The 115,343-nt window shown below is 58.7% G+C and carries 78 protein-coding genes, 1 tRNA gene and 3 pseudogenes (2 of these 82 running past the window's edge); 41 read left to right on the top strand and 41 right to left on the bottom strand.

All coding sequences use genetic code 11. The annotated features are described in order from the left end of the window. Nucleotides 1-1,644 carry the 3' portion of an outer membrane protein assembly factor BamA gene (gene bamA, locus V1283_RS03860; protein WP_334385121.1) on the top strand. Its footprint begins 621 nt before the window's first position, so only the last 1,644 of its 2,265 coding nucleotides appear in the window; the start codon falls outside the window, past its left edge; it ends in the stop codon at nucleotides 1,642-1,644. Here the strand turns inward: bamA and V1283_RS03855 are convergent. From V1283_RS03855 to V1283_RS03845, 3 genes are read right to left on the bottom strand one after another with little or no spacing between them, the layout of a single operon-like run. After that, on the bottom strand, nucleotides 1,625-2,200 hold the full coding sequence (locus tag V1283_RS03855) for a DUF6456 domain-containing protein (protein WP_334385120.1): 576 nt from the start codon (nucleotides 2,198-2,200) through the stop codon (nucleotides 1,625-1,627). The two genes, bamA and V1283_RS03855, sit on opposite strands and share 20 nt — an antisense overlap. 47 nt (nucleotides 2,201-2,247) lie before the next feature. Beyond that, on the bottom strand, nucleotides 2,248-2,418 hold the full coding sequence (locus V1283_RS03850) for a hypothetical protein (protein ID WP_334385119.1): 171 nt from the start codon (nucleotides 2,416-2,418) through the stop codon (nucleotides 2,248-2,250). After that, entirely contained in the window at nucleotides 2,415-2,948 is a 534-nt protein-coding gene (locus tag V1283_RS03845) for a GcrA family cell cycle regulator (protein ID WP_334385118.1), read from the bottom strand. Before V1283_RS03845 ends, V1283_RS03850 begins: the two co-directional genes overlap by 4 nt. 130 nt (nucleotides 2,949-3,078) lie before the next feature. Here V1283_RS03845 and V1283_RS03840 point away from each other — a divergent pair, with 130 nt between their 5' ends. The 4 genes from V1283_RS03840 (at nucleotide 3,079) to V1283_RS03825 (ending at nucleotide 6,085) form a co-directional block, all read left to right on the top strand. Next, nucleotides 3,079-3,717 (top strand): S24 family peptidase, encoded by a 639-nt coding sequence (locus V1283_RS03840; RefSeq protein ID WP_334385117.1) that lies wholly within the window; start codon nucleotides 3,079-3,081, stop codon nucleotides 3,715-3,717. Nucleotides 3,718-3,878: 161 nt separating this feature from the next. Further along, nucleotides 3,879-4,154, top strand: coding sequence for a hypothetical protein (locus tag V1283_RS03835; protein ID WP_334385116.1), 276 nt, complete (start codon nucleotides 3,879-3,881; stop codon nucleotides 4,152-4,154). Nucleotides 4,155-4,309: 155 nt separating this feature from the next. Next, a complete protein-coding gene (locus V1283_RS03830) occupies nucleotides 4,310-5,494 on the top strand; it encodes an OpgC domain-containing protein (RefSeq protein ID WP_334392943.1) in 1,185 nt (394 codons plus the stop codon). Nucleotides 5,495-5,812: 318 nt separating this feature from the next. Beyond that, nucleotides 5,813-6,085 (top strand): hypothetical protein, encoded by a 273-nt coding sequence (locus V1283_RS03825; RefSeq protein WP_334385115.1) that lies wholly within the window; start codon nucleotides 5,813-5,815, stop codon nucleotides 6,083-6,085. Nucleotides 6,086-6,140: 55 nt separating this feature from the next. Here V1283_RS03825 and V1283_RS03820 read toward each other — a convergent pair whose 3' ends face one another. Beyond that, nucleotides 6,141-7,514: a glycoside hydrolase family 3 N-terminal domain-containing protein gene (locus V1283_RS03820; protein ID WP_334385114.1), complete on the bottom strand. Its 1,374-nt coding sequence runs from the start codon at nucleotides 7,512-7,514 to the stop codon at nucleotides 6,141-6,143. Nucleotides 7,515-7,706: 192 nt separating this feature from the next. Between V1283_RS03820 and V1283_RS03815 the strand changes: the two genes are divergently transcribed. From V1283_RS03815 to V1283_RS03805, 3 genes and pseudogenes are all read left to right on the top strand, one after another. Next, nucleotides 7,707-9,335, top strand: coding sequence for a DUF4153 domain-containing protein (locus tag V1283_RS03815; protein WP_334385113.1), 1,629 nt, complete (start codon nucleotides 7,707-7,709; stop codon nucleotides 9,333-9,335). Then, nucleotides 9,332-10,036 carry a response regulator transcription factor gene (locus tag V1283_RS03810; protein ID WP_334385112.1) on the top strand — a complete coding sequence of 235 codons (705 nt, stop codon included), beginning with the start codon at nucleotides 9,332-9,334 and terminating at the stop codon, nucleotides 10,034-10,036. Before V1283_RS03815 ends, V1283_RS03810 begins: the two co-directional genes overlap by 4 nt. Beyond that, nucleotides 10,033-11,625 (top strand): annotated as a pseudogene (locus V1283_RS03805) (ATP-binding protein). Before V1283_RS03810 ends, V1283_RS03805 begins: the two are co-directional and overlap by 4 nt. 5 nt (nucleotides 11,626-11,630) lie before the next feature. Here the strand turns inward: V1283_RS03805 and V1283_RS03800 are convergent. Continuing rightward, nucleotides 11,631-12,863, bottom strand: coding sequence for an acetyl-CoA C-acetyltransferase (locus V1283_RS03800; protein WP_334385111.1), 1,233 nt, complete (start codon nucleotides 12,861-12,863; stop codon nucleotides 11,631-11,633). A 206-nt stretch (nucleotides 12,864-13,069) separates the two neighbouring features. Here V1283_RS03800 and V1283_RS03795 point away from each other — a divergent pair, with 206 nt between their 5' ends. The 6 genes from V1283_RS03795 (at nucleotide 13,070) to V1283_RS03770 (ending at nucleotide 19,560) form a co-directional block, all read left to right on the top strand. After that, nucleotides 13,070-14,101, top strand: coding sequence for a TRAP transporter substrate-binding protein (locus V1283_RS03795; RefSeq protein ID WP_334385110.1), 1,032 nt, complete (start codon nucleotides 13,070-13,072; stop codon nucleotides 14,099-14,101). A gap of 56 nt (nucleotides 14,102-14,157) precedes the next feature. Beyond that, nucleotides 14,158-14,706: a TRAP transporter small permease subunit gene (locus V1283_RS03790; protein ID WP_334385109.1), complete on the top strand. Its 549-nt coding sequence runs from the start codon at nucleotides 14,158-14,160 to the stop codon at nucleotides 14,704-14,706. Next, nucleotides 14,703-15,992 carry a TRAP transporter large permease gene (locus V1283_RS03785; RefSeq protein WP_334385108.1) on the top strand — a complete coding sequence of 430 codons (1,290 nt, stop codon included), beginning with the start codon at nucleotides 14,703-14,705 and terminating at the stop codon, nucleotides 15,990-15,992. The genes V1283_RS03790 and V1283_RS03785 overlap by 4 nt, the downstream gene beginning before the upstream one ends. Before the next feature lie 28 nt (nucleotides 15,993-16,020). Continuing rightward, complete coding sequence (locus tag V1283_RS03780) at nucleotides 16,021-17,058, top strand: TRAP transporter substrate-binding protein (protein WP_334385107.1); 1,038 nt, start codon at nucleotides 16,021-16,023, stop codon at nucleotides 17,056-17,058. Next, nucleotides 17,055-18,317: a CaiB/BaiF CoA transferase family protein gene (locus V1283_RS03775; protein WP_334385106.1), complete on the top strand. Its 1,263-nt coding sequence runs from the start codon at nucleotides 17,055-17,057 to the stop codon at nucleotides 18,315-18,317. Before V1283_RS03780 ends, V1283_RS03775 begins: the two co-directional genes overlap by 4 nt. A 79-nt stretch (nucleotides 18,318-18,396) precedes the next feature. Then, nucleotides 18,397-19,560 (top strand): IS110 family transposase, encoded by a 1,164-nt coding sequence (locus tag V1283_RS03770; protein ID WP_334385105.1) that lies wholly within the window; start codon nucleotides 18,397-18,399, stop codon nucleotides 19,558-19,560. 439 nt (nucleotides 19,561-19,999) lie between these two features. Here the strand turns inward: V1283_RS03770 and V1283_RS03765 are convergent, their stop codons facing one another. The 9 genes from V1283_RS03765 to V1283_RS03725 form a co-directional block, all read right to left on the bottom strand. Then, nucleotides 20,000-20,857 carry an HpcH/HpaI aldolase/citrate lyase family protein gene (locus V1283_RS03765; protein ID WP_334385104.1) on the bottom strand — a complete coding sequence of 286 codons (858 nt, stop codon included), beginning with the start codon at nucleotides 20,855-20,857 and terminating at the stop codon, nucleotides 20,000-20,002. A gap of 4 nt (nucleotides 20,858-20,861) precedes the next feature. Beyond that, nucleotides 20,862-21,317 carry a MaoC family dehydratase gene (locus tag V1283_RS03760; RefSeq protein ID WP_334385102.1) on the bottom strand — a complete coding sequence of 152 codons (456 nt, stop codon included), beginning with the start codon at nucleotides 21,315-21,317 and terminating at the stop codon, nucleotides 20,862-20,864. Further along, complete coding sequence (locus tag V1283_RS03755; RefSeq protein ID WP_334385101.1) at nucleotides 21,317-22,093, bottom strand: enoyl-CoA hydratase/isomerase family protein; 777 nt, start codon at nucleotides 22,091-22,093, stop codon at nucleotides 21,317-21,319. Before V1283_RS03755 ends, V1283_RS03760 begins: the two co-directional genes overlap by 1 nt. After that, nucleotides 22,090-23,304, bottom strand: a complete 1,215-nt coding sequence (locus V1283_RS03750) for a CaiB/BaiF CoA transferase family protein (RefSeq protein WP_334385100.1) — start codon at nucleotides 23,302-23,304, stop codon at nucleotides 22,090-22,092. The genes V1283_RS03755 and V1283_RS03750 overlap by 4 nt, the downstream gene beginning before the upstream one ends. A gap of 24 nt (nucleotides 23,305-23,328) precedes the next feature. Beyond that, the gene (locus tag V1283_RS03745; RefSeq protein ID WP_334385099.1) at nucleotides 23,329-24,045 is read right to left on the bottom strand and encodes an ABC transporter ATP-binding protein; all 717 of its coding nucleotides are present in this window, start codon (nucleotides 24,043-24,045) and stop codon (nucleotides 23,329-23,331) included. Next, on the bottom strand, nucleotides 24,042-24,800 hold the full coding sequence (locus tag V1283_RS03740) for an ABC transporter ATP-binding protein (RefSeq protein WP_334385098.1): 759 nt from the start codon (nucleotides 24,798-24,800) through the stop codon (nucleotides 24,042-24,044). The genes V1283_RS03745 and V1283_RS03740 overlap by 4 nt, the downstream gene beginning before the upstream one ends. 2 nt (nucleotides 24,801-24,802) lie before the next feature. Continuing rightward, a complete protein-coding gene (locus tag V1283_RS03735) occupies nucleotides 24,803-25,828 on the bottom strand; it encodes a branched-chain amino acid ABC transporter permease (protein WP_334385097.1) in 1,026 nt (341 codons plus the stop codon). Continuing rightward, nucleotides 25,825-26,727: a branched-chain amino acid ABC transporter permease gene (locus tag V1283_RS03730; RefSeq protein ID WP_334385096.1), complete on the bottom strand. Its 903-nt coding sequence runs from the start codon at nucleotides 26,725-26,727 to the stop codon at nucleotides 25,825-25,827. The genes V1283_RS03735 and V1283_RS03730 overlap by 4 nt, the downstream gene beginning before the upstream one ends. 99 nt (nucleotides 26,728-26,826) lie before the next feature. Further along, nucleotides 26,827-28,086 carry an ABC transporter substrate-binding protein gene (locus V1283_RS03725; RefSeq protein WP_334385095.1) on the bottom strand — a complete coding sequence of 420 codons (1,260 nt, stop codon included), beginning with the start codon at nucleotides 28,084-28,086 and terminating at the stop codon, nucleotides 26,827-26,829. A 169-nt stretch (nucleotides 28,087-28,255) separates the two neighbouring features. Here V1283_RS03725 and V1283_RS03720 point away from each other — a divergent pair, with 169 nt between their 5' ends. The 5 genes from V1283_RS03720 (at nucleotide 28,256) to V1283_RS03700 (ending at nucleotide 34,269) form a co-directional block, all read left to right on the top strand. Beyond that, nucleotides 28,256-29,752 (top strand): AMP-binding protein, encoded by a 1,497-nt coding sequence (locus tag V1283_RS03720; RefSeq protein ID WP_334385094.1) that lies wholly within the window; start codon nucleotides 28,256-28,258, stop codon nucleotides 29,750-29,752. Then, entirely contained in the window at nucleotides 29,749-30,405 is a 657-nt protein-coding gene (locus V1283_RS03715) for a TetR/AcrR family transcriptional regulator (RefSeq protein WP_334385093.1), read from the top strand. The genes V1283_RS03720 and V1283_RS03715 overlap by 4 nt, the downstream gene beginning before the upstream one ends. After that, a complete protein-coding gene (locus V1283_RS03710; RefSeq protein ID WP_334385092.1) occupies nucleotides 30,395-31,168 on the top strand; it encodes an SDR family NAD(P)-dependent oxidoreductase in 774 nt (257 codons plus the stop codon). Before V1283_RS03715 ends, V1283_RS03710 begins: the two co-directional genes overlap by 11 nt. Nucleotides 31,169-31,182: 14 nt before the next feature. After that, nucleotides 31,183-33,093 (top strand): flavin-containing monooxygenase, encoded by a 1,911-nt coding sequence (locus V1283_RS03705; RefSeq protein ID WP_334385091.1) that lies wholly within the window; start codon nucleotides 31,183-31,185, stop codon nucleotides 33,091-33,093. Between the two features lie 546 nt (nucleotides 33,094-33,639). Next, nucleotides 33,640-34,269 (top strand): 2-hydroxychromene-2-carboxylate isomerase, encoded by a 630-nt coding sequence (locus tag V1283_RS03700; RefSeq protein ID WP_334385090.1) that lies wholly within the window; start codon nucleotides 33,640-33,642, stop codon nucleotides 34,267-34,269. A gap of 23 nt (nucleotides 34,270-34,292) precedes the next feature. On the opposite strand, the gene V1283_RS03695 is transcribed toward V1283_RS03700, so the two are convergent. Further along, nucleotides 34,293-35,303, bottom strand: coding sequence for a glutathione S-transferase N-terminal domain-containing protein (locus tag V1283_RS03695; protein WP_334385089.1), 1,011 nt, complete (start codon nucleotides 35,301-35,303; stop codon nucleotides 34,293-34,295). A gap of 163 nt (nucleotides 35,304-35,466) precedes the next feature. Between V1283_RS03695 and V1283_RS03690 the strand changes: the two genes are divergently transcribed. Beyond that, entirely contained in the window at nucleotides 35,467-36,261 is a 795-nt protein-coding gene (locus V1283_RS03690; protein WP_334385088.1) for a class II aldolase/adducin family protein, read from the top strand. A 121-nt stretch (nucleotides 36,262-36,382) separates the two neighbouring features. Then, a complete protein-coding gene (locus V1283_RS03685) occupies nucleotides 36,383-37,324 on the top strand; it encodes a GAF domain-containing protein (protein ID WP_334385087.1) in 942 nt (313 codons plus the stop codon). 16 nt (nucleotides 37,325-37,340) lie between these two features. Here V1283_RS03685 and V1283_RS03680 read toward each other — a convergent pair whose 3' ends face one another. Continuing rightward, complete coding sequence (locus tag V1283_RS03680; RefSeq protein WP_334385086.1) at nucleotides 37,341-38,498, bottom strand: epoxide hydrolase family protein; 1,158 nt, start codon at nucleotides 38,496-38,498, stop codon at nucleotides 37,341-37,343. A 229-nt stretch (nucleotides 38,499-38,727) separates the two neighbouring features. Between V1283_RS03680 and V1283_RS03675 the strand changes: the two genes are divergently transcribed. Next, nucleotides 38,728-39,129 (top strand): VanZ family protein, encoded by a 402-nt coding sequence (locus tag V1283_RS03675; protein WP_334385085.1) that lies wholly within the window; start codon nucleotides 38,728-38,730, stop codon nucleotides 39,127-39,129. A gap of 157 nt (nucleotides 39,130-39,286) precedes the next feature. On the opposite strand, the gene V1283_RS03670 is transcribed toward V1283_RS03675, so the two are convergent. Further along, nucleotides 39,287-39,547: a hypothetical protein gene (locus V1283_RS03670; protein ID WP_334385084.1), complete on the bottom strand. Its 261-nt coding sequence runs from the start codon at nucleotides 39,545-39,547 to the stop codon at nucleotides 39,287-39,289. A gap of 202 nt (nucleotides 39,548-39,749) precedes the next feature. Between V1283_RS03670 and V1283_RS03665 the strand changes: the two genes are divergently transcribed. Both V1283_RS03665 and V1283_RS03660 read left to right on the top strand, forming a co-directional pair. Continuing rightward, nucleotides 39,750-40,355: a hypothetical protein gene (locus V1283_RS03665; RefSeq protein ID WP_334385083.1), complete on the top strand. Its 606-nt coding sequence runs from the start codon at nucleotides 39,750-39,752 to the stop codon at nucleotides 40,353-40,355. Nucleotides 40,356-40,523: 168 nt separating this feature from the next. Next, nucleotides 40,524-40,724: a hypothetical protein gene (locus V1283_RS03660; RefSeq protein WP_334385082.1), complete on the top strand. Its 201-nt coding sequence runs from the start codon at nucleotides 40,524-40,526 to the stop codon at nucleotides 40,722-40,724. Between the two features lie 224 nt (nucleotides 40,725-40,948). Here V1283_RS03660 and V1283_RS03655 read toward each other — a convergent pair whose 3' ends face one another. Both V1283_RS03655 and V1283_RS03650 read right to left on the bottom strand, forming a co-directional pair. Further along, a complete protein-coding gene (locus V1283_RS03655; RefSeq protein WP_334385081.1) occupies nucleotides 40,949-41,797 on the bottom strand; it encodes a hypothetical protein in 849 nt (282 codons plus the stop codon). Nucleotides 41,798-42,259: 462 nt separating this feature from the next. Next, nucleotides 42,260-42,490 carry a hypothetical protein gene (locus V1283_RS03650; RefSeq protein ID WP_334385080.1) on the bottom strand — a complete coding sequence of 77 codons (231 nt, stop codon included), beginning with the start codon at nucleotides 42,488-42,490 and terminating at the stop codon, nucleotides 42,260-42,262. Nucleotides 42,491-43,758: 1,268 nt separating this feature from the next. On the opposite strand from V1283_RS03650, the gene V1283_RS03645 reads away from it, so the two are divergent. After that, nucleotides 43,759-44,139, top strand: coding sequence for a hypothetical protein (locus V1283_RS03645; RefSeq protein WP_334385079.1), 381 nt, complete (start codon nucleotides 43,759-43,761; stop codon nucleotides 44,137-44,139). A gap of 274 nt (nucleotides 44,140-44,413) precedes the next feature. Then, entirely contained in the window at nucleotides 44,414-44,728 is a 315-nt protein-coding gene (locus V1283_RS03640; protein ID WP_334385078.1) for a hypothetical protein, read from the top strand. A gap of 629 nt (nucleotides 44,729-45,357) precedes the next feature. Here V1283_RS03640 and V1283_RS03635 read toward each other — a convergent pair. Then, complete coding sequence (locus V1283_RS03635) at nucleotides 45,358-45,774, bottom strand: hypothetical protein (RefSeq protein WP_334385077.1); 417 nt, start codon at nucleotides 45,772-45,774, stop codon at nucleotides 45,358-45,360. A 351-nt stretch (nucleotides 45,775-46,125) separates the two neighbouring features. Here V1283_RS03635 and V1283_RS03630 point away from each other — a divergent pair, with 351 nt between their 5' ends. Further along, complete coding sequence (locus V1283_RS03630; RefSeq protein ID WP_334385076.1) at nucleotides 46,126-47,607, top strand: undecaprenyl-phosphate glucose phosphotransferase; 1,482 nt, start codon at nucleotides 46,126-46,128, stop codon at nucleotides 47,605-47,607. A gap of 239 nt (nucleotides 47,608-47,846) precedes the next feature. Next, nucleotides 47,847-48,233: an H-NS histone family protein gene (locus tag V1283_RS03625; RefSeq protein ID WP_334385075.1), complete on the top strand. Its 387-nt coding sequence runs from the start codon at nucleotides 47,847-47,849 to the stop codon at nucleotides 48,231-48,233. Between the two features lie 986 nt (nucleotides 48,234-49,219). On the opposite strand, the gene V1283_RS03620 is transcribed toward V1283_RS03625, so the two are convergent. Then, the gene (locus tag V1283_RS03620; RefSeq protein WP_334385074.1) at nucleotides 49,220-49,603 is read right to left on the bottom strand and encodes a hypothetical protein; all 384 of its coding nucleotides are present in this window, start codon (nucleotides 49,601-49,603) and stop codon (nucleotides 49,220-49,222) included. A gap of 885 nt (nucleotides 49,604-50,488) precedes the next feature. Continuing rightward, nucleotides 50,489-52,630 (bottom strand): type I secretion system permease/ATPase, encoded by a 2,142-nt coding sequence (locus V1283_RS03615; protein WP_334385073.1) that lies wholly within the window; start codon nucleotides 52,628-52,630, stop codon nucleotides 50,489-50,491. Between the two features lie 259 nt (nucleotides 52,631-52,889). Here V1283_RS03615 and V1283_RS03610 point away from each other — a divergent pair, with 259 nt between their 5' ends. After that, complete coding sequence (locus V1283_RS03610) at nucleotides 52,890-54,308, top strand: HlyD family type I secretion periplasmic adaptor subunit (protein ID WP_334385072.1); 1,419 nt, start codon at nucleotides 52,890-52,892, stop codon at nucleotides 54,306-54,308. Nucleotides 54,309-54,419: 111 nt separating this feature from the next. Here V1283_RS03610 and V1283_RS03605 read toward each other — a convergent pair whose 3' ends face one another. Next, on the bottom strand, nucleotides 54,420-56,540 hold the full coding sequence (locus V1283_RS03605; protein WP_334385071.1) for a caspase family protein: 2,121 nt from the start codon (nucleotides 56,538-56,540) through the stop codon (nucleotides 54,420-54,422). A gap of 193 nt (nucleotides 56,541-56,733) precedes the next feature. Beyond that, on the bottom strand, nucleotides 56,734-61,128 hold the full coding sequence (locus V1283_RS03600; protein ID WP_334385070.1) for a heparin lyase I family protein: 4,395 nt from the start codon (nucleotides 61,126-61,128) through the stop codon (nucleotides 56,734-56,736). A gap of 511 nt (nucleotides 61,129-61,639) precedes the next feature. Between V1283_RS03600 and V1283_RS03595 the strand changes: the two genes are divergently transcribed. Next, on the top strand, nucleotides 61,640-61,876 hold the full coding sequence (locus tag V1283_RS03595) for a hypothetical protein (RefSeq protein ID WP_334385068.1): 237 nt from the start codon (nucleotides 61,640-61,642) through the stop codon (nucleotides 61,874-61,876). 331 nt (nucleotides 61,877-62,207) lie between these two features. Here V1283_RS03595 and V1283_RS03590 read toward each other — a convergent pair whose 3' ends face one another. The 10 genes and pseudogenes from V1283_RS03590 to V1283_RS03550 all read right to left on the bottom strand — a co-directional run bounded on the left by V1283_RS03590 (nucleotide 62,208) and on the right by V1283_RS03550 (nucleotide 91,047). Then, complete coding sequence (locus tag V1283_RS03590; RefSeq protein ID WP_334385067.1) at nucleotides 62,208-70,610, bottom strand: heparin lyase I family protein; 8,403 nt, start codon at nucleotides 70,608-70,610, stop codon at nucleotides 62,208-62,210. A gap of 141 nt (nucleotides 70,611-70,751) precedes the next feature. Then, nucleotides 70,752-70,970 (bottom strand): annotated as a pseudogene (locus V1283_RS44560) (hypothetical protein); the annotation flags it as partial. 863 nt (nucleotides 70,971-71,833) lie between these two features. Further along, nucleotides 71,834-73,261 carry an alpha/beta hydrolase family protein gene (locus tag V1283_RS03580; RefSeq protein ID WP_334385065.1) on the bottom strand — a complete coding sequence of 476 codons (1,428 nt, stop codon included), beginning with the start codon at nucleotides 73,259-73,261 and terminating at the stop codon, nucleotides 71,834-71,836. A gap of 98 nt (nucleotides 73,262-73,359) precedes the next feature. Then, the gene (locus V1283_RS03575; protein ID WP_334385064.1) at nucleotides 73,360-77,328 is read right to left on the bottom strand and encodes an alpha/beta fold hydrolase; all 3,969 of its coding nucleotides are present in this window, start codon (nucleotides 77,326-77,328) and stop codon (nucleotides 73,360-73,362) included. Then, nucleotides 77,300-85,432 carry a non-ribosomal peptide synthetase/type I polyketide synthase gene (locus tag V1283_RS03570; protein ID WP_334385063.1) on the bottom strand — a complete coding sequence of 2,711 codons (8,133 nt, stop codon included), beginning with the start codon at nucleotides 85,430-85,432 and terminating at the stop codon, nucleotides 77,300-77,302. Before V1283_RS03570 ends, V1283_RS03575 begins: the two co-directional genes overlap by 29 nt. Continuing rightward, a complete protein-coding gene (locus V1283_RS03565; RefSeq protein WP_334385062.1) occupies nucleotides 85,429-86,073 on the bottom strand; it encodes a phosphopantetheine-binding protein in 645 nt (214 codons plus the stop codon). Before V1283_RS03565 ends, V1283_RS03570 begins: the two co-directional genes overlap by 4 nt. A gap of 406 nt (nucleotides 86,074-86,479) precedes the next feature. Then, nucleotides 86,480-86,674, bottom strand: a pseudogene (locus V1283_RS44555) (DapH/DapD/GlmU-related protein); the annotation flags it as partial. A 396-nt stretch (nucleotides 86,675-87,070) separates the two neighbouring features. Next, nucleotides 87,071-88,324, bottom strand: a complete 1,254-nt coding sequence (locus tag V1283_RS03560; RefSeq protein WP_334385061.1) for a glycosyltransferase family 4 protein — start codon at nucleotides 88,322-88,324, stop codon at nucleotides 87,071-87,073. Next, on the bottom strand, nucleotides 88,308-89,621 hold the full coding sequence (locus V1283_RS03555) for a nucleotide sugar dehydrogenase (RefSeq protein WP_334385060.1): 1,314 nt from the start codon (nucleotides 89,619-89,621) through the stop codon (nucleotides 88,308-88,310). Before V1283_RS03555 ends, V1283_RS03560 begins: the two co-directional genes overlap by 17 nt. Nucleotides 89,622-89,934: 313 nt before the next feature. Further along, nucleotides 89,935-91,047 (bottom strand): glycosyltransferase family 4 protein, encoded by a 1,113-nt coding sequence (locus tag V1283_RS03550; RefSeq protein WP_334385059.1) that lies wholly within the window; start codon nucleotides 91,045-91,047, stop codon nucleotides 89,935-89,937. Between the two features lie 292 nt (nucleotides 91,048-91,339). Here V1283_RS03550 and V1283_RS03545 point away from each other — a divergent pair, with 292 nt between their 5' ends. From V1283_RS03545 to V1283_RS03525, 5 genes are all read left to right on the top strand, one after another. After that, entirely contained in the window at nucleotides 91,340-92,254 is a 915-nt protein-coding gene (locus V1283_RS03545; RefSeq protein ID WP_334385058.1) for a cupin-like domain-containing protein, read from the top strand. Nucleotides 92,255-92,319: 65 nt separating this feature from the next. Further along, nucleotides 92,320-93,243, top strand: a complete 924-nt coding sequence (locus tag V1283_RS03540) for a hypothetical protein (RefSeq protein ID WP_334385057.1) — start codon at nucleotides 92,320-92,322, stop codon at nucleotides 93,241-93,243. Between the two features lie 86 nt (nucleotides 93,244-93,329). After that, a complete protein-coding gene (locus tag V1283_RS03535) occupies nucleotides 93,330-94,121 on the top strand; it encodes a 4'-phosphopantetheinyl transferase family protein (protein WP_442895696.1) in 792 nt (263 codons plus the stop codon). A gap of 15 nt (nucleotides 94,122-94,136) precedes the next feature. Beyond that, nucleotides 94,137-95,009 carry a metallophosphoesterase gene (locus tag V1283_RS03530; RefSeq protein ID WP_334385055.1) on the top strand — a complete coding sequence of 291 codons (873 nt, stop codon included), beginning with the start codon at nucleotides 94,137-94,139 and terminating at the stop codon, nucleotides 95,007-95,009. Nucleotides 95,010-95,233: 224 nt separating this feature from the next. Continuing rightward, the gene (locus V1283_RS03525; protein ID WP_334385054.1) at nucleotides 95,234-96,058 is read left to right on the top strand and encodes a heparin lyase I family protein; all 825 of its coding nucleotides are present in this window, start codon (nucleotides 95,234-95,236) and stop codon (nucleotides 96,056-96,058) included. A 17-nt stretch (nucleotides 96,059-96,075) separates the two neighbouring features. Here V1283_RS03525 and V1283_RS03520 read toward each other — a convergent pair whose 3' ends face one another. From V1283_RS03520 to V1283_RS03510, 3 genes are all read right to left on the bottom strand, one after another. Next, complete coding sequence (locus tag V1283_RS03520; protein ID WP_334385053.1) at nucleotides 96,076-97,299, bottom strand: polysaccharide biosynthesis/export family protein; 1,224 nt, start codon at nucleotides 97,297-97,299, stop codon at nucleotides 96,076-96,078. Between the two features lie 307 nt (nucleotides 97,300-97,606). Continuing rightward, complete coding sequence (locus V1283_RS03515; RefSeq protein WP_334392942.1) at nucleotides 97,607-98,953, bottom strand: glycosyltransferase family 2 protein; 1,347 nt, start codon at nucleotides 98,951-98,953, stop codon at nucleotides 97,607-97,609. Further along, on the bottom strand, nucleotides 98,841-99,806 hold the full coding sequence (locus tag V1283_RS03510) for a heparin lyase I family protein (protein WP_334385052.1): 966 nt from the start codon (nucleotides 99,804-99,806) through the stop codon (nucleotides 98,841-98,843). The genes V1283_RS03515 and V1283_RS03510 overlap by 113 nt, the downstream gene beginning before the upstream one ends. A 689-nt stretch (nucleotides 99,807-100,495) precedes the next feature. Between V1283_RS03510 and V1283_RS03505 the strand changes: the two genes are divergently transcribed. Together V1283_RS03505 and V1283_RS03500 are read left to right on the top strand one after the other, a co-directional pair. Beyond that, complete coding sequence (locus tag V1283_RS03505; RefSeq protein ID WP_334385051.1) at nucleotides 100,496-101,704, top strand: glycosyltransferase family 4 protein; 1,209 nt, start codon at nucleotides 100,496-100,498, stop codon at nucleotides 101,702-101,704. A gap of 618 nt (nucleotides 101,705-102,322) precedes the next feature. After that, entirely contained in the window at nucleotides 102,323-104,440 is a 2,118-nt protein-coding gene (locus tag V1283_RS03500; protein WP_334385050.1) for a cadherin repeat domain-containing protein, read from the top strand. Between the two features lie 64 nt (nucleotides 104,441-104,504). On the opposite strand, the gene V1283_RS03495 is transcribed toward V1283_RS03500, so the two are convergent. Beyond that, a complete protein-coding gene (locus V1283_RS03495) occupies nucleotides 104,505-105,905 on the bottom strand; it encodes a hypothetical protein (protein WP_334385049.1) in 1,401 nt (466 codons plus the stop codon). Nucleotides 105,906-106,218: 313 nt separating this feature from the next. Between V1283_RS03495 and V1283_RS03490 the strand changes: the two genes are divergently transcribed. The 3 genes from V1283_RS03490 to V1283_RS03480 all read left to right on the top strand — a co-directional run bounded on the left by V1283_RS03490 (nucleotide 106,219) and on the right by V1283_RS03480 (nucleotide 109,036). Then, nucleotides 106,219-107,055: a heparin lyase I family protein gene (locus tag V1283_RS03490; RefSeq protein WP_334385048.1), complete on the top strand. Its 837-nt coding sequence runs from the start codon at nucleotides 106,219-106,221 to the stop codon at nucleotides 107,053-107,055. A gap of 763 nt (nucleotides 107,056-107,818) precedes the next feature. Continuing rightward, nucleotides 107,819-108,103, top strand: coding sequence for a hypothetical protein (locus V1283_RS03485; protein WP_334385047.1), 285 nt, complete (start codon nucleotides 107,819-107,821; stop codon nucleotides 108,101-108,103). A gap of 857 nt (nucleotides 108,104-108,960) precedes the next feature. Further along, a tRNA-Thr gene (locus V1283_RS03480) sits at nucleotides 108,961-109,036 on the top strand. Nucleotides 109,037-109,363: 327 nt separating this feature from the next. On the opposite strand, the gene V1283_RS03475 is transcribed toward V1283_RS03480, so the two are convergent. Continuing rightward, entirely contained in the window at nucleotides 109,364-110,677 is a 1,314-nt protein-coding gene (locus V1283_RS03475) for a hypothetical protein (protein WP_334385046.1), read from the bottom strand. 438 nt (nucleotides 110,678-111,115) lie between these two features. On the opposite strand from V1283_RS03475, the gene V1283_RS03470 reads away from it, so the two are divergent. Continuing rightward, nucleotides 111,116-113,356: a polysaccharide biosynthesis tyrosine autokinase gene (locus tag V1283_RS03470; RefSeq protein ID WP_334385045.1), complete on the top strand. Its 2,241-nt coding sequence runs from the start codon at nucleotides 111,116-111,118 to the stop codon at nucleotides 113,354-113,356. A gap of 242 nt (nucleotides 113,357-113,598) precedes the next feature. Here the strand turns inward: V1283_RS03470 and V1283_RS03465 are convergent, their stop codons facing one another. Continuing rightward, complete coding sequence (locus tag V1283_RS03465) at nucleotides 113,599-114,816, bottom strand: lipopolysaccharide biosynthesis protein (protein ID WP_334385044.1); 1,218 nt, start codon at nucleotides 114,814-114,816, stop codon at nucleotides 113,599-113,601. 142 nt (nucleotides 114,817-114,958) lie between these two features. Next, on the bottom strand, nucleotides 114,959-115,343 hold the 3' portion of the coding sequence (locus tag V1283_RS03460; RefSeq protein WP_334385043.1) for a methyltransferase, TIGR04325 family. Its footprint extends 422 nt past the window's final position; only the last 385 of its 807 coding nucleotides appear in the window; its start codon lies beyond the right edge, outside the window; the stop codon is at nucleotides 114,959-114,961.

Raw genomic sequence — 115,343 nt, 5'->3', positions numbered from 1 at the left:
CAAGACCGGGAACAGCTACGGCTTTACTACCGCAGCAAGGGTTATGCCGATATCAACGTCTCATCGGCAAAGGCCGAGTATGATCCGGCGGTGAAGGGATTTACCCTGAGCTTCGCAATTGACGAAGGCCCGCTCTATCACTTCCGGGAAGTCAGCGTCGCCTGCAACGTTCCGGGCATGGATTGCGACAAGCTTCGTGCGCTCCCCACTGCGCACCCGGGCGCGGTGTTCGACGGCAACGCCCTCGACAAGACCACCGAACTGCTGGCGATCGAAATGGCAAAGCTTGGCTATCCCTTTGCTCAGGCGACCCCTCAGCTCACTCGCGATGCCGCCGCGCAACGTATCGACGTCGCCTTCGTGATCGAACAGGGTCCTCGCACCTATATCGAGCGGATTGAGATTCATGGCAACACGCGCACCCGCGAATACGTGATCCGGCGCGAATTCGACATCGCTGAAGGCGACGCTTACAACAAGACACTGATAGACCGGGCCGAACGACGCCTGAAGAATCTGAACTACTTCAAAACGGTGAAGATATCGAACAGGCCGGGCTCGGCGCCAGACCATGTCATCCTCGATGTCGAGACGGTCGACCAGGCGACTGGCGATTTCAACGTCGCCGGCGGTTACTCGACCACCGACGGCGCGCTCGTCGAGGTCAAAGTCGGCGACCGCAATTTCTATGGTACGGGCAGGAGCGTCCAGGCCGCCTTCACCTACGGCCAATATGCGCGCGGGATCGACCTGGCTGCATCCGAACCCTATTTTCTTGGCACCAAGGTCGCGGCGGGAATCGAACTGTTCGGCCGCCAAAGCGACGCCAACAGCTACCAATCCTACGGCACCACCACCTACGGCGCGAGACTGCAGCTGGGTACGCCAATCAACGAAGAACTCGGCGTGCAGTGGCGCTACTCGATCTACAATCAGAACATCACGCTTTCGCCGAACGCTTCGGGCCTGACGCCTTCGCTGGCTGTCCGGCAGGCGGCTGCCGCCGGTCCAACCTGGGTCTCCGCGCCCGGCAGTACGACCACCTACAGCACGCTGGACAACGCAAAGAGCCCGACCAGTGGAATCAAGTCGCAGCTTAGCCAGGATCTGGCGGGGCTTGGCGGCGACGTAAAATTTCTGAAGACGACCGAAGACGTACGCTACTACAAATCGCTCAGTAGTGATCTCGTTGGCATGGTGCGAGCCCAGGGCGGATACGTGACCGGTTGGGGCGGCCAGCAGGTGCCGCTGATGAACAATTTCTTTGGCGGCCCGACCATGGTGCGTGGATTTGCCCCTAACGGATTCGGCCCACGTGACCTGACGCCCGGCACCACGATGGATAATGTCGGTGGCAGCGCGTATTGGGCAACGACCGCCGAGCTGCAGAGCGCGATCCCCGGCGTACCCAACGAATACGGTCTCAGAGCCACGGCCTTCGTCGATGCCGGCAGCGTATTTCGCTACAGCGGATCGACGGCAGGGCTTCAGGTCGCCAACAAGAATGTCGTGCGCTCGTCGATCGGTGCAGGCCTGACCTGGGCCTCGCCGTTCGGCGCATTGACCGTCGACTACGCCGTACCGCTGAGCAAGGCTGCCTACGACGTCGTGCAGCCTCTGCGCTTCAGCGCGGGAGGGTTTTGACGGGAGCCGGGTGCTCCGTCGCAAACCCATACAACAGCGCCAGCCGGTCGAGGCACTCGCGGAACCGCCTTGAAAAATAGTCGCTCCAACGCTTGGTACACAGGCCCCGCCGCTGGCCGATCTGCTCCATGGTCAGGCCCTGGACCAGCACGTCATGCACCAGCGCTGAACCGTCCGCGCCAAGTTCGCGTTCAGCCCGATTCAACCGCAGCACGGCCTTGCGCTGGCCCTCGGTGATCGGTTCGCGGCTCTGCCCCCCATCGACATATTCCCGGGTCGGATCGACCGCGCGCGGACCGCGTTCCGCCTTCTCCCAGTCGCCCTGGAACGCACGCCCGGCCTGGTACTGCGCCTCGTCGATCTGGCGGTGGGAATTCAGGCGCGCGAGCGGATCGTTGCGAATCGAGCGCAGGGCAACGATCTTCTCGCCCGGCTCCAAGGCCAGGGGATTATCGACCTCGATGGTTGCAACTTCGGCGTTGCGTAGCAGATCACGGGACCTTCGGTCATGCGCTTTGGCGGGATTGTGCGGCTTTCGGCGTTTGGCTCTCGGCATCTGGCGGGCTCCTTGAAGACAGTAGAATTCAGTTTCGATTGGAAGATCTATTCGCTTGATGCGTCCGATATCTCGGCGCGCAGCAATTCGGACAATTCGTCCCGGCGGCCGTATCCCTCCGGCTGAAGTCCGATCAGCGCACGCAGATGAGCGATCCGATGTCGGCGCGGCAGCGGCTTCAGCCTGTCGGCCATGCATGTGACAGTCGCGTTCTTCATGCCGCCTCCACCACCCGCAGCGAAACGGCGCTTACCGCGCGTTCGGGCGGCTCGATCGGATTGCGGCTCAAATGAAAATGCGGCGCGCAATAACTCGAGCCCGGGCGGCGCGGATTACCGCAGAAGGTGATGGCCTCGCCCTCCTCATCGCCACCGTAGGGGTAGCGGCAGTCGCCGCGCTCCAGTTCGATCAGCGAGAGATGCCGCGGTTCGATCGCCACGCAGCGCAGCTTGACCGGCTTCGCCTCCTTGAACACCGGCACCGGCCAGGGCAGCGCAAACGTCCTGAAACCGCTGGCACGCGGCTCCCCGGTATCGTGCGGCTCCGCAGGTTCGGTGGGCATCGAGGGTTTCTGCCGATCGTCCCCCGTGAGTCCCAGGCGCCGGGCGCGCCCGAGCGCAGCATTGCGAGAGTAGGACGTGTTGAATCGCGAATTGATAGCTCGCGCGGCCTCCGAAAAGCTCATGCCTTTGGTAATAAATTCCCGCAGCGCGTCCGAGTGCTCGGGCGCCCAGTTCGACGGTTCCATTTGTTGTCCTTGCTCTTGTCAACGCCGCCCGACGCCGGCAATCAATTTCTGATATTCCGAAATGAAAGTCAAGCTTGATTTCGGATAATCGGAACTGCTATCATTTCTGAGATTCGGAAAGGTTTGACCTATGCTGGATATCAGATTGATCGAACGGGGCCTGGAAAAGCCGGGCAAGACCAAGGGCGGGCTGGCGACGGCGATGGGCGTTCGTCCCGGCGCGGTTTCCGAAATCCTGTCGGGGATACGCCTGATCAAGGCATCTGAAATCGCGCCGATCATCGAATATCTCGAATTGAACTCGGTGCCGATCATGGGCCGCGTCGGCGCCGGCGCCTCGATCGAGCCAGAGCATGAGCAGGTGCCACCGGAAGGCCTCGGCGAGGTCGAGTTGCCCTTCCCCATCGCCGAAGAGACCATCGCCTTCGAGGTAGCCGGCGATTCCATGCTGCCGAAATACGAGAATGGCGATATTATCGTGGTCTATCGCGAACAGCGCCATCCGCTGTCGAGCTTCTACGGCGAGGAAGCCGCCGTACGCCTGAAGACCGGCGAGCGTTATCTGAAAACGATCGAGCGCGGAAAATCTCCGACCTCGGTCAACCTCACGAGCTTCAATGCCAAGCCGATCACCGGCGTAAAGCTGGAATGGATCGGGGAGATCTGCGTCACCCTGCCCCGAGGCCAGATCGAGCGGTTGCGCAACAAGGCGACGGCCCGGGCACGCAAGGCGACAAGGTCAGCAGGCAGCCGCACGCCGGACAAATAGCCATCGAGGTTGCGATTTCCGAATCGGCTGATTCTATCGATGCTCGCGAGTGCTTCCGCTTGCAATTTCTGTTTTTCAGAATTTTTACTTGACTTATTTCCGTTTTTCGGAAATACTGCCATCGTCGTTTCCGGTGCGCGGGATGAGGTCAGATCGCCAGCATGCAGTATTTCGTCGTGATGATCGACTACGGCCGCCGCGGTCGCGAGGCCATTGTCGATCCGGAAATCACAAGGCGCGAGGTCATCTCCCGGGTCGCGTCGGGTGAATACAGCAATATCAGCTTCATCCATGAAATCGCGGGTTGCTCCGTCGAGGACATCACCGCTGACATCCTCAGCGAGGCGGCCCTGCCCGACCTCGGCGCAGCGGGCGCCGATTTGCAAGCCAGCCAGTTCGATCACATCCGCGATTTGCGCAAACACGAGCGGGCGTGAGCTTGCCTTTTCCCTCAAAAAATTGTGATCCATGACCGGCTTTAATCGCCGAGAGCTTGCTTAATTATTCTTCACGCAAAGTCTATTCCGACGGTGCGGACAATCGCGGTAGATTCCCGATTCGATTCCTCCGACCTGCAAAGTTCTTAACCCTAATGTATCCGTCAATGAAGGCTGAGCTCGCTTCGCGCGACGGCGATCTCCGGCTCTGCCTGCTGCTTGGTATCGCGGCCTGGTTCCTCTTTCTGGATCACATCCCGCACAATGCGGTCGGCCTGCTGACCATGCGCAATTTCGGGTTCAGCGGCGCCGCCGACCTGTTCGTATTCGTCGGCGGTTATACCGCCGCAATTCTCTATGGAAGGATGATGCTGGAGCGCGGGTTCGTCGTGACGGCAACCCGTATCTTCAAGCGGCTGTGGCAGCTATACGCCGCCTATATCGTCCTATTCGTGATCTATATCGACCTGATCGGATATGTCGCGCGCAAGTCCCGTGCGCCCGAACTCATTGGTGAGTTCAATGTTGCGGGGATCGTTGACCATACGATCCGGACACTGATTCACGGCCTGCTGCTTCAGGCCAAGCCGCTGAACCTCGATGTGCTGCAACTCTTCATCGTATTGATGGCGGCCTTCCCGTTTGTTCTGTTCGGCATGGTCCGCCGGCCGAATGTCACCATAGTGGGGTCGCTTGGTCTCTACCTCGCAGCCCGTCACTTCGACTGGAACTTATCTTCGTTTCCGGATGGAAAGTGGTCCCTCAACCCGTTCTGCTGGCAACTCCTGTTTGCGCTCGGCGCCTGGCTTGCATTGAGCGGCGCCAATCAAATCCGCGCGATACATAAGCTTCAGGAACTCGTGGTTCTCCGCGCCGCGGCGGGGCTGTACCTGCTCTTCGCGCTGGCGGTGACGGTGGCAGGAAAATTTCCCCAAGCCGGCATCGTCCCGGATCTCCTGCGCGATGCCTTGCTTCCCGACAGGGAAAACCTCGCCCCTCACAGGGTGCTTCACTTTCTCGCGCTGGCCTTTCTGTTTACCTACATGGTGCCGCGAGACTGGTCAGGCTTCCGATCGCAGACGTTGCAGCCGGTCATCAAATGCGGCCAGGAGTGGCTGGCGGTTTTTTGCGCCGGGGTGTTTCTTTCATTTGCCGGACACCTTGTCCTGATCACGGGCCCGGATTCGCTCGCCATGCACGTCCTGGTCAGCTTTGCCGGGATTTTGATCATGACGGGTGTGGCCTACTACGTGTCGTGGTCCAAACGGCAGGATCACAAGCCCGCATTCCGGCCCCAGCCAATCACGGGGCTACCGGAGGAAGGTCGGCTAGCCAAATAATTCGCGCCGCCGCTTTGTCCAGTGGAAGTTGGTCAATCCCGCGGTATCGACTCGTTTTGCCCGCCGATCACCGACATTGAGGTCATCGCCTCGCCGATTGAGGTGATCGACGTCCGCACCGGCGGCAGACTGTCCGCCCTCGGTGAGCCGAAACCCAGGCACCACCCCCGACTAGTAGTCCCCCCAAGACGCCTGAGACGAAACAAGGTCTAGGGCGGCGCAAGCCAAGGATGCGTCGCATCGGTGTCCCTTCCGGAAAAGTACAGGTTGCTGCAAACTGCATGGGTAGCCTGCGATTCGTAGATGTCTTGAGGGCCCATGAACGAGACTTTGATATCCGCCTGTACGATGTTTCTCGTTCCAGCAACGCTCTTGTTTGGCGCTTTAGGTGTCGCGAATTCGTCCTTTCTCAAGATGCTGGTCTGCTTGCTTGGCGTGGCCACGACGGGAATATGGCTTTACCGGATATGGTGGTGGACAAGCCTGTCCTTGATTGATCGCAGAACGGCGCTTGGTCTCGCGGGCATGTTTGCGTGCGCATGGCTGGTGACATTCCTGGTGCAGTTGAAAAACGTGTTCTCGCTGCGCTGACCAACTCCGTTTTTTTGATTTGCTTATGGCGCGAAATGCTGAGCGGCCTGCGCGATCAGTCGGTCATCGAGCGGGATAACGCTCCCGGAGCGGCAGTGTGCGATGTGGTAGAATATTGCGGATTTTGGCGCTCCCCAGGGACTGCCCTCTTCAGCCGCATTTCACTGTCGCCCAACATGGCGGCGTCGAGCCTTCCCTCGACCGACGCCGCCGTGGCGCAGCTAAAGATGCGGTAAAACTGCGCCCCGTCGAAGGCGACCAGCAGCAGATCGACACCGGCATTGAGCGCCTCGATCACCGCCGTACAGACATTGCGTTGATAGATCGCGCCCATCACGAGGTCGTCGGTCATGACGACGCCTTGATAATTCCATTTCTTGCGAACGATGCCGTCGACGACCTGTTTGGAATGCGACGCCGGGCGGTCCGGATCAACCGAGGTCAGCGTCACATGCCCGATCATCAGTTGCGCTTTTGAACCAGCCAGCACCTTCCTGAATGGAATCCAGTCCGACGCTTCAAGTTCGTCCAGGGGCGTATCCAGATCGGCGCTGAAATGATGGGTATCGCTTCGTACGCGTCCGAGCCCGGGAAAATGCTTGACCGTCGCGCCGACGCCCGACGCCTCCAGCCCGCTTACGTAAGCCCGCGCAATATCGGCGACGATAGCCGGATCATCAGAAATCGCGCGCTGGCCGATCAGCGTGTTGAAATCGAATCGATTGCGCTTCAGTTCGGGTCGCAAATCCAGCACCGGCGCAAGGTTCAGGTTGACACCGAGCGCCGCCAACTCCTGCCCATGCGTACGCCCGAACGCCTCCGCCTTCTCCGCGCGAACATCCGGCGCCAGGCTCGCAAGCGTCGATAGCGCCGGCAACTTGGTCAAGGGCGGCGCCAGATGCGATACGATGCCGCCTTCCTGGTCGGCCGCGACGATCAGGGGCGGCAGGCCGGCTGCACGCCGTTTTTCCTGCAGCGCCGAGAGCTCCTCTTTCAGACGAGCCGCCGAAGATCCCACGATATTGTGCCTTGTGACGTAGACGCCGGAGATCAGGCCCTTCTCGGCGAGAGCCGCCACCTCGGCGAACGACGAATATCCCACGATGAAGTGTCGCCCGAGGCTTCGCGCCTGCGCAGCATCGGTCTGCAAGACGTACCGCTTGCGCCATTCAAACGAAGCATGCGCGCCGAGTATCGACAGCGACGGCAGGCACCACAGCAGAATGAGCGCCTTTCCCGCAATACCTCTTCTCCAATAGCCGCGACGGATGAGGACCACGACGGCGATAATGCTCGCCGCCGCCAGAACAATGTTTCCCGGCCCTCGCAACGAAATCAGATAAGGGTCGTTCTTGTTGGCTGCTGCGAAAATGGCGACTGGTCCGGCGAGCCAGACGAGGATGATGCCAATACGTTTGAGAATTTGCATGAAAATGGATGGCGGCTTGCGCGAGGGGATCGAACGAGGCAATTGCCCGTATCAAACTTGTCCCGCCGACGCGAGCGCATAACCGCGCTTGCACGGAAACTGCATAAAAATCCTGAACTCTTGCAGACGGCGCTCCAGGCAAATGCACACCAGCATCAGATAGTTCGTTGTGCAAACCGGGGCGATCATCGAATGCCTATTCCTACCAGACTGGCTAACGACGGGTGGTGGCTGTGCGAGCGCCCCGCAACAGCGCAGGTTTGCAATTTTCCCCTCCGGACACGTAGCGCAATAATGGCCGATTTCACCGCGCCGGCATCCAATGCCGGCTCCGTTCAGGATGGTACCTTTCCCGTCAAAACAGCGATTGCTCTCGCGCTGGCTGCGTTGGCCGACTGGCTGTTCTACGGGCACGGCATTGGAATATCGGCCACCATCTTTGCGGTCGCCGTGGCCTGCGGCTCGCTGCTCGCCAACCTCGCAACTTTGAAACGAAAGCAGGTGCTGCTGGCAGGCGCTCTCCTGCTGCTCGGCCTTGTCCCCGCCGCCGAGGAATTCAACGCCGCATCTCTGACCTTCATCGTGCTGGCTCTCAGCGTAGGCCTGCTGCTGACGACCAATCGCGATCGACATCGTCTCGGCGAGCGAGCCGCGGCGTTATGCGATCTCTATCTGGTCGGCCCGTTCAGATTTTTCCGCGACGCCATCGGTGTGTTCAATCTGCCTGCACTGAAGACCGGGTTTGCGGTGTGGTTCATTCCGATAGTTCTCGGCGGCATCTTCGTGTTTCTGCTGGTATCGGCCAATCCATTGATCGAGAAGTGGATCAGCCTGCTGAACCCGGGCAACACGGCTTCTTACGTCAGTCTCGGACGCGTACTGTTTTGGGCGGTGGCGCTGTCGGTCATATGGCCATTCATCCACGTCCGGTGGAGCGGCAAGCGGCAGATGCCGGCAGCTTTAACCGAAGCGGCGGCATTGGCGCAGGGAATGCCATCGGGCCGAAACGACTTCTTCGGCGTTGCAACCATCCTGCGTTCGCTGATCCTGTTCAATTTGCTGTTCGCCGTTCAAACCGTTCTTGACGTGGCCTATCTCTGGGGCAACGCGACCTTGCCCGCCGATATCAGCTACGCTTCATATGCGCACCGGGGCGCCTATCCCCTCATTGTCACGGCGCTATTGGCGGCGGGCTTCGTTTTGGCCGCCATGAGGCCCGGTGGGCCGGCCGAGCGATCAAGGGTGATCCGGCCGCTGGTCTATTTGTGGGTGGCGCAGAATGTCCTGCTGGTGATGTCATCGATCCTGCGCCTTGATCTCTATGTTCAAATCTATCTGCTCACCTGGTGGCGCGTCGCGGCTTTCATCTGGATGGTACTGGTCGCGCTGGGGCTCGTGCTCATCGTCGCCCGCATCGTTCTGAACCGCTCGAATGACTGGCTGATCCGAGCCAACCTCATCACCCTGACGGCAACGCTCTACGTCTGCTCGCTGGTCAATTTCGCCGCCGTTATCGCCGACTACAACGTCAGCCATAGTCGCGAAGCCGCCGGCAAGGGCGTGTGGATCGACATGAACTATCTGTTTTCCCTCGGTCCGCAGGCATTGCCGGCCATCAACCGCGCCATTGCCCTTCGCGGGTTCGATCACACCCTTGTTTCCCGCCGTGGTTGCCTTGTAGAACAGCAGATGAAAGCAACGGCTTCCTGGCGCTCCTGGGGTTTTCGGAACTGGCGTCTCCAGCGCGCCCTGGACGTCCAACCAAAGAGTTCGACCATAGGCTGGTTCGATATGCCGATCTGCGCCGGGAGAGACGTTTGACGCACCGCATTCTCATCGTTGACGACGATCTGCACATCCGCGAGGTCATCCGTGTTGCACTGAAGAAGGCCGGGATGACTGTCTTCGAGGCGCGCGACGGCAAGGAAGCGTTGACCCGCTTTGCCGCCGACAGGCCGGATCTGATCATTCTGGATATCGGCATGCCGGAATTCGACGGCCTGGACGTCTGCCGCGAAATCCGGAAGTCCTCGGACGTTCCGATCCTTTTTCTCTCCGCCCGCGACGACGAGATCGATCGTGTATTGGGTCTGGAGATCGGCGGTGACGACTATGTCACCAAGCCCTTTAGCCCGCGCGAACTAGTCGCAAGGGTGAATGTCATCCTGCGTCGCATCGTCTCGCGCGGACAGGATGCAAAGCGATCTATCGCCGCACTGTCGCAAGGCAGGCTGTCCGTCGACCCCGAACAGCATCACGCCGAGTTTGCGGGCACCCCGCTTCGGCTCACGGCTATCGAGTTCGGAATCCTCAGGGCATTCCTGACACGGCCGACGCTTGTCTTCAGCCGCGAGCAGATCATGAGCGCCGCCTATCAGCTCAACATCCAGGTGTCGGACCGCACCATCGACAGCCACATTCGCAATATCCGCGCCAAACTGTCTGCCGTGAACTGCGATAATGTCATCGAAACCATTCACGGCGTCGGCTTCAAGCTCGGCCGATGCGAGCCGCTGGCATGATACGACGCCCGGGCGAAAAATGGCGGCCATCCGTGGGGCTGGTCATTTTCACTGCGCTTGCTGCTGCAGCGACACTGCCACTGGTGGGACTGTTCTTCTTTCGACTCTATGACAACCAGCTCATTCGCCAGACTCAGGCTGAGCTGATCGCACAAAGCCGGGTGCTGACCGCGGTTTATGCGCGGGAGGTGGAAGCCCGCCTCAGCAGCGGAATTGCCCTCGGCGCCGAAATTCCACCCGAGACGCGCCCCGATCGCGAAGACCAGTTGACGCCGATCCGACCCGCGCTCGATCTTGCCGCCGGCGGCGACCTGCTCCGGCGGCGGCCGAACGCCCTTCCCGCGAATACGCCCGCGTCCCCTGCCTATGTCGAGATCGGCACAAGGCTGATGCCGATCATTCTGGAAACACAGAAGGTCACGCTCGCCGGATTCCGCATCCTCGATCCCCGCGGCGTCGTGATCGCCGGACGCGACGAGATCGGCCAATCGCTCGCCCATATCGAGGAAGTGGTCGCAGCGCTGCAGGGGCAGTATCGGGCGGTCTTGCGAATTCGAAAGCCCGACAAGCCCCCGCCGCCGATTTATTCGATCAGCCGCGGCGTTGGCGTCCACGTATTCTCGGCGATGCCGGTGATCGTCAACAACCGCGTAGCTGGCGTGATCTACACTTCGAGAACGCCGAGCAACATCTTCGACCATCTCTATCAGGAACGCCGCAAGTTCATCCTGGCAGCACTAGCCGTCGTCTTCGCGACCATCATCATCGGCCTGGTGTTCTACCGAACCATTACCCGCCCGATGCGCGAGCTGGTCGATCGCGCCGCGCGCATCAGCCGTGGCGACCGTGACGCGTTTCAGCCGCTCGCCCATTATGGCACCCGCGAGTTCGCCCAATTGTCGCACAGCTTCCTCGATATGGCCGAGCAACTGGCGCGGCGGTCGGACTACATCGCGACCTTCTCGGCGCACCTTACCCACGAATTGAAGTCACCATTGACGTCGATCAAGGGCGCCGCCGAGTTGCTGCTGGATTCGCTACAGAGCAAGTCGGATACGCTTACCCGGATGGAGCAGAAGAATTTCATATCGAACATTCTGGGCGACACCGGGCGCCTGGAAGCCATGACCCAGCGGCTGCGCGAACTGGCCCGCGCCGAAACCACACCGCAAAACGAACGAACCGAATTGTCACAGGTGATCGGCGGATTGAAGAGCCGGTTTCCGACACGCGCGATCGAGGCAACCGGATGCCTGGAACGCTCGATTGGCATGTCCAGCTAAAAAGCATTGATCGTGTTGTCGCATTTGACCGACAACGCCATCCGCCACAACGCAAAAAGCGTGCGGCTCGAAGCCATCGCGGAAGAGGCTTCCGTCAAGATGACCGTCAGCAATGACGGCGACCCGATATCCGAACCGAACCGGGAAAAGATCTTCGATGCCTTCTTCACCACCCGCCGCGATACCGGCGGCACGGGAATGGGCCTCTCGATTGTCCAGGCTGTGATGACCAGCCACGGCGGATCGATCCGGCTATTGCCGTCGAACGAAGGCGTCACGTTCGAGTTGCAGTTTCCGGCTGCCTGAAGCCGTCAAACGCGCTCGATCACAATGGCCGGCGCCATGCCGCCGGCCGCACACATCGTCACCAGCCCACGCTTGAGATTGCGCCGCTCCAGCTCGTCAAGCACGGTGCCGATCAGGATCGAGCCGGTTGCACCGATGGGATGGCCGAGCGCGATCGAGCCGCCATTGACGTTGACCTTGTCGCGGTCGAGCTTGAGGTCGCGGATGAACTTTTCGGCGACGACCGCAAATGCCTCATTAATCTCGAGCAGATCGATGTCGTCGAGCGTGAGGCCTGCCTTGGCCAACACCTTGCGGGCGGCCGGCACCGGCGCGTTCAGCATGAGGGTTGGTGAGTCCCCCATATTCGCCATCGCGACGACGCGGGCACGCGGCTTCAGGCCATGGGCTTTTGCGTAACTCGGCGACGCCAGCAGGATCGCCGCCGATCCGTCCACAACGCCGGAGGAATTGCCGGCGTGATGCACGAAGTTGATGTCGAGGTCGGGATATTTGTCGAGGATGAGCTTGCGATAGGTCGTTCCCCTGTCGTCGAGCGCATAATCGGCAATCGCAGGAAACGCCGCCTTCAAGCCAGCCAACCCTTCGAGCGTGGTCTGCGGCCGCGGGTATTCCTCGCGGTCGAGCGCGAGGCTGCCATCCTCGCGAAAAACCGGCACGAGGCTCTTGTCGAAATGTCCACCCTTGATGGCAGCCGCCGCCCGCTTCTGGCTTTCGAGGCCGAGCTCATCGACGTCTTGCCGCGTGATGCCTTCAAGCGTCGCGACCGCGTCGGCGCAGACGCCTTGGTGTGATTGCGGATGCCGGGCGCGCAGGCGAAGATTGCCGTTGTCCATCATGAACGGCCCCTCGCCGCGACGGCCTTCCATCGACATCATCTCGGTGCCGCCGGCAATCACGAGATCCTCCGAGCCCGACATGATCGAGCTGGCCGCCATGTTGACGCTGGTAATGCCGGATCCGCAAAATCGATCCAGTGTCACCGCGCTGGCGCGAACGTCATAGCCGGCGTCAAGCGCCGACATCCGCCCGAGGTCGCCGCTCTGCTGGCCGCGTTGCGAGCTGGTACCCCAGATGATGTCGTCGACATCAGCGGTATTGATGCCGGTGCGATCGGCCAGCGCACGCAATACCGTTGCGCCGAGATGCTGCGGATGGATGCCCGACAGAGCGCCTTTGCCAGCCTTGCCGATGCCCCGCGGCGTCCTGCATGCGTCGATGATCAGCGCGTCAACCATGGTGTGTTCCCTGGATCTGTTGATTGGCTGCATTTGCTTCCGATCACGCGCCAAAGTCAATTCGGCTGGCCCATGCCTGCGCCCGGCAAGCAGCCTCGCGCTTCCCGGTTGTGGCCACGACAATCCGCAGCCGGGGCGCCATCCTTGACGATCAATTTCGTTTATGCGCAGCTACTCAAAACAACAACGTCCTCCAGGGAGGAGAAATGGTCGCGGTTCTGCGGGCGCTTGCCGGTTCCGGCTTTTTGATTGCATCGACAGTTCTGGCTCAGGCCGCCGAGCCCATTCATTTGAGAGTCGCAGACTCCTTTCCGAAGGGTCACTACCTCGTCAAGCTGGTCCTCGAGCCGTGGATGGAAGAGGTCAAGAAGCGGACCAACAACGCCGTCGCGTTCGATCATTATCCGGCGCAGCAGCTCGGCAAGGCGACCGACATGCTGAAGCTGACGCAGACCGGCGTCGCCGACATCGGCTACGTCGCACCAGGATACACCTCGGACAAGATGCCGGTCTCCGAGGTGGCGATGCTGCCGGAGGCTTTCGAACATTCCTGCCAGGGTACCCTCGCCTACTGGAAGTTGGCGCGGAACGGTGTGATCGCGCAGCAGGATTATACCGCCAACAATATCCGCCTGCTGCTTGCGGTAAGCCTGCCGCAATATCGCATTTTCACCGTCAAAGCGCCGGTGAAGGATGTCAGCGATGTCACCGGGCTGAAATTGCGCTCCACCGGCGGCGCACAGGACCTCACCCTTCGCGCGATCGGCGCGGTGCCAGTACGCATGGCCGCCCCGGACGCCTATGAATCACTATCGCGCGGCACCATGGATGGGCTGCTGTTCCCGCTCGAGAGCGTGGTTGCTTATGGTGCCGACAAGCTCGTCAAATATTCCACCGACGGGCTCGGCTTCGGCAGCTTTATCGTGTCGTATTCGATCAGCGACAACGTATGGAAAAAGCTCTCGCCGGAGATCCAGAAGGCGATGGTCGACGTCGCCGAAGAGATGATCCCCACCGTGTGCCAGCAGGTGCAGAAGGCGGACAACGAGACCAAGAAATCGCTGGAAGCCGCCGGCATTCGTTTCGAAACCCTGCAACCCGAGGTCAACGCGAAATTCAAGGATTTGATGAAGGGCGTCGCCAAGACGTGGTCGGAGGGGCTGGACGGTCGCGGCAAGCGGGGCAGCGATGCGCTGAAGGAGTTCGACGCGGCGGTGGCGGCCATCCCCGCCAAGTAAACGCAAGATGCGGAACGACCGCAGCCTGCAAGATCGACACCCTGGGGAGGTGAATTTTGCTTGACGGAATATTACGGGCGGTTGGCAGGATCGAAAAAATCGCCTCGACCATCGCCGCCGTGTTCATGTTCGCCATCATGATGATCGTGTTCAGCGACGTCATCATGCGTTACGCCTTCAACCGGCCGTTCTCCTGGGCGTATGACCTGATTTCGATGTACCTGATGGCGGGCGTATTCTTCCTGGTGCTTTCAGAAGCCTATACCAGCCGTGCCCATGTCAGCGTCGACATCCTGCAGCAGAAATTTCCACCGGCGATGATCCGCCTGTCGGAAATAGTCACCTGCCTCGTCGGCATCGTGGTGTTCTCCCTGATCGCCTATCTCGGTTTCCTCCGCGCCGTCGACAGCTTCCAATCGGCTGACGTGATGGCGGGCGCAATACCCTGGCCGATGTGGCCTTCGATCGGCCTCGTGCCATGGGGGGCCGGATTGATCACGATACGCCTTGCGCTGCATTTGATTGGTCATGTCCTTTCACTCATCACCGGGCAGGCCGTGATCGCCCTGCCGGCATCGCACGGCGCCGGAGAAACCTTCGAATGATTCTCACGCTGGCGATGATCGTGCTGTTCGTGCTGCTCGCGATCGGCACCCCGGTGGGCTTTGCGATGGCAGGCTCGGGCGTGCTCGGGCTTTATCTGGTCGGCGGCATGCCGATGCTGAGCGGCATCCTGCAAACCGCGCCGCTGTCGGCGGTAACGTCCTACGAACTGATCACCATCCCGATGTTCCTGCTGATGGCCGAGTTCGTTTTGGTCAGCGGCATTGCCGATGATTTGTTCAAGGCTACCGCCGCCTGGGTGGGTCGGATTCCCGGCGGGTTGGGAATGGCGACCGCGCTTGCCGGCGCTGGTTTCGGCGCGATCTGCGGCACCAGCACGGCCTCGGCCGCAACACTGTCGGCCACCAGCCTGCCCGCGATGTTGAAGCAGGGCTATGAGCCGAAAATGGCGGCCGGCGTGGTTGCGATCTCCGGAACGCTGGCGATGCTGATCCCGCCATCAGTCGCGCTCGTCATCTACGGCCTGCTGGCGGAGGTGAATATCGGCGCGCTGTTGATCGGCGGCGTCATCCCCGGCATCCTCGTGACCATCACCATCATGGCGACCGTCTGGTTCCTTGCCTGGCAGGACCCGTCGCGCGCGCCATCGGCGCCGGCGGTTTCGTTGATCGAAAAATTCCGGATGCTTCGGGTGGTTGGGCCCATGCTGCTGCTGTTCGGCATGGTGACCGGCGTGATCTATACCGGCGTCGCCACGCCGACCGAAGCATCCGCACTGGGCGCATTCGGCGCCTTTGCTCTGGCGGGCTGGAAAGGCAAGATCAACTGGCAGTCACTGCGCAGTGCGCTTCTGCGCTCGGCCCACGGCACCTGCATGATCGCGATGATCTTGTTCGGCGCCTCGATCTTCGGCTACTTCTTCACGCTGACTCAGGTAACGCAAAACCTGGTGGCCTGGGTAGGAAGCCTGCCTGTGCCACCCTGGGTGATCCTGACGATCATCCTGTTCGGCTACATCGTGCTCGGCTCGTTCATGGACCAGATCGCCATCCTGGTACTCACGGTTCCGATCGTGCTGCCGTTGATCAAATCTCTCGGCTACGATCCGCTGTGGTTCGGTGTCATCAAGATCGTTACCGCTGAAGTCGGCATGATCACGCCGCCGGTCGGACTGAATTGTTTCGTGGTCGCACGCTATTCAGGGCGCCCGGTGGCTGAAGTGTTCCACGGCGTCTTTCCGCATTTCGTGGCGCACCTGATCGCGATTGCAATCCTGGTGGTCTGGCCGCAGATCATCCTGTGGCTGCCGATCAAGATGGGTTACTGAGACAACAACAATAACGGGAGAGAAACTCATGATCTCTGGTCTCAATGGACGAGCCGCCCTTGCAGCATCGCTCCTTGCCGCCGCAACTGGCCCCGCCGTGGCGCAGGAAAAGATCACGCTGCGTCTCGCCGAAAGCCTTCCCGCCGGTCACGTCATCCACGAACTGGTGGCGAAGCCGTTCATGGAATTGGTCACGAAGGGTACCAATGGACAGGTGACGTTCCAGCACTACCCCGCCGAGCAGCTCGGCAAGGCCAAGGACATGGCGCAACTCACCGTCGCCGGCGTCGCCGATGTCTCCTACATCGTGCCGTCCTATTCATCGGAAAAATATTCGCTGACGGCGGTTGCCGAGCTGCCGGGCATTTTCGATACCGAATGTCAGGGGTCGCTCGCCTTCTACAAGATCTCGCACAATGGCGGGATTCTGGAGACCAAGGAGTTCGGACCCAACCAGTTGCGGCCGCTCGTCACTATCGCGCTGCCCGCCTATCAAATCCAGCTTGCCACTAGCCGCGAAGTCAAGACCGCAAAGGATCTGGAAGGCCTGAAGATCCGCACTACCGGCGGCGCCATGGACCTGATGATGCGCTCGATCGGCGGCGTTCCCGTTCGCATGGCCGCGCCTGAAATTTATGAATCGCTGACCCGCGGTACGCTCGACGGCGTGATCTTCTCGTATCAGAGTTCAGTGTCCTACGATTTCGGAAAGATCCTGAAATCGGGCACTGAAGGGTTGAACTTCGGAACCGCCATTTTCACCTATTCGATCGGCGAAGCGAAATTCAAGTCGCTGCCGGAAAACGTGCGCAAGGTGCTGGTCGAGGCCGGCGAACAAACCACGCGCGAAGGCTGCAAGCGCTTCGAGGATGGCGAGAAGGGCGCGACCGAGAAGATCAAATCGCAGGGCATGAAGGTGATCAACTTCAGCGCCGACGACAGGAAGGTCTTCGACACCGCATTCAAGTCGGTGTCGGAGGACTGGATCAAGGACATCAACAAGCGCGGCAAACCCGGCACCGAGGTGTTCAAGGCCTTCACCGAAGCTTTGGCGGCAAGCCATTGACCGGGCATTCCCAGAAAGAGGCCAACGCTGCCGCGCCGGCGGGACCGCTCGCCGGCGTCAAGATCATCGACCTGACCAGTGTGATGATGGGTCCCTACGCGACCATGATCCTCGGCGACTATGGCGCCGACGTCATCAAGGTCGAAAGCCCCGATGGCGACGTGATGCGCTACGCCGCACCGATGCGGCATCCCAAAATGGGCGCCATGTACCTGCAGGGCAATCGCAACAAGCGCTCGATTGCACTCGACCTCAAAAAAGCCGGCGGCCGGGCGGCACTGCTCCGGCTGGCGAAGACGGCCGATGTCTTCGTTCACAATGTCCGGCCAGCGGCGATGGCTCGGCTCAATCTCGGCGCGGACGATCTGCTCACTATCAACCCGCGGCTGGTCTATGCCAGCCTGCATGGTTTTGGCGAGCAAGGCCCGTATGCCGGACGGCCGGCGTATGACGATCTGATCCAGGGTTTGACGGCACTGCCCGCGCTGACCGGCAAGATTACCGGCGAGCCCCGCTACTCGCCGGCCACGATGGCCGACCGGATCGTCGGACTGAACGCCACCCACGCCATCCTGGCGGCGCTTTTTCATCGCGAACGTACCGGCGAAGGACAGGCCATCGAAATCCCGATGTTTGAAACGATGGCGCAATTCGTGCTCGGTGATCACATGGCGGGCCGCAGCTTCGTGCCGCCGATCGGACCACCCGGTTATTCGCGACTGCTATCGCCCGACCGCCGCCCCTACCAGACCAGCGACGGCTATGTCTGCGCGCTGGTTTATTCAGACAAGCAGTGGAACGCGTTCTTTCGTCTGATCGGCCTCGAAAACGAAGCCGATCGCGACCCGCGCCTGAACAGCATCGGTGCCCGCACCAGGAACTACGACTTCGTCTACGAATGGTTTTCGGAGGTCATGAAAACCCGCTCCACGGCCGAGTGGCTGCAGTTCTTCAACGAGGCCGACATTCCCCATGCGCCGCTGCATGATCTGGATAGCTTGATCGACGATCCGCATCTCACAGCCGTCGGATTGCTCCAATCCGTCGAGCATCCGTCCGAAGGCACGCTACGCGTCGCTGGTCCCGCCGCGACCTGGAGCAAGACGCCTCCCTCGATCCGAAAGTATCCGCCGCGTCTTGGCGAGCATGGCGAGGAGATCTTGCGCGAGGCCGGCTTCAGGGACGATGAAATTGCGGCACTTGAGGTCGAAGGCGCGCTGATCGAGCCTGACGGTACCGATCTCAATCCGTCCGCCTGAGTTCGTAGATTCCATGGGGCGGTGAGCGTGCCCTTTCCGGTAGGTTTGGGTTTCCACACTCGAACCATCGGAGAGCCAGATGCAAGCATCGACCGTAGACACGCCCACCGCCGGGCATTGTGGCACGATTTTCGTTGCGATTGAACTGAGCCAGAAGAGCTGGCTGGTAACGCTGCACAGTCCGGACAAAGGCAAGATGTCGCGTCACAAGCTGGAGGGCGGCGATCATGCTGCGCTGCTGGCGCTGATCGGTCAGGTTCGGGAGCGGGCGGCCCGGGCGCTGGGAGCCGTTCCGGCGGTGGTGAGCTGCTACGAAGCGGGCTACGACGGGTTCTGGCTGCATCGGCTTCTGCTGGCTGCCGGGATCACGAACTACGTGTTTGACCCTGCGAGCATAGCGGTGGATCAGCGGGCACGGCGGGTGAAGACCGACCGGATCGATGGCGAGAAGATGCTACGGACGCTGATGGCGTATCTGCGCGGTGAGCCGCAGGTGGTGCGGATCGTGCGGGCACCTGCGCCGGAGCAAGAGGACGCCCGCCGCACCAGCCGTGAACGCGGCCGGCTGATCAAGGAGCAAACCGCGCACACCACCCGGATCAAGGCGCTGCTGCGATTGTTGGGCATGGCGGTGGGGAACCCGCGCCGGCGTGACTGGCTGAGCTGGCTTTCGGCGCAGCGGGATTGGCAGGGCCAGGCGGTGCCGCCACGGATGCTGGCGGAGATCAGGCACGAGCACGCACGGCTGATGCTGGTGCGCGAACGGCTCGAGGAACTCGCACAGGCGTCGGCTCAAGCGGATCCGGCACCTGCGGCGGCGCAGATGACCGAGCGCAGCGAACTGTTGCTCCGGCTCAAATGCCTCGGTCCGGCGTTCGCGACGACGCTGACCAGCGAGGTGTTCTACAAGGACTTTCGTAATCGGCGTGAGGTCGCGAGCTATTTCGGGCTGACGCCCAGTCCATGGCAGAGCGGCGGGACCGACCGCGACCAGGGCATCAGCAAGGCGGGCAATCCACGCGCCCGCTGCGCCGCGATCGAACTGGCCTGGCTGTGGCTGCGGCATCAGCCGGAGAGTGCGCTCACCCGATGGTTCCGCAGCCGCACCCACAACAATGCCAGCAAGCGCAACAAGCGCATCGCCATCGTGGCCTTGGCGCGCAAGCTGATGGTGGCGCTCTGGCGCTACCTCACAACCGGCATGGTTCCCGAAGGAGCCGTGCTCAAGGCCGCGAAGGCGTAAACGTTTCAAGCAACGCGTCAGCGTCGCGGCGTCGGCCGCGGTCAGCGCGGAATGGATGATGACCGTGCCACCCTTGGGCCAAATCAACAGGCCGCTTCGTAGATGGGTCTCATCCTCATGGCTTCCTCGCCGCATGCATGCGGAATGTGGGTACCGGGCTGCAAAACGCCCGACCGGATATGAGGTGATGCAGTGAGATGCTGCATAAATCGCCGGAAGCCAGTTCCTGAGCGCACCGACCGCGGCGGCACGCTGCGCTACGCATGGCTCCGCGCGCCGCCGCTCCACCGAATGCAAAAAATCACATCCAAGCCCCGGTCGGGATGCTTGACTCAAAAGCCCTCATATGAGGGTGGGCAAAGGCGCCCTTCGCGCCGTGCCCACCATTCAGGCCGCTATCTTGAAAGGTGGGCACGCTTCGCTTTGCCCACCCTACGAACTACCGCCCCCGCAGCGCCAAAATCTTCTCCGCAGCGCGCAGATGCGGCTTGTCGATCATCTTGCCGTCGATCTTCACCACGCCTGAAGTCGGATTATCGTTGAAGGCCTTGACCACCTTCTCCGACCAGGCGATTTCCTCATCTGTCGGCATGAAGGCTGCATTGACCACGTCCACATGCTTGGGATGGATGACAGCCTTGGCAAGGAAGCCATCCTGTCGCGCGGCAATGGACTCTTCCCGCAGCGCGTCGAGGTCGTTGATGTCGGTGGCGATGGTATCGATGGCGACTACGCCTGCCGCAGCCGCACTGATCAGGCAGAGATCGCGCGCCAGCGGGAATGGCCCGTGGAAGCGGTTCCCCGTCCGGTTCCGCGACGCACCGAGCGAGGCCGCGAGATCCTCCGCGCCCCACATCATGCCCCATAGCCGCGGGCTCATGTTCTCGAAATCGAGTAGCTTGAGAACCGCCCTCGCCGTTTCCGTCGCCACGGTGACGATGCGCGTCGCGCCGTTGTCGATGTCAGCGGCTGCCTCGAAAGCATCGAGATACAGCGAGAGACGATTGACGTCGGCGGCGCCGGCGCATTTCGGCAGCACGATTCCGTCGGGTCGGCCCGGCATGACGGCCGCGAGGTCGCCAAGCGTCATGTTGGTATCGAGCGCATTGACGCGGACATATGTCTTCTGGTTCGGATTCCGGGCGCCGAGCATCTCACGCACCGTACGCCGCGCGCCGACCTTTTCGTCGGGCGCAATGGAATCCTCTAGATCGAGGATCAGCGCATCGGCCGCCGTCTTCTTGGCGTTTTCAAACTTGCGCTGGCTATCGCCGGGAACGAACAGGAACGATCGCATCGGCTTACACCTTCGGTTTGCAATGCATCAGGCCGGTCCGGCGGCAGCTTGCCACCACCTCGCCGCGCTGATTGGTCATGGTGTGCTCGAACTCGACGATGCCCTGGTTCGGCCGTGACTTGCTCTCGCGCTTGGAGATGATCTTGGTGTGCGCCTTGAGCGTATCGCCGTGAAATACCGGTTTTGGAAACTTGACGTCAGTCATCCCGAGGTTGCCGATCGTGGTGCCGAGCGTCGTATCATAGACGCTCATGCCGACCATGATGCCGAGCGTATAGAGGCTGTTGAACAGCCGCTGGCCGAATTCGGTATTTTCGGAGAAATGCGCATCGATATGCAGCGGCTGCGGGTTCATGGTCAACAGGCTGAACATCGTGTTGTCCATCTCGGTCACGGTCCTGGAGAACTCATGGTGAAATTCCCGGCCGACCTCGAACTCCTCGAAATACAATCCCGCCATCAGCGTCCCCTGTAGTTTGGCGTCCGTTTTTCAACGAACGCATTCAAGCCTTCCTGACAATCTTCCGTCGTTGCGACAAGCGCAAAACTCTCGGCCGCGTTTTCGACCGAGCGGCGGAAATCGGCGTCGACCGCCCGCATGAAGGCATCGCGCCCGATCTTCATGACGATTGGAGATTTGGCGGCGAGCTTGCCCGCGATCTCACGCGCGCGGTCCAACGCAGTGCCCTTCGGCACCACCTCGCTCAGCAATCCCATGCGAAAGGCTGTCGCGGCGTCGAAGGGTTCGCCGAGGAACAGCGGACCAAACGCCCGATGCTTGCCGACCAATCGCGGCAGTTGCACGAAGTGAATGGCCGGTATCAGGCCTACATCGATCTCGGGATAGCCGAAGGTACAGGCGTCGCCCGCGATGATCATGTCGCAGGAGATCGCGATCGTCATGCCACCGGCCCGCACCGCGCCGTCGACGGCCGCGATGGTCGGCTTGCCCATGCGATACTGGGTATCGTTGAGCGCAAAATAAAGCCGTTCAAGGAATTTCTTGGTCTCGATCCCGGGCTTGCCTCGGACGATATCGAGATCGAGCCCGGCGCAGAACACCTTGTGTGCGCTGCCGATGATGACGGCGCGCACCGCTTCGTCGTCCCTCGCCTTCGCCAGCGCCGCCAGCAGCGCATCGATCAAGTCCATGCTGAGCGCATTGACCGGCGGACGGTCCAGCATGATCTCGGCAATATTGCCTGAGACGGAATAACGAACGAGATCGGTACTCATGCCATGCCTCCCTTGGCCTGACGCACCGCGCCGGCCTTGATCAGATCGTCGATGGCGCCACGCTCGAAACCCGCCTCCTGCAGCACCTCGTAACTGTCCTGGCCTATATCAGGCGCGGGGCGCAAGTCATCCTCCGAAAAGCTCGCAATGCCTGGCGTCCGCGGCGAGTATATCGGCCCCACGCCCGGCGTCTGCTGGCAGACCGCGGCCCGTGTTGCCTCGACATGGACGTTGCGCAGCCATTCGCCGGGATTGAGGATCCGCTCCGCAATGAGATCGGCGGCATGCAGGCGGGTAAGCCAGGCATCCGTCGGCTGCGTCAAAAATACCTCGCGCAATTGCGGGATCAGCGCATCGACGGAATCCGCGCGCAGCGCAAAGTCGGCAAAGCGCGGATCGCTGGCGAGATCGTCGCGGCCGATCGCCGCGCACAGCCGCTTGTATTGCGGCTCGTTCACCAGCGTAACCATCATCCAGCCGTCGGCGGTCTGGTATGAACCCGCGGGAACGTTGAGCGCGCGCGGCGCCCCGCCCTCCAGAATATGTTCGGCGACCTTGTGACCAAGCAAGGCAGACGTCGATTGGCAAAGATTGACGTCGATCCAGCGCCCGTTTCCGACGGTCGCACGCGCGAACAGCGTCGTCGCGATGGCCTGAAAGGCATAGACGCCGGTCACGACGTCGGAGATCGTGGTGCCGACCCGGTGCGGGGTCCCGTCGTTGCCGACATTGATCGACACCAGGCCGGAAAACGCCTGCGCGACGGAGTCTGAGCCCGGCCGCTTCGAATATGGACCGCTCTGCCCGAAGGCGCTGACCGAAAGATAGATCAGTCCTGGATTGTCGCGCGATAATTCTTCGTAGCCGATCCCCAACCGCGCAGCGACGCCCGGCCTAAAACCCTCGATCAGGACGTCGCAATCCCTGGCGAGCCGCCGCGCGATTGCGATCCCGTCCTTGTGCTTCATGTCGAGGCAGAGGCTGCGCTTGCCGCGGTTATAAACCGCCGACAGCGTGGTGTGACTTCCATAGGTCGTGCCGAGAAAACGGGACCAATCCCCCTCCGGCGGCTCGACCTTGATGACATCGGCGCCATAGACGCCCAGCAGCATTGCGCAATAGGGCGAGGCAATGCCCTGCCCGAAGTCCAGCACACGCAGGTCGCGATACGGCGCCTCATGCGTCGGCGATAGCTTGCGTTCGATGGTCATTTCGTCCCCCGGTCGGGCCGAAAGCTACAGCGCGAGGTAGCGCTGACGAATGTTATCGTTGGCTTTCAGCTCTTCGATCCCGGATGTGTAGACGATCTGGCCCTTGTCGATAACCGTCGCGTGGCTCGCAAGGCCAAGGCAAAAATGCATGTTCTGCTCGGCGATCAGCACCGTGGCGCCGGTGCCGCGGAGCTGCCGCAGCAATTCGCCGATCCGTTGCACGATGATCGGCGCCAGCCCCTCGCTCGGCTCGTCCAGCAGTAGCAGCGCGGGATTACCCATCAGCGTCCGCGCAATCGCCAGCATCTGCTGTTCGCCGCCCGACAGCTTTCCTGCAATCCGGTTCCTCAGCGGCTCCAGTAACGGAAACACGTCGTAAATGCGCCGGATCGACCAATCGTCCTCGCCATTGGGTCCCTTCTTGGCGCCGATGACCAGATTGTCCTCAACCGTGTGCTCCGGAAATATCTGGCGATCCTCCGGCACGAAGCCGAGACCGGCGCGCGCGATGTGATGCGGTTTCAGGCCGGACACCACGCGGCCTTTCAGGGTGACCCTGCCGCGGCGCGCAGGCGCCAGCCCCATGATCGCTTTCATGGTCGTGGATTTGCCGGCGCCGTTGCGGCCGAGCAGCGCCATGGTTTCGCCCTGCCGGACTGCGAGGGCGACGCCGAACAGGATCTGGCTGGTGCCATAGTAGACGTCGAGGTCTTCGACCTGAACGATCGGCTGCGCGTTCATATCGCAGCTCCGGCGTGATGTTCGGTGCCGAGATAGGCCTCGATCACGGCCTCGTTCCGGCGGATCGCATCCGGCGTGCCGGTTGCGAGAATGCGGCCGTAGCACAGCACGACAATCTCCGGCGCGATCTTGAACACGATGTCCATGTCGTGTTCGATGAACACCACCGTGATCTTCTGCTTCTCCCAGAGCTCCCTCACCTTGTCGATCATCCGCCAGCGCTCCTCGGTGCCCATGCCGGCGGTGGGCTCATCGAGCAGCAGCACCTTGGGATCGAGCACCAGTGCGAGTGCAATATCGAGCAGCTTCTGATCGCCATGCGACAGCGTCGCCGCGATGCGATTGCGCTTGCCGGCCAGGCCCAGCAGCTCCATCGTATGCTCGGCGCGGGCGCGGGTTTCGGCCAACGGGAAACGGCGATGAATGACGCTGGCGCGGCGCTGATCAGCACAGACAGCGGCGAGCATGGTGTCCTGCACCGTGAGTGAAGGGAAGATACTCGCCACCTGGAACGCCCGCCCGATGCCATGGCGCACGATTTCGGGCGGTGAACGTCCAGCCATGTCGACGCCATTGAGCAGGATCTGGCCGGAGTCCGGCTTCAGTGCACCAGTGATCAGGTTGAAGAACGTGCTTTTTCCCGCACCGTTCGGACCGATCACGGCGGTCAGCGAACCGTCGGCAAAGTCGAGCGTGACATTGTCGGTCGCCTTGACGCCGCCGAACGCTTTGGAAAGGGAACGTATCTCCAGCATGGCTAGCTGCGCTCCCCGGAACCGGCGCGGCGCCGTGCGTACCATTCAACGACGAAATCCATCAGGCCCTTCCGCAGGCCGATGGCGAAGAACAGGATCACGATCCCGAGCACGATGCCGTGATATTCGGTCAAACGGGTAACGGTATCGTTGAGGATCAGGAGCAGTACGGTGCCGACCATTGGTCCCAGGAATGTAGTCACGCCGCCGAGCATGTTGATGAAGATGCCCTCGCCCGAAATGGTCCAATAGGCGAATTCCGGATAGGCTCCGGAGACGAACAGCGCCATGATGACCCCGCCGGTCGAGGCGAACAGCGCCGCGAGCACAAAGATCGTCAACTTGGCGCGCCAGACGTCGATGCCGATGAAGCTCGCGCGTGTCGCGTTGTCACGGATCATGCGCAGCGTGTAGCCGAACGGCGACTGTGCGATCTGATGCATCAGGAACAGTCCGATCACAAGCAGCGCGCAGCTCATGACGTAGAGATGCAAATGGTTCGATAGATCAATGCCCCAAAATGGCGGCCGCGGAATGCCACCGCGCAATCCCTGATCGCCACCGGTCAGCGATACCCAGGACAGGATGGTCGAGTGAATCAGCATCTGGAACGCCAGCGTCACGAAGGCGAAGTAGATTTCCTTCAGTCGCACGCAGATGGCGCCAATGACGAGAGCGACGACAAACGTGATCGCCAACGTTGCGACGAAAGCCACGGGGATGGGAACGCCGGTCTTCTGCATCATCAACCCGAAGCCGTAGGCGCCAAGGCCAAAGAACATGCCATGGCCGAACGAAGTCAGGCCGGTGTAACCGACCAGAAGGTTGAGCGACGTCGCGAACAGTCCATAGGCCGCGCAGCGGATCACGAAGTCGAGCAGCAATTTACTGCTGAAGACCATCGGCAACAGAGCCAGCACGACAAAGACCGCAAGTGCAATCAGGGCATCCCGATTACGACGCGGCTTTGCCTCTGTGCGGGGGACATCGAGCGCCGGCGCGCCCTGCTCGGCCTGCAGCTCGGTCATGCGACCTCCTTGCCAAACAGACCCGTCGGTCGCGACACCAGCACGATCACCATGAACAGATACATCAAGCCTTCCGTGAACAAGGGAAAGCCGAGCGATCCGAACGAGCGGATCATGCCGATCAGAAGCGCGCCGATCAGCGCTCCCAGGATCGAGCCCATGCCGCCGATCACGGTGACGATGAAGGATTCGATCAGGACCGAAAATCCCATGCCCGGCGTCAGCGAGCGCACGGGTGCTGCGAGCGCGCCGGCAAGCCCCGCCAGCATGCCACCCAATGCAAATACGCCGCCATAGATCAGGCCGGTATTGATGCCGAGCGCGGATACCATGCCCGGATTATGCGCGGCGGCCCGGATCACCTTGCCGAGCCTGGTGCGGGCAAGGCCGAGCCCGAGGATCACGGCTGCCGCCAGCGCGACGCCGATCAGGAGCAAATAATACGGCGGCACCACGCCGCCGGCGATGAACAGCGGCGCCACCTGAAACGCCGCCGGCATGCCCATCGATTTGAATTCCGGCCCCCAGATCATCCGCACGACGTCATCGAAGATCAGCACGAAGGCGTAGCAGACGAGCAACTGCATCAGCACGTCGGAGCCATAGACCCGGCTCATGAACACGCGCTCGAAGATCAGGCCAAGCAAGGCCGTGCCGGCCGCCCCGCACAGCATCGCCAACGCAAAGCTGCCCGTGAGCTGATAGGCCGTCATCGCAAAATAGGCGCCGAACATATAGAAGGCGCCGTGACTGAAATTGACGACCTTGAGCACGCCAAAAATCAGCGTCAGTCCGACAGCGACCAGAAACAGCAACATGCCGATGATGAAGCCGCTGGTGGTTTGCGTCACCAGGCAGGCGGAACTGGCGAGACAGCCGGTAAGCGCGTCGAGATCCAAGGGAAACATCCATTGCAGCGTGCCGGAACGGGCGGCCCGCGAGAAACATTCCGCAACGAAACGGAGGCAGCTTACGCCACCTCCGTTATCGCCGATCGATCAGGTATAACCCTTGCTCTTCTTCCACTCGGCTTCGAGCTCAAAGATCGTCTTCCAGTCGCCGGCCTGAACTTGCGGCACATAAGGTTCCTGCGGGATCGTCGTGCCCCAGCCGATCGCATAACCCACAAGCGTCTGGTCGTCGGCGCGCATGGTAACGGTGCCGTCGGCGCCGAACGGCGACTTGATCTTCAGGCCGCGCATCGCTTCCGCAATCTTCTTGCCGTCGGCGGAATTCGCCTTCTTCGACGCTTCGGCCAACAGCATGATCGCGGTGGCATTCTCCCACGACCAGTTGGTGGGATACTCGTTGTATTTGGCCTTGTAGGCATCGCCCCACACGGCGTTTTCCGGTGTTGCCGGATAGGTCTTGATGTAGCGGTTGCCGGAGTGAATGCCCTTCGGCAGGTTCTTCACCACCGTCAGGGCCGTGTAGTCGGCCATGTTGACTGCGAACACCTCCATCTGGCTGAACAGCGCGTAGATGTTAGCCTGATCGATATAGGACGTGAGGTCGCCGCCCCAGAGGCAGGAATACAGCGCCTGCGGCTTGGCCTGCAGGATTTTCGTCACCACCTCGGTGTAGTCAGGCTGGAACAGTTTGGGCCAGGACTCGCTTATGATTTCGACGTCGGGTGCGAAGCGCTTCAGGTAAAGCGTGAACTCTCCGGTGGTGTCGCGGCCATAGGCATAGTCGGGCGCACAGGTCGCCCATTTCTTCAGGCCCTTAGCCTTGGAAATCGCCGCCGCGTAGCTGCCGCCGACGATCGAATCATGCACGCCCTGTCGCGCGGTGCGGAACGCGTTGGGAATATGCTGCTTGGGATCAGCCGTTAGCGCCGAGGTTTCCGAGTTGGTATGAATGCAAAGCACGCCGAGATCGCGCGCCACTTCATGCACCGCGAACGCGCCCGATGACGCTTCCGCGTCGATCAGCAATTCGCATCCATCGGTATTGACGAGTTCGCGGGCGATGCGGGCGGCTTCCTGCGGCTGTCCCTTGGAATCGCGGATCACCATTTCGATCTGTCGTCCGGCCAGCCCGCCGGCGGCGTTGACCTTTTCGACTTCCAGCACGACGGCGTTGCGCGACGACGTTCCGAGCTGCGCCACGCGTCCGGAGAGAATGGTCGGCATGCCGACCTTGATGGTCTTGGCTTGCGCGCGCGCCACCCAGGGCGTCGCAAATGTTACGGCACCGGCACCCATCATCGCCAACGTCGCACGTCGGCTTACGCCCGGTTTGCGGGTTCTCGTCATTGCTTCCTCCCTCTGGGGTTTGCGTTCCCAAATCCCTGCCGGAGGTCGTGTCGCCTCCGTACTCACAAGGATTTCAGAGCAAGGGGGGTGACGTCAAGCCAAAGATGAATTACGAGTCATAATTCATCCAGGGAGAGACGGACCCGGAAACCGGGCTTTTGGGCGGATAATGATCAAACTATCCAGCTTCATCGCATTTCACGCCCGGCGGACGCCGGCTCGCTGTGCGCTGAAATACCGCGGCGAGGATGTCTCTTATGCCGACTTCGACGCCCGTATCCGCCGGGTCGGCGGATGGCTCGCCGGGCGCGGAATAGGCCCAGACGACGTCGTCGCGGTCCTGATGAAGAACAGCACCTCCTTTCTCGAACTGGTATTTGCGACCAGCCACATCGGCGCGGTGTTTCTGCCGATCAATTATCGGCTCTCCGCCGATGAAGTCGGCTACATCGTCGGCAATTCCGGCGCGCGCATCCTGATTGCAGATGAAGAGCTCGCAAGCATCGCGACCGGCGGTGCGCCGGTGGTGCTGCTCGACGAAGCCGCACAATCCAACGCGACCCGCCTTGCGCCTGATATCACGCCCGCCCCGATGCACGTCCGCCAACCGCGCGACCTGATGCGGCTGATGTACACGTCGGGCACGACGGACCGCCCCAAGGGCGTGATGCTGACTTACGAGAACCTGTACTGGAAGTCGGCCGACCAGACGCTGGTGCTCGGATTGAACGCCGACACGCGATTGCTGGTGGTCGGCCCGCTCTATCATGTCGGCGCGCTCGATTTGCCGGGGATCGCGGTGCTCTGGCACGGCGGCATGCTTTCCATCCACCGCAACTTCGAGCCTGAGCAGGCGCTCGCCGCCATCGAGATGGAAAAACTCAACGCTGCATGGTTCGCACCCGTGATGACGACCGCGATCCTGACCTGCCCGACCCGCGACCGCTACGATGTGTCGAGCCTGCGGTGGACCATCGGTGGCGGCGAGAAGACTCCGGAGGTGCGCATCCGCGCCTTCTCCGACTATTTCAGGAACGCCCGCTACATCGACGCCTATGGCCTGACCGAAACCTGCGGCGGCGATACCTTCATGGAAGCCGGCCGCGAGATCGAGAAGATCGGCTCGACCGGCCGCGCCATCGCCCATGTCGAAATCGAAATCCGCGACGATGCCGGCAATCGCGTCCCCTCCGCCGTCAACGGCGAAATCTGCCTGCGCGGGCCAAAGGTCACGCAAGGCTACTGGAGGGATCCCGAGAAAACCGCGGCGGCGTTCTTCGGCGACTGGTTTCGTACCGGCGACGTCGGCTATCTCGATGAGGACGGCTTTCTCTACCTGACCGACCGCAAGAAGGACATGATCATTTCCGGCGGCGAGAACATCGCATCCTCCGAGGTGGAGCGTGTCATCTACGAACTGCCGCAGGTGCGCGAAGTCGCCGTTGTCGGCATGCCCGACGCACGTTGGGGCGAAAAGCCCGTCGCGGTCGTGGTGCTAGGGGATGGCGCCACGCTGGATTTACCTGATCTCGCCGATCACTGCCGCACGCGCCTGGCCGGCTTCAAGGTGCCGAAGCAACTGATCATCCGCGACAGCCTGCCGCGCAATCCCTCCGGAAAGGTCCTCAAGCGCGTGCTGCGCGCCGAACTGGAAGCTCACGCATGACGCAATCATCGCAAGCCGCATCCGGCAAAGTGACAAAACTCAACCGGGTCGAGCGCAACGCCTGGACCAAGCGCAAGATATTCGACGCCGCCGCCAAGATGGTCGGCAAGTACGGCTACGCAGACGCTTCGGTCGCCCGCATCACCGAGGAGGCCGGCGTCGCACAGGGGACGTTCTACAATCATTTCGAGAACCGGCAGGAACTGCTCGATCAGTTGCTGCCGAAGATCGGTATCGACATGGTTCTTTTCATCCGAGAGCGCACCGGAAGTGCGCAGGCGGCCAGACAGGAAATCGAACGCTTCAGCGCTTTCTTCGATTTCATCCGCGAGGTGCCGGAGTTCCTCCGCATCCTCAACGAGGCCGAATACTTCGCGCCGATCGGCTACCAGAAGCATCTCGACAATATCGCAACCGCCTATGTCCGTATCCTCCGACGCGCGCGTCAGGCCGACGCGATCGTCGATTATAGCGACGAGGAGTTCGAAGCCATCGTTCACATGCTGATGGGCGCGCGTGGATACTTGAGCCGCCGCTACTCCTACGTTGGCGGCAACGTCACGGCGGCGCCCGAGCACGTCATCTCCGCCTACCGAAAGCTGGTTACGCGCGGCCTGTTCACACCGGAAAAAGGCAACAACCATGACCGCTGAGGGTATCGTCCTCGTCACCGGCGGCAGCCGCGGCATCGGCGCCGCGACAGCAACACTTCTGGCCGGACAAGGCCAAAAGGTCGTTATTGTCTATATCGCGCCGGAGCCGCTGGCGGGAACGCAAACGATCCTATGGCCCGCACCATTCGACGTGGCCAGCGAAAGCGCCGTCGTCAGCGGCATCGCCGACATCGAGGGCGCGCACGGGCCGATCACGGGCCTCGTCAACGCCGCTGGCGTCTTCGGCAAGATGCACCCAATCGAGCGCGTGCGGATGGATCAATGGGACCGCGAGGTCAATATCGATCTGCGCGGCACGTTTCTGGTCGCCCGCAGCGTCGGCGTGAAGATGGCGGAGCGGCGGCATGGCGCAATCGTCAATGTCGCCTCCGTTGCCGGCATGACGTCAGGTCCGATCCATGCCTATACCGCCGCGAAAGCCGGCGTCATTCAGATCACGCAGACGCTGGCCGCCGAATGGGGCCGCAGCGGCGTGCGCGTCAATGCGGTCTCGCCGGGCTTTACGCGCACCGCCATGCTGGAAGCCGGTATCGCCTCCGGCGCGCTGAACAGGAAATGGCTGGAAGGTCCGACCGCGATGAACCGGCTGGTCGAGCCGATCGAGGTCGCACACGCCATCGCGTGGCTGCTTTCGCCCATGAGCAGCGGCGTCACCGGAATCAATCTACCCGTAGACGCCGGATATATCGCAGGCACCACCTGGGCCGCCTATGGCGGCCTTCGCGAAGCGCCGAGCGCGTAGTCAAGGACATGATCATGAACATCGAAGTATCGAGCAGGAAGCTCGATTTGTCGTCGGCCATCGCGGAGGGCGATATCCGCGTGTTGCTGATGGTGCTGGTGCACATGACCGGCGATGAGCGCTGGTTGGAGCCGCCCTACACGCCGAAGCGCGACGTACGGCTGATTCCGGATCCGCAAGCCGGCGTGCCGCCGGAAATCCAGGCCGAAATCCGCGCTGCCGTGCTGAAGTTGTTCGAAAACGGCGAGCCGAATCCTGTCATCACTGACCCAGGTGACGAATTGATGCTGAAGATGATGCGCGCGACGCTTGGCGAGAATGTCGCGCCGGAATATGCGCCATTGATGCGCGAGGAAATGGGTTTCATTCCCCGGGAAGCCCGCTGGACCAAGCCTCCATCCGGCGAGAAGCTGGTGCTGCAGCACGTGCTGATCGTCGGCGCCGGCGTCTGCGCCATCGCGCTGGGCGTTGCGCTCGGCCGGCTCGGCATCCCCTACACCATCGTCGAGAAAAACGACGAACTTGGCGGCACCTGGTATGTCAACCGTTATCCCGGTTGCGGCGTCGATACACCCAACCATTCGTACTCGTTCTCATTCGGAAAGCGTAATCCGTGGACGCGCTATTTCGCGCAGCGCCAGGAATTGCTCGATTACCTCAAGAAGGTCGCGCTCGAACACGACATTCGAAAGCATCTCCGCCTCAACACGGAACTGACATCCTCGCGCTGGGACGAGAACAAGCGACGCTGGATCTCCATACTGAAGACCCCCAATGGCGAGGAGACATTCGAATCGACCACGCTGGTCAGCGCAATCGGCCAGCTCAACGACCCCTCACCCGCGCACTTCCGAGGCGAGGCGGATTTCAAGGGTGAGATGCTGCACTCAGCCTTGTGGACCGATGACATCAAGCTCGACGGCAAACACGTCGCCGTCATCGGCACCGGCGCAACCGCGATGCAGCTGGTGCCCTCGATCGCCGACCGCGTCGCGTCGGTCACCGTCTACCAACGCACCGCGCAATGGGCGCGCCCCGTGGCAGGCTATTCCGATCCCATCACCGAAGGCGCGCGGTGGCTTCTCGCGCATTTGCCGTTTTACGTGCATTGGTATCGCTTCAACATGTTCTGGCGCTACGGCGACGGTCTGCTGCCGTTCCTGCGCAAGGACCCGGAATGGCCGCACCCCGAGCGCGCCGTGAACAAGGGCAATGACCGGCATCGCGAGGAACTGACGGATTTCATCCTGTCCGAATTGAAGGACCGCCCCGACCTGATCGAGAAATGCGTGCCCACCTATCCGCCCTACGGCAAGCGCATCCTGCTCGACAACAATTGGTTCAAGACGCTGACGAAGCCGAATGTCGAACTGGTCACCGACAGGATCGATCATTTCGCAAAGGACGGCATCGTTGCTTCCGACGGCAAATTGCGGCCTGCCGATGTCATCGTGATTTCGACAGGATTCAAGGTCACGGAGATGGCGGCACGTCTTAACATCAGCGGGCGCGACGGCAAGAATCTCAGAACGGCGTGGGCCAACGACAACCCGACCGCCTATCTCGGCCTTACCGTGCCGGACTTTCCGAACTTCTTCGTGATGCTCGGTCCCAATTCAGGCCCTGCGCATGGCGGCAGCGTGATCTTCCAGTCGGAATGCCAGAGCCGCTACATCTCGACTTGCCTCGTCGAAATGATGGAGCGTGATATCGCGGCGATCGATGTTCGCGCCGAAGCGCACGATCAGTACATTCGCAAAGTGGATGCCGAGCACGAGCAACTGATCTGGACTCATCCGGGCATGACAACATACTACCGCAACGGCCAGGGCCGGGTCTTCTCGGCGATGCCATGGCGATTTGTGGATTATTGGGCCATGACCCACGATCCCGATTTACGCGATTACCGACAGACCAGTGTTTGACACTTTGTTCCCGGGAACCGGTGAATGAATGCGTTTTAGATAGCTTGACACCCGGCCATATCTGCCGCAGCATTTCGAGACTGCACCTGATGAAGTCACGGAGCATTCGGCTCCTCGCTTCGCAGGCATTGGCGCCCCGGTTACATGATCGAGACGACACGCAGCGGGTGCGGACGAAAGTCCGTCGGCCAACTCTTGAGGAGGAGCATGACGCCACCGGATCAGACTGGTGACCTTGCTCATCGCAAGGTCCAGGTGCGGTCGAGGTCATAAGCAGCTGCCAGCCTCATTGCACCTTTCGACAATTCGAACATATCAGCTGGACTGGAGCGCAAAGGCCACGCGCTGCCGGATCCTGTGACCAAACTGGTGTCTACCAGAAATCCTTCGTCTATAACGAAGATGTCGGGCCCCGCGATGCTTTCATGCACCGGGGCCCATTCGTTTTTGGAATATCAGAACCGCTTTGGAATATCAGAACCGCGCTGCATGGTTCCATGCTCTGTTCGGATCGGGGATACTGATCCGAACGAACAGGGACACGCCATGGATAGAGCACGCGTACGAATCTACACCGATTACAAGAGCCCCTATGCGTTCGTCGCCAACAAGCGGCTGTTCGAACTTGAGGACGCGCACGGCGTCGCACTCGAATGGCTGCCGTATACGCTGCGCATTCCCGAATTCATGGGCACGGTAGAGGAGCGTACGCCGCATTTCTGGCGCAAGGTGCGCTACTCCTACATGGATGCGCGCCGCCATGCCAACGCGCAAGGCCTCACGATGAAGGGGCCGCGGCGCATCTATGACGCCTTCTACTCCAGCGCCGGCATGCTTTTCGCGCAGCGCCATGGCCTGTTCCGGCCCTATCACGACACGGTATTCCGCCGCTTCTGGAGTCATGATCTCGAAATCGACGAGCTGTCGGATATTTCGGGCGTGGTCGCGTCGATCGGCGGCTCGGCCGATACGTTCGAGGCCTACGTCCACGGCCCGGCGCGGGCCGAGCACGACCGCATCATTGACGAAGCGGAAGCGCTCGGTGTGTTCGGCGTTCCGACCATGGTCTTCAACGGCGAATTGTTCTGGGGCGGCGATCGCATCGACATGCTGATCGAGCGCATCAGGAATCCGGAATCGATCGCGACGGCGCTGGGCAGCCATTACCGCGCGTGAGGATTTTCCAAAGGACCGAGCGCCTAGACGGCAGTCAAATGCTGCCAGCACCCGGTGCGCTCGAGCACCGGCCGCAACGCTACCCTGCTCTCCGCGTCGAGTGCTGAAAGCTTGTCGCGAAGCTGCTGCAGGCACTTCACCTGATATTTGAATGGCGCAAGCGCATAAGGCAGGCCCCAAACACTCATCTCCAGCCGCTCAAGGCCTTTAGCGAAGGCTTCGGCGTTGGCGACCAGGAACGGCAGATAGAGTTCGCCGGCAATTCTCAATAGCGCCTCGACCATACCGCCAAGCGCCCGTTCGCGCGGATACCACTCCCCTTCCACTCCCGACGCATCATCCAGCCGCCGCACCCAGTGATCCGTGAACGGCGCCTTCACACGCATGATTCGCATCGGCGTCGGGTCGGTCGCCATCTCGCTGAGCTGGCCGAACCAGGCGAAATCGGCGAGCGACGGCCGGCTGCCGAACAGATAGTTGGTCATGCCGACATGCGGCTCGTACGCCGCAAGCATCCGCAAGTAGCTCTCTTCCAGCAGCGGCTTGTTCTCCGCCGCCGCGCCGAGAATGACCATGCGCGAAATCTGCCGCTGCCGGAACTGCTCGATTTCCTCCCCGCTGCCGGTTTCGGCCTCCGAGACCGACCACTCCTCGCCGGCCCAGCGCGAGACATAGGCCTGGTCTTCCGGATCCCACCAGCGATAGAGAAACAGTGGCTTCACGGCCCATTCGTCGGCGAGGTCTTCCAGGAGATCGCAGATGAACGCGACCGACTTGTCGTCGGGAATCACGGAGCGTTCCTTGTGGCGGCTCTCCAGATCGTAAGCCAGCATCGTGGTCTCGCCGCGGTAGGCCCCGTCGGGATACTGCAGCACTGGAATCAGGTTGGGCCGCAAATGTTCAGTCGCCTTGCGCAGCGCCTTGGTCATGATGACCCAATCGAAGGGAATCCTCCGGTAGCGCAACAGCGCGCGCAGCTTGATGGCGTAAGGCGACGCGGTCGAGCCGATCAGTCGGTAGCGTTCCTCGGTCATGGCACTCACCTCGCCTGCTGCCATAGCGCATTCGAATTTCAGCCGCCAGATCTGCAATATCGCCTGCAGTCCTCGCCTTGCGGCGCAGCGAAATTTGCAGCTATTCTGATCGCCAACGATCCGGCCCCCGCCCGGCCCAATAATTCAACTGTGGAGAAACGCCATGAACCCTCCCGTCAGCTCGCCCGCCGTCAAGGTCGTAAAATCGGTTCGCGAACGGGTGAGCGCGGAGGAATGGCAGGCGCGGGTCGACCTCGCCGCCTGCTACCGGCTCACCGCGATGTACGGAATGACCGAGATGGTGGCCAACCACATCTCCTGCCGCGTGCCGGGGACAACCGACCAGTTCCTGATCAACCCTTACGGGATGCTCTACGAGGAGATCGACGCTTCCAGCCTGATCAAGATCGATGTCGATGGCAACACGCTGTTCAATGCGTCGGAATATGACGTCAACGTCGCCGGCTTCGTGATTCACAGCGCCATCCACATGGCCAAGCACGACATGGATTGTGTGGCGCATACGCACACGCCGGCCGGCATGGCCGTCTCGGCCATGGAATGCGGCTTGCTGCCGCTGGCGCAGACCTCGATGCGGTTTCTCCACATCGCTTATCACGATTTCGAAGGCATTGCCGATAATGTCGACGAGCGCGAGCGGCTGGTGAGAGACCTCGGCGACCATGAAGCCATGATCCTGCGCAACCACGGCCTGCTCGTCGTCGGCCGGACCGTGCCGGCAGCCTTCAATGTGCTGTTCCGTCTCGAACGTGCCTGCCAGGTCCAGATCATGGCGCTGTCCTGCAACACCAAGCTGATCTATCCGCCGCAGAACATCCTCGAAGACACCTATGAGCGGATGCAGCCGAAACCCGGCCGCAGCACCCGTAACGGCAACCTTGCCTGGCCGGCCCTGCTCCGCAAGCTCGACCGCACCGACCCGTCTTATCGAAATTGAGCCGCTGCAGAGGACGCTGGAGCTCCGCACGATCTTTGGGCGGAGCCTGCCTGTAATTTGTTCGCACATCCCGTCGCTAAATCGCCGATGCTGATATCGGCGTAGCGACAGGTGCGTCCCGATGAAGACATTCATACGCGTGGTTGAATTATGGGTGCCCGACCGCACCCGCACCCGCCTGGAGTTCGGCGGCTGTCTTTGCAGCGACGAGTATTCGGAGTTCAAGGCCGTCAGCGAAAACGTGCTGTTCGCCTATGATGAAGGCCTGCCCGGCAAGGCCTGGGCCGCGGGGCATCCCGTTATTCTCACCGAATTCGCAAACTCCTACTTCAAGCGCACGGACGAGGCGATCGAAGCAGGATTGACCTGCGGCGTCGCGCTGCCGGTTTTTGCCGGCGAGTTCCTGATGGCTGTGATGGTGCTGTTCTGCGGCGACGACGAAAAGCACGTCGGCGCCATCGAGCTCTGGCACAACGATCCCGAGAAGTCTCACGAGATGGGCCTGGTCGATGGCTATTACGGCACCGCCGACATGTTCGAATTCAATTCGCGGCACACCAAATTCCCGCGCGGCTTTGGCCTTCCCGGCCGCGCTTGGAAAGCCGGTATGCCGCTCATCATCAAGGATTTGCACAACGCCAGGAGTTTTCTGCGCTGGGAGGAAGCGAGCGAAATCGGGATCAATTGCGGCGTCGGTATTCCCTACACCACGCCGCCGGATCAAACCTGGGTCATGACGTTCCTGTCCGCGCAGGCAACGCCGATCGCGAGACGCTTTGAGATCTGGGTGCCGAACCCGGCGCGAGCGGAACTGGTGTTTCAGGCCGGCGATTGCAGCAAGAATGCCGACCTGGCCTCGCTTTATGCGTCAAAGACGATCCGCAAGGGCGAAGGCAGTATCGGCGGCGCCTGGGCGACGGGCATGCCGGCCATCAACGAACATCTGAAGGTCGATGAATCGATCGCGGCGCAGCTCGCCCGCGCGGCCGGCATGAACCAGATCGTCGTTCTTCCGGTGATCGAAAACGCCCTGCTCAAGGCCGTGCTCGCCTGGTATCTCTGAACGGCGGCGCAATCGATCAGGAAACGGACGGCTTCCGCAGCGTCCTGAAATAGTTCCGCACCTCCCGCGCGAACAAGTCCGGCTGTTCGAATGCCGCGAAGTGACCGCCCTTCGGCATTTCACTCCAGTGCTGGATATTCGTATAGTTCGCTTCCATCCACTTTCGCACCGGCGAGACAATCTCCTTGGGGAAAACGGCAACACCGGTCGGCACCGCAACCTTGTGAGGCGTGCGGCGCTTGGGCCCAAAGCTTTCCCAGTACAAGCGCGCCGATGAAGCGGCGGTGGCGGTCACCCAATAGAGCATGACATTGTCGAGCAACTCGTCGCGGCCGAGGATGTTCTCGGGGTGTCCATCGCAGTCAGTCCAGGCCCAGAACTTTTCCAGGATCCACGCCGCCTGCCCGCTCGGCGAATCCGTCAAGGCGTAACCAAGCGTCTGCGGCCGGGTCGATTGCTGCTTGGAATAACCGGAATCCCACTCGGCGTAATATTCAATTCCCTTCAGCGCCTGTGCTTCCTCCGGCGTCGGCTGTCCCTGGACATTAGGCCGCGCCGACATCGCGAGCGTGATGTGAATGCCGGCACAATGCGCCAAATCCTGTGCCCCAATCGCGGTGGTGATCGCCGATCCCCAATCGCCGCCTTGCGCGCCGTATCGCCCATATCCAAGCCGATCCATCAGTACCGCCCAGCCCGATGCAATACGATCGACGCCCCAGCCGGTTGTCTTCGGCTTCGCAGAGAAGCCAAAGCCCGGCAGCGACGGACAAACGACGTGAAACGCGTCGGCGGCATTGCCGCCGTGCGCGGTCGGATCGGTCAAAGGCTCGATCACCTTGTGAAACTCGACCACCGACCCCGGCCAGCCATGCGTGATGACCAGCGGCATCGCGTCTGCGTGCGGCGAACGGACGTGCAGGAAATGAATGTCGAGCCCGTCGATTTCGGTGGTGAACTGCGCAAAGCGATTGAGCCGCGCCTCGCGCCCGCGCCAATCATATTCTTCCGCCCAATAGCGACAGATGTCCTTGATCCATTTCAGTGGCGCGCCCTGGCTCCAGTCCTCGACCAGCTCGGCTTCCGGCCAGCGCGTGTTGCGCAGCCGTGATTTGAGATCGTGGAGCACGTCGTCGCCGACCGAAATGCGATAGGGTGTGATTTCGGCACTCATGAAGGACCCCTTTCAAAGCCCAGCCAGAGCTGCCGGGACGGATTTTCACAGGCGGAAATCATCGTCGCACGCGGGGCCGATATCAAGGGAGGTGCAGGAGGTGCTGACTTCCACCAATTTCACACGGATGCCGGCACCGCAGGTGCCGGCTGGGAGCCCCCTCCGTCGGGCGGTAAGGTTAAGGATACTATCGCCTCGGAGAAGTTTTGGGCCGGTGTAAAACAACAAGATGAACAGGCATATTTCCCAGCTTGCCAGGGCTGCGGCATGGCTAGCGGTCATCACGATCGCCTATGCCACGCTGACGCATGTCGACTTCGTCTATGGCATCTATTTCAAGCTCTCGCCGTTCTTGATGCGCCCGGCGATGCGAACCTATGCTCATTTTGAGCACGTCATCGCGTTTGCTTTGCTCGGTGCCCTCTTCAGCTTCGCCTATCCACGACGCCCGATCCTTGTTTTCGGCATCGTGTTCGGCGCCGCGGTGTTTCTGGAGATTTTGCAGACCATGACGCCGGACCGCCACGGCACGTTGGTCGATGCGCTGGAGAAAATGGCAGGCGGCGCAGTCGGCATCATGATCATGCGGACTGCTCAGCGATTATGGTCGGCCAAGCATCGCCCCTCCTGAGATAACCGGCCTTCCTGGATCTAAACCCAGAACTCAAGATTCATTACTTTGTTGCCAATTTGACTTTAACGTGGAAGAGCACCTGCACTCTCAGCCGTGCAACAAATGAGCGGACATCCTTGATCGATTGGGTTGAAGTGCTCGAAGGACCGCCTTCCTAGTCCCGGTTCGACAACAATGGAATGTCTGAATTCTCGTCCAGACGCGCCACAGCCTCTTCCGAGAACTCAAAACCGGCCGGACCAAGATCAGCACAATTTTGGGAATTCTTTGAGGGCAACTGGTGAAACTCGCCAGCGCAGGCACCGAGGTCCCATTTCCTGACCTGCTCCCGCAGTAGGTCCAATTCGCGCAACTCCGCGAGGAGCTTGGCCCTTGATTTGGTCAACACTGCAATTCGTTGCTGAACTTGATACATTTGGAACTCCAACAAGTAGTGGACGTCGCAAACGATCCGCCGATCAACATATGTCGCTTAACAGGCATAAAGGTTCAGATTCGTTCCGAAGGGAAAGTCTCCGGTTTGGCGGGCTTTTCTTTGCCACGTTATCTCAAAAAATCTGCCGTTTTCACGCCACACTTGCACGGTTCGTTGTTCGAAGGCTGGAGAAATTGTTCCCTTGGCCCCGGTGATGCGCATGCTTCGTTCGCTAAACTCATCGAAATTGCGGGAGCGCGCGCAAGCCGCTGCCAAGCACGTGCGAGGCCTTTCGCCGACGATAGAGGAAATTGTCTCTCTTCATGCCAGGACCCGCGTCCTTGGCTGGCTGAATTCACCGAAGCTCCAGGAGCGCGCCGAAGCGGCCGCAAAGCAAATGCGGTATTTTCGGCTGTTCAGCCAAAGAGGATCATTTGACGAATTAGGTGCATCGGCGCGACGAGCCGGCTTTAAAATTACGCACGAAGACGCCTTTGAAGCTCATTTCCAGTGGGCCGCCAGCGATCCTGATTTCACGTTTCGCATTTCTTACGAAGCTCTGGAGGCGGTGTCGGTAACGGCCGAATCGTGTCAACGCGATATCCTTGGCCTTGTCATGACCAGCGTCGCAACCGAACCCGCCATCGTCGTCGAAATGAAACAGTCGCTGGAAGAATTCAGGATCGGTCGAAACGCGGATCAGCTACGGCGGATGCTGCTTACGTTCCCCGATTTCGATGACGGAATGGAGCAGTTTCTTCGTCGGGTTGGTCTTGATCAGCCCTTCAAGCCTGCGGGGTTTCCTTAGGGCTTCCGGATGGAGCACAACCGGTGTGCAGTCCCGCGAGCTCGCTGCTACTCGAAGGGATCTTGATCGAAAGACGAGCCGGTAGAGATCGCTTATAATTTGACTTGGGCGACAAACTGAACGAAGGTATCTGGGGGAAGAACGGGGCTTGTCTGCTCGGAGAGTGTGATGAGCGAGGGTATGGTTGACCAATCAAAAGATGCCCTGCAAACGGCGGATGCGTGCCTGCCTGAAGCTGACTTTTTAGCACACTTGCCATTGAGTCCTTATCCCTTGGAAGCTGCCAACGACAACCATCGCTCGAGGCCGTACATTCCATTTTCTCCAGGCTGGTACGTCATGTGCTTGGGTGATCACGACCTCGGTTAAATTTCGGCCCAGTTCCTACGCCCGCGTGGCCGGCATCGAATCATTCCGGAACCCTCTGCCAATTCGCCGATGTGCATCATCGATTGAGCGCCCGGCCATCTTGCCAATCCGTTAGCATTGTGAATCGCGAGCTGACGTTCACACGTCTTATGCAGCAGCGGCTTCTGCTTCTCTTGGCCGCCGCCAAGAAAGTTGGATTATTGTTGGCGCCTTATCTGCCTGATTTAAGACCGGCGCGCCAATTCGATAGCGCCTAGTCCAGCGACCGTCAGCTGAGGCAAGCCGTTCTTCATTTCGACGAGATCAAACTCGATCAGAATTTTCAGGTCTTCTTCGCGCGGCGGCCACCAATTCAAACGATTGCCGTTAATATCCCGCAGGACCCAACGGAGTGCTATGGCACGTTCGCGGTCAGCCCTGCTTGTATGGATGTCAGGCTCAACGATGGCTTTTTGCAGCGGCGATCTTAGCTCTTGCAGCGGCGATCTTAGCTCCACTTTGCGTGCTTCAGCGAAAACCGATGGTGCGATCCTCGGCGGAGGCACTTCAGCAGCTTCTTGTACGTCGGATTTGAGAGGCGCTGCCGAAGCGGTCCCTTTGTCCTCGGTTCCAGGAACTGGCGTGGCGGTCTTGACTTCGGACGTAGCTGCGTTCTTCGCATTCGATGCCCGATCCAACATATTGGATAGCTGGGCAACTTCAGGATTGAGGATATCAAGTGCAATGTCGCGGACGCGATCAGCTTCTGGTGATGCTATCGGCTTGTCGCTGCCTGCTACTTGGGAAGCCGTCAATGCCATCACGTCGGCCACCGTCAAATCGACCGATCTGTCCTTTTTCTGTGTGAAGACCTGACTTGGGCCCAATCTTTCGCTCACGGCCTCGGCTTCACGCGAACTTGCATTTTCGATGGGTGGCGCCCGATCGATGGTTTCGGAGGTTGAGGCGAGTCCACTGTTCAGAACATCGACTGTCTTCTCGATAGAAGATCCGGCCTCGCTGGATTTCGGTTGCTCGGAAATCAAGCGTCGAAACTCCTCAATGCTCCAGTCGATCGAAACTAAGTTGGCCATATTCTTTTCCAAACTTGTGCTTTTTGTCCTTGGCCACGACATCGATCGCAAGGCCGGACGAAATACCCCCATCAAAGCGTGCTCTGAGGCCTGCGGCAATCGCCCGCGATGGGCTTATCCTCATTCAGGCCGCCGCCGATTACCCGGCGAGTCCTGTCGGCCAATGTCCGGAGCATTCGCGGGGCCGCCAAGCCTTAGAGAACCGCTGGTGAGGATCGGCCGTTTTGGCTGGAGGAAGACCCGAAGCCAGCAAACGACCGCCGCCGGAAACGCTGTTGCAGGTCACCCCATACCCGGCAAATATGCTCGTTCAGCTTTCAGGCGTAATGACCCTATAAACGTTGCGTCCAGACCAGCAATCGAGCGATGCGGATGACAGGAATCCTAAATCGCTTCCCGGTCCGACAACCTCACGATCACCTGCAACCGTTCCAGGCCTTCAAGTTCGATTTTGACCGAGCCCTAATTTTGCAAGACCGTTCTCACAGCAATTATAGCGGCCAAAATCATCGGGAAGGCGACAAATGAAATTACGATCCAAAACGTAAAGGGGTCTTGGTGCCGGTCAAACCAAAACTCGCCGATGCCCCGAATGCCGATCATAATTTGGCCCGCCACAATGCCACGCCAGGCGTACCAACCGATCGCGATCGCGATCGCAGCAAAAAATAGGGCTTGCAACACGGTGATCATCAAATATCTCCAGAGCGGGGTACCGTCCGCATTAATTCAACTGCCCTAGCAGTCCTAAAAAATATCGGCAGCATATATTGAGCTTTGTGCCCGCGCTGCAGGTTAATTATGGAGCCAAAAACAAAAAGCCGCTCCGGCTTTTCCGAGCCGGCCGGTTCACGTCGGCGGCCTTTTGTTTTTAGACGCAAAGCTTGTCCGTTCGCTCGGCCGGTCCGCAGACAAGCTCTTTCGCTCTATCTTACGGCGTCCGTGATTCGCTGGTTCGATCTCAGCGATGGGGACGGACTGACCTCGCGGCTCGCCAATTCACACCCCCTACAAATGACCATAAGTTTGGAAATCCGTGCGTCATCTTCGGCCTCGATCGCCTGGAGCAGGGTTACCCACTCCCGCGAAAATTGGCGAAGCTTGGCTAACTCGGCATCCCTGTTTTGGCTTGCCGGTTTTGCTTCGTCGATTTTTGTGCGTGTTCGCTTCGTCGCCGGCAGGTTGGGATCACGGCCAAGACCATCCCAGGCGAAACGATGAGGTTGCGAGAACTGGACTTGTTGGCTTGAGCTGCATCCGCACAGGGCCAGCACGACCGATAGCACCAACCATTTCGTGATCATGGGTTCGGACTTTGCGAGCGGTGATCAGCTACAAGGATCCGCGGGATTAAGCTGCCTCGATATGGTTAATAATCGGTAAAACAATCACGCTGGCGAGAGGCCGTCATTCGTTCTCCCGAATGCCGACCAAGTGCATTCCAGCCACTCTCATTGCCCGGCTTTTCGCCGTTCCTGAGTCGTGCCATCTGCGCGTTCTGCCCTCCCGTGCCGGACGGGATACATCGAATGCCGCCACGAGCCGCGGCATGTGTGTTGGCCGCGAGGGCAGCCGCAGCGTTGTCGGCAGCGAGAGGCGTGATCCTATCGCGGCGATCCGCGCCCATTTTGTGTTCTGACGTGCCGAGTGCTGCTCTCAGATTCAGACCGTCGTCATTGGTCCCGCATCAGCTTCCGCTGGCCCCCTACGGGTTTCCTGTCGATCGGGATTGAAGACCGCTTCACCAGCCTGGTACAAATCGCCTTCATCACCCCGATCTGAGCAAGCGTTGGATCGCCGATTGACGCGCCTTGGGTGGGATGGGCTAAATGGCAGGGTCAACTTTCTTGGACGTCACGGTTGAAATTCCGAGGCCCGACGAATTCTGGCCCACCTTTGACCTCTATTTTGTACCAATCGGCGAACAGATATAATTTCTTTTAATCAGAGCATGGCCCGCTATGTTCGAGTCTGCCCGCCAAGATGATCTTCCCAAGATTCTCGCCCGATCCTTTATTCGGGCCTGGGAACGTTACTACCTGTCCGCTCAGAGTGAAAAAATTTCTGAAGAGATCGCGCGGCCCTCTCTCGCGAAGCATTTGGTCGCAATGGCGAACGAGGGAGTAAAGGAGGAGGATGCTTTAGCGGCAGGCGGTCTTCTGCATCTGATTTCGATTACTCCCGACAAGCCGCTATGGGAAGAGTTCCGGATCGAAGTCGTGCCCGCAAGATTTCTCCACCAATGGAACGTCCGCGTGCCGCCGTCGGTTCGCGTTCGGACAAGCTCCAAACACACAAGCGCCAAGCGCAACCGAAGTGGCGCAGGTAGATTGAAAGCATGACTTGCCAGCGCTGGCACGAGTCAGCCTCGGCCGCATGTTCGCCCAGCCCACCGTCAATGATGCCGGCATTACTTGTTCTGGTGCCACCAGCGATCAGAATGGAAACGTTGGCTGCGGCACAATACCGACACCGGCAAGACCATCACGGTTCGGTCTAGCGCGTCAGTTACGAGAATAGCCATCGGCGTTATTTGCAAACCGGCACGGTTGAATTCCCTACGCCTCGGTCGCGTTCCCTATGCTCGCTTCGCCCTCTACATCCGCGACGAATTTCTTGTACGACCACCGCCTGCCATCCCAACGCCTCCACACCTGTCCCCAAACCAGCTTGCCCGAAATCGACCGCCTCGGGATGATGACGCGCCAAAGGTGCCAGACTTCTGCCCACGCGGGTTTCGAACTCAGCCTCACATCGTTACTCTGTACGCTCGTTTCCGCGCCCGTCTTCCATGGCTGCGAACGCCTGCTGATCGTCCCTCGCAGCCAGTTGCTCGAGATCATGCACCTGTTTGCGCAGTCGCTGCACCTGAAAGAATCGCTCGGCAAGATCGCCCGGCGCGACAGGCCGTTTCGGCGTAGAAGACTTTGAAGTAGGTCGTCGACGTACAGAAATCATTTGAAAAACCGTTGTGTTGCCTCTGGTCGAACAGAGCCGTCGGCGGGGTATGATTTCCTTACGGCTCTGCTACGAGGGGCCCGAAACGGGGACATTGTCCGGTGCAAAATCAATAACCAGGCCGCATGGCATTGCAATGAAACTCGCCCGTTAAGCTTGATGCTGAGGGTGGAGGTTAATTCCGGAACCGATTAATCAACGGGCTGCGAATGGCAAGCTCATGTTCTCTTGCTCGCGGGTTTCCAGCGCGTGAATCATTTTGGATTGAATGATCGGGATTCCCATCGGGCGAATTCCAATTCACGATGCTGGCTGGACGTACGTCAGCAGCTATGGCTCGAGCATATTCACTAATCTTCGTGAAGGGGTGGTCGCCGCTTTGCAGCGAGCGAACGGTGCCGGAAGGTCGCATCCGTCCTTCAAGCGATCATTTCGAGCCTCATGAATTCGCAATTGCCACGCGGCTACCGGAAGCGATCGCGGCCCGTCGATGGGAGACGAAAACCGGCGTTATTCGCGGGCGAACGAGCGGGCTTGGCTAGCAGTGCGCTGTTCCGCCAAATGGGACGTCCAGTGATGAGGCAAATGTGCTGAGCGCAGAACTACTCACTCTGCGCGGGCGGCTTGAAATCAGGAAACCGGCTCAACGTGGCCGTTTTCAAAAACTTGAAATGCGGGATCGCCGTGGCCAGTTCCTTGAGGCGACGTTGACCGTTTGAAATCTCGGCCGAAAACAAGTCCTGATGGTGACTGTCGCGCGCATCGCGTTCCAGATATTCGTCGGTGCCATTTCCAAGCGTCACCGCGGCGCGCGCCAGGACGTCCTCAACCCGCTCGTTGAGGCCTGACTGCTCCTGCTCGGCCGCATGGAGTGCATTTTCGATTGCCGCAAGGATGCTGCCCACGCGCGACCGGTCGGTTTCAGCGTCGCGATCGGCTGAACGCGCCTTAAATTCTCGGTCCGCCTGGCGACGCTTAAAAAAGTCGGGCGCGCTGGCCCGCATGAAACGCTGAAACATCGTGTCAGTCCGATTCGAAGCCACGGTTATCCGACGCAATTATCCAAATCACCCTACCTTGGTTAACAAGCCCTGAACGGATGCGACAATTCTGCCTGTGCCCGGCGCCATTACTGGCCTTCGACTTCCAGCCAGCGCTTCTCCCGCGTGGGGTAAGGGCAAATGCGTGCGCCGCTGACCAGTTAGCGCAAACGGCTCCAATTTAAGTTCCTGCAATTTTAAGTTTCTGTAATTTAAGTTCCTGTGCAAGAGATTAACGTTGCGTTGCAAGTTTCTTAAGTTTACATTAGGACTAATTAAATCTAAGCTAATTTAATTAATCGGCCCCTGAAAATTAAATACTGAAACAAATTGGCGGGTTTTGTTATGTCGGTGGGCTCTGATATTCGCGATAAATTGGTTCAGCTTGAGGATTTCTCAATCGAGCCGCGAGCGGGATTCTCCAGCGACGCGATTCCTTATTTTCTACCGATCGCTGATGCACTCGTCATTGTGTTGTCGTGCATCGCGGGCGGGATTGCCTACCAGTTGTCGGTTGGCAATCCGATGCCCGATATCCTGCCGCATTGCGCTATCGGCTTGCTCGCAAGCATTATTTACATCTTGCGAATGAGCGGAAACAGCTACTACGACTTTCCAGATAGTGCCAAGCCGCGGGTCGAGATACGCGAAATTCTGGTCTGCTGGTTCACGACAGGATTGATGCTGGCATTCGTCGCGTTCCTTCTCAAGGTTAGCGTCGACTATTCCCGCGGTGCCTTCGTGGTCTTTTATTTCCTCGCCGCCGCGGGCCTGCTCGGCGTGCGCAAGCTCACCAAGATTGCGCTGGCTGCGGCGATATCAAAAGGAGCGATCGGACGTCGTGACGTTGTCATGGTCGGCGATTTCAATGAAATTGCGGCCTTGGAGTCCCGAGATCTGCTGGCCTTTTTTGGCGCAGGTGAGATCAACCGCTTTACATTGAGCCAGGAAGATGACGATCCGTCAGGGCGCTTGTCGTCAGACACTCGGATTATCAATTCCGTCGCTAATTTTGTGCGGCGCCACAATTGCCGAGAGATCCTGCTCGCGTTGCCTTGGGGTGATACCAGCCGCATCGAGTTCGTCCGCGATCAAATCAAGGTCCTACCCGTCGCTGTGCGGTTGTTGCCGGATACGCAAGTTCGTTCGTTGACGAATTTCAGGTCGTCGGCGCGTCAGCGTGTCCTGGCCATCGAAATTCAGCGAGCGCCCCTCAGTGCGGCCCAGCGTTTCGTAAAGCGCATCATGGACGTCTTCGTAGGTGCTCTGGCCCTAGCATTTTTCTTACCTCTCATGGTTCTTACCGCCATCGCAATCAAACTCGATGGTCCGGGACCGGTAATTTTTCGGCAGAGCCGAAAGGGATTCAACGGCAAGGAATTTGTCATATTCAAATTCCGAACTATGACGGTCCAGGAGAATGGACCAGCCGTTGTACAGGCGACCCGTGATGATGCGCGAGTGACACCCATTGGACGGTTGCTGCGATCGGCAAGTATCGACGAGCTGCCCCAGATCGTGAATGTTTTGAGGGGTGAAATGTCGCTGATTGGACCGCGCCCACATGCGCTGGCACACGACAACTATTTCGAAAGTATTCTGGGCGATTACGCCTTTCGCCATCACGTCAAGCCGGGCATCACCGGTTGGGCACAATGCAACGGAGCAAGAGGCGAGACGCCGTCGATCGAACATATCGCGGAGCGTGTAAAGCTTGATCTGTGGTACATCAATAACTGGAGTTTTTGGCTCGACATCCAGATATTGATCAAGACGTTTTTTGAGATCTTGCGGAAGCGGAATGCCTACTGAGCAAGCTGGCCTTTGCCGTGTTGCGATACCGAACTTTCTCCGCCGCCGTTTGAACATTCAGGTTGCTGGAGATTCAACCGCTGGTTTCGAACTTTATATGTTGTCCATAATATACAATCATAGGTATTAAGGTATATCACTGGCCCTGAAATCGCTCTGCATCGATATTTGCACTGGAAAGGCTCTGCATAACGTCTATATGATCAACCGCCGAATCGAGTACTCTTGAAGGCCGCCGGATGAGCAAGAAATTCAACCTTGATGCCATGTCCATTGACGAAATGTGGCAGTTGCACGAGGAAATTAGCGCGGTTCTTTCCATCAGGTTGACGTCGGAGAAACGTGAGCTCGAAAAGAGATTGGCGCAGCTTCGTCGCGAGAAAGAAATGCGTCAATCGGAGTCGGCGGACAGTCAGCCGAGAGATGCGCCTCGGGAGCGACGGAAATATCCGAGGGTATTTCCAAAATACAGAAATCCGAACGAGCCTACCGAGACCTGGTCAGGGCGTGGCAAACAGCCGCGGTGGCTGACTGCCGCTCTCAAGACAGGTCACACCATCGACGAATTCGTGATTGGAACTGTAGAATCGAAGAAGAACAGTTCTAGCCGGCGGCAAAGGGCGTAGCGACCTTAAAACAGGTTTTGCTAGCAACTTGTGGCAGCGGGCGTCCACCAAGGTCCATATCGCGATCGCATGATAGCCTGCTAGCTTCTTCAACCAAGCATGCTCGACCCGAGAGCTGGTGTTTGTTTCAACTCAAGCGGTCCCACGCGCGCGCTGCGGCCTGGTTCAACCCAAAGTAGCCTAACCTTGAAAGCGGTGCGGTCCTGGCCCACGGGCTAAGGACGGATTTCCGACGGCCTGACCCGCACGAAGGCGACTTTCCTTGCCTTCGATTTTATCGGTCTTGGTCATTAATTTGAAATGATGCGGCGAAAAGCCATCGGCCAGGTAGCGAATTGCCAACAATGCTCGGCTAACTCCTGCTTCTAATATGTGAGAGGCTGCCTGGCGTCGCATTGGAAGGGCATCGGGCACTGGATGCTGGATTGCGGCAGTCCGGCCTTAACGAATGGACCGTCAGATGGAAAACCGACGATTAAAGCGCACCAGGACGTACCACCCCGCCAAGGTCTTGGTTCAAGATGAGGCCGTGCACCATTGCACTGTTCACAATCTTACAGGTTTCGGCCTTTGTATTGAGCTTACCTTCGAAGCTGACGAATTGCCGGACACGTTCGATTTTAGTTTCGACAATTTCAGAACTGTTCACGTCTGTAAAACGATCTGGCGCGAGGACAATGTTGCGGGAGTCACCTTCGAGAGGCCCCCGCAAGGTTCCCCTGCAAGCCGGCGGGCAAAGCTCAGAGTTGTAAAATAGCCGCTCATTTCTTTGGTAAGATCCCTCCCCGGCGCTGGCTCAGGTAACCCCTGGTGCATGTTTTTGCCGCGGTCACCCTCAAATCTCGCCGGGGCGGAAATAGCTTCACAAGGTCGCAGCTAGACACAATTCCGTGATTGGGGCTTCTGGTTTGAACCTTAACGATCGGCCGCCAGTCCCATGGCTGGGCCGAACGCCGTTAAGTGGCATGGCGGTTGCTTCACTTTGTTCAGTCAGTCAGTAGAGGTTTAAAATGAGCCAGCAAATCGATACTGCCTTTCAAAAAGCGAAACATAAGAGAGAGACAAAATCGGCACCATCCTTCGGAACACTCGCCAGGCAATACTTCGATCTTCAACGCCTTCGGCAAGAGGTGAGAATAGCTGAATGCGGAAAAACCGCCGGCCAGGAATGGTTGCTGGATAACCACGGAGCGGCGGCCGATTGGCCGACGCCGAGCGCGCGCCCCCGCGCATATCCTCTGGTGCAGCACTGACCACGAAATCGGCACCACCGAAACCGAAACACCGCCATTCCCGACGCTGTTGGCCGTTCTGATCGCGATCCCCGCCATCGCCTGGCGGCATGGCGGGTCGACTTTTGAGCGCGTCATGGCCAGTGGTCGCGATTTAATCCAATCCTGATTTCGACCGGGAGCGAGGTATCTACCGCGGCGACGCACTCGCTCGTGCAGACACCCGCAGCGCCCAAGTATGCGGCGGCGGCCGCCCATCGATCGGTTGTCCGATACGAAGTCAAGCCACTGGCTCTTTGGGTGGCAAACCGCCGAATCGGCCGTCGACCAGAGAAATGTGCCCGCAAGAGAGCCGCCCGAGATCCGGATACCGATCGGCGCCTGAATTCCGCCGGAATGCGGCCGCCAAGGTCATTTGCCGGGATGAGAGCCGGTATTTTGATACCGAATCCAGTAGTATATCGGCTACCCCCTTCACGAAGAATCAACGTATTCGGGAGCAACCTACCCGCAGCGAAGCCGTTGAAGTAAGGGAGGCCAAACGTGCTTGTACTTTCAACGGTCAGTTTTTTGGTCGGGGCGGCGCTCGCGCAGCGCTTCAAAATCATGGTCTTGATACCTGCGGTCGCAACTGTGCTGACGGTTGCTGTGGGAATCGGCGCCACGAACGCGTACACTGTCTGGTCAATCGTTGTGACGGCTGTCATAGCCGCTACGAGCATGCAGATCGGCTACCTGATTGGGATGAGCATTCACGGTTTGCTGGCGGCTGCATCATCTAGGTCAGCGCCCTCAACGTCGGCTCGGCACCCCGCGCGCTAACGGCTCGCGCGTGATGCGGCTAGTCCAAGGATTCAAGGAATTTTGGGGGCGGCCCCAGCGTATTCTGGTCGGACTCACATCGCCAGACCGCAATCGCCGTCGCGGGCTTCTAGCCAGGGCCGGACGATTGTCATCGCAGACGAGCTGGCCTTCCCGCTTCAGCTCAGCTCTGCAGTCCTGCACGAACTTTCCGGACCGACTCTAACGCACTTCATGGATATCGGCCTGCACCCGGTGAAGTGTGGCATAGCGGCCGCCCTTCTTGATGAGCTCGTCGTGTGTTCCATCCTCGACCAATCGGCCCCGATCAATGGTTATGATTCTATTGCTTCGGCGTACGGTCGAGAGGCGGTGGGCGATAATGAACACGGTGCGACCTTGGGCGATGCGTTGCATATTCTCCTGAATTATTCGCTCGCTCTCGTAGTCCAGCGCGCTGGTGGCTTCGTCGAAAATCAAAATGCGAGGATTAGTCACCAGCGCCCGGGCGATGGCGATGCGTTGGCGCTGTCCGCCTGAAAGGCTTGCACCACGCTCGCCCACGACCGTGTCATACCCCTCCGGCAGTTCCAATATGAAATCATGGGCGCCGGCGAGCTTCGCAGCTTCGACGACTTGCTCGATCGGCATAGATGGATCCGGTAAGGCGATATTGTCCCGGATCGACTGATTGAAGAGTACGTTCTCCTGCAGCACCGAGCCGACCTGGCGGCGCAGCCATGACGTATCCACCATAGCCAAGTCGACCCCATCGACCAGCACGCGGCCCCGCTCGGGAATGTAGAGGCGTTGCACGAGCTTTGCCACGGTGCTCTTGCCAGAGCCCGAGGGTCCGACGATGCCAATGACTTGTCCGGCGGACACGCTGAAACTGACGTCGTGCAGCACCTCCGGGCCGTCTATGCGGTAACGAAACACAACATGGTCGAACGTGACGTCGCCGCGTATCGCGGGCAGTGCGGCGCGCGCCGGATTGAACTTTGGTTCCGGCGGCGTATTGAGGATGTCGCCGAGCCGCTCCACCGAGAGCTTTGCCTGGTGAAACTCCTGCCAGATCTGGGCCAACCGCAGCACCGGCTGGCTTACCCGGCCGGCCAGCATGTTGAATGCGACCAGCTCGCCTACACTCATGTCGCCGGAGATGACAAGCCGAGCTCCGAAATACAGGATGCCGGCCATAACGACCTTGTTGACAAATTGCACGCTATTGCTGGCGGTGTTGCCGAGCCGTAAGACCCGGAAGCTCGCCGCTATATAGCCAGCGAGTTGCTCTTCCCAGCGCCGCTGCATCTGCGGCTCGACCGCCATCGCCTTAAGGGTTTCTACCCCAGTGACGCTTTCCACGAGAAAGGCCTGGTTCTCCGCGCCGCGCTTGAACTTCTCGTCCAGCAGCCGGCGAAACTGCGGCGTGACCCCGACCGAAATACCCACATAAAAAGGAAACCCGGCGAGGACGATGCCAGTTAGCAGCGGCGAGTAAAGAAACATGACCCCTAGAAAGACAACGGTGAAGAACAGATCAATCACTAGGGTCAGCGCCGAACTGGTCAAGAAAGTCCGGATGCTTTCCAGCTCACGCACGCGTGCGACGGAATCGCCGACGCGGCGGGCCTGAAAATAGGCTGTGGGCAATGCCAGTAAATGCTGAAATAACCGCGCGCCGAGTTCTACGTCGATCCGATTGGTGGCGTGCGAAAAAAGATAAGTCCGCAGGATCCCGAGAATGGTTTCGAACAAGGCTATCCCAAGTAGCCCGATCACCATCACATCCAGCGTGCCCATACTGCGATGGACCAGAACCTTGTCGATCACCACCTGAAAGAACAGCGGCGAGGCGAGCGCAAACAGCTGAAGAAAAAAGGATCCAAGGAGCACCTCAGCCAATTGCTGACGATACTTGTGAATCGCGCCCACGAACCATGTGATATCGAAGCGACGTGACAATTCCGTCAGGCTCGCGCGCCGGGTCATCAGAACGATACGTCCGTCCCAAATCGCCTCCAGGTCAGCTCTGCTCATCAATTCCGGGCGCGGCGTTTTCGTGGATTGTACGACGACCTTGTCGTCTCCCACTTTGCCGAGCAGGAGAAAGCCGCCATCCTTGAGCGCCGCAATGGCAGGCAAAGGGGTAGTCGCCAGGCGCGGCCAGCTTGTCTTCATTTCGCGCGCCTTGAGGCCGAATTCCTTGGCGCATCGAATCATGTCGGCAATGCCGATAGCCGCAGTTCCGCACTGATGACGAATTTGGGCGGGATCTGCCCCGGCGCCGTGAAAACGCAGCAGCATGACCAGCGCGGTAAGGCCTGGGTCATTCCGGCCGGGCACTTCCGAATGTGTCGTCATATCAGCTCTCACATCCTGTCGTTTTGCTGCTAACCACGCCAATGGGCAGCATTCTATTCTACAGTTCTAAACTTATTGGACTGAATTAAGGGAGACTCCGCCGCGCCCACAATATTCAAGATTTAATCGCAATTAGGACAGAAAATTCACTCGACAGCTGCTATAATTGGCCATCTGGACAGCATTGGGGCGCTATGATTGCCCGATTTATCGAGCTTGCTTACAAAGGGGCTAATTGCTTGTATTTTAGGCGAAATCCATGAAATCGGAAGCGAAAGTTGTTCCCTTTCCGGCAGCAGCTCCCAAGCCGCGCGAGCGGGAAGAGCTGGCGTTCCTGCCGGCCGCGCTGGAAATCGTCGAAACCCCGCCCTCCCCGATCGGCAGGGCAATCGGCGCGACCATTATCGCGTTGTTTGTGCTGGCTTTGGCTTGGGCGACCCTCGGCCACGTGGACATCGTGGCCACCGCAACCGGGAAAATCATTCCGACTGGCCGCAGCAAGGTGATTCAACCCTTCGAGACCGGTGTCGTGCGCGCCATACGGGTTGCGAACGGCCAAATTGTCAATGCGGGCGATACGCTGATTGAACTCGATCCCACCATCAACGAAGGCGAGATCAATCATATCCGGAGCGACTTGCAGTCGGCTCAACTCGATGTCGCTCGCCTAAATGCGGCGCTTACCGATACTGACGATCCGCTCGCGGCATTCCGTCCCCCGGAGGGAGCAGACCGGGCGCTGGTCGCCATGCAGCGCCAGTTTCTGTTAGCGCAAATCTCTGAGCACAAATCAAAAATCGCCGCTCTGGACGGGCAAAAGGCCCAAAAGGAAGCTGAGCTGGCTACCATCTCGGCCACGGTCAATAAGCTTGAAACGGTCATTCCGACCATTGAGGAGCGCGTCAATATCCGCAAGAGCCTCGATCAATACGGCTCCAGGTTGCAATACTACGAGGTGCTGCAGCAATTGACCGAGAGCCAGCAGGAACGGTTGGTCCAGAAAAGCCATTTGAAAGTAGCGCAGGCAGCGGTTGCCGCGATCACCGAAACGCGTGCCCAGACCAGGGCCGAGTATCGCCGAACTCTGTTCAGCGAATTGACCGAGGCAAAGCGGAAAGCCGCCGGCTTGGCGGCCGATCTGTCGAAGGCCGAACAGCGCACCAAGCTGCAGCAGCTGACCGCGCCGGTATCAGGCATGGTTCAGCAGCTGGCCGTATATACGGTCGGCGGTGTTGTGACGCCGGCGCAGGCCCTGATGGTAATCGTGCCGAGCGACAGTCAACTGGAGATCGAAGCCATGGTGAGCAACCGTGACATCGGTTTCGTGCATGCCGGCGATGAAGTGCAAATCAAGGTCGATACGTTTGATTTCACCAGATACGGGCTGCTGCACGGGAAGGTGCTGAGCATCTCATCGGACTCGATCGTGCGTGATGCTTCGAGCGACAAAGCGAACGACAAGCCGGCCGGTGCCACAAGCGAGCCCAAGGGCCAGGAATTGACGTATGCGGCGCGGATCTCCGTGGACCGCTCGAAGATGCAAGTCGAGGACAAGACGGTCAACCTTTCACCCGGCATGGCAGTCACCGCCGAGATCAAGACCGGATCTCGACGGATCATCGGCTACCTAATGTCACCGCTGGTGAAATATAAGCAGGAGAGCCTGCGGGAAAGGTAAGTAGGGAAAGTTTGGAAGAGGAGCCCACCGCTGCTGGTGCTTCCGCTGTCAAGACAGCCTATTTCCCTCAGCCGCAGATTTGTATCCCGTTCACGCGGGACATGGTTTTCTCTAAGGCTTCGGCGGCGATACTCCGAGCTCGACGTTGGGACGACGCACCACACGATTCGACGGTGCCACCCGGTTGGGCAGAGCCGCGGGCTGCTGCGCATGACCAACTTCTATCGGCGATGAAGCCGCGCGTGCAATCGGTGTTTGTGGCTTGCGGGTTGGGCGCGGCGCAGACGTTGTCGGTCGGGAAAGCGGCAGCGGAATGCTGCCAGTCGCCGACAGCGTTGCGGCGCGCTGCGACGGCGCGAGTGTTGTGGTCACGGGGACCGGCACCTCATCGTCTGTGGTAAGCGCAGACGACGCGATGGGCGTATTTGCCAGTGTCCTGTTGTCGATCGGCCAAGGCTTCCTCAGGCTCGGAGGCGCTTTGATCGCTTCCCATGCCATCGGATAGTAGGTCGCCCAGAGATCTGTCGGAGCCCCTATCGTGCTTATCTCTTTTCGGGCGGGCGGCTTGTAGATCGCCCAGAGCGGCGTTGAAGCGAGCTCAGCCACCGCGGGTTTTGTGAGCACTTTGATCGCTTCCCGCGCCGGCGGCTTCGAGGCGGTTAGCTGTGGCCGCCAGCGGCCGCTGACCGAGGCGGCCTTTGTCGCCACCGAGGATGGAAGGCGCGGGCTGTCCATAAGGTTGCCCGCGCTGGACGGCAGAATCGCCGAGGCCTTGGCCTGGCCGTTCGCCCCGGTGGGAAGGTCAATCGCGTTGCGGAGCGGTGCTTTTTCGACGCTGTTGAAAACAGGTGAATTGGGCGGCGCCACCACGTAAGCCGGTACATCGACATAGGACGGTAACGACACGAATCTTGGGGCCGGAAGGACGTATGCTTCCGAAGGAGCATCTGGCGGCGCCAAGGCGAGCAATTCAGGCGGCGGCGGCTCCAGAAAATAGGCGGGCGAAGGTGGTGGCGACTCGAACGCGAATGCCGGATCGTTGAAGAGCAGCACGGTCCGCTCGACAAACTCCAGTTCGTCCGGCAATGGCGGGGGAACGTCGTAATCTATCATTGCGAATTTGGAGGGCGGCGCGATCGTGGCACCAAGGTGCACGAGACGGCGGCGCGCGTCGTCAACATGGGCCCCCGCTGGATAGCGCGACAAATAAGACCAGTAGGCGTCAGGTACATTGGCTTGGCCGGTCCGTCGCCAAGTAATGGCCTCGCGCCGCGCCGCCAGGAGCGCGCGGATGCGCTTCGTCATGGGGTCACGCCAATAGTCTGCAAGGAAATCTGCATAGCCGTCGAAAGTGTCGCGCATCAAGGCCGCCATGTAGGCGTCTTGGGCACCGAGGCTCCCCATTGGCTGGGAGCGCATCCGAGCGGTCCGCTCGGGCGAATCCGCCCGCGATGGCGCGTCAGGACCGCGTTCAAAGAACATGAATTGCGCTTCGATGTCCGAGGTATCCCAGGGTACCTGTGCCCCCTTCGTCAATTCGTTGACACGCAAACGCACACGATCAAATAGATCGGCTGGCGTCCGGCCGCCCTCGCGGATCATCTCGGAAAGCGCCTTGGCATAGGGGCCGTAGCCATTCCCGCTATCCGGCGAGACTGTGCCGGGGGCGGCATTGAATGCGATCAGCATGTTGGTTTCGGGCTCGACCCAGGCGAGGCCACTAGCCGGCGGTTGACCTGACAAGACAAACGGATTTGCGCGGGCCATGTCCAGGATCATGAAGCTTGCCTTCAGATCAAGCGCCGCGAGCGCGAGCGATTGTTCCGACAGCCGTACCGCCCTGAGGGACACGTCCGAAGCATCGGTAATATCCGCGTCGATCGGAAGCAGATAGTTCTCGCCTTCGAGCTGCAGCCCGTAACCAGCGAAATACACGGCAGCTACCGCGCCCGGTCCCGCGCTCCTGACAGCGTCGACAAAATCGCGGAAAGTCTGCCGTAGCAGGTCTTCATCGAGGTCTCGGGCGCCCATGACATCAAAGCCCGCGGCCCGCAGGGTTTGGGCGATCAGAGCGGCATCATTGACCGCGGTCGCGAGCGGCTTGGCCTTGTAGGATGCATTCCCGATCACGAGCGCCAGACGCTTTTCCGAGGGCGCAGCGCCTGCTGTAGCGGCGGACACGTTGGCGAAAATCGCCAGAACGGCGAGCAATGTCTTCAAAAGTCCGTGCATGCTATGCTGCAACTTCAGGCGCTCATGGCGAAGATAACCAGCATCGCTCCAAATGCCGGTGACCACAAGGATATCCGCAGCGCTCGCCCGGCGACAAGCGCCGAGCCCGGTTACGTGGCTTCGATGGCAGCGAGGGGCTAGGGCCGCAATTCACGGCCGGCCTAGGCGAATACCATTCTGCTCTGCGAGGGAACTAACCTGTCATATCGGAATGCTGCCGCTGAGTAACGGACTGAGCCAACTGTGGCAACAAGCCCCCTCCTCCCAGTTCACTGCGGCTGACCATCGAAGTGCCAGCACTATCCCAGCCCGAAGAAGCAAATGCCGAAGCCATATGTTGCGACCATAGCGCCAATCTCTGGTCCAGGGCTGCAAGCGAGGGGGCCGGGTCGCTCCCTGAATTTTCCGACATCAAACTCTCTTGCTGGCCGGGCAACGGCGGATCAACGACCGTCGTTCCACCATGGCCGTCGCTGGCCACGGTGAAGTTCGCCAACGAATAATTGCCGAGGAGAGCAATGCTGGCCGTCTTCGTTCCGTCGCTCACGGTCAGCGTACCCGGCGAGTTGTTGCCCGTATAGCCGATCGTGGCATTTGCCCCAGCCGTAATGTCGGCGAGGTCGATGACGTCTGTGGTCGTAAGCTGTCCGCCGATCGTCCCGTGGAAGTTTGCAGAGTTGTCAATGACGAGGGTGCCCGTTGCGCCTGCAAAACTGACCGACCCGGAATAGGCCCCCGTGAGCTCCGCGCTTGCGCCGCTGCCGATCACAAGGCTGTTCGCACCGATAATGCTTCCGCTTCCGGAGAGCAGGATTACTCCATCGCCATTCAGATCCTGGTGGAAACTCGCCTCAATCCCTTGCAGCGCCGCACTGGAGCCCGAGACGGCGCCTCCGACCGCGTTGGAGATCACGTTGCCGTTGTTGTCGGTGTTCCAGACCGTGTACTGATTCCCGCTCGCAGCCTTCAGCGCAACCTCGTAGCCGCTGGCGGTCTTTTCCGCGCCGATAAGGGTCCAACCGCCGAGCTGATCCACCGTGATGACCGAACCACCAGACTTCAGCTGAGGGCCAGTCCCGCCGCCAACAGGATTCAACAGGTAATAGTTGGCAACCTGATCCAGCGCGGTTGCGCCCAATGACTCGACTCTTGTCGTGACAGAGCCGATCGTGCCATCGCCATTCAGATCCTGGTGGAAACTCGCCTCAATCCCTTGCAGCGCCGCACTGGAGCCCGAGACGGCGCCTCCGACCGCATTGGAGATCACCTTGCCGTTGTTGTCGGTGTTCCAGACCGTGTACTGATTCCCGCTCTTCAACGCGACCTCGTAGCCGCTGGCGGTCTTTTCCGCGCCGATAAGGGTCCAGCCGCCGAGCTGATCTGCCGTAATGACCGAACCACCAGACTTCAGCTGAGGGCCAGTCCCGCCGCCAACAGGATTCAGAAGATAATAGTTGGCAACCTGATCCAGCGCGGTTGCGCCTAATGCTTCGACTCTTGTCGTGACAAGGCCGATCGTGCCATCGCCATTCAGATCCTGGTGGAAACTCGCCTCAATCCCTTGCAGCGCCGCACTGGAGCCCGACACGGCGCCTCCGACCGCGTTGGAGATCACGTTGCCGTTGTTGTCGGTGTTCCAGACCGTGTACTGATCCGCCCCCTTAGCCTTCAGCGCAACCTCGTAGCCGCTGGCGGTCTTTTCCGCGCCGATAAAGGTCCAACCGCCGAGCTGATCCACCGTGATGACCGAACCACCAGACTTCAGTTGAGGGCCAGTCCCGCCGCCAACAGGATTCAGAAGATAATAGTTGGCAACCTGCTCCAGCGAGGTTACGCCGGATAAATCCACGCTTGTCGTAACAAGGCCGATCGTGCCATCGCCATTCAGATCCTGGTGGAAAGTCGCCTCAATCCCTTGCAGCGCCGAACTGGAGCCTGAGACGGCGCCTCCGACCGCGTTGGAGATCACGTTGCCGTTGTTGTCGGTGTTCCAGATCGTGTACTGATCCGCACCCGTAGCCTTCAGCGCTACCTGGTACCCACTGCCAACCTGCACCGCTGCGATGAAAGTCCAGCCAACCATTTGGCTATCGGTTACCGCCACGCCGCCACTCGAGATTGCCGGTCCCACCCCTGCACTGTTCGCCAACAAGTACTTGTTCCCGACATGGGTCAGGTGGGCGCTGGTGTCGACCTGAAGCGTGCCGGAAGGATTGGTGACCACTGCGCCCAGGTTGGCGGCATTGCCGGCGCCGTCCTTGACCGTGGCTCCGTTGAGGCTGACCCCGGTCACCGTGAGGTCGGAGGTGTTCTGGCCGGCCGCCACCGTGTAGCTGAAGGTCAGCTTGCTCGTGCCCGAGCCGCCGGTATAGGTCGCCGTGCCGCCGTCGTTCAGCGTCAGCGTCGGCTTACCGCCGGCAACCGTCACCGCTCCGTCGAGGTTCACCGTCAGCGTCACCACGCTCCCGGTCCCGACGGTGCCACCACCCGCCGTGATCCCGGTGCCTGAGGCCACCACAGAGGCCGCAGCCGGCGCCGTGGTGCTGATCTGCAGCGTGCCGGACGGGTTGGTCACCGCGCCGGTGAGATTGGCGACATTGCCGGCGCCATCCTTGATGGTCGCCGAGCCCTGGTTGATCGCGGTCACCGCGAGGTCGGCGGTGTTCTGGCCGGCCGCCACCGTGTAGCTGAAGGTCAGCGCATTGCTGCCGGAGCCGCCGGTATAGGTCGCGGTGCCGCCGTTGTTGAGCGTCAGTGTCGGGGTGCCGCCCGCAACCGTCACCGCCTCGCTCAGATTGAGCGTCAGCGTTACAACCTTGCCAACTCCGAGGTCGCCCGCACCGGCCGTGATACCGGTGCCAGAGGCCACCAGAGAGGCGACAGTCGGCGCCGTGGTGTCGATCTGCAGCGTGCCGGACGGATTGGTCACCGCGCCGGTGAGATTGGCGGCCTTGCCGGAGCTGTCCTTGATAGTTGCAGTGCCCAGGTTGACCGCCGTCACTGTAAGGTCGGCGGTGTTCTGGCCCGCCCCGACCGTATAGCTGAAGGTCAGCGCACTGCTGCCCGAGCCGCCGGTATAGGTCGCGATGCCGCCGTCGTTGAGGGTCAGCGTGGGGATACCGCCCGCAACCGTCACCGCCTCGCTCAGATTGAGCGTCAGGGTTACCACCTTGCCAACCCCAAGATCGCCCGCGCCGGCCGTGATCCCGGTACCGGAGGCCACCAGAGAAGCAACGGTGGGGGTTGTGGTGTCAATCTGCAGCGTGCCAGCCGGGTTGGCCACCGCGCCGGCGAGATTGGCGGCGTTGCCGGAGCTATCCTTGATGGTCGCCGTACCCAGGTTGATCGCCGTCGCCGCGAGGTCGGCGGTGTTCTGGCCCGCCCCGACCGTGTAGCTGAAGGTCAGCGCATTGCTGCCCGAGCCGCCGGTATAGGTCGCGGTGCCGCCGTTGTTGAGAGTCAGCGTCGGGGTACCACCCGCAACCGTCACCGCCTCGCTCAGATTGAGCGTCAGCGTCACCACGTTGCCGGTCGAGAGGGTGCCCGTGCCGGCCGTGATGCCGGTACCGGAGGCCACCAGCGAGGCAACCGTCGGCGCCGTGGTATCTCCGGTCTGCCCCGTTGAGCCGCCGTAAGTAGAAGGAGTCGGAAACGACGCGTTATTGTAGGAGAGTACGATGTTGCTGTAGTCGACAGCTATCGGCGACGTCACCCCTTCGGGATATCCTTCGTAAACCCCCAGCTTCAAATACTGGCCACCGGTCTCGGTCCCCAGTTGGCCGTGATAATCTACGATTTGGACGCCATCAGACCAAATCTTTAGGAAACCGGTTGAATCGGTGGAGAAATTGGCCTGAATTTGGATGTCGTAAGCATGACCGCGTACAATGGATTTCGGATCTACATAAACGGTCTGCTCAAAGGACTCATTGATATTCACAATCACCTGCAGCTTGTCGCCCTTGATCGAGATCGAGAACGGGATGCCGGATTCCTCGTGCATCTGCGCGACCGATAGCCAATCGACGGGATTCACCGCCCCCGGCTCCACAGTCATCGTGTAAGCCGCGTTGAAGACCTGGTGGTCGAGCGCCTCGTCGACCGTCAGGATTTCGGATCGAGCCGTTTCATCATCGGCCCACAGGTCTCCGGGCCGCACTTCCATGCGAACGGTGTGCGCATCCGGATTGGTAAGGCTCCAAGGTTTATTGCCGGATTCGACGAACCAACCCTGGCCGTCGATGATAATCGGGTTCTGCCAATTGTTGCTGGCCGGCCTGAAGTCCGTAACGCTCGGAATTACGGTGACCGACAAGGCGCTTGACGGCGCACTGGTGGCGCCCGACGTATCAGTCGCTGTGGCAGTCAAGCTGTGGGTGCTGTCGGAGAGCTTTGGTGTCTCAAACGCCCATGCACCGGAGCTGTTCGACGTGGCCGTGCCTAAGAGGGTCGATCCGTCATAAATCGACACTGTCGTATTTGGGTCCGCAGTCCCCCAAACCGTAACCACGTTCGCGTCGGTGATTCCGTCACCCCGGGTACCACTATCTGCAAAGAAATTGCTAATCGTAGGCTTTTGAACGGCCATCTAAGGCTCCCCAAATTTCGCCGCCGCTTGTCCAAATGCGGGCCGATCTCACGCGCATGACAGGGGGTCGGTTAACTATAAATTCGACCCCTACACTCCAGCTAGCTTTGACCAAAGCAAGGCGGCACTAAGGAGAGTACAGGCCAAAATGTGGCGATTGCCTCTGGGCAATTTGGCTTGGGCAAGCACCCACGGTCCGACGGCGACCGATTCATATTCATAACGAGCGATGCAAGTTGCCCGCCCGATCTCGCTCCGTCAAGACCGTCACGGCCCCGCCCGAAGCAGATGTCGGCCGTGGCTGGAGTGTTGGTGCTCTCATGGTCGGACGCGGTTGTAGCGCGTTCGACAAACCCGTGAATCTATCCGTGCGTAGGATCGTGAATAATCCCATTTTCCTCTCAAGTGCCTCGTAGCCGTAAATCCTAGGTCAGTTTGTCTCAGTGCCATCGCCCTGTTGAATCTGTATACTTTGGTCAAGAACGGCTCATACCAAAGGGCGGATCGTGCGATGTCTTTGACTTGGAGCTGGTGGCTCTTTTTCGGCGCTCTTATTCCTGGATTTATTCTCGTTGCACTTGCCCGCGGCAATGGTAACGCGTCGAACGCCGCAAGCGATGGCCCGCGTTACCAAAATGCTTACCAGACCGAACGCGGGGCTTCCACGATGGGAACGTTATTCGCGGGTGCGGCAGTTGCAGCCCTCGCAACTGCAATTGCGGGTTTCATATTCGAAGCTTCAAACTGACATAGGCCCCAAAATTCTCAACGGCTGCGCCGCCCCGATCACCAGCAAGGCTGGCAAACAATATCAGCGCCCGATTTCACAGCGACCTGAAGATCATTTCTTCTTCAGCCCCTAACTCAGTAGGCCAAACGGAATTACCGGCGCGGCACTTCCCGGCGACCGCTGCAAAGTATGCTACCGGATATCATTACCTTTTGCCAACTGCTTTGGCCCGGGTTGTCCATTTGCATAGGCCGACCCGATCGCGACCCTTATGCGGCTTTCTCGGTTGCTGGCTCGGAAAAGCTGGCTCGCGCCTGATCTCCCGGTTGCTCCTACGTGATGTGAATATCTAACCTGTGATTCCGGCATGCTGCTGAGTAACGGGTTGGGCCAATTGCGGGAGCGAAATCCCTCCGAATTCACCGGCGCCAAATGTCGAGGTGCGAGCGCTATCCCAGCCCGAAGAAGCAAATGCCGAAGCCATATGTTGCGACCATAGCGCCAATCTCTGGTCCAGGGCTGCAAGCGAGGGGGCCGGGTCGCTCCCTGAATTTTCCGACATCAAACTCTCTTGCTGGCCGGGCAACGGCGGATCAACGACCGTCGTTCCACCATGGCCGTCGCTGGCCACGGTGAAGTTCGCCAACGAATAATTGCCGAGGAGAGCAATGCTGGCCGTCTTCGTTCCGTCGCTCACGGTCAGCGTACCCGGCGAGTTGTTGCCCGTATAGCCGATCGTGGCATTTGCCCCAGCCGTAATGTCGGCGAGGTCGATGACGTCTGTGGTCGTAAGCTGTCCGCCGATCGTCCCGTGGAAGTTTGCAGAGTTGTCAATGACGAGGGTGCCCGTTGCGCCTGCAAAACTGACCGACCCGGAATAGGCCCCCGTGAGCTCCGCGCTTGCGCCGCTGCCGATCACAAGGCTGTTCGCACCGATGATGCTTCCGCTTCCGGAGAGCAGGATTACTCCATCGCCATTCAGATCCTGGTGGAAACTCGCCTCAATCCCTTGCAGCGCCGCACTGGAGCCCGAGACGGCGCCTCCGACCGCGTTGGAGATCACGTTGCCGTTGTTGTCGGTGTTCCAGACCGTGTACTGATTCCCGCTCGCAGCCTTCAGCGCAACCTCGTAGCCGCTGGCGGTCTTTTCCGCGCCGATAAGGGTCCAACCGCCGAGCTGATCCACCGTGATGACCGAACCACCAGACTTCAGCTGAGGGCCAGTCCCGCCGCCAACAGGATTCAACAGGTAATAGTTGGCAACCTGATCCAGCGCGGTTGCGCCCAATGACTCGACTCTTGTCGTGACAAAGCCGATCGTGCCATCGCCATTCAGATCCTGCTGGAAACTCGCCTCGATCCCCTGCAGCGCCGAACTGGAGCCCGAGACGACGCCTCCGACCGCGTTGGAGATCACGTTGCCGTTGTTGTCGGTGTTCCAGACTATGTACTGATTCCCGCTCGTAGCCTTCAGCGCAACCTCGTAGCCGCTGGCGGTCTTTTCCGCGCCGATAACGGTCCAGCCGCCGAGCTGATCCACCGTGATGACCGAACCACCAGACTTCAGCTGAGGGCCAGTCCCGCCGCCAACAGGATTCAGCAGATAATAGTTGGCAACCTGATCCAGCGCGGTTGCGCCCAATGACTCGACTCTTGTCGTGACAAAGCCGATCGTGCCATCGCCATTCAGATCCTGCTGGAAACTCGCCTCAATCCCTTGCAGCGCCGAACTGGAGCCCGACACGACGCCTCCGAGCGCACTGGAGATCACGTTGCCGTTGTTGTCGGTGTTCCAGACTATGTACTGATTCCCGCTCGTAGCCTTCAGCGCAACCTCGTAGCCGCTGGCGGTCTTTTCCGCGCCGATAACGGTCCAGCCGCCGAGCTGATCCACCGTGATGACCGAACCACCAGACTTCAGCTGAGGGCCAGTCCCGCCACCAACAGGATTCAGAAGAAAATAGTTGGCAACCTGATCCAGCGCGGTTGCGCCGGATGATTCGACTCTTGTCGTGACAAAGCCGATCGTGCCATCGCCATTCAGATCCTGATTAAACGTCGTCTCGATCGATTCCAGCGCGTAGCTTGAGCCCGAGACGGCGCCTCCGAGCGCACTGGAGATCACGTTGCCGTTGTTGTCGGTGTTCCAGACTATGTACTGATTCCCGCTCGTAGCCTTCAGCGCAACCTCGTAGCCGCTGGCGGTCTTTTCCGCGCCGATAACGGTCCAACCGCCGAGCTGATCCGCCGTGATGACCGAACCACCAGACTTCAGCTGAGGGCCAGTCCCGCCGCCAACAGGATTCAGCAGGTAATAGTTGGCAACCTGATCCAGCGCGGTTGCGCCGGATGATTCGACTCTTGTCGTGACAAGGCCGATCGTGCCATCGCCATTCAGATCCTGATTAAACGTCGTCTCGATCGATTCCAGCGCGTAGCTTGAGCCCGAGACGACGCCTCCGAGCGCACTGGAGATCACGTTGCCGTTGCTGTCGGTGTTCCAGACCGTGTACTGATCCGCCCCCGGCAAATTCAGCGCCACCTGGTACCCACCGCCAACCTGCACCGCTGCGATGAAAGTCCAGCCACCCATTTGGCTATCGGTTACCGCCACGCCGCCACTCGAGATTGCCGGCCCCACCCCCGCACTGTTGGCCAAGAAGTGTTTGTTCCCGACATGGGTCAGGTGGGCGCTGGTGTCGACCTGAAGCGTGCCGGCCGGGTTGGTCACCGCGCCGGTCAGATTGGCGGCGTTGCCGGCGCCGTCCGTGACGGTCGCCGTGCCCTGGTTGATCGCCGTCACCGCGAGGTCGGCGGTGTTCTGGCCTGCCCCCACCTTGTAGCTGAAGGTCAGCGCACTGCTGCCCGAGCCGCCGGTATAGGTCGCGATGCCGCCGTCGTTGAGCGTCAGCGTGGGCGTGCCGCCCGCAACCGTCACCGCCTCGCTCAGGCTCACCGTCAGCGTCACCACGCTCCCGGTCCCAACGTTGCCACCACCTGCCGTGATTCCCTGGCCTGAGGCCACCACGGAGGCCACAGTCGGCACGGTGGTATCGATCTGCAGCGTGCCGGACGGATTGGTCACCGCGCCGGTGAGATTGGCGGCGTTGCCGGCGCCATCCTGTATGGTCGCCGTGCCCTGGTTGATCGCCGCCACCGCGAGGTCGGCGGTGTTCTGGCCCGCGCCGACCGTATAGCTGAAGGTCAGCGCATTGCTGCCGGAGCCGCCAGTATAGGTCGCGGTGCCGCCGTTGTTGAGGGTCAGCGTAGGTGTGCCGCCCACAACCGTCACTGCCTCGCTCAGATTGAGCGTCAGCGTTACAACCTTGCCAACCCCGAGGTCTCCCGCGCCGGCTGTGATGCCGGTACCAGAGGCGACCAGAGAGGCAACAGTCGGCGCCGTGGTATCGATCTGCAGCGTGCCGGACGGATTGGTCACCGCGCCGGTGAGGCTCGCGGCGTTGCCGGCGCCATCCTTGATGGTCGCCGCGCCAAGGTTGATTGCGGTCACTGTGAGGTCGGCGGTGTTCTGGCCCGCCCCGACCGTGTAGCTGAAGGTCAGCGCATTGCTGCCGGAGCCGCCGGTATAGGTCGCGGTGCCGCCGTTGTTGAGGGTCAGCGTAGGCGTGCCGCCCGCAACTGTCACCGCCTCGCTCAGATTGAGCGTCAGCGTCACCACGCTGCCGGTCGAGAGATTGCCTGCGCCAGCGGTGATGCCGGTGCCGGACGCCACCAGCGACGATACCGTGGGGGTCGTGGTATCGATCTGCAACGTGCCGGACGGGTTGGTCACCGCGCCGGTGAGATTGGCGACATTGCCGGCGCCGTCCTTGACGGTGGCCGTGCCCAGGTTGATTGCCGTCACCGCGAGGTCGGCGGTGTTCTGGCCGGCCCCGACCGTGTAGCTGAAGGTCAGCGCATTGCTGCCGGAGCCGCCGGTATAGGTCGCGGTGCCGCCGTTGTTGAGGGTCAGCGTAGGCGTGCCGCCCGCAACCGTCACCGCCTCGCTCAGATTGAGTGTCAGCGTTACAACCTTGCCAACCCCGAGGCTGCCCGCACCGGCCGTGATCCCGGTGCCGGAGGCCACCAGAGAAGCAACGGTGGGGATTGCAGTGTCAATTTGTAGCGTGCCGGCCGGGTTGGTCACCGCGCCAGAAAGGTCGGCAGCATTGCCAGCGCCGTCCTTGACGGTCGCCGTGCCCAGGTTGATCGCCGTCGCCGCGAGGTCGGCGGTGTTCTGGCCCGCGCCGACTGTATAGCTGAAGGTCAGTGCATTGCTGCCGGAGCCGCCGGTATAGGTCGCGGTGCCGCCGTTGTTGAGGGTCAGCGTAGGCGTGCCGCCCGCAACCGTCACCGCCTCGCTCAGGTTGAGCGTCAGCGTTACAACCTTGCCAACCCCGAGGTCGCCGGCGCCGGCCGTGATACCGGTACCGGAGGCGACCAGAGAGGCAACGGTCGGGGTTGTGGTGTCGATCTGCGGCCCGGTCTGCGCAAGGCCAGATAGCGAAACGCTGGCGGCATTCCCGACGGCGTCCTGCACCGTTGCGCCATTGAGGTTGACCGCGGTCGCGGCCAGTGAGGCCGTGTTCTGGCCGGCCCCGACCGTGTAGCTGAAGGTCAGCGCATTGGTGCCGGAGCCACCGGTATAGGTCGCGATGCCGCCGTCGTTCAGCGTCAGCGTCGGAGTGCCTCCCGCAACCGTCACCGCATTGCTAAAGGTAAGCGTTAGCGTGACAGTGTTCCCGGCATTCAGATCCCCGGTCGCGGGTGACTCCGTGATGGAATTCACAACCGTCGGCGGATCAATCGCCAGGTTGGGGAAGGTGGTCAAAGCACCGGACAAGTTAGCTGCGTTGCCCGCGCCATCCTTTATCGTTGCGCCGTTCGGCAAGTTCGCTTGTGTAATCGAAAGCGCAGGAACCGTGGTGTCATTCGACCCAACCGTGTAGCTAAAGGTCAGCGCATTGGTGCCGGAGCCGCCGGTGTAGGTCGCGGTGCCGCCCGTGTTAAGCGCGAGCGTCGGCGTGCCGGTGACGGTCACCGCTTCGCCGAAAGTCAGGGTCAACGTAACCGTGTCACCGGGCAACTCGAGGCCGCTTCCCGGCGATGCAACAGCTTGCGTCACGCTTGGCGCCGTGGTGTCGATCTGCAACGCGCCGGACGGGTTGGTCACCGCGCCGGTGAGATTGGCGACATTGCCGGCGCCGTCCTTGACGGTGGCCGTGCCCAGGTTGATTGCCGTCACCGCGAGGTCGGCGGTGTTCTGGCCGGCCCCGACCGTGTAGCTGAAGGTCAGCGCATTGCTGCCGGAGCCGCCGGTATAGGTCGCGGTGCCGCCGTTGTTGAGCGTCAGTGTCGGGGTGCCGCCGGCTACCGTCACCGCCTCGCTCAGATTGAGCGTCAGCGTTACAACCTTGCCAACCCCGAGGTCGCCGGATCCAGCGGTGATCCCAGTACCAGAGGCAACCAGAGAGGCAACAGTCGGCGCCGTGGTGTCGATTTGCAGCGTGCCGGACGGGTTGGTCACCGCGCCGGTGAGGTTGGCGGCGTTGCCGGAGCTGTCCTTGACGGTAGCGGTGCCCAGATTGACGGCCGTCACCGCGAGGTCGGCGCTGTCCTGGCCTGCCCCGACCGCATAGCTGAAGGTCAGCGCACTGCTGCCCGAGCCTCCGGTATAGGTTGCAGTACCGCCGTTGTTGAGCGTCAGTGTGGGGGTACCGCCCGCAACCGTCACCGCCTCGTTGAAATTGACGGTCAGCGTCACCACGCTGCCGGTCCCAAGATCGCCCGCGCCGGCCGTGATCCCGGTGCCGGACGCCACCAGAGAGGCCACAGTCGGCACGGTGGTGTCAATCTGCAGCGTGCCAGCCGGGTTGGCCACCGCGCCGGCGAGATTGGCCGCATTGCCCGCGCCGTCCTTGACGGTCGCCGTGCCCAGGTTGATTGCGGTCACCGCGAGGTCGGCGGTGTTCTGGCCCGCCCCGACCGTGTAGCTGAAGGTCAGCGCATTGCTGCCCGAGCCGCCGCTATAGCTCGCAGTGCCGCCGTTGTTGAGAGTCAGTGTCGGGGTACCACCCGCAACCGTCACCGCCTCGCTCAGATTGAGCGTCAGCGTCACCACGTTGCCGGTCGAGAGGGTGCCCGTGCCGGCCGTGATGCCGGTACCGGAGGCAACCAGAGAAGCAACGGTGGGGGCCGTGGTGTCGATCTGCAACGTGCCGGACGGGTTGGTCACCGCGCCAGAAAGGTCGGCAGCATTGCCGGCGCCGTCCTTGACGGTCGCCGTGCCCAGGTTGATCGCCGTCGCCGCGAGGTCGGCTGTGTTCTGGCCTGCCCCGACCGTGTAGCTGAAGGTCAGTGCATTGCTGCCCGAGCCGCCGGTATAGGTCGCGGTGCCGCCGTTGTTGAGGGTCAGCGTAGGCGTACCGCCCGCAACCGTCACCGCCTCGCTCAGGTTGAGCGTCAGCGTTACAACCTTGCCGGCATTGAGGTTGCCCGTGCCAGCCGTGATCCCGGTACCAGAGGCGACCAGAGAGGCAACAGTCGGCGCCGTGGTATCGATCTGCAGCGTGCCGGCCGGGTTGGTCACCGCGCCGGCGAGATAGGCGGCATTGCCGGCGCCGTCCTTGACGGTAGCGGTGCCCAGATTGACGGCCGTCACCGCGAGGTCGGCGGTGTCCTGGGCTGCCCCGACCGTATAGCTGAAGGTCAGCGCATTGCTGCCCGAGCCGCCGGTATAGGTCGCGGTACCGCCGTTGTTGAGAGTGAGCGTAGGTGTGCCGCCCGCAACCGTCACCGCCTCGCTGAGATTGAGCGTCAGCGTCACAACCTTGCCAACCCCGAGATCGCCCGCGCCGGCCGTGATCCCGGTGCCGGACGCCACCAGCGATGCAACGGTGGGGGTCGTGGTGTCGGCGAGAGATGAACTTACATTTATCGGGTCCGGTACAGAAGCCCCGCTGGTACCCCTTGCGTTCGTGGCCGTCGCCGTAAAAACATGGACGCCATTTGTCAGCGCGCTTGTCGTAAACGTCCAACTATTGTCGCTGTTGATTGTGGCCGTGCCGAGTTGTGTTGAGCCGTCAAATACGGTGACCTTCGAGATCGAAAGACCGGATGCCACCATGCCATAGAGCGTGACGGTATTCCCGACGAGAGCATTACCCGTAATTGTTGGAGAGTTAGGCAGGTTCACACTAGCGCTAAAGCCGCCCCCGCTCTCGGTGCCAATGGCGCTGACATCTCCCAGCGAGTTGACGTTGTAAGCCTGAAGCGTATTCCAGGAGTTATAGCTTAGTGTCGGAGTCGTAAACGTCCACTGGCCAGCGCTGTTTACGACGGCGCTGCCAAGACCTCCCTCGTATGAAGTCGAAAAGTAGACGGTTGTATTTGCCCCGGCCGTACCGGTGAACGTAAAGGTGCCGTCGCTGTTGGCAACCGGGCTTCCGAAGACAGGAGTTTTGACAGCTTGTGTATCAATGATGACGCTGGGAAATTGCACGGCTGCGCCAGTGAGTATAGCGGCATTGCCGCTGCCGTCCTGGATCGTCGCGCCACCCGGCAGCCCGGCGCCGGTGATAGCAAGTCCTCTGACGGTAAGGTCGCTCGCCCCAACCGTGTAGGTGAAAGTCAGCGCATTGGTCCCAGACCCACTCTTGTAGGTCGCCGTGCCGCCGTCGTTCAGCGTCAACGTTGGCGTCCCGGTCACATTTACCGCTGAGCTCATCGTCAGCGTAAACGTTATAGTGTTGCCTACGACACTTTCTCCAGCTGCCGCTGAAGTAGCGACAGCCGTGATAGTGGGACCGGTAAATGCGGCAATGCTGGCATTAGCAGCCGATGACGCTGCACTGACCTTGCCCGCGCCGTCGGTTGCCGTTGCCGTCAGGGTGTGATTACCAAGCGACAATGCGCCGGTTTCGTAAAACCACGACCCATTGGATGCGACGGTGACGGTACCAAGTTTGGTAGAACCGTCATACACGGCAACTTTGCTGTTGGCCTGAGCGGTGCCGTTCAGCATCACCTGGTTGCCGTTCACGACGTTGCCCAGGATCAACGGCGCGCCGGGAGCAGCACTGACGACGGTGTTGGCGTAATCTACAGTGATTGTTTGATTGCTGGACCATCCCTCATAGATACCTTCCTTCCAGTAATTTCCGCCGCCATAACCAAGAGGGCCGTGATAATCAACAACCTGACTGCCGTTGATCCAGACCTCTAAAAATCCGTTCGCGTTGTTCTGAAAGCTTGCTTCGACATGCACGTCGTAAAACTGGCCGCGAAGTATCGGCGTTGGCGAAACATAGAGATAACTATTGTATGGATCGCCAGTCGGCGTAACCGGTGTCCACGTCTTCTGTCCGGTAAGTGCATACAAGGCCTGAATGGACAGATAGTCGCCCTGCCCGATACCGTTCGGCCCGGTCAGGTGGAATGCGAACGGCGGACTCCCCTCTGACATTGCGTTGTAAATTGGATCGTTGTCGTCTGCATGAAATTGTCCAAGGATTTGCCACGCAATATCGTTGCTCGTATCGTTAAGACCGGGTTGAACGGCAAATTGGTAGGACACATTGACGGTTGCAGTTGCCGCGAACACGGTGGCGCCGCTGATTTCGCTGCGGTGGCTGTCATTGTCCGGCCAGACGTCGGCGGGTCGCACCTGGAAACGCAATGTGTGGCTATCGAGTTGGGTGATCGCCCAAGGCGCATTGCCGTTGATATTGGCGTTCTCAACATAGTAGGACATGCCGCCAACAGAGATGGGGGCAGACCATTGATCGGTCAGTGGCGAGAAATTGCCAATGCCTGCTACAACTGTTTCCACGAAAGCGGCGGACGCAGCACTGGTCGATCCGGAGACCGTCGCTGTCGCAGTAAAGCTGTGGGCACCATTTGCCAGCTCTGACGCGATATACGTCCAGACGCCGCTGCTGTTCGTTGTTACTGTCCCCAACTGGGTCGCGCCGTCAAAGACAGTAATTGTGCTGTTGGGGATCGCGGTGCCGACCAACGCAAGCGTATCGGAATAGCTTGTCGAGCTATCACGATCGAGCGGGATTACTTCCGGTGAGGCCGTCAAAATGACGGGCGGGGTCGGCGCAACCATCAAAAAATTCCTTCATGGACCGTAAAAGTACGGATACTGGAGATATCCGAGCCCAGGCTGGTTCCCAGGGTAACGGCACACGCATGAAGAATTTGTCGTTCAAGAGAATATAGTTTTAGCGGATTAGCCGATCGACCGGAGCGTTTCGCCCGAGCGGCGCACGGACCGAACTGGCGCGCAGCGGTTCTCACTCTGCGCCTTGATTTGTCTAAGTGTTTCCCCAAGTGCGACCCGTCGGTCCCGTAGCGCACTTTCGGCCCCCGCGCCCGGGCGCTGCCAAGTGCCGGTACCAGAACGCCACCGAATGCAAATATGGTTAACGCAAGGAATCGCTGTATTGAGTTGGATTGTTGAAAATGTGGCGCTGATTTTTGCCGACGTAGTGACCAAGTGTCGATCGTCCGGCTCCGAGTACCTTCGATTGGCCTCTCGGTCGCAGTCGCATAGCGCGGGTACAATCATCGTAATCTACGGGTTAAAGTCGAAGACAAAGCTCGATGAAAGCGCCGATGGGCAGCCGCGCCCCATTCCTGCTGCAATACCCTCTACACCAAGGTCTGCGCGCGAGACGGTGAACAACAAGCGTCCTCACGCAACTGCGGCCCCGCGGATTGAAGGGACGCGACAAGCCCCCGATTTATCCGAGCGCGATACTGCGCCGCATGAAAGTGGCGTTGCTTGCTTCGCGCCGCGCCAGTTGCGGCGCCGACGTTTCGTGACGATTCGATGAGGTGGAGTGAGGTTCGAGGCGGCGCCCTCGACGATACTCTTGTATCAGAACAATAAGATCTGTCGCTGTCCGCCAGAGCGACTTGAATCGTGCGTGCGCCTTACTGAATGACCGGACGGCCTATTGGTGCGGCCTAACGGATCGGCGAGGGTGTGAGGCCGGTCGATCGTTCGAACCCGAGATCCGGAGCATGGGACTTCTCGGTAAGTAGTGACTGATCAATGCGTTTAAGATGTTGATCGAAGAACGCAAGCGCGTATCGACTGATACTTCGCGCAGCGTTGGCCGGAACGATCGGCCCTGAAAGATTGAAGATCCGTAGCGGAGACGAAAATGCATAGTCCGAAAAGTTAAAATGCTTTGCCGTAGGGATCGTCAGCCAATAGCCGCCATATGTGGTGAACAATTTTCTCATTTGGACGAACTGCTCCCAATCCAGCACCAATTCCCGGCGTGTTGAGGGGTTGGCATCCGGAATACTGCTCGGCGAAGGGGGAGCTGCCTCGCTCATGAAGAACAGCGGCGCGATCGTGCCCCGCTCCAGAGATTCACCAGCCATCAATCCATCCATGTTGACGCAGGCTTTCAACCGTCGATCGAGCCAGGACGCTTGCGCGGCGACACCGCCGCCGAGCGAGAAACCGAAAATTCCGGTGTGATCGAGATCAAGGTGGTGTGTAAGAAGACCTTCGGGATCTGCCCTTTCGAAGTCCTCAAACGTATCCAGCACCAATCTCACATCATCGGTCCTGATTCTTATTTGCATCTCAGCGGTCTTCAGAAATCCGCTGAATGTAGTCTCAGATGAATAGAAATCCTCGTCCAGAAGTTTCGTTCTGACGACGCGGCCATCGGGGAATGCAGTTGCGAGCGAACTGTAGGGATGGTCAATCGCAGCCACGATGTAACCATGGCTCGCGAATTCTTCTGCCAGCAATGTGTTTTCAGTCCGCATGCCGTTCCAGGAAGGCGCGTACAGCAGAAGAGGATACCGCGTCTGGAAACCTGCGAGTGGCGCGTCAATAATCGAATGTGTTTTCACCAATGAGAAGCGCGCATCCTGAAGAGTCGTGGTTACGCTCTCGCGATAGGGAGCCACTCTGCCGCGCGCCGACGCTGCCGCGGGATACCAGATCTGAACCATCAGTTCTCGCGGGCTGTTCGGATCGGCCGAATACCGTCTCTTGTCGTCTACGAGGTGACGAATCTGAGTTCCTACCGCGTGCGGTCCGGTTGGCGGAGGCAATTGGAAAACCGGGAAGGCGGTGCTCAGAACGATCCCGGCGCCAAGGCAACACAGCGCGACGAGCCCGGCAAAGTATTGAGCCTGAACGTCCGTTATCAAGCTCGGCACTGTTTCGTACAACAAGCAGGCGCAGAGTACCGAATATATCGGCAGCATCTGCCAGCGATAACCCTCCACTACCAGATGAAGCGCAACCGCCAGCAAACAAAGCAAAGGAACGAAGCCGAACCAGAGGTATTCACCGCGATACGGAGAAAGAAGATTGACAATGTAGCCGAGCAGCGCGGCGACGATTGAAAGCTCCAAAATACGCATACGCCCACCCCGGGTCGTCACCAAGTACCTTACGGCTACCTATCATTCCGAGCCCTTGTGCCTGCTTCGCGCACGAACCAGACGCAAAACGGCGATCGTCACACCAGATATTCCTTCAGCTGTTCCGCCACCTCGCGCACATGAGGTTGACGCATGAAAGACAGGTGGTCGCCGGGGACATAGTGTACTGTGACGCCCTTCGAGGCGATCAACTCCCACCCCAGCGACTTGTTGTAGCTGTACTCCGGGTCGCGTCCTTCAACTCTAAAGAGAATAATCTGTGCCTGAACGGGCCTTGGATTGTACGATTGTGCCAATGCTCTAAACATCGTCAAGTTATCGCGCATTTGCCTGGGCATTGGACGATTTGCGATTCGAAATATTCGCTGAACGATTGTCCACAGCTTCAAATGCACATTCTTCCGGACGAAAAAGAACGCGCTGGAAATTGCAACATCGACCCTGCGGTCTGCCAGGCGGCGATAATATCGTTGGGTGCGGTCAACGACTCGCGTAGCCCAGAACCGAACCCAATCCGCGGTCGGAAGATCTCGATAATATCCGGAGTTTGCTGTATCGAGCAGGACAAGAATAGGGACTTCTTCCCCCTCACTCACGAGTTGCGCCGCCATTTCGAGTGCCACATACCCACCGAATGAATACCCGCAGAGTCGATATGGTCCTTGCGCCTGGACGCGGCGTATCTCGCTGTTGTAGTGGCTGGCAAGTTCCGCCACCGTCATTGATCTTTGAGCGCCGTCGAGTTCGGGCGCGGACAATCCGTATACCGGTTGGTCATCCGGCAATGCCCGGGCCAAATCCTGATATCCCAGCACGTGGCCACCGCCACCATGGACGCAAAATAACGGCGCCTTCGAGCCCGAAACCCGAAGGGGAATGAGTGAGGAACGAAGGTCCTCGTTAGAACCGACAACCATTCGGCCAATCTGTTCGATAGTACGAGACACCAACAGATTTGAAAGATCCAGCTTAACTCCAAACTCCTTTTCGATCATGGAAATCAGCCTCGCGGCCAACAGCGAATGTCCTCCAAGATCGAAAAAATCGTCATGGATGCTGACGCGAGGTAACTCGAACAAACTTTCCCAAATTGAGGCCAATCTAGTCTCTGTCGGGTTTCGCGGAGCGACGAACTCCCTCGATACCTCGACTTCCCGCACGGCTGACCGGTGACGTCCCGCAGCACCTGGTGGTTTGAGATCGCCAATGCGAAGGTCGGGGTTGGCTACAATCTCTTCCAGCAGAGAGCGATAATAAGCCAGAATATCCCGGACCGACGTGGGTTCGAACAAACCCCGATCATACTCAATATTTGCCCGGACTCCGTCATTGCGTTCAATAATTGCCAGCTGAATCTCAAAAGGATTTCCTACACTGATCGCCGGCATCGGCGCGATCACGAGGCCAGTTGTCTCACGGGATTGCAGGAACGCTGTTTGATACAAAAAGTAAAATTGGAAGAGGGGATTTCTGCCGTTGACGGCGCGCATTTTGAGTTGCGCCATGAGCTTCTCGAACGGGAAGCTCGCGTGATCAAGAGCGTCCATTGTCACCTGGCTGACGTGCTTGAGAACGTCCCGGAAGGTCGGCTCTCCAGCCAAGCTTAAGCGAAGCGCAATCGGTCCAGAGAAGGGGCCAATCAGCGGCTCGGTCTGCGAATTTCGATTGGCCGTTGGTGACCCAATCGTCAGATCGTGCTGAGCCGTATATCGCTCCAGCAATACGGCAAAGGTCGCCAGCGTCAGCATGTACATTGTGACATGCTCAGATTGACTCAACTTCTTGAGTCGCCCGATCAAATCTTCCGGAAGCTGCATCGTCTCAACAGTGCCACGAACGCTTGGCCGCTGGCCGGGTACGTGATCGGTCGGGAAATCGAGAACCGGCAGCGGGCCTGCGAGCGACTTCATCCAGTAACCGAGTTGCCGAGATGCTTCATCGGTAGTCAGCCATTCATTTTGCCAGACGGCAAAATCGGGATACTGGATAGGCAATGGCAAAAGGTCGGGCTGCTTCCCTTTCGAAAGCGACTCATAAGCTGTCCACAGTTCGCGCTGCAGAATGTTCTGTGACCAACCATCAGAGATAATGTGATGCAATGTGACGATCAGAACGTGATCGTCCGGCCCGAGGTGGAACAAATGAGCTCTCAGAAGGGGACCAAGTTCAAGATTGAATAATTCATGCGCCTCATCGCGAAGCGCCCTGCTGAGATCACCGTTCGTCCCAGCCGGCGCGCCGCTCTCAAGGTCAGAAACTTGCAACGCAAACTTGGCCCGACTGGAAACTACCTGGTTCAACTCCCCATCGAATTCCTTGAAGGTCGTTCGGAGAATTTCATGACGGTCGACGACTGTCTGCATGCTCCGTTCGAGGAGATCGACCGCCAATGGTCCCGATATGCGAACCGTCGCCGGCATGTTGAAGGCGGGGCTGTCCGGCCTTATCTTCGTGAGATCCCAAAATCGCGACTGACCGACGCTCGCCGGCAATTGAAATACTTCAATTGCATCTGGATCGCGCTTCGGGTCCACGACCTCATCTACAAGAGTAATCGGCGTGGAAGTTATCGAAGGGTCGCTTTGAGGCCCACCGGATGTCGCAGACGGCAAGAAAAACTCCGAAAGTTTCCGGTTGGGGTTTGATGCAATTTCCTCCAAAAGCCGACAGAAATTGTCCAGAAGCTGATCGCCCGTCGCGGAACTATACATCTCGGTCTTGTATTCAAGCGACACTCTCCAACCAGTGTCGCGTTCTACCAGAAAGAAATTCAGATCATAGAGAGCGCCTGGCGACGTCGATGGAATCGGCGAGACCTGAATTCCCGAAAAGTCGAATTCGGAACTTACCGCTCCGCCAAAAGCCCGCTGACAAACAAAATTGACTGAACAAAGCGGTTCATCTCCGGCCGTTTCGCCGAGCGAAAGCGCCTCCATGACATTCTCGAACGGCGTCTCTTGATTGGCCAAAACCTCCCAGGTCGCATCTCGAACATTACCCGCCAGGTCTGCGAAAGCCGGGTCACCCGAGGCGTCAATCCGGAACAGGACATGGTTCACAAACAGTCCGATTAAATTCTCGATCTCGGAACGATCTCGGTTGGCGAGCGGCGAACCGACCGCGATGTCAGTTCTGCCGGTATAGCGATGAAGCATCGCAACGCAGGCGGCCAACGTCGTACTGAACATCGAGCCGGATTGCTGGTTGCTGAAGGTCTTTAAGGCGTCGGTGATATTTCGCGGCAACAGCCTGGAAATAATCAGGCTATTCACGGCGCGGTCATGACCATTTGGAAGATCCGGCGCAACCCTGAATCCTCGATATCCTCGAAGCCTATTCCTCCAATAGGCAACCGCCTCGTCAAATTTCTGCTCGGACTGATTAGTTTTCCAAATCACGTAGTCAGGGAACTGAATCGCAAGCGAAGGCAGCTGTGCCCTCTCCCCCTGATCAATGGCAGCATACAGTTGCTGAAGCTCACGCATGATCACGCCGATGGACCACCCATCGCAGATGATATGGTGGAGAGTAAGCAGCAGGATGTAGCGATCATCCTCGACGCGGAGCAATCCTACTCGGATCAAGGGCCCTTTTTCCAGACTGAAGGCGCGCGTTGCTTCGGCCGCACAAAGTCGCTCGACTTCGACGTCCCGATCTGGCGCGGGCAAAGTGCGCAGATCCGTAACCGGGATTAGCAACTTCAGCGACGGAACGATCAGCTGAGATACAACGCCGTCCAAACGTCCAAAGGTGGTCCGGAGGATTTCGTGGCGCGCCACAATTTCATTGAACGATTGTTGCACGATTGACGGATTAAGGGCGCCCTGGAGGCTCCAGCGGAACGAGGCATTGTAGGCAGGATTTCCCGGCCAATCCTGGTTGGCCAGCCACATCCGATGCTGTGCTGGAGACAGCGGAAATGCAAGAAGCTCCTGCTCCGGCGGCGTCGGTGCGCCGGGAACATCTGCCCCCCCTCTAATCGGATTCAACATGACCATTCTAGCAACCAGCTTAGTCTTATGTTTTTGTTCCTCGGGAAGCTTCACGTGTCACGCGATAGGCTTGTCGTTGGACTGGGATGATGACCTGTGCATTCGCGGGAGCCTGGGTCACCGCCATCTCGCTCATTATTCCAGCGATCGTACGCTGCTGTAGAATCAACTTTGGCGTAACCTGCAGTCCTGCTTTTGCTGCGCGCGAAGTAATCTGAAAAACATGAAGTGAATCGGCGCCGAGTTCAAAAAGATTGTCGGTCATACCCACGCGTTCGACCCGCAACACTTCCGAAACGATTTGCGAAAGAGTCTGCTCTTGCGATGTTTTCGGTTCAACATATTCGCGCGTTTGTGCGGCCGAAGCTGTGTCCGGCGCGGGCAAACTTTTCTGATCCACCTTTCCGTTGACGGTCAGCGGTATGGCGTCGATGGAGACACAGGCATGGGGGATCATGTGGGCGGGGAGCTTCGTTTGAAGGTACTCCCGGATTTCAGCGGAGGTAGCGGCACGGCCGGGTTTAACGACGATATAGGCAACGAGCCGAGGATCCCCTCCGCCATCTTTGCGCACCGTCGCCGCCGCATGCTGCACCGCAGGGTGATCAACCAATGCCGCCTCGATCTCGCCAAGTTCGATCCGGAAGCCGCGGATCTTAACTTGTGTGTCGGCGCGCCCGAAATACTCGATGTCGCCCGTCCGAAGCACGCGCCCGAGGTCACCCGATTTGTACATTCGGGCACCGGGAGCACTCGAAAACGGATCGTTGACGAAGCGTTCAGCAGTCAATTCCGGTCGGTTCAGATAACCCTTCGCGACGCCCGCGCCGCCAACATAGATTTCCCCGACCACCCCTGGTGGTACGAGCCGTTGCTTGGCATCGAGCACATAGACTTTCAGGTCCGGAATCGGAACACCTATCAAACTGCGCGTTTCATTCTGCACATCCGCGATAGTCAACGGCCGATATGTCACGTGTACTGTGGTTTCGGTGATGCCATACATGTTCACTAGTTGCGGCGCGCGGTCGCCATGGCGCTTCAACCAGGGTCGCAATTTCGCAAAGTTCAACGCCTCACCTCCAAAGATCACATATCGCAGCTGCAAAGGCCGCGCGATGCCATCCTCTTCGACATGAATCAGCTGATAAAAAGCTGCCGGCGTCTGATTTAGAACTGTAACCCGCTCGTGCGCCAAAAGATCGTAAAAATCCTGCGGCGAGCGCGTCACTAAATACGGCACGACGACCAGCCGTCCGCCCGTGAGCAGACACCCCCAGATCTCCCACACCGAAAAATCGAATGAGGAGGAGTGAAATAAGGTCCACACATCGGACTCGCCAAAGCTGAACCACGGATCGGTAGAACTGAGCAATCTCACCACATTGCGGTGGGTTACAAGCACGCCCTTCGGCTTGCCCGTGGAGCCCGATGTGTAGATCACGTAAGCAAGGCTGTCGGGTTGTGCCAAGGCGGGCAGATTGCCCCGCTCCTCGCGGTCGATCGCGGACCGCTCCATATCGACGCAAATCGTGGGGGCTGCGCAATCAGGCAAGCCGCCGGCCAGCTTTTCCTGCGTAAGAATGACGCTGGGTTTGGCGTCCTCAATCAGCATCGTCAACCGTTCTAACGGATAGGACGAGTCGAGCGGCACGTAGGCAGCACCAGCCTTCAACACCGCCAGCATGGCTACGACCATCTCAAGTGATCGTTCAAAGCTCGTCGCCACCAGCGACGCGGGCTTCACACCCCGTCGTCCCAACATCCGCGCCAACTGATTCGCGCGTTCGTTCAGCTCCCGATAAGTCAGTCGGTCTCCACCCATCTGGACCGCAATCCCGTCCGGTGTTCGGGCCGCCTGGTCCTCAAACACATCAACGATCGAACGCAGCGCGACACGCTCCGTCGCGACAGGGCCCAAATCGGAAATCAGGGAAGAGATTTCCTCAGGCGTCATCAGCGCCAGTTCGTCGATTGATTTTTCCTGGTTCAACGCAGCGTCAAGCAACAAGGTTTCGTACCGTCGAAGCCAGAGCGAGATAGTCTCTCCATCAAACAAATCGCTATTGTAATCACAATCGATTGCCAGTCCCTGGTCAGACTCCATCACATTGAAGAAAAGATCCAGAATGACCGCGGCCTTCGGATTCGGATCGACGTCCGACTTCAGCCCGCCAAAATCCACATCCGCAGCTAAGCGCTCAAGATTGAACTGAACCTCCAGGAGCGGCATCCGGGCAGGATCGCGGGCGACGCCAAGTTTTCGCACCAAAGTTCCATAAGTGTATGATTGGTGGTCGTACGCATCGAGCAATGTACCCTTGACCTGTTTCAGTAACGCAGCGAAGGAGGCGTCTTCATCAACACTTGCTCGCAGCGGGAGAAAATTTACGCAGTGTCCAACGAGATCGCTTTCCTTCAGAAAGCTCTGGCCTGCAACTGGAACACCAACGACGATGTCGTTCTGATGGCTCAGGCGGCGAAGCAGCGTGTAATACCCGGCGAGCAGCGTGGCAAACAGCGTACAGCCGCTCTTTGCGCCGAGCTGCTTTATCTTTCGATAGGCTTCTGCATCGATATGATATCGAAGCGTTGCGCCGGCATGAGTCTTCACCGAAGCCCGCGGCCGGTCTGTCGGGAGTTCAAGTGGAATGGGCAGATTCTTGAATCGATCAAGCCAATACGCTTCAACTTCGGCGTTCTCTCCGGATTCGCGGACCACGGATTGCGCGCGCGCATACTCGCTGAAACGAACTGCGGGAGACAATCGCGGAGAAACGCCTCCGACCTTTGCCGAGTAGAGCTTGGCCAGCTCGTCAACGATAATGTTGATCGACCAGCCATCACAAACGAGATGATGCGATGTGACCATCAATACATGGTATTCATCATCAAGCCACACCAGCTCTGCGCGAATAAGCGGCCCCTTCGTCAGATCAAATGCCGTTCGCGCATCCGCAGCGAGGATGCGACTGAATTCCAGATCGCGCGCGTCAGGCTCAAGTTTCGTTAGATCGCGAAGCGGGATTTCCAAATGTATCGTGGGCTTGAAATGCATCATGCCACCATCGGCATCGATGCTCGCCCGGAGAGCCTCATGGCGCGCCACAAGCTCGTTCACGGCCTCTCGCAATAACCCTGTTTGCAGGTTCCCGCGCAGACGAATGCTGCAGGACTCGTTGTACGCGCTAGAAGCCTCTTCACTCAACATGGCAGCCAGAAATATCTCGCGCTGCGATTCGGTGAGCTCGATTTTTTCGACCGCTTTCGCTGACGGTCCGTCCACCGCTCTACCGGCTGCAATGGCTTGCTGGACGGTGGCCTGCTCGAAGAAGCCGCCCTGCCGCATCTCGATCGCGCTTTCCTCGAACGCCCGAATGATGGCCTCGATGTCGGCATCGCTGTGCGACGTTGTCAGGAAGCACGGAAAGCCTTCGCGAATGTGGATGCCCTTATCGCGCAAATAAAAATACAACAGGCTGGCATATCGCTCCTCGGCAGGGAAGCTGAAATAGAAGAAGCTTCCAAAGCCTTCGATACGGGTTGGAATGGAATGCTGCTCGACTATTTCGCTGAGTGATCGGACCAGCTTGGCGGTCCGCTCGTTCAGGCGCTCCTGCAACGCAGGGCCCTGCTGCTTGAAATGCTCCAACACGGCTTTCATCGCCGCCACCGCGAGCGGATGGCGGACGAACGTGCCGGCGAAGAAGGTCACGCCAACTTCAGGATAGGAGTCATCCCCGAACTGCCACATTCCGCCGTCGAGTGCATCCATGAAGCGGGCCTTGCCGGCAAGGACGCCGATCGGCAGCCCGCCGGCGACGACCTTTCCGTAGGTGGCAAGATCGGCGCGAATTCCAAACAACGCCTGGCACCCGCCCGGGTGTACGCGCAAACCGGTGACGACTTCGTCGAAGATAAGCACCGTTCCAGCTTGCTCGGTGATCGTGCGAATCTCCTTCAGGAATTCGACCGGGCGCAGGCCGGGATGGCGACTTTGCACCGGCTCGACCAGGACCGCGGCCAGATCGCCCGCGTTCTTCCTTATCCATTCGAGAGATTCTTCCGTGCCGTAGTCGAGCACGATCATGTTGGAGACGTTCTGCCGCGGAATGCCCGGTGCGATCGGGGCGGACTGAAGCTCGCCGGCCTTGTTCTTGAAGCCCTTGACCAGAACTTCGTCGAACATTCCGTGATAGTCGCCGGTGAACGTGACGACCTTGTTTCGGCCGGTAACGGTTCGCGACACGCGCATTGCCGCAAGCACGGCTTCCGAGCCCGTATTGCAGAACGCCATGCGTTCGTTGCCGGTCATTTCGCAGAACGTTTTTGCAACTTCACCGGCAAGTGGCGTCTGCGGGCCGGTCTCAAATCCCTGGTGAAGTTGAGTCTCGATCGCTTTCTCGACAAAGTCCGGCCGATGACCCAGCATGATCGGTCCGAAACCATTGACGAGATCAATGTACTCGTTGCCGTCGACATCCCAAATGCGCGACCCCTTCGAACGGTCCGTGACGATCGAGTAGACCATCTCCTTCCACTGCGGCCGAAAACCCGATACGACGCGTGGGTCGGCCAATACCTTGCGGTACTCTTGGGTCATGCTCTTCGACTTGGCCGTGCGCCGTGACACGCGATCAATCAAGACGTTGAGGTGTTTCTCCTGCTGTGCCGTCAACTCCTTTGCGACGGCTGTTTGCGGCGGCTTGTAAGGCCCGAACGGCTTGGCCTCGTCGCCGACCGGCATGAGCCCGGCGGCGGGTAATCCGGCCCCCGCCTCGACAGATGCCTGCCTGGTAGACACAAGCGGGGCCGGCGCAGCAACGACGGCACCCGATGGAGCGGACGCAGCAGGTCTGGACGCTGCGGCGCCGTGGATCGTCTCGAGTTGTTTGGCGAAAAGCTGATTCATCGCCTGAAGTTGCTCGCGCATCAGCCTTTCAATCGAGGATTCAGGTCCTGCCCCTCCTGTCTCGGCAGCGACATATGTTGGAGTCACGGCTGTTGGAGCCACGGCCAAGGCAGCGGGCCGCGCCGGCGCGGGATCCACCTCGGCCGCAGCAGGTTCGGCAAACGCGTCAGGAGGAAGGCTCTTCTCGACAAATTCGGTCAGTGCATCGAGGCTCGCAACGTCATTGAGGAGTTGTCTGAAGGTGATCTTGACCCGGAATTTTTCCTGCAAGGCCTGGGTCGCCTGCGTCAGGAACAAGGAATCGAAACCCAATTCCAAGAACGTCGTTGCGCTGTCCATCGTGGAGAGATCGATGCCGGACAGCTCTCCGAACATTTCGACCAGTGCTGCCTGGATTTTCGTTGTGCGGCTCGCAGCCGAAGTCCTCGGCCCCGGAGTAGACTGAATATTCGACACGATATTCACTGTTTCTGTTCCCTGATTAATTTGGGGCACGGTTTCGACGACCTTCGGAATCGCCGCGCCCGAGGGCGGGATTGCGACGGACGCCTCCAACGAGTCGACAATACTTTCCAACCAATGGCGCTTGCGTTCGAACGGGTAGGTCGGCAGAGAGACGCGCTGGCGGGCCTCGCCTTGCTGGAGCGCGGACCAATCGGGCTCTTCGCCGGCTAGCCACAGCGCTCCCAGAGCGGCCAAAAGCGCCTTGAGATCGCCCTCACCGCTAAATCCATCGGATAGCGAAGATACGATGACCTGGTTGGCTGGAAAACCAGTATGCTGGCGCGCAAGCGTCGCCAGCACATTGCCTGGGCCGACCTCGAGCAAGACGGCTTCCGGGCTCTTTCGCAATTCCTTGATCGCCGCAGAGAATTGAACCGCTTCGCGGGCGTGCCGTGCCCAGTACCTCGGGTCGGTAGCCTCATCCGCGGTCACCCAGGTACCGGTGACGCCGGACACGTAGGGAATCTGCGGCGGACCAAGGTGGACCTTTGAGAAGGCATCGGCTAGGGGATCGATCAGCGGATCCATCATGGCGGAATGGAAGGCGTGCGAGGTCACCAAGCGACGGCAGACGACGCCGGCGTCGCTCAGTTCCCGCTCGAATTGTGCAAGCGGCTCGAGCGACCCAGCAACCACGCACAATGACGGCGAGTTGACGGCCGCCAACGACAGCGGTTCGCGCAGCCGTTTGCGGACCTCAGCCTCCGAGAGGCGCACCGAGAGCATCCCGCCCGCCGGAAGCCCCTGCATCATCCGGCCGCGCAGAGCAACCAGCGTAAGGGCATCTTCGAGCGAGATTACGCCCGCCAGGCAAGCCGCTACGAATTCTCCAATGCTGTGACCGGCCATGGCCTTGGGCCGGATACCCCAACTCATCCAAAGCTGCGCCAAGGCATATTCAATCGTGAAGATCGCCGGCTGCGCGATAACTGTTTCCGTAACGCTTCGTTTCACCTCGTCGCTAATACCGGCCGGCGGGTAGAGCAGCGTGCGGAGATCCGTATCGAGATGGGGACGCAGGATTTCTGCGCAGCGGTCGACTGCTTTGCGAAATACCGGCTCTGCGTCATAAATCTCGCGCGCCATGTTCGGATGCTGCGAGCCCTGCCCGGGAAACAGAAAATAGACCTCGGGGGCGTCGTTCGGCTTCAGCCGCGTCTGCACGTGCGCGCGGTCGCGCTTCGAAAGCAAACCGACAGCTTCCGTCGCATTGGCGGCCACGACTGCACGGCGACAACCGAACGGCCGCCGCCCGACTTGCAGAGTCCAGGCGACGTCCGCCAGATCCAAATCCGGGTGGGATTTCAGATGTTCGGCCAGATTGTCCGTTGCCTGATCGAGCGCCGCCGGCGAACGGGCAGACAGAACGAGAAGATGCTCGGACCGACTCGACGGCAACGTCCGCCGCTCGGGAGCCTGCTCGAGCACGACGTGCGCGTTGGTTCCACCGACGCCGAAAGCGCTGACGCCGGCGCGACGCGGCCCGTCTGACCTCCATTCAGTCCGCTTGCCCTCGACCAGGAACGGGCTGTTCTTTAAATCGAAATTTGGATTCGGCTGATTGAAGTGAAGCGTAGGCGGGAACACGCCATGCCGCACAATGTGGGTGGCATTGATCAAACCGGTCACGCCGGCGGCGATGTCCAGATGTCCGACGTTGGTTTTAGCCGTACCGATCCTGCAAAATTGCTTTCGGTTTGTGCGCGCCCGAAAAGCTTGGGTCGCGCCTGCGAGTTCGATTGGATCTCCCAGCGGCGTCCCGGTGCCATGCGCCTCGATGTAGCCGATGGATTCGGGCTCGATACCCGCGGCCTCGTGAGCCATCGCAATGACGCTGGCCTGCCCTTCCACGCTCGGTGCGGTGTAGCCGACCTTCGCGGCACCATCATTATTGACGGCAAACCCACGAATGACTGCATAGATCTGATCGCCGTCACGAACCGCTTCGTCCAGGCGCTTCAGCAGCACCACGCCGAGTCCGCCGCCGAAAACGGTGCCTTGGGCGTCGGTATCGAACGCCCGCACGTGGCCATCCGGCGACACCATGCCGCCATCCTGGTAATAAGACCCGCGCTTTTGCGGAAACGTAATCGAAACACCACCAGCCAGAGCCATGTCGCTCTGGTAGGTCAACAGCGATTGACACGCCTGGGTGACAGCGAGCAGCGAAGTCGAGCAAGCCGACAGCATGGTGAAACTGGGCCCGCGCAAATTCAGCTTGTAGGAGACGCGCGTCGACAGGAAATCGAGGCTGTTTCCCATCATCTCGAAGTAGTTCGCTACCTGGTAGCCCGATGTGAACTTTTCGATGAAGCCGGGTGCGGCGCAGAGACGGGTCAGAAAATACGACGACAGACTGGAACCCGCGTAGATGCCGATCTGCCCGGGATAGGTATCCGGAACGTAGCCGGCGTCTTCGATTGCCTGCCAGCAGCACTCGAGAAACAGCCGCTGCTGCGGGTCCATCAATTCGGCTTCGCGAGGATAGATGCCGAAAAACTCGGCATCGAAGAGGTCGACATCGTCGAGGACTGATCGCGCCTTGACATAACGAGGGTCGCCGGCGACGCGCGCCCGGTTCAAGACCTCCAGATCCTCGACGCGAAAATGAGAAATCGATTCGATGCCTTCGAGCTGATTGCGCCAGAATTCGGCAACGCTCCGCGCACCCGGAAAACGTCCGGCCATACCGATGATGGCGACACCTTCAACGGCCGCAGCGGGATGCTCCTGATCGCTCATGACCCACCGTCCAGTCTGCGCTCACGCTGGCGCGCAAAGGCCGCACGTTGCCTCTGTGCGCGCTGTTGCGAATCGGAAATGAATGGCTTGGGCGATATCTGACCATCAAGATAATGAACCAGTGATCGCACGGTGGTGAACTCGAACAATGCCGTAATCGGGAGTTTGATCTGCAACTCCTTTTGCAGGCTCATCTGGACTCGGCCAAGCAAGAGCGAGTCCCCGCCGAGATCAAAAAAATTGTCGGCAAGCCCAATCCGATCAGTGCCGAGGAACCTGCGCCAGACAGCTATGACGACCTGTTCCAATTGGGCCGTCGTTGTTCCCACCGTCCGATCGTTTCGCGCAGCGATGCTCGGCGCGGGCAATGCCGTCCGGTCGATTTGTCCGTCAAGCGTCAGTGGAAACGAATTAGCTCGAATGAACAGCTCGGGGATCGAGTGTTGAGGCAACCGTTCCGCTAAAAACTTTTGCAGCTCCACTGCCGTTGGCCCAGAATCGCAAGAAACGTAGTATGCGACCAAACGCGTCGACCCATCTTCAGTGGTCTCCAACACCACGCAGGTCTGCTGAATGCTTTCATGTACGCGCAACGCAGATTCAACTTCCCCAGCTTCTATGCGGTGCCCCAGGATTTTCATTTTAATCGGTCTCCTTGTGGGCGACGTCGTCCGCTTGAGGGCTGTACAGGATCCAGCTTCAATAACGTGAACTCGTTGAAATGACTCGATCTCACGTCGCGCCGTTCAAAATTGCAATCGACTCTTTCTCAATGGGTTAATTCTTATTCGGCGCAGACCTGCCATTAAGTTTAGATCAAAGAATTGTTCATTGTCAGCTTCTAAAGATGGCGCTCATCCGAAGGACGAATGGTTAATTCAAAGCACTCCCCAGCGGGTCCAATTTAATCCTTAACCGGGCACCGGATCGCTTGCAGCACCGAACTGGCGCTTGCAAATTAAATAATATAAAGTTTTATATACCAGGGTACCAATATGGCAAGATGCCATTTGCGTTGAACGATCGGCTTTGAGGCAGGCGCCCCCGTTACCCGGGCGCCCTGTTCATCACATCGGGAAGTACGTCCGATCGCAGGAGTCTAGCCGGGTTCCCGGCCACGATACAGCGGGCCGGGACATCTTTGGTGACGACGCTCCCTGCCCCGATGATGGCTCCGTCGCCGACCCTGACGCCGCCGATTACAATTGCGTGGGGCCCTATCCAGACATCATTGCCTATGACGGGGTATTCCGTTTTCCGACCGCTCGACGAAATCGTGTCTTTGCGGCCTAGCACTGCCCCATTGAACAATGTGACGTTCGAGCCGATCTGCGCATCCTTGTTCACCACGATTCCCCATCCATGGACGAGAATTAGCCCGGGACCCGCACGAACGCCTGAGGGCATGTCGATCCCAACCTTGCCCTGCGCAAGCCGGTGCAACAGTCTCGCCAGCAACCGCAAAAACTTGCCACTGCTCCATTGGCAAAGTCTGAGCGTAAGGACCGGTCGAAATGTACGGTTGACTGCAGCGAGCGCAACGATCGAGCCCACCGACATTGTTTTGCCGGTGACTCGAAAGGCATCCGCTCTGATGTCACTCGAAAACGATGCCATGGTTACTGGACCAATTCTCGCTCAAGCCGAGGATTTCACAACTTGCGAATCCTCCTGAAACAGCGTGGCGTAGGCCTCGAGCAATTTCGGCGCTTCATGTGGCCAGGCAAGGTGCTCAAGTACACGCTTCCGTCCAAATTCTCCAAGTCGCTTTCGCCTCTCTTCGTCAGCCAGCAGTTCCAGTATCTTGTCGGCAAAATCGATCGGATCGTTCAAGCGGGCGTAGAGAGACGCCTCTTGAGCAGTAAATCGACCTTCGGTTAGATCGAATTGCACAATCGGCTTGGCGAGCGTCATATACTCCATGATTTTGTTCATGGTCGATTTATCGTTCATATCGTTGCATTCATCGGGATTAACGCAAACGTCGGCGGTATTCAGAATTTTGAGCAGTTGCTCATCTGAAATTCGGCCCGTGAAAGTTACGTAGTCCGCAACATCAAGCGCGACTGCAAGCGCTTTAAGCCTCTCCAGCTCCGGTCCACCGCCGGCGATGCAAAATTCTACATCGCTGCGTTTCAGATCATGGATGATATACCTCGCCGCCTCCAACAAATAGCGCAGCCCCTCCTGGCCGCCCAGAACTCCGACATAACCGACGTAGTAGGCACGCCCCTTCTTGAGCGAAGGATCCGGAGGAACAATCCTCAAACGTTCAAGATTGGGGCCCGAGCGGACAACAAAAACACGGTCCGGCTTCATTCGACCGCGTCCCGTCGCAATGGAGCGATACGAATTGTTCGTCGCTATCGAAATGTCCGCAATGGCAAAGGTCCAGCGTTCAAGTGCAACGATAATTCGATATAGAAAATTGGTTTTGCCGAACTTCGCCTCGAACAACTCGGGATTGATGTCGTGATGATCGAAGACAAATTTCTTTCCGAAAAACAGCTTGAAGAACCCTCCGACCAGAAAAATTAGATCCGGTGGATTGCATGCGTGAATAACGTCAAAACCACGTTCAAAATAAACCCGGAACGCAAGAAGAAACTCCCAAAACAGCGAGACACTGTATTCCACAAAATAGAAATACATTGTCCGTGCTTCGAAGAGCGGATGTCGGTAGATGTGGATGCCGTCGATAATCTCATGACGAGCGAGGGCGCCTGAACCCACCGGGCAAATCACTGAAACTTCATATCCCGCCTGCACCAGCGTCGTAGCCTCGTTCCAAACGCGACGATCGAATGGAACCGGCAGGTTTTCGACGATGATTAGAATCCGCCTCGCGCGCGACGAAGCACCGGTTAATGCGATCTCACCAGCTAATGCCATCGTACTGTCCATCGAGGGTGCCACGGTCTTGGATGCGGACCAGATCAACAACAAACTGGTCCTGTCGTATGCGCGGAGCGATGCTGCGAAATTCCGGATCGCCGTTTCCGATCACGACGACCTCGCCGTGCAAAAGCGCTGCATCAAGGGAATCGACCAGCAAGGACGAGACGTGAGGAATCATCCGCAACAAATACTCCCTGTTCGCACCGACAAGTTTTGACAAATTCACGTTGCGGTCGAAAATACGGATGTCATACCCCTTGCCAAGGAGGCGCTCGATTACTTCCAATATCGGGCTCTCGCGGAGGTCATCTGTCCCGGCTTTAAAGCTCATACCCAGGATGCTCACGGGCCGCTTTCCGAGCTGCAAGATCATATCGAGGCCGCGAGTCGTTTGCTTTTCATTGGAAGGAAGGATGGACCCAATGAGCGGCAGATCCAGGTCGAGCGAACGAGCCTTGTGAACCAGGGCGCGAACATCCTTCGGCAGGCAAGACCCTCCGAACGAAAATCCCGGCTTAAGATAGTAACCTGACAGATTTAATTTTGAGTCCTTGCAAAAGATGTCCATAACCTCGTGACTGTCAACGTCAAGGCTCTTGCAAATGATTCCGATCTCATTGGCGAATGCCACCTTTAGGGCGTGCCAAACATTGTCGGAGTATTTAATCATTTCGGCGACCTCTATCGAGGTGCGGACCAAGGGCGCCTTAATCCCGCTATACAAGGACTCGATCTCGCTCCCGGTCCTTTCATCCTCCGCACCTATCACCGTCTTCGGCGGGGCGTGAAAATCACTGAGGGCCGTTCCCTCACGCAAAAACTCCGGATTGCTACCGACGCCGAAGTCAACGCCGGCCTTTTTCCCGCTTGTCGCTTCGAGTTCAGGAATGACGACGTTACGGATTGTTCCGGGGAGAACGGTGGACCGGATTACTACGGAATGCCACGACGACTTCTGTCGAAGCGCGGCTCCGATTTCAGCGCATACGGACTTCACTGCACTGGTGTCGAGATCGCCATTCCTCCTGCTCGGAGTTCCGACGCAAATGAGAGACAAATCGGTCGCGAGGATAGCTTCGTTTGCGTCGTGAGTTGCGCTCAACTGCCCGCTGCCGACGGCCTCGCCGATCGTTTTGTCCAGATCCAGTTCGATTACCGGCGCCTTACCTTGATTTATAAGCGCAACCTTGGCCTCCGAATAATCGACGCCAACAACCGAATGACCAAGCGTGCTGAGACAGCCCGATGTTACAGCCCCGACATATCCAAGGCCAAAGACGCTAATTTTCATGTTTCAAATCATCACAATGTGGGTGCCAGATCATCGACTAAGCGTCGAGAGCCGCCGCTTCAACTCTCCTGCGAAGTGACCGCGCAAATGAATTCCTAGCGAATTCAACCATGATAATCCATCCTATTAATAGAAAATACTTAATTTGAAAAGGAACCCCTGAAACTCGAATGACAAATGTGTTACAAACCGGTTTGTAGTTTAGCTGCTTTCGGTATCTCTCCCGAAGCCCAAACTTCACAATCGGAGTCGGTTCGTTTATCGGAATACGCGCGTCAACCGCTGCAAACAAATCCGCATCGCGATCACAAACTCACGCACATTTCCTGCGATTCACGCTGTCCGCCGCATTGAACCAGATCGTGGTCAGCCGCGATATGTATGCTCCAATTTCGTAGTGTCTGGCATGGTCGCGTTGGGCAGCCGCACCTAGCGCCTCGCGGAGTGTCCCATCCTCGATTAATCGACGAATAGCGCTTGCAAGCGCATCAACGTCCCCCACCGGTACAAGAAGTCCATTGGATTCGTGGGTGATGACATCTTCCACAGCTCCCACCGGGGTTGCGATGACGGCGATACCGCACGCAAATGCTTCAAGAATTGACATCGGCAGGTTCTCGGCGAATGAGGGTAGGACAAATATGTCGGTTTGGCCCAGCACCTCATTGATTGCCGCGGAATCGAGCCAGCCTGGCACTTTGACCCGATCGTCGATCCCGAGTTGTTGTGTGCGCGCGATCGTCTCTTGCACTTTGCCATTTCCCGCGATCGTAGCCGTCCAGTCCTGACGACTGACCAGGCGCCCAAGCGCCTCAACCAGCTGAGGGGTACCCTTCCGCTGGCCCAACTCGCCGAGAAAGGAGATCCGGACACGCCCGTCAGCCGCGGGCTCGCGCGCGAGTCGGATTGGAGCTGTCGCGTTCGGGAGGACAGTGATTTTTTTCTCAACTTGCGGCACGTGGGTCGTAACCAATTGGGACCAATATTTCCCAAGCACGATTATAGCCGCGCTTTCCGCGAACATCCGGTCAACTAGATTGCGGACATATGGTCCCGCCGACGGCCAGAATTGATGAAACCTGGAACCATGGAGGTGCAATACATAGGGCACGCCTAGACGTCGGGCGAAGCGGGCCAGAAATGCTTTCCGAATGGCACTTCCCCCTGCTGCCAGATTGATGTGCAGCAGATCCACTTCGCCGCGTCGTTTTAATTTCCAGAACCGAACGAGTGCCCGGCCGAACACGAACGGCGCCCAGACCAGCGAGCCAGTTCCCCTGGTCACCAATCGGTCCACACGAACTCGACCATCCGCGCTATTTTCGACTGTATCTACGATAAGGTCCGTCAGGCGGTCGATTCCGCCTCTCTGTCGTGCACCAAAGGGCGTCGCAATCAAAACGCGGAGCAGAGGTGCCTGCAACATCAGAAAAAGCTCCCATCAGAAAACAGAGGTTACGTTCCGAAACCTATAAAGCACACGCGGCTGCTGTCAGCCTGCTACATCGAACAGTATTAACGCCTGCGGCGTATCCAGGGAAAAAAGGCATTACAAATCGCCGCGCACACCGTTTCGGAGACGATTTATGCGGCTCGGGGATATTTGACCATATTAATTATATTTTCCCGGCATCTTAAATCCGTACAAATCCGTGCTTGGCTTTGAAAACTCGGAGCTGTTATAAGTCCTGAATTCTGCAAAAATTGCGGAGCGGAACATGTTTGCCGAACCCCTTATTGAATTGGACTGGTCGAATTTCAAGCCTTGGGCGGTCGCTCCAGTCAGCCACAAAGTATCGGAGCATCCCCTACTCCAGATTGGTCAGTTGATCGAACTGGCCAAACGCCTCGAGACCAAGGGTGGCATTCGCGCGCACACGAGCGACGCCGGGGCAGGTACCGCATTCGGCGACGCACCCGATTTGCATCCAGTTGCGGGCCCGCTGATCCAAACAATGGAGCATATTGAGGCAACGAAAGCATGGATGTCTCTGCTCAATGTTCAAACGGATCCTGTCTATCGTCAACTTGTCGACGATGTCCTGAGCAGCGTTCGCCCACAGGTCGAGGCCAAAGACCCGGGGATGTCGTATTTTGGCGGATGGATATTCGTCAGTTCACCGCGGACGGTCACTCCGTTTCATATCGACAAGGAACATAATTTCATCCTGCAGATTAGCGGCCAGAAGACCGTTTATGTGTGGGAGCCCGACGATCTGCGAGTGGTCAGCGAGCGAGCGCGTGATCGCTTCCATTCTCGCCATCGGCGAGATTTGATCGTCTGGCGAGAGGAGTTCCGTGAATTGGCGCACTGCTTCAAGCTTGGCCCCGGCCAGGGAGCGTACATGCCATCTACCAGCCCGCACCTTGTCGAAGTTGGCGAAGGGCCCTCCATTACAATGAGCTTCACCTACTATACTGACAGTACCCGCCGCGATAACTTGGTCCACAAGGTCCGCGGTCGCATGGCCGAGTTCGGTGTCAACATTCCAGCGTCCTGGCACAGTGGCCGGTTCGATCAGACCTTGTACTGGGGCGCGAAGGCTGCGCGGGCTGCTGCACGCATTGGCTACCAGGCAACCGGTCGGAAAGTTGGTCAGGAGCATGCAAGGTATGCCCGGGCGGAGAGCTAGCAACTGAGCCGGCCGCAGGCGGTAGCAGTCGCGTCTGGAAAAGCGTTGTCGCTTAGAGCATAAAAATGCAACAGCATTTGTGGCAAACGCCCAAACTGGACACTCCAACAGGTATGGAGCTTCAAGAGACCGATATGTGGGACAAGGCGCGCCGCGAGCTCGACTGCTGGGCTGAGGCTGGTCTGACGGCAAGGTTCTGGGTGCGCGATGACGACGCCTGCCAAGCCTCGGAAAATTTGGAACGGCTGCGTGATCTTGCCGCCAGGCACGATATCAGAATTGGGCTTGCCGTGATCCCGGGAAAGATCGCTCCCGATCTTTGTGAATACCTCGGCAGAAGCGTGCTGCAATTTTATCCCATGTGCCACGGGTGGAAGCACATCAACTATAACCGGCGTAACAAGCCAGCTGAATTTGGTCCGGATCGACCTATTTCAAGCATGATCGTGGATGCAAAATCAGCACTGGACCTGTTTAAGGAACATTTCGGTACATCAAAGGCAATATTTGTCCCGCCCTTTAACGCCATCACACCTGGTTTGGTCAGGGCTCTTCCGAATATCGGTTTTTTCGGCATCTCATTAGTGCCACCCTTCCTCGAGAACAAAATGCTGCAATTGGTTTCTCGACTTAATCGGAAGGCGGTAGTCAAGCTTCCCGCCTCCTCGCGCGGTCCTCGTATCGACGTTCACCTGGATGTAATAAACTGGAAAACGCGGACAGCACAGGACACGAAGACAATTGCCAATCAGCTCTTGCAGCAGTTACGCGGCAGGCGATTAGGACTTCTAGCTGCCGATACACCGATTGGCTTATTGACGCATCATTTGGCGCACGATGAGCCGATTTGGCGCACCTGCGACGAAGTATTAAGGGTTCTCCAGTCACACAAGGCGGTGGAGTTCATTGACGTTGGCAGATGGGCCGACGAGTATCCCCAGATGTACGCCACGCCCGTCACCACGCAGGCTGGTCTAAGGGTCTCGTAGTTCAGGTTCTGGTTGTTCGCTGAACGATAGCAGGCTGCATATACAGGGATTGCACGCTCAATAGTCACTCTTGACCATACGAGAAAATGACCTCGATACGGACTTTGAACCAATGGCGCCGCGGACTAAAGGTTCGCCCCGAGTATGGCGAGGTCCACGTGTGGCGAATGCAATTCTCATCCACAAACCATTCGAAACAGGCATGGCCGCTGATGAGCGACCAGGAGCGCGCACGTGCGTCTGCTTTTCGTTTCGAGCCCGATCGCGAGCGATTCTGCAAAAGCAGGCTTCTGGTTAGGTGCGTACTCGGCCGTTATCTCGATCTGGATCCCGCAGAGGTCGATATCAAGCCAGGCCCAAACGGAAAGCCCTTTATCGATAATGCCAGCGGTAACCACGGCATCGAGTTCAATCTGGCGCATTGTCGATCTGAGGCCCTGCTCGCCGTAACATCCGGCCAATCGGTCGGCATTGACGTGGAAGATGGCGGGAGCATACACAAAGCGGATGTTGACGCACTTGCTCAGGAGTGCTTGACCGACCGCGAAGCTCAAATCCTTCAGTCGCTCGCCGGCCCGGACCGTGTTCGAGCGTTTCTTCTGTGCTGGACCCGAAAGGAAGCTTTGCTCAAGGCGGTCGGACAAGGGCTCTTGGCCAAACTCAACGATTTCGAAGTACCACTCGATTGCGCAAGTTGGCGCGTGAGCTGGACGCCGGAGAGTTCCACCAAAGCTTCGATATTCGAAATGGCTGATTTGAGTGAAGGCAACGTACTTGCTGCGGTTGCAGCAACGAGGATCGTTGGACCTGTCACCGTATCGAATTTCCATGATCTACACGATGGCATGCCCACTTACTTGCAGGTCGATGGAGATTAGCCAGGTGGGCGTTGCTTGATTTACTCGCGGCCAGATGGTGGGCAAACGGCCGCCGTTCGGGGCCAAATAATTGACGGGATGGTGCCTCGTGGTTTTGGTAGCGTCGACGACCGTCGAAGTGTGGCCGAGCGAGTAGTCGTACCTGTGCGCAATTTACCCAATCCCACGACAAAGAAACTTCCCGCAAAGATTGCAGACGGTATACGGGTCTATGCGATCGGGGACATTCATGGTCGCAGCGATCTTCTTCAGCCACTGTTGGCTCAGGTTGAGACAGACATCTCCGCGCACTTCATACCTCATCCCATCCTCGTCTTTCTTGGCGACTATTTGGATCGTGGGCCGTCATCTCGCCAGGTGATTGAGCAACTTGCTCTTCAGAGCGAACGCAGTGAGGTCGTTTTTTTGAAAGGAAACCACGAACATTATCTGTTCGAATTCTTGAAAAACCCTGCTTTTCTGAAAGCGTGGCTTCGGTTCGGGGGACTTGATACATTGCGCTCGTATGGAATTGTCACGAGCAATTATTCCGACGCTCGGGAGCAAGAGCTTTTGGCTATGTCATTTCGTCTCGCCCTGCACGAGAACGGTCATTACAATTTTCTAAGCAGCTTGAGGCCTTCGTTTACGTGCGGGGATTTTTTCTTTGTTCATGCAGGAGTGCGCCCTGGCGTTCCACTTGATCAGCAGAGCGAGAAAGACCTTCTTACGATCCGCAATGAATTTCTTCTATCTAAGTCGGACTTTGGAAAGATAGTGGTTCATGGTCATACGCCGGTGCCGCGGCCAGAAATTCACTCAAACCGCATAAATATCGATACTGGCGCCTATGCGACGGGACAGTTGAGTTGTCTTGTCCTCGAACAGGATGAAATACGGTTTATTTGATCACAACTGATTTTCTTAATGCATGGCGGTCAGTCACGACTGACAGAAGGACGCTCCGACTCCTGCCGGCCATTCTTCGATCCCCCGGCCTGTACTTTGTCGGAACAACTGCGGCCAACCGTTTGGGTTGGCCATGGGGTTTGCCTTCGGCGCTCGCATCGCGCCGCGCGCCTTGCGCGCGAGTTCACGAGAGATATGCAGTTAAACAGCCTTGGGAGTTACTCATGCCAAATTTCATCGGATCAATCACCGCGCGGATTGGCGCGCTGAGCGGTATGACAGCGAAGATATCTTTCGTCGCTTTGGTTCTGTTCCCGGCCTCTACCTTGACGGCCCAAGAGGCGGCAAATTTTCGTTGGGCACCTCTGCTCGACCCTAAAGCCAGTATCACGATCCGGGGGATCCAATATGCGCCGGAGTTTGCCGCGCATGATTGGAGCATTCGTCGAGCTACGGACGCTGCCACTGATCTAACGCGTTTTGAGGTTCGCCCTGGCGATCAGTGGAGTGAAGATCGCGACTCGGGCGAGAACAAGGAGCGATCAGAGTTCGATGGCTACAAGCAGAAGTTCGCGCATGGCGCGGATGTCTGGGGCGCGTACTCATTTCTTGTCGAGCCAGGCGCGGAATATCGATCCGATTGGACCGCCATCAGCCAGATGCATGGGACCAAGGTGCGGGCGTTCCATGTCCATTTCAAAGCAGGGAATCTGATCATCTATAGCGAGCATTCCAAGCCCGGCGGTACAGGCGGAGTTTCTGCCATTCGCTACAACAGCCGCCTGTCGCGGAACGTCTGGCACAACATCGTCTTCCATTTGAAAGAGAGCACGTCCGATGACGGTCGACTGGAGTTCTGGTGCGACGGAAAAAAAATTGTCGACTTCACCGGCGCAATTGGTGCGGCTGGCAATCAGGCGTACTGGAAATTCGGAGTGTACCGAGGCTATGGGCCAATCGCGACTCCGTTGGCAATTCAGTTTGCCAACATGGAGATCGGTACGTTGGACCTAACGGCAAGGATAACCAGTCCGCTGGCGATCAAATAGGCCCGGAACATTGAGCATCAAGGCCCAACAGGCCCCGCTATCGGCACGGGGGTGGTAACGATTGCCGTATTCGACGCGGTTCCATTGATGGCCGCCTTAAGTGCATAGCCACTGATCCCGAGATTGACCGGATCTTGCACGGTTGCGACGATCGTGCGGATGTAATTCAAGAATTTGCTGGCTTCGACGGAAACAGCGTTGGAAACGTATAGAACGTCCTTGTTCCGCATTTGGAACTTGGAAGTGAGGAAGTATCCGCCCGGGTCTCGCAGGTTAACCTGGTAGATGATCGGTATCACCGGCCCGGTGAAATTTGCAACGTCGATCCCGAGTCGCTGCGCGACCTCACGGCTCTCACCGCGATAGATAAATACCGATTCCGGGCTAGCGTTGACATCGTTCAAACCTGTAGCCTTGGCGATGGCCTCGGAGAGCGAAACGCGCCACGCTTCAAACGGAAACTGCCCTTGCCTACCCGACGCACCGAAGGCAAGAAAAGTCTGTGGCTCACGAAATACGTAAATTGTGTCCTGAGGCCGCACATAAATATTGTTTTCCGCTTCGTCGACAAGCGCTCCGAACGGTGCAACCGCCCGCTTCCCGTTGCGATCGAGGACGACCCAGGATTCGTTACCGCTACCCAACAATCCGCCCGCCCGCCCGATTGCGTCCAGCAGACGCTCTCCGCCAGTGCTTACCGGGAATCGACCAGAACCGCGAACGTCGCCCAGCAGAGTATAATTCGACCAACGTTGGTCCAATACGGTGACAACGACGTTTGGCTCCAGTGCGCGATTTTTCAAGGCCGCAAGGATGTCGCGCTGCAGGCCCGCCACCGTGCTTCCCTTTGCACGAATCACGCCCGCCGACGGAATTGTTATGGTGCCTTCGACGGAGACTGCCTGGGGCGGAACGGTGATGAAATTGCCGGGGCGGACGTACCCCGTGTCATTCGGCACAAACAGGCCAGGACCGGTTTCGAAGATCGTTACTCCCACCGTGTCCCCAACACCGAGAACGACGGTTTGCGGACCCCGCCGGTCGCCAAATACACCTGCGATCCTTGGGGCATTCGACGCTAAAATATTGATGTTGGTGGAATTCAGGTGGACGAGGGCGTAGGGAATTTCGGTTTGACCCGATGCGATGTCCCAACTTTGTGGGCCCGAAACCGGCATGACCGAGCAGGCACTCAGAAGTGCACCTGCTAACGCACCTAAACAGCTAAGTCGGAATCCCATTCCTTCCCCCTCTTAGCCTCCGTCTATCATGTTGTTTTAAGCGGGGAGAGGCTTCTGGGACGAGGCGCCGCATTTTCGCCGAAAGTGTTCCCCAAAGAACACAGTTCGACCACAGAAACCTTAAGTTTCCCAAAACGTTGGATTAAAGCCCGAGTGCTTCCGACGATCCCTTCCGCGGGGGATGACGGACAGAGATGCCCACGCCACGCCGCGGCGGCGTCTATTTTCGGCAAATACAGGTTCAGGGCTCCAAACCGAGCTGTGCCCTTGCAGGTCCAATAGAGGGCCGCGACGGATAAACTAGCTCTTAGTTATAATTTAATTTCTTTGAATTTTCTTTGGCCACAACACCCGAGTCTTGCAGCACCTTGCTCCCGACGTGAGCCGAAGGCGACGTACGCCTCCTGAATAACCCGACCAGAAATCCGGCCGCTGCAATATGCCAGTTAAGCACGCTGAATACTCCAAGTCCCAGTGATCGAGTTCGCAACACCATTACGATAATCGGCACTCCCAAACCGATTAAAAACAGCGCGGCGCCAGATACCCATTGAGAGGCCAGAACAGAGGCCAGAATAATGGCACCCCAATAGAACCAGACGCCGATCGCGAGCGGTAGAGTGCGCACTTCTCGGATTGCATGCCTCACATAGTGACCATCTATTGCCGCACGCAGCAGCTCACCGGAGCTGAGGAACCGACCGGTTCGAACCCGGTGCCACAGCAGTTGCCACGTCCCGACATCATAGCTGTAGTGATCGACTGCCTTGTCTTCCAGAAGTATGAGTCGCCACCCCTTGGCGCGGAGGCGCGCGCCAAGGTCGTATTCTTCAAACGCACGTAGATTCCTGTCAGAAAGATATCCGATATCCACAATGGCTGAACGTCGATAGAGGCCGCCGCCATTCAGACAATGAATATCGAGCGGCCCTTTTGGCCGCATTCGATTGATGCGCTTGACGCGTCCCTGAACTTCAAGATTGTCAGCCCGCATTTCGTGAATATACCCGCCAACTCCGGCGACGGCTGGCTCACGGTCGAGAATGCCGATGGCCCGCTGAAGGAATGGCGCCTGTAATTCCATGTCGCCATCAAGGATGTAAACATATTCTCCGCTGCAATGCTGAAACCCGAGTTGCGGGCCTATGCCGCAGGATCGCTCGGCAGCGTTTTCCAGCTGCACAATCGATATGGGAAACTGCTTCGCAATTTCGATCGTTTGATCCGTCGAAACACTATCCGCAATGATCACCTCGCCGTCGCAATCTGCGATGGCGGCAAGCGAACTCTCGATCGCTCTGCGGATGTTGGATTCTTCATTCAGGGCTTTGATAACGATGCTCACTTTAGCCACCGTTAAATTCTCCCCGCCGCAATTAATAGGATGCCCAGTTTCAATTGGATTGGCGAAGCACTTGCTGCCGAAAATAACGTTACGCGAGCTTTGCCTGCTGAGCAAGGACGCTATTGACGCCTTGGGATGGAGCCCGATAACGGCAGCAAGGAGCGAATTTACCTGAAGCGCGCATGTCGGAATTATCTCACCGGCGGATAGATGAAACGTTATTACTTCTGCCGGCGTCAGTCCCAAACGCTTGTCGCTCCACGGCAGAAAAGCTTGAACCTCGAGCCGTGGGTCCGATCCAAAGAACATCGGTCCGATCACCGACATTTCCCCCGCGATAGAGACCTTGCTTAACGTAGATATTTCGGTCCGGAACTGGCATCGTGCCGCTGAGCGCCTGTGTAAACGTCGTCTGGCCCTCGTCGCGTCGCCAGATGGCGTAGGCGCCGGTGCCCCACTCCACCACGAATACAAAGTCAGTCCATTTATCCAGTTGTATAAGTCCGCCATCTGCAAGCTGGGTGTTGTTAAACGAATAATGTTGCGGACCGTTCACAGTACTTTTTGCAGCGCTGAGCGCCCCCCAGCCGTAAAACTGCCAGACAAAACTCCAGCTGTTGCACATATTCCGATCGGCGGAGCAGTCGGTTGGAGCGAAGGCAGACCATGGCAGCTGCTGTCCCTGCCAAGTTGCAGGAAAATAATAGCTGGTGGCATAGTACTGCGTGCCGCTATGGATGTTTTCCCGGATCTCCTTTCCGATATCATCCTGCATGATCAGCATCTCTGCTCGTTCACTATTTGAATTCAAAGTCAGAGGGTCATCTTTCGGCTGAACTTCAACGCGGACGGCTGTTTTTCCATGCCACGTCAAAAAACCATCGGGCTGAATACGGCAGCTATCCATGGCCTGTTGCGCGTACCATCCACCCGTCGGAGCCTTATTCCAATCGGTGGCGAATGATATGCCTTCGGGCAGGCTTCCGCCCGAAGGCAGACGATAAGTCTCATGCCGGCTGGGCCGAACCGGCGGGCACTTCTTAAACGCATTGGGCGCCGGAGACACGGACGCCGTGTCGCTGGATTGAGCGTGCGTCTCATTTGGCCAAACGAAAGTGCTTACAGCAAGGAGCGCGACGAACAGCAAATGCGGGTTCTTCATCAATCCTCCCTTTTCACGTTGCGCGTCACGTTGATCCTGTCTGACATGGCGCTAAAACCTTCGGCGGCAATCAAAGTCTCCTAAGCTCAGGTCGCGCGCATCAAGCGTGATCGGCGAACGCGTCCGGGTTACCCAATCGACCTTATCATCAGCAGCAGTAGGCCCGCGGCATCGAGAACAGACCAAGCCGCATCGAACAAATGGCGATGAGGCTCGATGAAGATGGTGGGTGGATAGTCATCTCCGATCTCACACTGCGGCAAATGGACGCAAAACGACGCTTCGTGCCTTGCGCCGCGATAGCGAGTGTGGCCAAAAATGGCGCTGAGCGCGGTTTTTCAATTCCGGAACGTCATTCGCTTTTTAGATTTGATTGATCCTTCAATACACCCAGATTTAGGTCCAGCCAAAGTGGCTTCCCGCGATCTCTCACACAGAAGCATCATGCCCCACCCCTTGGCGAAAGGCTCCAGGGAGGGGTTCAGCCACGTCCGCCCGCACAAGCGGCAGTATCGGCCGCTACACCGCTTCACGGCGGCTGCGCCGTTTCTCGAAGCGGAGGTTATCACGGGGCTGCCGCCCGGGTTAACCACACGCCGTTTCGTCAGCGTGTGCTCCTCACGGCAGCACGACGACTGTCGCCTGACTCCAGTCTCGACAGTCAAAACACTTTTTGTCGATCCGTGGTCATGAGCACCATGATCTCACCAGCTCTGGAGGCAAGTCGTCCCGAGCGCGATGCGCGGCTCGGCCCGGTGCGGGTGCTTCACTACATGGGCACAAATTTCGGCATGACCGGGGTCGAGACTTTCATACTTCAGCTTTGCGCAGCACAGAAGCGGGCCGGTCTCGTTCCGTCGATCGTTATGGATCTGACCAACCGCCGGGACGTGCAAGTCATTGCCGCCGACCACGGTATCGCCGTTCACGATCTGCCGACCCGTAACGCTCACGATGACAGGCTGCCGCGGAAGTTAGGAACCGCGTTGCTGCGGGCACGAAGAATCCGCGCCCTGCACCAGCTGCTTAAGGGCTCCGATGTGCTGCACGTTCAGGCGGTCGGGATTTCCTGTCTCGACGGCTTTGTGGCAGCGGCGATGTCCCGCGCGCGGCCGGTGATCGTCACGCATCACGGAACCCTAAGCTGGTTCGCGCCGCAGCGCGACCTTCTCGCCGACGTTACATTCTGGATTGAGAAGCGTCTCGCTTCCCAAATAGTAGTGCCGTACGCCGCTGCTGCCGCCGAGATGGCGGCCGAGGGTATCGCGGAACATCAGACCAGAATCATCCCATTCTGCGTCGATGAACAACTGTTCTCGGGGCTAGCATCGACGCCGGCTCCAGGTGAACTGACGCTGGTCACTGTCGCCCGCATGGTCGACGGCAAAGGCCACATTGAACTGCTGGCCGCTCTGGCGAAGCTTTCGCCGCGCTACCCGAAGATCCGCGCTGTGTTCATCGGCGATGGCCCGATACGCAGGAAAATTGAGGCCGAAATAGAGCGCCTCGGCCTCCGCAGCGTCGTGGATTGCAAGGGAAAAATCGACCACCGCGACGTTCCGGCACTAATGTTAGGTGCCCACGTGGTGGTCCTGCCGAGCTACGAGACCGGTGAGATGTTCCCGCTCTGCCTGCTAGAGGGAATGGCGCTCGGGCTTCCTGCGATCGGCACGCACTGGTCGGGCATCCCCGATATCATCGAGGACGGCAAGACCGGTATCCTCATTGCGCCGCGGGACGAGAATGGTCTGGCGGATGCAATCGAGCGCTTTCTCGCCGAGCCCGGATTTTACGCCCTCGCCCGCGCCAATGCCATGGCTCGGGTTCAATCGCGCTTCACCGCCACCCTGGTGGCGAAAACTTACTCTGAATCCTATCTTGCCGCGCTCAAGCGTTAGGTGCGCTCCGGATTGCCTTACGGCGGCGTCGGACTAGAGTCTCGCCTCCCCGTCTCCGGCTTCAGTCTCCCGAAAACTGGCGATGTTCGCGACAGGAGCCGGAGACTATCGGCAACTCGACCTCAAATCTTGTGGGTCTGGAAGTCTGGCGACAAATCGGTCCATTTGCGGGTTCTCGACCTGTGCTGATGGTACCGATTTTATTGGCAACTTTAACTGCGAACCGTGAACTCAACGGGCAAAGCAGTTTTCGGGCCCCCATAACGGAAGTCTGGGCAGGGATCTGCTGATCGGCTTCCTTGCGCCGCATGGGGTCATAGTGGGTTCCCTGGTGATAATCTCTAAGCGAGCCGGCCAGGCAACCGGCACCGAGCCTGTAGGCATAGGCGCAAACGATCACGCAGGATTTGCGCCGAGCGCGAACTCCTTGACGTCCTGACCGGGTTCGGCGTCGCAGTCATGCATCTTCGAGCGGACTGTTGGCGACGATATCGATAAATTAAATCAAGGTTAATGCGTAAATAGGACGAGGAACATTGACAGCCCCGCAGGATACGGTTTCTATTTAGTTAAAATTAGTATTCGAGCGGTGTTTAGTGAGTAGAGTGAGGCGTGATGATGAGCGAACCTGTCGTCGCTTTTGATTTGCTCCTCTGGCGAGCAGGATTCAGCTCATTTCTCGGCGATGGATCAATTCCAGCCCACGGATGGGGACCTCGGTGGTTTCCATTGCCGCCGGCTCCGATCGATTCTGACGCAGCCGACAATCGCGTTGCAGAAGGTGCGGCCGTCAATACGCCTGTGGGCATTACAGCCTCCTCAACCGGTCCCGCGGGGCGGAACGTTACATACTCCCTGACGGCTGACTCCTCCGGCGGCGGCTTTACAATCGATCCCGCAACCGGCGTCGTTACTGTCTTCGACCCGAGCAAGCTCGACTTCGAGACCGCGGCAGGACATACCTACTCCGTCACCGTGCAGGCCAGCAACGGTGCGTTCACGAATTCGCAAGCCTTCGCCATTGCCGTCACTGACGTTGCGCCGTCGACGCCGGTCGACAGCGATGTGTCCGACAACACAATTGTCGAAGGCGCCAGCAATGGCTCAACCGTCGGCATCACCGCGTCTTCCGCCGACATCAATGGCCCGTCCGTCACCTACAGCCTGACCAGCGACACCTCTGGCGGCGGCTTTACCATCAATTCCACGACCGGCATCATCACCGTCGCTGATGCGACGAAAATCGATTTCGAGAGTTCCGGACCCAACTATAGCTATGTCGTCACGGCGCAGGCCAGTGACGGTATACTGACCAGTTCGCAAACCTTCACCATTGCCGTCACCAACGCGCGGCCGTCAAATCCGATAGACAGTGACCCGGCTGCCAATACTGTCGCCGAAGGCGCTGCGGCAGGGACCCCGGTTGGGATCACCGTATCCTCACAAGATATCAATGGTCCGCCGCTTACTTACGTACTTATCGGCGACACCTCCCACGGCGGCTTCGCCGTCAATTATACAACCGGCGTGGTCACCGTCGCCGATCCCACCAAGCTGGACTTCGAAAGCTCAGGCCCCAGTCACAGCTATTACGTCACCGCGCAGGTCAGCGATGGCGCGTCGATCAGCCGCGAGAGCTTCACCATCGACGTCACCAATGCGCGTCCGTCAAATCCGATAGACAGTGACCCGGCTGCCAATATTGTCGCCGAAGGTGCCGCGGCAGGCACCCCGGTTGGGGTCACCGTATCCTCACATGATATCAATGGTCCGCCCCTCACTTACGTACTTATCGGCGACACCTCCCACGGCGGCTTCGCCCTCAATTATACAACCGGCGTGGTCACCGTCGCCGATCCCACCAAGCTGGACTACGAAAGCTCAGGCCCCAGTCACAGCTATTACATCACCGCGCAGGTCAGCGATGGCGCGTCGATCAGCCGCGAGAGCTTTACCATTGACGTCGCCAACGCGCCGCCGTCAATGCCGATAGATAGCGACCTGGCTGCCAATACTGTCGCCGAAGGCGCTGCGGCAGGGACCCCCGTTGGGGTCACCATATCCTCACATGATATCAATGGTCCGGCGCTCACTTACGTACTTGTCGGCGACACCTCCCATGGCGGCTTCGACGTCGATTTTGCAACCGGCGTGGTCACCGTCGCCGATCCCACCAAGCTGAACTTCGAAAGCTCAGGCCCCAGTCACAGCTATTCCATCACCGCGCAGGTCAGCGATGGCGCGTGGATCAGCCGCGAGAGCTTCGCCATTGCCGTTACCGGACCGGCTTCGGTAGCGCCGGTCAATGATGGCGGTGTCATCGCCGGCACCCCGGTCAACGACACTATCAACAGCGATCATGGCGGCCGCATCCTGATTTGGGACGCCGGAGCCGACAATTTCGCGTTTGGGCAGCACATCGATAGTCCGGCGTCAGCGCCGCCGTTCACTCATATTACCGAGCTTGTCGCGGCCTATAATGAAAGCTTCCACTTCTCCGCCCTGACCTCTTCAATTCATCACTCGAGCATGGCCGACGCGTCGCCAGTGCAAGCGATTGATGCCAGTTGGTTCGTGGCACCACCGGTTAAAACGGATCCGGGTGTAGACGTGTTTGGCCTGGCGCCAGATACTGGCGCGAACCGGATGAATATTGCTGGTGATACCGCGAACGTTTTCGCCGACAGCCACATGGCTGCGCACCTACCGTCGATTCATGCCGACTGGCTGGTCTGATAATATCCGAATTTAGCGCTTGAAGGATGCGTGCGCGGCTACGCTTGCGCCGAGAATACCGTACTCATTGATTCAATGCCTTTAGCCTGTCTTTCGCCTCCTGAATGCCTCCATCCCTGGCTCGCGTGTAAAGGTCGCGAGCTTTCGCCGCGTCGCCGCGCCCCCCCCACCGGGAAAGCACATGAGGATCATAGGTCTCCGCGAGCGCGAAGCTTGCGCTAGGGCTGCCCTTCTCAACAGCGCGCTCGAGTACGATCCGCGCGGCACTGACATTTCCCTGGGCGAGCAGTGTGCTTGCGCGCGCCATCAGCCTGACGACCGTTTGCGAACTGCCATCTGTCCCGACGGCAGCCGGCTTCGCCGGGGCCGGCACCGCAGCCTGGTTGGTCTGATCGATCTGGTTGTTCGTGGTGCGATCGGACGGCGTTCGCGCGTCAACCTCCTGGAGTGCGGATATAAGATCACGCGTCAGCGTGAGGGCATTGTCTCGCTCTCGTTGCAGAGATTGTTTTAGTTCTGCCGCCTTGGCTTCGGCCACTTCTCGGAGTTGGGTCGCCTCTTCACTCGCCTTGCTTGCCAACGCCATCTTCGTCTCGAATTCCCGTCGCGCTGTCGTCAGTTCGCTAGTTAACGCGGCGCCGCGATCGCGCTCCTTCTGAAGAGACCGCTCGAGCTCAGCTATCGCTGCATTCGCCTCCTGATTACGCTGCGCCAGCTGGGATATCTTGGCTTCATTCCCCTCTCGCAGTTGCGTCGCGGCGTCGCTTGCCGACGCCATCTTCGTCTCGAAGTCCTGCCGCGCCGTTGTCAATTGGCCAGATAGCGCGGCGCTGTGGTCGCGCTCCTGCTGAAGAGACTGCTCCAGCCTGACAGTCGCATCCTTTGTCGTCTGCCTGAGCTGCGCTAGATCGTCGCCGGCCTTACTGGCGAGTGTCACTGCCGCATCGAACTCGCGGCGGACTTTCACAAGCTCCTTGGCCAATGCATCACTGCGGGCGTGTTCTACTTCGAGCGCCTGATGGTCTCGAGCGGTGTTCGAACCAATCGGCCCCGGCATTTCCGAGGACTGCCTGACCAGATCCCCGCCCTGATCGGCTTGCGCCCAGTCCCGTAGCGCGAGTGAGGATCGCCTGAACCAATCGGTCACTGGCTCTACTACACGTTCACCGATCGTACGCCCATACACGTCGTGCAAATTGGCATATTGCGTCACCCGCGCGACATCTTCGAAACGGAAATACACGAAGACAAGCGCTGCCGCGACGAGCGCCACGGCTATGGAGAAAGTCCTAACTCTTCGCCGTGTACCGCCCGCCTGATTGTGCGCGATTTCACACGCGTCCACGGACTTGCCGAGCAGGAGATCATCCAGAGTTGCGCGGTCTTGATCGATCGGATCAGGCTGTCCGTCGTGCAGAAGGGGCTTTTCAATGATATTTAAGCCGGTCTCTATCGCCTGGCCCATCAAATAACTCCGTCTTCTGAAGTATTATCGAGGCATTGCTTCTGCTCCGCTTTACCGATCAAGAAGTCTATCCGAACTGGGCCAGAGTTCAACCAATGCATTGCTTAAGCTGCAGAAATGCGATTTTGGAGCCGCCAGAGTTCCATTCTGATCCGGAATGTCGGGACGCGGTGCCGCGCACCCTGGCCGGCGGACTTGTCGGTTAATTGCCTCTGCTGCTATAAATAGGATTAAATCCTTCAGATATCGTTACTACTTTCGATTTCACGGTTAGCCCGCTCGATGCCTTGGAGGTATTTCCGTGAAAACCAGGATGAAGATTTTTGTCTTGCTCGCGGCACAGCTGCTTGCTCCTTCATCGACAAACCCGGCGGCAACACAGACACCCTCCGGGTCGGTCGTTTGGAAATCGATCGCCCACAACGACTGGACATCAGCAACGCAGATCTCGTTGAACGGCAGGAGCTATAACCCGGAGAGCGCCGAAAAATCTTATTCGGCTCAGCTTTCGACCAACACCACGTCCCCGATCTTTCGCGGCGAGGTCCGCAACAACGAACTTTGGACCGACGCGATGGGCGGCAACGATACGGAGCGCGCTGAACTGGATGGCGCTCCGACATTATACCCGAAGGGAACCGAATTCTGGTTCGCCTACCAGTTCCTGATCGAGCCGGGGGCGCCGCAAATTGCGACTTCTGGAGGATATCCGGGCGGCCCGTTGGCATGGGGTGTTGTCGGGCAGATCCACGGAAATGGATCACAAGCGGCTGTTCCGTGGGCTCTCAGTATCGTTGGTGAAGTACTGTCTATTCACACGCAGCAAGGAGCCCAAGTAGACAAGACGCACTGGAGGTCCGAGAACAAGATCGTTCGAGGTCGGGTCTATGACGTAGTAGTCAAGATCAAGATCACCGGCGACATCAAAAGCACGATGAGCTGCTGGGTAGACGGGGTCGAGGTCGCCAGCAGCGTTGGCCTTACCATCGGCGGCCCAGATGCAGCCAATTATGTAAAGGCTGGAATTTACCGCGGCTGGCAGTCTGAGGGTTATCCACCTCTGGCAGTTCAGATCGCCAATATCGAGCACGGGACTGCAAGCCTGATGAGCCGGGTAACCACGCGGGCTGCCTGGCCATCGGCAAAATAACCTCCAACATCGCGCAAGGTCCGCGCCAGGGAAGCGGAAGCTCAATCAACGCCCCACCCCTTGTACGTTCGCAATGCTTTGTCGGTGCGGCCCTCCCCACTGATCGCTGCGGCTCCCCACGAGACACCGATCGGGGGCGTGAGCAACGTACGGCTTCAGCTTTGTTCAGAGACACGCGCTAGCGGTGTCACGCGCGCTCAGGCCAAGATCGCCGCGCCGCCGCGCAAAGGAGACAAGGCTTGCCGGATCGTCGTTGATCTCATGAAACAGACTCCACAACGATAGACAGACGTGCCTAGAATAGCCTCCAGCCGAAGGTGGGGACCGGCTGAATGCGGGGACAAATATGGGCGGGATCATCCAAACAATCGCGATTTTCATAATGGGCGTGGCAGCAGGCTACACATGGCGTGACCGCATTTCACAGGCCCGTCGGGCAAGGGAGCGTGAGCGAAGAGAGCGACGGAGGCGGCAGGCTGAAGCAATCTCACTGATCGACCGTGTCCGCTCAGCTGAACCCACGTCGTCCCGGTCTCATTAGATTTTTTACGAAAAGCCGGAACGGGGATTAAGGCGCCGACGGTATTTCTGCCGCAGTAACATCTTAGAGAGGCGCGAGTTGGAGAGGCGCTAAGATGTACCTTGCCCCGAATAACACCGGCTTTCCGGTGTTCTTTAGCGATTGGACCGCGTCAATATAACGATTCCACCAAAGGGCGGGCCGTGCTTAGAATACCCTTGGGGCGAGAGCTGGAGTGTGGCGTTGATCGGCATCGTCGAATTGGTCGTCATTTTCTTGCTTGGCGTTGTCGCAGGCTACGCTTGGCGTGATCGTATATCGCGAACTCGCCGCGCAAAGTATCAAGAGCGACGGCAGGCTCTGAAACGCGCCGTGCACTATGGTGCCGATGACAGCCTGGCCGGCTGTGACAAATGGGAAGAAAGCCCGCCGGTAACCACGTCAGCGGGCCCGGTTGCTCTATCAGGTGAAAGCAGCACACAGTCTGACACTAACGACTCGCCGCGCGGGCTGGAGCCCAAGAACTAGGTCGTAGTCGCCCCATTCCAGTGGAATGCGCGGGACACCAAAAAGCCGTCGCCAGGGTCAGCCAGCGACGTTTCTGCAGTCCCCGCGGATTCGGGGCAACCGCCGCCACCAATCGGCCTGACGTTACCCCGATAACCGCTTGAAGCGCTGGCGCAAATTCGCGGCGTTGGATCAACTTCGCGCGGACCGCAGTGAGTCGCGCTCTGGCCCAGATTTCTGCCAGCGCCAAATAGTCTTCCGCCTCCTTCAAAACCGGAGGTCAAACGCCCCACGCTAGGCCCACTTCAACCTGGCGGCACAATTCCGCCGGCGTCGCTTCCTTGTTGTATCCGTACTGCAACACTCGCCTGCTTTTACTCACACGAAAGCCACTTTTGACTCCCCTCCGCCCGGAACTCGGTTCACTGTAAAAGTTAACAAGGGCCCGCAATTTAACGGGGTCCCGGTCGGCAGCAGGACGCAGTTCTGCGGCCATTTTTATTTGTTGTAACGCCTCGTAGAGTGGGCGATTCAAATGGATGAAGTTGCTCTCGGATTCTCTCTCATTGGTGGGGGCCTGTCTGTTCTGGTGCCCGCGCTTCTGATTCTGATGGTGACCAAGATTGGCGCAATGCGCGACGGGTCACTCCGGCGCCGATAGACGGCGCTTGCCTCTCTCATTCCCTGCGGCAACTGATGACATCGACGCGCACCACGGCGATCTGTGCATTGCACAGCAAGAATGTCCGCAGCGCGAGGCGAATATCCTCACAGGCAACAGGCGAAGGCCATCATTCCTTACAGTCGCGCCCGAGCATCAACCTTAACAAGCGACGACTATGGCAGTCGATTGCTCGCTGTGCGATACTCTCTGCATTGCCGGTTTAGCTCAGGGGTAGAGCGTCGGTTTTGTTTACCGAAGGTCGGGAGTTCAAGTCTCTTCAACCGGCACCAAAATTACCTGCACTCGCCCGCTTGCTCACGCCTTCGGCCGCCGCCATTTGGATGCGGAAATGGCCGAGGGACTTAAAGTATACCGATTGCTGGACCCAACAGTAAGGAACGGGACGCCAAGAGATACTGGCACGGCCCTGACCGAATAGCTAAGCTGCTCAATGACGTCTTCGCCACGCGAAATACTGAGGAGCGAGGCACTCAGACGGAATTTGCAGCGCTAGTAGGGAGCCAGTGGACGTATTGCATCGGTCCTTGGCTGCCCGTCCGTCATTTTCGGCTCGTATCAACACGCGAGATGCGCTGGCCTTAAGAAAGGAAGCCAATCTATCGGCTTCTTTGCTCCCGATGGACAAATCGGATTGATTGCTTCTGCTGAAAAATAAGGCCTACCGCCATCGAAGTAAGCACGGTGCTGAGGCATTTCGTCATGAAATTACTTTCGCTGATATTGACGATAAGTATGACTGACCAAATGGCGAACGGAAAGATATTTGCCCGCGCAAGTTCGGTAGGTGTATTAAGGACCAATCGGATGCTGCCCCAAAGAATCGCAGCATAAGCGACAAATACGATCGGCGAAGACAGGTAGCCGAATTCAAGAAATTTATCGAGGTAGCCGTTATCCACGCTCCACTCAGACATATCTGCCGCAATATTTGCGCCGAAGCCGCCGCCGAGGAAGCTCGATCCGGAACTATGGAAATTCTGCAAAATGATCGGCCAGAAGTCTGCGCGCCCCGTAAGATCCGTTGATTTTCCCAGGATCTGGACGATCACATAATCAAGAATTCCTGACCTGAAGCCAAGACCAACTGCAACGACGGCTATCGCAAACTTGATAAACATAGGCTTGCGTAACGGAACCCGAAGTCGGGCTATGAAATAGGCGGCATACAGGAAGGTCGGCGTGATCACCGAGGTGACTATTCCAGTGGCGGACTGCGTGCCTACCAAACACGTAACGCTACAAGCCAGGAAAAAAAACCAGATCGGCGCCGGAGCGATCGATGTTCGATAGAACAGCAAGAGACCGGTTGTAAGCCCGGCAAAATAGCCAAGCCCCTGCTTGTGACTAAATATTCCCCGCCACAAGCCCGCATGCACGGTCTGATATGGGTCCGAAAGTTGGTGAACAGCCACCTCGGGAAACAACAAAACCCACAGAGCGCTCAGCAGGCACCCTAGCGCCATTACCCTAATGATGAATTTTACGGATTGAAAACCCGGAAATGCGCCCACGATGGTCAAACCCAGCAAGGCTGCTGTCATGTGGGTGTTGCTCGCTTGGATGGTCGCGGAGGCGTGGCGAGACCACGCGGCCGAGATAAACGCAACGGCGACCAGAGCCAAGACGGGCCAGCATTGCAGAACAAGGCTCCTGATGTTGCGGGACAATAGAATGAAGGCAAAAACAAATAGCTCGGTACTGATGGTTATCATTTGCAGGACCGGCGAACCCACCCACCTTCCCGTGCTGTCCATGGCAAGCTGAATCGTGAATGCCGGAAAGCAAAAAATTATGAAAAACGCAAACAGCAGGCGCACCGGAAAAGCCGGCGACGACGAAACCCCGGCGACGCCAGGCAGCCTGGCGGTGACAATTCTCGACGCCGCTTGCGATGGAGGTGCGATGCTCATTCAACAGCCCTGAATACGTAGGTGACAGGAGGTCCTCGGCCGCGATGCCCTCCGGTTTTCTTGGCCGGACGGCACAATTCACAAAATCATGTCAAAACCTTTTATCTTCCAAACGCTACTAAATTGCGTCGACTGCGCCGGAGATTCAACGGCGGAACTTACAACAGGATCGTGCGATTCTGTTGATCGGGAACCGATGGAACCAGTTTAGCGTGCCGTTAACTTGTCGCATTGCTATTTTGGCATTCGTCCGCCATTTATTGGGCGCTGCCAATTATTTAATTAATGCACCCGTTGAATTCTGAAAGCTTATCAAATGTTTAGGTTAATACCGCTTATCCGCAAAACCACGGTGATCGCACGGTTCCTGTTTGGAAGAAATAAACAGGCGTGGTAGTTTATAAAAAGCGGGCGTTTCATTGAACAGGGCCGAGTTTGATGCTTCACGTAAACCAGAATCATAAGCTTGCGTCGATTGAACGGGAGTTCAGCGGCCCGCCCGCCATCTCGCCGGCGCAATATCTCGACATCGCCCTCGGATTTCTTCGTCGCCAATTTTGGGTGCTCGTAATCGCCCTCGTGGTCACGATTAGCACTGCAGCTACGTATTTCCTGGTTGCCGCGCCGATGTACAAAGCCACGGCATCGGTGAGTATCGACACCGCTAAATTTCAGCTTTTCCAGCCCGCTGGCGAGCTGTCGATCGAGTCATCCGCCGCTGTGGAAAGTCAGCTTGAGATCCTGCGATCGGAGAAGATCGCTCTGGACGTCATCAAGAGGCTCAACCTCGTCGATCAACCTCCGGCACAAAGCGGCGGTCTATTTGGATCATCCACGCCACCAAGCACGTTCGAATACACGCGGCAAATGGTCGCTGTCCTTCAGAAGCATCTCACAATCAAACGCCTCGGCGCCGCATGGATCATTGAAATCAGCTACGAGGCCTCAGATGGAGAACGCGCGGCCCAATTCGCCAATGCTTTTGCCGATGCCTACATTGCCGATCAATTGGACGCAAAATACCAGACCACCCGACAAGCCAGCGGCTGGCTGGAAGGCCGTGTGAAGGAAATCCGCGAGCAGACACTGGCCGCGCAACGCGCAGTGGTCGAATTCAAGGCGAAGAACAATATCGTCGATACTGGCGGGCGGCTCATGAGCGATCAGCAGCTCAGCGAGATCAATAGCCAGTTGGGGACGGCGCGTGGGCAGACCTCCGAAGCGAAGGCCCGGCTCGATCGCGTAAGCGCTATCGTCCAATCCGCTACAGCTTCCGGAAACGCCAACGTGATGGTTACCGACGTCCTGATCAACGAAACGATTGGAAAGCAGCGGTCACAACTGCTGGAGCTCCTCAGCAGAGAGAGCGACTGGTCTGCGAAGTTCGGCCAGAACAATCAAGCCGTGGTCAACTTGCGCAACCAGATCGCGCAGGTTCGCTCGGCCATGCTCGACGAACTTCGCCGGCTCGGAGAATCCTCCAAGAGCGACTACGAGCTCGCGCTGCGGAAGGAAAAAAATCTTGAAACCCAGGTGGCTCAATCCATCTCGCAGTCAGAGACGTCGAATCGCGCGCAGGTAACGTTGCGCGAGCTTGAGGGCTCGGCGGCGGCCCTGAAGGATCTGTATGACAACCTGAACAAGCGGTACATGGAGTCGGTCGAGCAAAAGTCCTTTCCCGTGACGGAAGCGAGAGTCATTTCACGGGCTAGTCGACCCCTGGATAAGGAATACAAGTCGAAGCTCAAAGTTCTGGCTGCGATATTTGGCGGCGGAATATCGCTGGGATTTGGATTTTCGGTGCTGCGTGAGCTTACCGACCGCGTATTTCGTACCGTCGGACAAGTCGAAAAGCGTCTGCAGATGAATTGCATCACAGTCGTCCCCCTCTGGAAAGGCGACGAGGTGGTGAATTCCGATACGAGTCGTTCTCCGGATGGCACAAGACAGATAGTACGGACCGAAGGTCCGGCCTGGGCTGGTACCGATTCACCTCTCTCGAGCCATGCCGAAGCGATGCGGTCGGTAAAGCTTGCAATCGATCTCAATAGCAACGTCAAAGGCGCTCAGGTAATCGGATTGACGTCTTCGCTTCCCAAAGAAGGAAAATCCACAATCGCGGCGTCGCTTGCGCTGACCATGGCGCGGGCCGGTGCCAAAGTCATGCTGCTCGATTTTGATCTACGCAATCCTACGATCACCCGAATGCTCGCGCCGAATGCGGGCGACGGTTTCCTTGATGTCATTTCAGGAAAAATGCGACTTGCGGACGCGGTCTGGACCGACGAAACGAAAAACCTGACATTCCTGCCGACGGTCATTAAAACCATGTTTGTTCAGAGCAATGAGATCATGGCTTCGCAGGTGACAAGAGTATTTCTGGAAAAATTGCGCAGTGAGTATAACTACGTCGTAGTGGACTTGCCTCCCCTTGCACCTGTTGTAGATACGCGGGCCACAACGCACCTGATCGATTCATATTTATTTGTCGTCGAATGGGGCAACACGAAAATTGACGTCGTCGAACACGCGCTCAGCAGAGCGCCGGGGGTTTCCGAAAACGTGCTGGGCGTGATACTCAACAAGGTCGATATGAATCAGATCGACAAATACGATATTGAGAATCGCGGTTATTATAACAATGAGCACTATGCCCAGTACGGCTATACGCAGGCGTGATGGCGCGTGCCTCAACTGAGCGATCGATACATACGATAAGAATCAGCCGGCGATGCAACGCACCTCGCCGGCCAAAAAATCATCCATCAAGAAGCTGATTTGACCGCCGCCTGGGCGTATGGCTTGGAGCCACGCTGCGGCTGCGAGAACCCTCTGAACAGCGCTTATACTCCGACCTTGCTCGCCGGCGAAGAGTTCTCTGTTTGCATAGTGGTGCTTGGAAATAGCGGACGATAATCAGCCTAAGCTTCGGTTCCCTGAGCCGTCTCGCCGTGTTGCCGGCGGGCCAGCCAATGCAGGGCGAACCAAAGTGCTCCGCCGCGGGTGATATCGGATAAATACAAGGCGACGAATATGCCGAAAGTGCCATAAACACTACCGAAGACAACAACCATGGCTGCCCCGGCGGCATTTGCAATACTACCTACGATGGTCGATACCTTATGATGTTCTGACGCATTGAGCGCGTCGAAGGCAAGAAACTGGATAGCGGTCGTTATTACCGTCCAGGCAAGAATCCTGATGACATCGCTGGCTGCGCCGAAGGCGCCGCCGAAGATCAGCGGCGCAAACGGGGCCACCAGAAAGAGAGCTACGCTTGTTGCTCCACTGATCGCAACTGAGTAGATGAGGTACCTTCTGGCCAGCTTCAGACTGGCTGCGGCACCATCTTTCCCGGCAACTGCAAGATTGCCGTATATCACGCGATCAAAAGACCCTGGTACCACCAGCGCCGCGCCTATCACGCGCCGACCGGCCCCATATATGCCAACAAATTCGGGCGACGTCACCGCACTTAGCACCAAGACGTCCACATTATGACGAAGCCCGATGAAAAAGCTCGACAGAGCAAGATTCCCGCCCAGCCAAATTTCATTTTGAAGGATGCGCCAGCGGGGCCTGCCGAAACGCCAAATTGCGGCGACACACAATAAACACATGACAACGTGGACCGCTGCCCAAACCAACGCCCAGCTGAGTAACGAGCTTAACCCGAAAAAGCCACACGCCACGACCGCGGCCAGCGCACGCACCAAGCCAGAACCACCATTGACAATGTTGGCTCGCTTGAAATCTCCACGCGCCAAAAAAACGTTCTCGACCATGTTGATATAGGAGGGAAAAATCACGTTGGTCGGCACAAGAAGCGACAAGATCAGGAGATATTCGAGAGGATCGCTCCCGTCCGGCACAAACAGCATCATGCCTGCCACTACCAGTACCGACAGCACAATACCGGTTATGAGAATCATCAGAACGGTGTGGCCGATCGCTTGCGGGTACATTGATCGATCGCGGCTGACGACTCGCCGCAGCAGCTCGCCGGGACCAAATCCGCACCACGAGTTGGCAAGCGCTGTCACCGCCGTGACGGTCACCAGATGACCGAATTGCACGGTCCCAAGATAGCGGGCAAGCAGGATAAAGGCTATCGCCTGGGCTACGATTCCAATCGCCAAGCTACCGGCCGACCCAGCGAATCGCCGCAACATAGGCAACTTCGACCGCAGGAAATTTATAACATTTAGCATTTTCGATCACTTCCCAGCGCGCTGATCTCACTACTTATCCGCGCTCCTGCGCGCAGCGGACCAACCTCTGCTACGTGCGCAGCTTTGCGTAGTATCCGCGGCTGGTTGATGATCCCAAATACAGGTCGGTCCGAATGACCTGAGAGAGCGAAGGGATCGTCCATTGGTCCACGATGTCGTAGCCCAGTGCATCCAGCATGGCGAGGAACTCAGCTCGATTACGCATTTGATAGGGCACCTCAGCGTAAGTGAAATTCTCCAACGTTACCACCGAAGGCCCCTCTCGCGTCTGGACCTTGTTCAGCAACAAGTGTCGCGGCAAGGCCGGAAGCCGCCGCAGCAAATCGTCAAACGGAATGTCGAGGTATTGCAGCAATCCGGAAGCGAGCAAGACGTCCGCGTCAGGCGCTTCCGAGAGGTCGTCGACAAAGCGGAGCCTGCTCAGGCCTTCGTCT

The sequence above is a fragment of the Bradyrhizobium sp. AZCC 2262 genome (assembly GCF_036924535.1).
In the GTDB taxonomy this organism is placed as follows: Bacteria; Pseudomonadota; Alphaproteobacteria; order Rhizobiales; family Xanthobacteraceae; genus Bradyrhizobium.
Note: the sequence above shows the minus strand (reverse complement) of the source record. Positions and strands in the feature narration are given on the sequence as shown.

Bases quoted from the DNA above. Each gene is read 5' to 3' on its own strand.
- V1283_RS03670 (WP_334385084.1), bottom strand. From the start codon at position 39,547: ATGTATCAAGTTCAGCAACGAATTGCAGTGTTGACCAAATCAAGGGCC.
- V1283_RS03720 (WP_334385094.1), top strand. From the start codon at position 28,256: ATGATCAAACTATCCAGCTTCATCGCATTTCACGCCCGGCGGACGCCG.
- V1283_RS03645 (WP_334385079.1), top strand. From the start codon at position 43,759: ATGTTCGAGTCTGCCCGCCAAGATGATCTTCCCAAGATTCTCGCCCGA.
- V1283_RS03770 (WP_334385105.1), top strand. From the start codon at position 18,397: ATGCAAGCATCGACCGTAGACACGCCCACCGCCGGGCATTGTGGCACG.
- V1283_RS03855 (WP_334385120.1), bottom strand. From the start codon at position 2,200: ATGCCGAGAGCCAAACGCCGAAAGCCGCACAATCCCGCCAAAGCGCAT.
- V1283_RS03705 (WP_334385091.1), top strand. From the start codon at position 31,183: ATGAACATCGAAGTATCGAGCAGGAAGCTCGATTTGTCGTCGGCCATC.
- V1283_RS03580 (WP_334385065.1), bottom strand. From the start codon at position 73,261: ATGCGTATTTTGGAGCTTTCAATCGTCGCCGCGCTGCTCGGCTACATT.
- V1283_RS03550 (WP_334385059.1), bottom strand. From the start codon at position 91,047: ATGTTGCAGGCACCTCTGCTCCGCGTTTTGATTGCGACGCCCTTTGGT.
- V1283_RS03780 (WP_334385107.1), top strand. From the start codon at position 16,021: ATGATCTCTGGTCTCAATGGACGAGCCGCCCTTGCAGCATCGCTCCTT.
- V1283_RS03510 (WP_334385052.1), bottom strand. From the start codon at position 99,806: ATGAAGAACCCGCATTTGCTGTTCGTCGCGCTCCTTGCTGTAAGCACT.
- V1283_RS03700 (WP_334385090.1), top strand. From the start codon at position 33,640: ATGGATAGAGCACGCGTACGAATCTACACCGATTACAAGAGCCCCTAT.
- V1283_RS03830 (WP_334392943.1), top strand. From the start codon at position 4,310: ATGTATCCGTCAATGAAGGCTGAGCTCGCTTCGCGCGACGGCGATCTC.
- V1283_RS03785 (WP_334385108.1), top strand. From the start codon at position 14,703: ATGATTCTCACGCTGGCGATGATCGTGCTGTTCGTGCTGCTCGCGATC.
- V1283_RS03800 (WP_334385111.1), bottom strand. From the start codon at position 12,863: ATGGTTGACGCGCTGATCATCGACGCATGCAGGACGCCGCGGGGCATC.
- V1283_RS03600 (WP_334385070.1), bottom strand. From the start codon at position 61,128: ATGGCCGTTCAAAAGCCTACGATTAGCAATTTCTTTGCAGATAGTGGT.
- V1283_RS03845 (WP_334385118.1), bottom strand. From the start codon at position 2,948: ATGGAACCGTCGAACTGGGCGCCCGAGCACTCGGACGCGCTGCGGGAA.
- V1283_RS03540 (WP_334385057.1), top strand. From the start codon at position 92,320: ATGCAACAGCATTTGTGGCAAACGCCCAAACTGGACACTCCAACAGGT.
- V1283_RS03750 (WP_334385100.1), bottom strand. From the start codon at position 23,304: ATGACCATCGAACGCAAGCTATCGCCGACGCATGAGGCGCCGTATCGC.
- V1283_RS03820 (WP_334385114.1), bottom strand. From the start codon at position 7,514: ATGCAAATTCTCAAACGTATTGGCATCATCCTCGTCTGGCTCGCCGGA.
- V1283_RS03675 (WP_334385085.1), top strand. From the start codon at position 38,728: ATGAACAGGCATATTTCCCAGCTTGCCAGGGCTGCGGCATGGCTAGCG.
- V1283_RS03500 (WP_334385050.1), top strand. From the start codon at position 102,323: ATGAGCGAACCTGTCGTCGCTTTTGATTTGCTCCTCTGGCGAGCAGGA.
- V1283_RS03695 (WP_334385089.1), bottom strand. From the start codon at position 35,303: ATGACCGAGGAACGCTACCGACTGATCGGCTCGACCGCGTCGCCTTAC.
- V1283_RS03505 (WP_334385051.1), top strand. From the start codon at position 100,496: ATGAGCACCATGATCTCACCAGCTCTGGAGGCAAGTCGTCCCGAGCGC.
- V1283_RS03620 (WP_334385074.1), bottom strand. From the start codon at position 49,603: ATGACGCGCTCAAAAGTCGACCCGCCATGCCGCCAGGCGATGGCGGGG.
- V1283_RS03835 (WP_334385116.1), top strand. From the start codon at position 3,879: ATGCAGTATTTCGTCGTGATGATCGACTACGGCCGCCGCGGTCGCGAG.
- V1283_RS03625 (WP_334385075.1), top strand. From the start codon at position 47,847: ATGAGCAAGAAATTCAACCTTGATGCCATGTCCATTGACGAAATGTGG.
- V1283_RS03490 (WP_334385048.1), top strand. From the start codon at position 106,219: ATGAAGATTTTTGTCTTGCTCGCGGCACAGCTGCTTGCTCCTTCATCG.
- V1283_RS03815 (WP_334385113.1), top strand. From the start codon at position 7,707: ATGCCTATTCCTACCAGACTGGCTAACGACGGGTGGTGGCTGTGCGAG.
- V1283_RS03685 (WP_334385087.1), top strand. From the start codon at position 36,383: ATGAAGACATTCATACGCGTGGTTGAATTATGGGTGCCCGACCGCACC.
- V1283_RS03495 (WP_334385049.1), bottom strand. From the start codon at position 105,905: ATGGGCCAGGCGATAGAGACCGGCTTAAATATCATTGAAAAGCCCCTT.
- V1283_RS03475 (WP_334385046.1), bottom strand. From the start codon at position 110,677: ATGAGCATCGCACCTCCATCGCAAGCGGCGTCGAGAATTGTCACCGCC.
- V1283_RS03610 (WP_334385072.1), top strand. From the start codon at position 52,890: ATGAAATCGGAAGCGAAAGTTGTTCCCTTTCCGGCAGCAGCTCCCAAG.
- V1283_RS03710 (WP_334385092.1), top strand. From the start codon at position 30,395: ATGACCGCTGAGGGTATCGTCCTCGTCACCGGCGGCAGCCGCGGCATC.
- V1283_RS03520 (WP_334385053.1), bottom strand. From the start codon at position 97,299: ATGGGATTCCGACTTAGCTGTTTAGGTGCGTTAGCAGGTGCACTTCTG.
- V1283_RS03795 (WP_334385110.1), top strand. From the start codon at position 13,070: ATGGTCGCGGTTCTGCGGGCGCTTGCCGGTTCCGGCTTTTTGATTGCA.
- V1283_RS03690 (WP_334385088.1), top strand. From the start codon at position 35,467: ATGAACCCTCCCGTCAGCTCGCCCGCCGTCAAGGTCGTAAAATCGGTT.
- V1283_RS03760 (WP_334385102.1), bottom strand. From the start codon at position 21,317: ATGGCGGGATTGTATTTCGAGGAGTTCGAGGTCGGCCGGGAATTTCAC.
- V1283_RS03735 (WP_334385097.1), bottom strand. From the start codon at position 25,828: ATGACCGAGCTGCAGGCCGAGCAGGGCGCGCCGGCGCTCGATGTCCCC.
- V1283_RS03590 (WP_334385067.1), bottom strand. From the start codon at position 70,610: ATGTCCTACTATGTTGAGAACGCCAATATCAACGGCAATGCGCCTTGG.
- V1283_RS03680 (WP_334385086.1), bottom strand. From the start codon at position 38,498: ATGAGTGCCGAAATCACACCCTATCGCATTTCGGTCGGCGACGACGTG.
- V1283_RS03725 (WP_334385095.1), bottom strand. From the start codon at position 28,086: ATGACGAGAACCCGCAAACCGGGCGTAAGCCGACGTGCGACGTTGGCG.
- V1283_RS03660 (WP_334385082.1), top strand. From the start codon at position 40,524: ATGAGCGAGGGTATGGTTGACCAATCAAAAGATGCCCTGCAAACGGCG.
- V1283_RS03560 (WP_334385061.1), bottom strand. From the start codon at position 88,324: ATGGCATTAGCTGGTGAGATCGCATTAACCGGTGCTTCGTCGCGCGCG.
- V1283_RS03555 (WP_334385060.1), bottom strand. From the start codon at position 89,621: ATGAAAATTAGCGTCTTTGGCCTTGGATATGTCGGGGCTGTAACATCG.
- V1283_RS03650 (WP_334385080.1), bottom strand. From the start codon at position 42,490: ATGATCACCGTGTTGCAAGCCCTATTTTTTGCTGCGATCGCGATCGCG.
- V1283_RS03565 (WP_334385062.1), bottom strand. From the start codon at position 86,073: ATGAAAATCCTGGGGCACCGCATAGAAGCTGGGGAAGTTGAATCTGCG.
- V1283_RS03635 (WP_334385077.1), bottom strand. From the start codon at position 45,774: ATGTTTCAGCGTTTCATGCGGGCCAGCGCGCCCGACTTTTTTAAGCGT.
- V1283_RS03515 (WP_334392942.1), bottom strand. From the start codon at position 98,953: ATGTTCTTTGGATCGGACCCACGGCTCGAGGTTCAAGCTTTTCTGCCG.
- V1283_RS03840 (WP_334385117.1), top strand. From the start codon at position 3,079: ATGCTGGATATCAGATTGATCGAACGGGGCCTGGAAAAGCCGGGCAAG.
- V1283_RS03740 (WP_334385098.1), bottom strand. From the start codon at position 24,800: ATGCTGGAGATACGTTCCCTTTCCAAAGCGTTCGGCGGCGTCAAGGCG.
- V1283_RS03545 (WP_334385058.1), top strand. From the start codon at position 91,340: ATGTTTGCCGAACCCCTTATTGAATTGGACTGGTCGAATTTCAAGCCT.
- V1283_RS03655 (WP_334385081.1), bottom strand. From the start codon at position 41,797: ATGGCCAACTTAGTTTCGATCGACTGGAGCATTGAGGAGTTTCGACGC.
- V1283_RS03595 (WP_334385068.1), top strand. From the start codon at position 61,640: ATGTCTTTGACTTGGAGCTGGTGGCTCTTTTTCGGCGCTCTTATTCCT.
- V1283_RS03605 (WP_334385071.1), bottom strand. From the start codon at position 56,540: ATGCACGGACTTTTGAAGACATTGCTCGCCGTTCTGGCGATTTTCGCC.
- V1283_RS03745 (WP_334385099.1), bottom strand. From the start codon at position 24,045: ATGAACGCGCAGCCGATCGTTCAGGTCGAAGACCTCGACGTCTACTAT.
- V1283_RS03535 (WP_442895696.1), top strand. From the start codon at position 93,330: ATGACCTCGATACGGACTTTGAACCAATGGCGCCGCGGACTAAAGGTT.
- V1283_RS03765 (WP_334385104.1), bottom strand. From the start codon at position 20,857: ATGCGATCGTTCCTGTTCGTTCCCGGCGATAGCCAGCGCAAGTTTGAA.
- V1283_RS03825 (WP_334385115.1), top strand. From the start codon at position 5,813: ATGAACGAGACTTTGATATCCGCCTGTACGATGTTTCTCGTTCCAGCA.
- V1283_RS03615 (WP_334385073.1), bottom strand. From the start codon at position 52,630: ATGACGACACATTCGGAAGTGCCCGGCCGGAATGACCCAGGCCTTACC.
- V1283_RS03525 (WP_334385054.1), top strand. From the start codon at position 95,234: ATGCCAAATTTCATCGGATCAATCACCGCGCGGATTGGCGCGCTGAGC.
- V1283_RS03850 (WP_334385119.1), bottom strand. From the start codon at position 2,418: ATGAAGAACGCGACTGTCACATGCATGGCCGACAGGCTGAAGCCGCTG.
- V1283_RS03715 (WP_334385093.1), top strand. From the start codon at position 29,749: ATGACGCAATCATCGCAAGCCGCATCCGGCAAAGTGACAAAACTCAAC.
- V1283_RS03570 (WP_334385063.1), bottom strand. From the start codon at position 85,432: ATGAGCGATCAGGAGCATCCCGCTGCGGCCGTTGAAGGTGTCGCCATC.
- V1283_RS03755 (WP_334385101.1), bottom strand. From the start codon at position 22,093: ATGAGTACCGATCTCGTTCGTTATTCCGTCTCAGGCAATATTGCCGAG.
- V1283_RS03470 (WP_334385045.1), top strand. From the start codon at position 111,116: ATGCTTCACGTAAACCAGAATCATAAGCTTGCGTCGATTGAACGGGAG.